This window comes from Paenibacillus rhizoplanae, assembly GCF_042684125.1.
Lineage (GTDB): Bacteria > Bacillota > Bacilli > Paenibacillales > Paenibacillaceae > Paenibacillus_AQ > Paenibacillus_AQ rhizoplanae.
The window spans coordinates 1-115,343 of the sequence record NZ_JBHUKY010000017.1; the positions used below are offsets into that span (position 1 = coordinate 1).

113 protein-coding genes and 1 pseudogene (1 of these 114 running past the window's edge) are annotated in these 115,343 nt (G+C 51.9%); 108 read left to right on the forward strand and 6 right to left on the reverse strand.

The annotated features are described in order from the left end of the window. The 6 genes and pseudogenes from ACFSX3_RS06660 to ACFSX3_RS06685 all read left to right on the forward strand — a co-directional run. Positions 1-608, forward strand: a pseudogene (locus ACFSX3_RS06660) (DNA ligase); the annotation flags it as partial. Further along, positions 605-907 carry an EscU/YscU/HrcU family type III secretion system export apparatus switch protein gene (locus ACFSX3_RS06665; RefSeq protein ID WP_209992696.1) on the forward strand — a complete coding sequence of 101 codons (303 nt, stop codon included), beginning with the start codon at positions 605-607 and terminating at the stop codon, positions 905-907. The pseudogene ACFSX3_RS06660 and the gene ACFSX3_RS06665, both read left to right, overlap by 4 nt. After that, positions 904-1,290: a YraN family protein gene (locus ACFSX3_RS06670; protein ID WP_379256398.1), complete on the forward strand. Its 387-nt coding sequence runs from the start codon at positions 904-906 to the stop codon at positions 1,288-1,290. Before ACFSX3_RS06665 ends, ACFSX3_RS06670 begins: the two co-directional genes overlap by 4 nt. A gap of 294 nt (positions 1,291-1,584) precedes the next feature. Then, entirely contained in the window at positions 1,585-1,839 is a 255-nt protein-coding gene (locus ACFSX3_RS06675; protein WP_379256399.1) for a hypothetical protein, read from the forward strand. Between the two features lie 35 nt (positions 1,840-1,874). After that, positions 1,875-2,384, forward strand: coding sequence for a metallophosphoesterase (locus ACFSX3_RS06680; protein WP_209992698.1), 510 nt, complete (start codon positions 1,875-1,877; stop codon positions 2,382-2,384). A 225-nt stretch (positions 2,385-2,609) separates the two neighbouring features. After that, entirely contained in the window at positions 2,610-4,301 is a 1,692-nt protein-coding gene (locus tag ACFSX3_RS06685) for a YifB family Mg chelatase-like AAA ATPase (protein ID WP_209992699.1), read from the forward strand. A gap of 201 nt (positions 4,302-4,502) precedes the next feature. Here ACFSX3_RS06685 and ACFSX3_RS06690 read toward each other — a convergent pair whose 3' ends face one another. Further along, on the reverse strand, positions 4,503-4,931 hold the full coding sequence (locus ACFSX3_RS06690; protein WP_209992700.1) for an organic hydroperoxide resistance protein: 429 nt from the start codon (positions 4,929-4,931) through the stop codon (positions 4,503-4,505). Positions 4,932-5,079: 148 nt separating this feature from the next. On the opposite strand from ACFSX3_RS06690, the gene ACFSX3_RS06695 reads away from it, so the two are divergent. From ACFSX3_RS06695 to ACFSX3_RS07085, 79 genes are all read left to right on the forward strand, one after another. Continuing rightward, positions 5,080-5,547, forward strand: a complete 468-nt coding sequence (locus ACFSX3_RS06695; protein WP_209992701.1) for a MarR family winged helix-turn-helix transcriptional regulator — start codon at positions 5,080-5,082, stop codon at positions 5,545-5,547. Between the two features lie 424 nt (positions 5,548-5,971). Continuing rightward, a complete protein-coding gene (gene sucC / locus ACFSX3_RS06700; RefSeq protein ID WP_209992702.1) occupies positions 5,972-7,129 on the forward strand; it encodes an ADP-forming succinate--CoA ligase subunit beta in 1,158 nt (385 codons plus the stop codon). A gap of 70 nt (positions 7,130-7,199) precedes the next feature. Then, positions 7,200-8,129 (forward strand): succinate--CoA ligase subunit alpha, encoded by a 930-nt coding sequence (sucD, locus tag ACFSX3_RS06705; protein WP_209992703.1) that lies wholly within the window; start codon positions 7,200-7,202, stop codon positions 8,127-8,129. Between the two features lie 235 nt (positions 8,130-8,364). Further along, a complete protein-coding gene (gene dprA, locus ACFSX3_RS06710) occupies positions 8,365-9,483 on the forward strand; it encodes a DNA-processing protein DprA (RefSeq protein WP_209992704.1) in 1,119 nt (372 codons plus the stop codon). 101 nt (positions 9,484-9,584) lie between these two features. Continuing rightward, positions 9,585-11,678 (forward strand): type I DNA topoisomerase, encoded by a 2,094-nt coding sequence (topA, locus tag ACFSX3_RS06715; protein ID WP_209992705.1) that lies wholly within the window; start codon positions 9,585-9,587, stop codon positions 11,676-11,678. 23 nt (positions 11,679-11,701) lie between these two features. After that, positions 11,702-13,081, forward strand: a complete 1,380-nt coding sequence (gene trmFO, locus ACFSX3_RS06720; protein WP_209992706.1) for an FADH(2)-oxidizing methylenetetrahydrofolate--tRNA-(uracil(54)-C(5))-methyltransferase TrmFO — start codon at positions 11,702-11,704, stop codon at positions 13,079-13,081. 40 nt (positions 13,082-13,121) lie between these two features. Continuing rightward, entirely contained in the window at positions 13,122-13,664 is a 543-nt protein-coding gene (hslV, locus tag ACFSX3_RS06725) for an ATP-dependent protease subunit HslV (protein ID WP_209992707.1), read from the forward strand. 33 nt (positions 13,665-13,697) lie between these two features. Next, positions 13,698-15,098 carry an ATP-dependent protease ATPase subunit HslU gene (gene hslU, locus ACFSX3_RS06730; protein ID WP_209992708.1) on the forward strand — a complete coding sequence of 467 codons (1,401 nt, stop codon included), beginning with the start codon at positions 13,698-13,700 and terminating at the stop codon, positions 15,096-15,098. Between the two features lie 376 nt (positions 15,099-15,474). Beyond that, positions 15,475-15,882 (forward strand): flagellar basal body rod protein FlgB, encoded by a 408-nt coding sequence (gene flgB, locus ACFSX3_RS06735; RefSeq protein ID WP_209992709.1) that lies wholly within the window; start codon positions 15,475-15,477, stop codon positions 15,880-15,882. 6 nt (positions 15,883-15,888) lie between these two features. Beyond that, complete coding sequence (flgC, locus tag ACFSX3_RS06740; protein ID WP_036692480.1) at positions 15,889-16,335, forward strand: flagellar basal body rod protein FlgC; 447 nt, start codon at positions 15,889-15,891, stop codon at positions 16,333-16,335. Positions 16,336-16,364: 29 nt separating this feature from the next. Continuing rightward, on the forward strand, positions 16,365-16,673 hold the full coding sequence (gene fliE / locus ACFSX3_RS06745) for a flagellar hook-basal body complex protein FliE (RefSeq protein WP_209992710.1): 309 nt from the start codon (positions 16,365-16,367) through the stop codon (positions 16,671-16,673). 34 nt (positions 16,674-16,707) lie between these two features. Further along, positions 16,708-18,297: a flagellar basal-body MS-ring/collar protein FliF gene (gene fliF, locus ACFSX3_RS06750; RefSeq protein WP_209992711.1), complete on the forward strand. Its 1,590-nt coding sequence runs from the start codon at positions 16,708-16,710 to the stop codon at positions 18,295-18,297. Between the two features lie 4 nt (positions 18,298-18,301). Beyond that, positions 18,302-19,318: a flagellar motor switch protein FliG gene (gene fliG, locus ACFSX3_RS06755; RefSeq protein ID WP_036692485.1), complete on the forward strand. Its 1,017-nt coding sequence runs from the start codon at positions 18,302-18,304 to the stop codon at positions 19,316-19,318. Further along, a complete protein-coding gene (locus ACFSX3_RS06760; RefSeq protein WP_209992798.1) occupies positions 19,311-20,159 on the forward strand; it encodes a FliH/SctL family protein in 849 nt (282 codons plus the stop codon). The genes fliG and ACFSX3_RS06760 overlap by 8 nt, the downstream gene beginning before the upstream one ends. After that, positions 20,152-21,465, forward strand: coding sequence for a flagellar protein export ATPase FliI (gene fliI / locus ACFSX3_RS06765; RefSeq protein ID WP_209992797.1), 1,314 nt, complete (start codon positions 20,152-20,154; stop codon positions 21,463-21,465). The genes ACFSX3_RS06760 and fliI overlap by 8 nt, the downstream gene beginning before the upstream one ends. 6 nt (positions 21,466-21,471) lie before the next feature. Beyond that, positions 21,472-21,915 (forward strand): flagellar export protein FliJ, encoded by a 444-nt coding sequence (fliJ, locus tag ACFSX3_RS06770; RefSeq protein ID WP_209992712.1) that lies wholly within the window; start codon positions 21,472-21,474, stop codon positions 21,913-21,915. Positions 21,916-21,933: 18 nt separating this feature from the next. Beyond that, a complete protein-coding gene (locus ACFSX3_RS06775; protein WP_339218314.1) occupies positions 21,934-22,881 on the forward strand; it encodes a MotE family protein in 948 nt (315 codons plus the stop codon). Positions 22,882-22,904: 23 nt separating this feature from the next. Further along, on the forward strand, positions 22,905-24,380 hold the full coding sequence (locus tag ACFSX3_RS06780) for a flagellar hook-length control protein FliK (protein ID WP_209992713.1): 1,476 nt from the start codon (positions 22,905-22,907) through the stop codon (positions 24,378-24,380). 27 nt (positions 24,381-24,407) lie between these two features. Further along, positions 24,408-24,926, forward strand: coding sequence for a flagellar hook capping FlgD N-terminal domain-containing protein (locus ACFSX3_RS06785; RefSeq protein ID WP_209992714.1), 519 nt, complete (start codon positions 24,408-24,410; stop codon positions 24,924-24,926). Next, positions 24,923-25,306, forward strand: coding sequence for a TIGR02530 family flagellar biosynthesis protein (locus ACFSX3_RS06790; RefSeq protein WP_209992715.1), 384 nt, complete (start codon positions 24,923-24,925; stop codon positions 25,304-25,306). The genes ACFSX3_RS06785 and ACFSX3_RS06790 overlap by 4 nt, the downstream gene beginning before the upstream one ends. A 123-nt stretch (positions 25,307-25,429) precedes the next feature. Next, positions 25,430-26,248, forward strand: coding sequence for a flagellar basal body rod protein FlgG (gene flgG, locus ACFSX3_RS06795; protein WP_209992716.1), 819 nt, complete (start codon positions 25,430-25,432; stop codon positions 26,246-26,248). A 112-nt stretch (positions 26,249-26,360) separates the two neighbouring features. Continuing rightward, positions 26,361-26,585: a flagellar FlbD family protein gene (locus ACFSX3_RS06800; RefSeq protein WP_209992717.1), complete on the forward strand. Its 225-nt coding sequence runs from the start codon at positions 26,361-26,363 to the stop codon at positions 26,583-26,585. Then, complete coding sequence (locus tag ACFSX3_RS06805) at positions 26,582-27,049, forward strand: flagellar basal body-associated FliL family protein (protein ID WP_209992718.1); 468 nt, start codon at positions 26,582-26,584, stop codon at positions 27,047-27,049. Before ACFSX3_RS06800 ends, ACFSX3_RS06805 begins: the two co-directional genes overlap by 4 nt. A 40-nt stretch (positions 27,050-27,089) precedes the next feature. Beyond that, positions 27,090-28,088 (forward strand): flagellar motor switch protein FliM, encoded by a 999-nt coding sequence (gene fliM / locus ACFSX3_RS06810; protein ID WP_209992719.1) that lies wholly within the window; start codon positions 27,090-27,092, stop codon positions 28,086-28,088. After that, the gene (gene fliY / locus ACFSX3_RS06815) at positions 28,078-29,394 is read left to right on the forward strand and encodes a flagellar motor switch phosphatase FliY (RefSeq protein WP_209992720.1); all 1,317 of its coding nucleotides are present in this window, start codon (positions 28,078-28,080) and stop codon (positions 29,392-29,394) included. Before fliM ends, fliY begins: the two co-directional genes overlap by 11 nt. Positions 29,395-29,420: 26 nt before the next feature. Next, positions 29,421-29,786: a response regulator gene (locus ACFSX3_RS06820; protein WP_036692515.1), complete on the forward strand. Its 366-nt coding sequence runs from the start codon at positions 29,421-29,423 to the stop codon at positions 29,784-29,786. Positions 29,787-29,795: 9 nt separating this feature from the next. After that, positions 29,796-30,326: a flagellar biosynthetic protein FliO gene (locus ACFSX3_RS06825; RefSeq protein WP_209992721.1), complete on the forward strand. Its 531-nt coding sequence runs from the start codon at positions 29,796-29,798 to the stop codon at positions 30,324-30,326. Next, positions 30,323-31,087 carry a flagellar type III secretion system pore protein FliP gene (gene fliP, locus ACFSX3_RS06830; protein WP_209992722.1) on the forward strand — a complete coding sequence of 255 codons (765 nt, stop codon included), beginning with the start codon at positions 30,323-30,325 and terminating at the stop codon, positions 31,085-31,087. Before ACFSX3_RS06825 ends, fliP begins: the two co-directional genes overlap by 4 nt. Before the next feature lie 22 nt (positions 31,088-31,109). Continuing rightward, on the forward strand, positions 31,110-31,379 hold the full coding sequence (fliQ, locus tag ACFSX3_RS06835; RefSeq protein WP_036692523.1) for a flagellar biosynthesis protein FliQ: 270 nt from the start codon (positions 31,110-31,112) through the stop codon (positions 31,377-31,379). A 4-nt stretch (positions 31,380-31,383) separates the two neighbouring features. Further along, a complete protein-coding gene (gene fliR / locus ACFSX3_RS06840; RefSeq protein ID WP_209992723.1) occupies positions 31,384-32,175 on the forward strand; it encodes a flagellar biosynthetic protein FliR in 792 nt (263 codons plus the stop codon). A 22-nt stretch (positions 32,176-32,197) separates the two neighbouring features. Continuing rightward, positions 32,198-33,292, forward strand: a complete 1,095-nt coding sequence (gene flhB / locus ACFSX3_RS06845; protein ID WP_209992724.1) for a flagellar biosynthesis protein FlhB — start codon at positions 32,198-32,200, stop codon at positions 33,290-33,292. 71 nt (positions 33,293-33,363) lie between these two features. Continuing rightward, on the forward strand, positions 33,364-35,346 hold the full coding sequence (gene flhA, locus ACFSX3_RS06850) for a flagellar biosynthesis protein FlhA (protein ID WP_379312764.1): 1,983 nt from the start codon (positions 33,364-33,366) through the stop codon (positions 35,344-35,346). Beyond that, entirely contained in the window at positions 35,343-36,761 is a 1,419-nt protein-coding gene (gene flhF, locus ACFSX3_RS06855) for a flagellar biosynthesis protein FlhF (protein ID WP_209992726.1), read from the forward strand. Before flhA ends, flhF begins: the two co-directional genes overlap by 4 nt. Continuing rightward, complete coding sequence (locus tag ACFSX3_RS06860) at positions 36,758-37,639, forward strand: MinD/ParA family protein (RefSeq protein WP_209992727.1); 882 nt, start codon at positions 36,758-36,760, stop codon at positions 37,637-37,639. Before flhF ends, ACFSX3_RS06860 begins: the two co-directional genes overlap by 4 nt. Positions 37,640-37,674: 35 nt before the next feature. Next, positions 37,675-39,063 carry a protein-glutamate methylesterase/protein-glutamine glutaminase gene (locus ACFSX3_RS06865; protein ID WP_209992728.1) on the forward strand — a complete coding sequence of 463 codons (1,389 nt, stop codon included), beginning with the start codon at positions 37,675-37,677 and terminating at the stop codon, positions 39,061-39,063. 34 nt (positions 39,064-39,097) lie between these two features. Further along, positions 39,098-41,185, forward strand: a complete 2,088-nt coding sequence (locus ACFSX3_RS06870; protein ID WP_209992729.1) for a chemotaxis protein CheW — start codon at positions 39,098-39,100, stop codon at positions 41,183-41,185. Between the two features lie 27 nt (positions 41,186-41,212). Continuing rightward, positions 41,213-41,674: a chemotaxis protein CheW gene (locus tag ACFSX3_RS06875; RefSeq protein WP_036692546.1), complete on the forward strand. Its 462-nt coding sequence runs from the start codon at positions 41,213-41,215 to the stop codon at positions 41,672-41,674. Positions 41,675-41,677: 3 nt separating this feature from the next. Beyond that, positions 41,678-42,304 carry a chemotaxis protein CheC gene (locus tag ACFSX3_RS06880; protein ID WP_036692548.1) on the forward strand — a complete coding sequence of 209 codons (627 nt, stop codon included), beginning with the start codon at positions 41,678-41,680 and terminating at the stop codon, positions 42,302-42,304. Beyond that, on the forward strand, positions 42,297-42,794 hold the full coding sequence (locus tag ACFSX3_RS06885) for a chemotaxis protein CheD (RefSeq protein WP_209992730.1): 498 nt from the start codon (positions 42,297-42,299) through the stop codon (positions 42,792-42,794). The genes ACFSX3_RS06880 and ACFSX3_RS06885 overlap by 8 nt, the downstream gene beginning before the upstream one ends. Positions 42,795-42,796: 2 nt before the next feature. Continuing rightward, positions 42,797-43,210 (forward strand): hypothetical protein, encoded by a 414-nt coding sequence (locus tag ACFSX3_RS06890; RefSeq protein WP_209992731.1) that lies wholly within the window; start codon positions 42,797-42,799, stop codon positions 43,208-43,210. 77 nt (positions 43,211-43,287) lie between these two features. Continuing rightward, the gene (locus ACFSX3_RS06895) at positions 43,288-44,076 is read left to right on the forward strand and encodes a FliA/WhiG family RNA polymerase sigma factor (protein WP_209992732.1); all 789 of its coding nucleotides are present in this window, start codon (positions 43,288-43,290) and stop codon (positions 44,074-44,076) included. Positions 44,077-44,106: 30 nt separating this feature from the next. Next, a complete protein-coding gene (locus ACFSX3_RS06900; protein WP_209992733.1) occupies positions 44,107-45,510 on the forward strand; it encodes a DUF342 domain-containing protein in 1,404 nt (467 codons plus the stop codon). Positions 45,511-45,579: 69 nt separating this feature from the next. Then, positions 45,580-45,888: a hypothetical protein gene (locus ACFSX3_RS06905; RefSeq protein ID WP_209992734.1), complete on the forward strand. Its 309-nt coding sequence runs from the start codon at positions 45,580-45,582 to the stop codon at positions 45,886-45,888. Between the two features lie 37 nt (positions 45,889-45,925). Then, positions 45,926-46,501: a hypothetical protein gene (locus ACFSX3_RS06910; protein ID WP_209992735.1), complete on the forward strand. Its 576-nt coding sequence runs from the start codon at positions 45,926-45,928 to the stop codon at positions 46,499-46,501. Then, on the forward strand, positions 46,498-47,109 hold the full coding sequence (locus tag ACFSX3_RS06915; protein WP_209992736.1) for a hypothetical protein: 612 nt from the start codon (positions 46,498-46,500) through the stop codon (positions 47,107-47,109). Before ACFSX3_RS06910 ends, ACFSX3_RS06915 begins: the two co-directional genes overlap by 4 nt. A 161-nt stretch (positions 47,110-47,270) precedes the next feature. Beyond that, positions 47,271-47,972 (forward strand): 30S ribosomal protein S2, encoded by a 702-nt coding sequence (gene rpsB, locus ACFSX3_RS06920; protein WP_036692565.1) that lies wholly within the window; start codon positions 47,271-47,273, stop codon positions 47,970-47,972. A gap of 144 nt (positions 47,973-48,116) precedes the next feature. After that, positions 48,117-48,767, forward strand: a complete 651-nt coding sequence (gene tsf, locus ACFSX3_RS06925) for a translation elongation factor Ts (RefSeq protein ID WP_036692572.1) — start codon at positions 48,117-48,119, stop codon at positions 48,765-48,767. Between the two features lie 103 nt (positions 48,768-48,870). Continuing rightward, positions 48,871-49,599, forward strand: coding sequence for a UMP kinase (pyrH, locus tag ACFSX3_RS06930; protein ID WP_209992737.1), 729 nt, complete (start codon positions 48,871-48,873; stop codon positions 49,597-49,599). Further along, a complete protein-coding gene (gene frr / locus ACFSX3_RS06935; RefSeq protein ID WP_039295250.1) occupies positions 49,599-50,153 on the forward strand; it encodes a ribosome recycling factor in 555 nt (184 codons plus the stop codon). The genes pyrH and frr overlap by 1 nt, the downstream gene beginning before the upstream one ends. Positions 50,154-50,231: 78 nt before the next feature. Then, positions 50,232-50,999, forward strand: a complete 768-nt coding sequence (locus ACFSX3_RS06940; RefSeq protein ID WP_209992738.1) for an isoprenyl transferase — start codon at positions 50,232-50,234, stop codon at positions 50,997-50,999. 20 nt (positions 51,000-51,019) lie between these two features. Further along, complete coding sequence (locus ACFSX3_RS06945) at positions 51,020-51,823, forward strand: phosphatidate cytidylyltransferase (protein WP_209992739.1); 804 nt, start codon at positions 51,020-51,022, stop codon at positions 51,821-51,823. 23 nt (positions 51,824-51,846) lie between these two features. After that, positions 51,847-52,986 (forward strand): 1-deoxy-D-xylulose-5-phosphate reductoisomerase, encoded by a 1,140-nt coding sequence (locus ACFSX3_RS06950; RefSeq protein ID WP_209992740.1) that lies wholly within the window; start codon positions 51,847-51,849, stop codon positions 52,984-52,986. 149 nt (positions 52,987-53,135) lie between these two features. Continuing rightward, complete coding sequence (gene rseP, locus ACFSX3_RS06955; RefSeq protein WP_209992741.1) at positions 53,136-54,410, forward strand: RIP metalloprotease RseP; 1,275 nt, start codon at positions 53,136-53,138, stop codon at positions 54,408-54,410. Positions 54,411-54,504: 94 nt separating this feature from the next. Then, positions 54,505-55,953 carry a proline--tRNA ligase gene (gene proS, locus ACFSX3_RS06960; RefSeq protein ID WP_209992742.1) on the forward strand — a complete coding sequence of 483 codons (1,449 nt, stop codon included), beginning with the start codon at positions 54,505-54,507 and terminating at the stop codon, positions 55,951-55,953. Between the two features lie 167 nt (positions 55,954-56,120). After that, on the forward strand, positions 56,121-60,452 hold the full coding sequence (locus ACFSX3_RS06965; protein WP_209992743.1) for a PolC-type DNA polymerase III: 4,332 nt from the start codon (positions 56,121-56,123) through the stop codon (positions 60,450-60,452). Positions 60,453-60,654: 202 nt separating this feature from the next. Beyond that, positions 60,655-61,122, forward strand: a complete 468-nt coding sequence (gene rimP, locus ACFSX3_RS06970) for a ribosome maturation factor RimP (RefSeq protein WP_209992744.1) — start codon at positions 60,655-60,657, stop codon at positions 61,120-61,122. A gap of 26 nt (positions 61,123-61,148) precedes the next feature. Beyond that, the gene (gene nusA / locus ACFSX3_RS06975; RefSeq protein WP_209992745.1) at positions 61,149-62,246 is read left to right on the forward strand and encodes a transcription termination factor NusA; all 1,098 of its coding nucleotides are present in this window, start codon (positions 61,149-61,151) and stop codon (positions 62,244-62,246) included. A gap of 29 nt (positions 62,247-62,275) precedes the next feature. Next, positions 62,276-62,584, forward strand: a complete 309-nt coding sequence (rnpM, locus tag ACFSX3_RS06980; RefSeq protein ID WP_036692616.1) for an RNase P modulator RnpM — start codon at positions 62,276-62,278, stop codon at positions 62,582-62,584. Continuing rightward, positions 62,577-62,900 carry a YlxQ family RNA-binding protein gene (locus ACFSX3_RS06985; RefSeq protein ID WP_036724725.1) on the forward strand — a complete coding sequence of 108 codons (324 nt, stop codon included), beginning with the start codon at positions 62,577-62,579 and terminating at the stop codon, positions 62,898-62,900. Before rnpM ends, ACFSX3_RS06985 begins: the two co-directional genes overlap by 8 nt. Further along, positions 62,893-65,562 carry a translation initiation factor IF-2 gene (gene infB, locus ACFSX3_RS06990; protein WP_209992746.1) on the forward strand — a complete coding sequence of 890 codons (2,670 nt, stop codon included), beginning with the start codon at positions 62,893-62,895 and terminating at the stop codon, positions 65,560-65,562. Before ACFSX3_RS06985 ends, infB begins: the two co-directional genes overlap by 8 nt. A gap of 18 nt (positions 65,563-65,580) precedes the next feature. Beyond that, a complete protein-coding gene (rbfA, locus tag ACFSX3_RS06995) occupies positions 65,581-65,928 on the forward strand; it encodes a 30S ribosome-binding factor RbfA (protein WP_209992747.1) in 348 nt (115 codons plus the stop codon). 26 nt (positions 65,929-65,954) lie between these two features. Continuing rightward, positions 65,955-66,932, forward strand: a complete 978-nt coding sequence (locus ACFSX3_RS07000; protein ID WP_209992748.1) for a DHH family phosphoesterase — start codon at positions 65,955-65,957, stop codon at positions 66,930-66,932. Beyond that, on the forward strand, positions 66,929-67,843 hold the full coding sequence (gene truB, locus ACFSX3_RS07005) for a tRNA pseudouridine(55) synthase TruB (RefSeq protein ID WP_209992749.1): 915 nt from the start codon (positions 66,929-66,931) through the stop codon (positions 67,841-67,843). The genes ACFSX3_RS07000 and truB overlap by 4 nt, the downstream gene beginning before the upstream one ends. Positions 67,844-67,879: 36 nt before the next feature. Next, entirely contained in the window at positions 67,880-68,827 is a 948-nt protein-coding gene (locus ACFSX3_RS07010; RefSeq protein ID WP_209992750.1) for a bifunctional riboflavin kinase/FAD synthetase, read from the forward strand. Positions 68,828-68,977: 150 nt separating this feature from the next. Then, complete coding sequence (gene rpsO, locus ACFSX3_RS07015; RefSeq protein WP_019910460.1) at positions 68,978-69,247, forward strand: 30S ribosomal protein S15; 270 nt, start codon at positions 68,978-68,980, stop codon at positions 69,245-69,247. Between the two features lie 223 nt (positions 69,248-69,470). Beyond that, positions 69,471-71,573, forward strand: coding sequence for a polyribonucleotide nucleotidyltransferase (gene pnp, locus ACFSX3_RS07020; RefSeq protein WP_209992751.1), 2,103 nt, complete (start codon positions 69,471-69,473; stop codon positions 71,571-71,573). A 265-nt stretch (positions 71,574-71,838) separates the two neighbouring features. Next, positions 71,839-72,825, forward strand: a complete 987-nt coding sequence (locus ACFSX3_RS07025) for a polysaccharide deacetylase family protein (protein WP_209992752.1) — start codon at positions 71,839-71,841, stop codon at positions 72,823-72,825. Between the two features lie 79 nt (positions 72,826-72,904). Beyond that, positions 72,905-74,170: a M16 family metallopeptidase gene (locus ACFSX3_RS07030; RefSeq protein ID WP_209992753.1), complete on the forward strand. Its 1,266-nt coding sequence runs from the start codon at positions 72,905-72,907 to the stop codon at positions 74,168-74,170. After that, positions 74,142-74,594 carry a dUTP diphosphatase gene (dut, locus tag ACFSX3_RS07035; protein ID WP_379256408.1) on the forward strand — a complete coding sequence of 151 codons (453 nt, stop codon included), beginning with the start codon at positions 74,142-74,144 and terminating at the stop codon, positions 74,592-74,594. Before ACFSX3_RS07030 ends, dut begins: the two co-directional genes overlap by 29 nt. Positions 74,595-74,955: 361 nt before the next feature. Next, positions 74,956-75,852, forward strand: coding sequence for a dipicolinate synthase subunit DpsA (gene dpsA, locus ACFSX3_RS07040; protein ID WP_209992755.1), 897 nt, complete (start codon positions 74,956-74,958; stop codon positions 75,850-75,852). Then, positions 75,853-76,449 carry a dipicolinate synthase subunit B gene (locus ACFSX3_RS07045; RefSeq protein ID WP_209992756.1) on the forward strand — a complete coding sequence of 199 codons (597 nt, stop codon included), beginning with the start codon at positions 75,853-75,855 and terminating at the stop codon, positions 76,447-76,449. Positions 76,450-76,666: 217 nt separating this feature from the next. Continuing rightward, entirely contained in the window at positions 76,667-77,887 is a 1,221-nt protein-coding gene (gene dapG / locus ACFSX3_RS07050; RefSeq protein ID WP_209992757.1) for an aspartate kinase, read from the forward strand. Positions 77,888-77,903: 16 nt separating this feature from the next. Beyond that, positions 77,904-78,779 carry a 4-hydroxy-tetrahydrodipicolinate synthase gene (gene dapA, locus ACFSX3_RS07055; RefSeq protein WP_209992758.1) on the forward strand — a complete coding sequence of 292 codons (876 nt, stop codon included), beginning with the start codon at positions 77,904-77,906 and terminating at the stop codon, positions 78,777-78,779. A gap of 621 nt (positions 78,780-79,400) precedes the next feature. Further along, the gene (locus ACFSX3_RS07060; RefSeq protein WP_209992759.1) at positions 79,401-81,083 is read left to right on the forward strand and encodes a ribonuclease J; all 1,683 of its coding nucleotides are present in this window, start codon (positions 79,401-79,403) and stop codon (positions 81,081-81,083) included. A gap of 153 nt (positions 81,084-81,236) precedes the next feature. Beyond that, positions 81,237-81,737, forward strand: coding sequence for an RNA polymerase sigma factor (locus ACFSX3_RS07065; RefSeq protein ID WP_209992760.1), 501 nt, complete (start codon positions 81,237-81,239; stop codon positions 81,735-81,737). Continuing rightward, on the forward strand, positions 81,734-82,753 hold the full coding sequence (locus ACFSX3_RS07070; protein ID WP_209992761.1) for an anti-sigma factor: 1,020 nt from the start codon (positions 81,734-81,736) through the stop codon (positions 82,751-82,753). The genes ACFSX3_RS07065 and ACFSX3_RS07070 overlap by 4 nt, the downstream gene beginning before the upstream one ends. 183 nt (positions 82,754-82,936) lie before the next feature. Then, the gene (locus tag ACFSX3_RS07075) at positions 82,937-83,731 is read left to right on the forward strand and encodes a ClpP family protease (protein ID WP_379312758.1); all 795 of its coding nucleotides are present in this window, start codon (positions 82,937-82,939) and stop codon (positions 83,729-83,731) included. Continuing rightward, entirely contained in the window at positions 83,728-83,943 is a 216-nt protein-coding gene (locus tag ACFSX3_RS07080; RefSeq protein WP_209992762.1) for a YlzJ-like family protein, read from the forward strand. Before ACFSX3_RS07075 ends, ACFSX3_RS07080 begins: the two co-directional genes overlap by 4 nt. A gap of 97 nt (positions 83,944-84,040) precedes the next feature. Next, positions 84,041-86,713 carry an FtsK/SpoIIIE family DNA translocase gene (locus ACFSX3_RS07085; protein ID WP_209992763.1) on the forward strand — a complete coding sequence of 891 codons (2,673 nt, stop codon included), beginning with the start codon at positions 84,041-84,043 and terminating at the stop codon, positions 86,711-86,713. 138 nt (positions 86,714-86,851) lie between these two features. Here ACFSX3_RS07085 and ACFSX3_RS07090 read toward each other — a convergent pair whose 3' ends face one another. Together ACFSX3_RS07090 and ACFSX3_RS07095 are read right to left on the reverse strand one after the other, a co-directional pair. Beyond that, the gene (locus ACFSX3_RS07090; protein WP_379256411.1) at positions 86,852-87,397 is read right to left on the reverse strand and encodes a DUF402 domain-containing protein; all 546 of its coding nucleotides are present in this window, start codon (positions 87,395-87,397) and stop codon (positions 86,852-86,854) included. 157 nt (positions 87,398-87,554) lie between these two features. Beyond that, complete coding sequence (locus ACFSX3_RS07095) at positions 87,555-89,531, reverse strand: helix-turn-helix domain-containing protein (protein WP_209992765.1); 1,977 nt, start codon at positions 89,529-89,531, stop codon at positions 87,555-87,557. Between the two features lie 173 nt (positions 89,532-89,704). On the opposite strand from ACFSX3_RS07095, the gene sleB reads away from it, so the two are divergent. From sleB to ACFSX3_RS07190, 19 genes are all read left to right on the forward strand, one after another. Further along, the gene (sleB, locus tag ACFSX3_RS07100) at positions 89,705-90,562 is read left to right on the forward strand and encodes a spore cortex-lytic enzyme (protein WP_209992766.1); all 858 of its coding nucleotides are present in this window, start codon (positions 89,705-89,707) and stop codon (positions 90,560-90,562) included. A gap of 148 nt (positions 90,563-90,710) precedes the next feature. Then, positions 90,711-91,991, forward strand: coding sequence for an EF-P 5-aminopentanol modification-associated protein YfmF (yfmF, locus tag ACFSX3_RS07105; protein ID WP_379256415.1), 1,281 nt, complete (start codon positions 90,711-90,713; stop codon positions 91,989-91,991). Between the two features lie 2 nt (positions 91,992-91,993). Beyond that, positions 91,994-93,274: an EF-P 5-aminopentanol modification-associated protein YfmH gene (gene yfmH, locus ACFSX3_RS07110; RefSeq protein ID WP_209992767.1), complete on the forward strand. Its 1,281-nt coding sequence runs from the start codon at positions 91,994-91,996 to the stop codon at positions 93,272-93,274. After that, the gene (gene ymfI / locus ACFSX3_RS07115) at positions 93,274-94,041 is read left to right on the forward strand and encodes an elongation factor P 5-aminopentanone reductase (RefSeq protein ID WP_209992768.1); all 768 of its coding nucleotides are present in this window, start codon (positions 93,274-93,276) and stop codon (positions 94,039-94,041) included. The genes yfmH and ymfI overlap by 1 nt, the downstream gene beginning before the upstream one ends. A gap of 131 nt (positions 94,042-94,172) precedes the next feature. After that, a complete protein-coding gene (locus ACFSX3_RS07120; RefSeq protein ID WP_036692667.1) occupies positions 94,173-94,433 on the forward strand; it encodes a DUF3243 domain-containing protein in 261 nt (86 codons plus the stop codon). Positions 94,434-94,580: 147 nt separating this feature from the next. Beyond that, the gene (locus ACFSX3_RS07125; RefSeq protein ID WP_209992769.1) at positions 94,581-95,348 is read left to right on the forward strand and encodes a DUF3388 domain-containing protein; all 768 of its coding nucleotides are present in this window, start codon (positions 94,581-94,583) and stop codon (positions 95,346-95,348) included. Positions 95,349-95,396: 48 nt separating this feature from the next. Beyond that, positions 95,397-96,338: a RodZ domain-containing protein gene (locus ACFSX3_RS07130; protein ID WP_209992770.1), complete on the forward strand. Its 942-nt coding sequence runs from the start codon at positions 95,397-95,399 to the stop codon at positions 96,336-96,338. Positions 96,339-96,421: 83 nt separating this feature from the next. Then, entirely contained in the window at positions 96,422-96,583 is a 162-nt protein-coding gene (locus tag ACFSX3_RS07135) for a hypothetical protein (RefSeq protein WP_179090467.1), read from the forward strand. A 136-nt stretch (positions 96,584-96,719) separates the two neighbouring features. Continuing rightward, on the forward strand, positions 96,720-97,211 hold the full coding sequence (locus ACFSX3_RS07140; RefSeq protein ID WP_036692670.1) for a YajQ family cyclic di-GMP-binding protein: 492 nt from the start codon (positions 96,720-96,722) through the stop codon (positions 97,209-97,211). Between the two features lie 149 nt (positions 97,212-97,360). Continuing rightward, positions 97,361-97,948, forward strand: a complete 588-nt coding sequence (gene pgsA, locus ACFSX3_RS07145; RefSeq protein ID WP_209992771.1) for a CDP-diacylglycerol--glycerol-3-phosphate 3-phosphatidyltransferase — start codon at positions 97,361-97,363, stop codon at positions 97,946-97,948. Positions 97,949-98,007: 59 nt separating this feature from the next. Further along, a complete protein-coding gene (locus ACFSX3_RS07150; RefSeq protein ID WP_209992772.1) occupies positions 98,008-99,297 on the forward strand; it encodes a competence/damage-inducible protein A in 1,290 nt (429 codons plus the stop codon). 298 nt (positions 99,298-99,595) lie between these two features. Further along, positions 99,596-100,660 carry a recombinase RecA gene (gene recA, locus ACFSX3_RS07155; protein ID WP_209992773.1) on the forward strand — a complete coding sequence of 355 codons (1,065 nt, stop codon included), beginning with the start codon at positions 99,596-99,598 and terminating at the stop codon, positions 100,658-100,660. A 195-nt stretch (positions 100,661-100,855) separates the two neighbouring features. Further along, a complete protein-coding gene (locus tag ACFSX3_RS07160; RefSeq protein WP_209992774.1) occupies positions 100,856-101,593 on the forward strand; it encodes a regulatory protein RecX in 738 nt (245 codons plus the stop codon). 309 nt (positions 101,594-101,902) lie between these two features. Continuing rightward, the gene (gene rny, locus ACFSX3_RS07165; RefSeq protein ID WP_209992775.1) at positions 101,903-103,444 is read left to right on the forward strand and encodes a ribonuclease Y; all 1,542 of its coding nucleotides are present in this window, start codon (positions 101,903-101,905) and stop codon (positions 103,442-103,444) included. Positions 103,445-103,667: 223 nt separating this feature from the next. Then, the gene (locus ACFSX3_RS07170) at positions 103,668-104,462 is read left to right on the forward strand and encodes a TIGR00282 family metallophosphoesterase (protein ID WP_209992802.1); all 795 of its coding nucleotides are present in this window, start codon (positions 103,668-103,670) and stop codon (positions 104,460-104,462) included. Between the two features lie 202 nt (positions 104,463-104,664). Further along, positions 104,665-104,925: a stage V sporulation protein S gene (locus ACFSX3_RS07175; protein ID WP_019910496.1), complete on the forward strand. Its 261-nt coding sequence runs from the start codon at positions 104,665-104,667 to the stop codon at positions 104,923-104,925. A 160-nt stretch (positions 104,926-105,085) separates the two neighbouring features. Beyond that, the gene (locus tag ACFSX3_RS07180) at positions 105,086-106,069 is read left to right on the forward strand and encodes a dipeptidase (protein ID WP_209992776.1); all 984 of its coding nucleotides are present in this window, start codon (positions 105,086-105,088) and stop codon (positions 106,067-106,069) included. A 263-nt stretch (positions 106,070-106,332) separates the two neighbouring features. Further along, entirely contained in the window at positions 106,333-106,905 is a 573-nt protein-coding gene (gene pduL, locus ACFSX3_RS07185; protein ID WP_209992777.1) for a phosphate propanoyltransferase, read from the forward strand. A gap of 221 nt (positions 106,906-107,126) precedes the next feature. Further along, positions 107,127-108,620 carry a DEAD/DEAH box helicase gene (locus ACFSX3_RS07190; RefSeq protein ID WP_209992778.1) on the forward strand — a complete coding sequence of 498 codons (1,494 nt, stop codon included), beginning with the start codon at positions 107,127-107,129 and terminating at the stop codon, positions 108,618-108,620. A 129-nt stretch (positions 108,621-108,749) separates the two neighbouring features. Here the strand turns inward: ACFSX3_RS07190 and dapA (ACFSX3_RS07195) are convergent, their stop codons facing one another. Further along, entirely contained in the window at positions 108,750-109,655 is a 906-nt protein-coding gene (dapA, locus tag ACFSX3_RS07195) for a 4-hydroxy-tetrahydrodipicolinate synthase (RefSeq protein WP_209992779.1), read from the reverse strand. Positions 109,656-109,776: 121 nt separating this feature from the next. On the opposite strand from dapA (ACFSX3_RS07195), the gene ACFSX3_RS07200 reads away from it, so the two are divergent. Further along, positions 109,777-110,673: a LysR family transcriptional regulator gene (locus ACFSX3_RS07200; RefSeq protein WP_209992780.1), complete on the forward strand. Its 897-nt coding sequence runs from the start codon at positions 109,777-109,779 to the stop codon at positions 110,671-110,673. Between the two features lie 193 nt (positions 110,674-110,866). Here the strand turns inward: ACFSX3_RS07200 and ACFSX3_RS07205 are convergent, their stop codons facing one another. Beyond that, positions 110,867-111,739 carry a hypothetical protein gene (locus ACFSX3_RS07205; protein WP_379312766.1) on the reverse strand — a complete coding sequence of 291 codons (873 nt, stop codon included), beginning with the start codon at positions 111,737-111,739 and terminating at the stop codon, positions 110,867-110,869. 115 nt (positions 111,740-111,854) lie between these two features. Continuing rightward, positions 111,855-112,745 (reverse strand): LysR family transcriptional regulator, encoded by an 891-nt coding sequence (locus tag ACFSX3_RS07210; RefSeq protein ID WP_209992782.1) that lies wholly within the window; start codon positions 112,743-112,745, stop codon positions 111,855-111,857. A gap of 169 nt (positions 112,746-112,914) precedes the next feature. On the opposite strand from ACFSX3_RS07210, the gene ACFSX3_RS07215 reads away from it, so the two are divergent. The 3 genes in view from ACFSX3_RS07215 to ACFSX3_RS07225 are tightly spaced (at most 25 nt apart) and all read left to right on the forward strand, a layout consistent with a single transcriptional unit that may run on beyond the window. Further along, positions 112,915-113,910 carry an ABC transporter ATP-binding protein gene (locus ACFSX3_RS07215; protein ID WP_209992783.1) on the forward strand — a complete coding sequence of 332 codons (996 nt, stop codon included), beginning with the start codon at positions 112,915-112,917 and terminating at the stop codon, positions 113,908-113,910. Between the two features lie 5 nt (positions 113,911-113,915). After that, positions 113,916-115,004 (forward strand): ABC transporter substrate-binding protein, encoded by a 1,089-nt coding sequence (locus tag ACFSX3_RS07220; RefSeq protein WP_379256419.1) that lies wholly within the window; start codon positions 113,916-113,918, stop codon positions 115,002-115,004. Between the two features lie 25 nt (positions 115,005-115,029). After that, positions 115,030-115,343 carry the start of an ABC transporter permease gene (locus tag ACFSX3_RS07225; protein ID WP_209992785.1) on the forward strand. 1,372 nt of this gene lie beyond the right edge of the window, so 314 of the gene's 1,686 nt are visible here — the first part of the coding sequence; its start codon is at positions 115,030-115,032; its stop codon lies beyond the right edge, outside the window.

Here is a 115,343-nt window from a genome sequence, read left to right on the forward strand (position 1 = left end):
AGCACGAGCACCAGATCCTGCGCGGCGGCGGGGCGCACACCGCGCAGGCAGCGTCCGGCGGCACAGAAGATGCCGCCGGTACGCTCAAGGGCGTGCTGCTGCAGGTGCTGGGCAGCAGCGAGGCTCCGCCCGCGGTCAAGGAAGCCGCGGGCCAGCTGGTGCAGCAGCTGACAGGCCAGCAGCTGCTGCTGAATACAGACCGCACCGCGCCGTTCGCGCAGGTGACGATGTTCCTGCCGCTGCACGGTCCGGATGGCCGCGAGACCGCCTCCGTCCAGATCCAGTCGCGGCGCGGCCGCAAAGGGGAGCTCGACGCGGCGAATTGCCGCTTGTGGTTCGATCTGGACATGAAGCAGCTCGGCCAGACGATGGTGGATGTGCAGGTGGTGGACCGCATCGTCAGCCTCAAGCTGCATAACGATGAACCTTGGGTGCTGGAGCTGCTGGAGGGGCGCCGCGAGGAGATGAAAGCAGCGGTCGAAGGCATAGGCTATCAATTGTCCAGCCTGCGCACGGAGGCGTTGCCGGAACGGAGCGTAGCCGCTGCCGCGGTGAAACCGTCCGATTATGCCCCGCATGAGTACAAAGGAGTAGATTACCGCATATGAGTGAGTCTGAGCAGAAGGTTTCACAGAACCTCAAGAAGGCGGTGGCGCTCAAATATATTCCGGGACAGAGCGAAGCGCCGGTGGTTGTTGCTAAGGGGCAAGGCTCGGTAGCGGACATCATCCTGCAAAAAGCCAAGGAAAACGGAGTGGCTGTGCAGGAGGATGCGGCGCTGGTAGAGGTGCTGTCGAAGCTGGATCTCGACCAGCAGATTCCGCCTCAGCTCTATCAGCTGGTGGCTGAAATTCTTAGCTATGTATACCAGAGTGACCGGACAGCCGGGGAACGGAGACAGAAGTGAGCCATAACGGGGACGGCAGAACTTATACCCGTCAGGAGAAAGGCGCTGCTGCCGAGCAGGCGGCCAGAATGTATCTGACTTCGCGGGGTTATCTCATCCGGGACCATAACTGGCGCTGCCGCAGCGGAGAGCTGGATATTATCGCAGAGTATGAAGGCGCACTGGTCTTCATTGAGGTGCGCAGCCGGAGCGGATCAGCCATGCAGGGCACTGCCGAAGAGTCGGTCGATGCACGCAAAATCCGTCAGGTGAGAGAGACAGCCCGGGTCTACCTGCATATGCAGGGGCTTCAGCCGGCGGAAGTCTCCTTCGATGTGATTGCTGTACAGCTTCAACCGGATTTGAGCATCGCCTCCCTGCGTCATATCCGGGAAGCCTTTTAGCTATCTCCGCTTGTAGAAATCGGGTAGGATTTAACAATTATCCTTGACATATGCCGGACTTCATGGGTCATTTCTCAAAAGAAGTGGGTAAACATTAGTGTAACTTTTAATGCCACCATGAGGAGGGCTGCCGGAATGAGGAATCAACCAATGAATATACAGGTAAGCTTTACTTGCCAAAATTGTGCGCATAATATAATAGCGGAACTTGGCGCAGAGCCCTTATCCGTTGTATGCTGCAGTAATTGTAATAAGACATTTACCGTTATGCGGCCTGCAATAGCGGAAGAGATATTGATTGACTGGGAGAATGAGGCGTTATTCCACAAGATGCGTGCTGAGAAAACCCAAGACAGCAATAGCAGTCTCTTGTCACTGGTCATCAATGTGATCGAGCTGCTAACCTGGCGGGACAAGGGCGATGGACAAGTTGAGGCCATTAAGGAAATGCGCAAATGGCTGATCGAGCATGAGGAGGCCCCGCCGGTGGCAGAATTAATACAAATGGATGTGAACCGGCGTGGAGCCAAGCGGAAATGGAATGAATGAGGAATGAAGCACTTTAGCGGAAGCGGGGAGCGATATTGTCTAAAGTATATTTTACCTCAGATCATCATTTTGGCCACAAGCTGATCATTGATTTTGAATCGCGGCCTTTTGGCGATGCGGATGAGATGGACAAGGTGATGATTTCGAACTGGAATGCTGTCGTAGGCAAGGAGGATACAGTGTTTCATCTTGGGGACTTTTCCTTCAGGAATCAAGAGGATACCCGGAGCATTGTGGCTGCCCTGAACGGGTACAAAATCCTGATTCTTGGCAATCATGACCGTGGACGCGGGCGGAACTGGTGGCTGGAAGCCGGGTTTGATGAGGTAAGTGAGTATCCGATGATATACAAGGAGTTTTTTCTGCTCTCGCATGAGCCGATGTATATGAACAAACATATGCCTTACGTGAATGTGCACGGACATATTCATGGACAGAAGTATGAAGGCAATCATCATTTTAATATTTGTGTGGAGCACTGGAATTACACCCCGCTGTCCTTTGAACAGATAAGGGATACCGTAGTAGCCAGTGAAGAAGGTTGAATAAAATGATTCTTTGGTCATGGATGCACAACTATGCAAGACGGATGATAGCTTCGTTTTGTGCAGTAATATGTGCGCAATAATCCTTGCATGTTGCATGTTGCATGTTGTGTGGGGTTGTAGGTATACTAAGTGTAATTAAACTTACGGAAAAAGAGGAAGCACCTTTTTTCCTGGAAACGAACGCCCGCTGCGGGTGTATTTCTGGAGAAGAGGTGCTTTTTGGTGTACGGAAAAATGCATAGCGCATGCCTGTATGGCATTGAGGGTGTAATGATTGGAGTAGAGGTGGATCTGGCTAACGGGTTGCCGCAGACCCATATTATCGGCCTGCCGGATTCGGCGGTCAGGGAAGCGGTGGAACGAGTGCGGGCTGCCGTCAAGAATTGCGGATACAGCTATCCCCAGCAGCGGGTGACGATAAATCTGGCCCCGGCGGATCTGCGCAAGGAAGGCTCGGCATTTGATCTGGCGATCGCTCTGGGAATTCTGACGACTAGCGGCCAGCTTGTCATGCCGGGAGCCGGGCGGATGCTGCTGATTGGTGAGCTTGCGCTGGATGGAAGTCTGCGGCCGGTGAACGGGGTACTGTCCATGGCCCAGGCTGCGCGGCAGGCCGGGATTCATACTGTTCTGGTTCCGCCCGGCAATGCGGCTGAAGCTGCGTTGATCTCGGGGATGAAGGTGTACACAGCCGGGCATTTGCGTGAGCTGCCTCAGCCGGGTCAGCTCCCGCCGCCGAATCCGGTTGGACGATCTGAAGCAGTCGGGCCTGAGTTGCCGCAGGCCGATCTGCCGTTTCCGGTATCGGTATCTGAGAGCACCGAAGCTTCCTCCAGGAAGCGTCCGCCTGTTCTGGCGCTGTCGCTGGAGCACTTGCGATATCATTCTGAGCCAGCGGAGAATATTCCTGCCCCGCTTGGGGTGAAGCAGCTGATGAATGAAGATTACAGCGATGTTATCGGCCAGAATCATGTGAAGCGGGCGCTTACGATTGCGGCTGCGGGGATGCATAATATTATTCTGATCGGCCCTCCAGGCACGGGGAAGACCATGCTGATTAAGCGGTTACCCGGAATTCTTCCTGATCTTACCGATTATGAATCGCTAGAGGTGATGAAGATATTCAGTGCTGCCGGAAAGCTTTGGGACAGCGGAAGCGGCTTGCTGCGCGACCGCCCGTTTCGTTCACCGCATCATACCATCTCGGCAGCCGGATTGATCGGCGGGGGAGGAATTCCGAAGCCCGGAGAAGTTAGCCTTGCGCACCGTGGCATTCTCTTCCTGGACGAGCTGCCTGAGTTCTCCCGCACCGTGCTTGAAGTGCTCCGCCAGCCGCTGGAGGATGGGCTTGTGACGATCAGCCGGGCCCGGGCATCCTTCACCTTCCCTGCCCAGTTCCTGCTCGCTTGCTCCATGAATCCCTGCATGTGCGGATTTCTCGGCAATGGCAATACGCACCAGCGGTGCAGCTGCAGTCCGGCCAAAATCGCCCAGTACCGGGGCAAAATCTCGGGTCCGCTGCTGGACCGGATGGATATGCAGGTTGATGTTCCGCGTCCGAGGGAGGGAGACAGGAATGTGCCTCCGGTCTCGACGGCACAGATGCGCGCTGAGGTTCTGCGGGCTCAGGCTGTTCAGGCGGATCGGTATAGCCGTCTGCCAATCTCCTGGAACAGTGAGCTGTCCGGCGCTGCACTGCGCCGTTATGCTGCGCTGCGGCCGGAAGAGGACATCCTTTTGAACAGTATTCTGGAGAGTCTCGGGCTCAGCATGCGGGCACATGACCGGATTATTAAGCTGGCCCGCACCATTGCCGATCTGGAAGGTATGGAAGAGATCGGCGCTGCACATCTTGCGGAAGCAGTCCAATACCGCAATCTGGACAGGCAGGTAATGGCGGAGGAGGAAGCATGACACACCAATACCCCCGTCCGGGGCCGCCGGGCAGGGGAAGGACATGCTGAAACGGTACAGGATTCTTATAGGCCGTTTGATCCGTTTCTGCATGGTTTTCTGTATATTCTGCATTTAAAATGAACCCAATAATGCTATATAAAGGGCAGGCTAGGGATAGAGCGAGTATACCCGGTCTGTAGAAATGGAAGGCCGGCTTTCTTACAGTACGTTCAGTTCTACTTCGATATTGCCGCGGGTCGCGCGGGAGTAAGGACATGCGCCATGAGCTTCTTGTACCAGCCGTTCAGCGGTTTCACGGTCAACACCCTTGACCAGAATATCCATCTTCACGGCTATGCCGAAGCCGCCGTCTTCCACTTTGCCGAAGCTGACAGTAGCGGTTACTTCAGAGCCTTCGATCTTGACCTTGCCCATACGTGCAACCATATTCAGAGCGCTGTCGAAGCAAGCGGAATATCCGGCTGCGAAGAGCTGCTCTGGATTCGTGCCTTCACCGCCGGCGCCGCCCATTTCGCGTGGTGTGCTGATGGCAAGATTCAGCTTAGGACTGTCGGATTCGATGGAACCTTGTCTGCCGCCTACCGCTTTTACTGTTGTTTCGTACATTTTCTGTTGAATTGTCATCATAATAAATCGCTCCCGTTCGTTTTCATAATGTATTGTACACAACTTAATTTAACACAATTAAAATAAAAGTCAATCTATTTTCCGCTATTAACATGATATTATAGATGAATTGTGATAAACTAATGTCACAAAGGCAGGTGAAGAAGAAATGCAAAAAGAATCCACTACAACCCCTGAGCTTATGCTGGAGAACCAGCTCTGCTTTACGATTTATGCCTGTTCGCGTGAATTTACGAAGCTATACCAGCCTCATCTGGATAAGATCGGATTAACGTATTCGCAGTATCTGGTTATGCTGGTCCTGTGGGAGAGACAGCAATGTACGGTCAAGGAGCTGGGTGAAGCTCTGTTCCTCGATTCAGGCACGCTGACCCCGCTGCTGAAGCGGCTGCAGGCTGCAGGACTGATCTTGCGTGAACGTTCCTTGCAGGATGAGCGGAAGGTGCTGATTTCATTAACACCTCAAGGCTTGGCGCTGCGGCAGGAGGCTATGGGCATTCCCGGCAAAATGGCAGAAGGCACGATGCTCTCTCCCGTAGAGTTCATAGATTTACTGGGGCAGTTCAAAAATCTCCTGAACCGGGTGCACGAAGCTAACGTTAGCAATTCGAAATAGTAGTTTTGCTCAAATATTTAAATATAAGAAGATAGGTTTCACCGTCCTGAATAAGGGCGGTAAAGCCGTTTCAGCATGAATGTCAATGCAATCGTTCGCATTCCGGCATGAAACCGAGCGAAAATGTATGTATAAATAGTGAAAGTTTTTAAGGAAAGCGCTTATAAAACATGTTACAATATTCTGGGTTTCACATTCTGGCATATAGGTAATTATAGATATCACTATTGTGATAGGTTCTATATGCTACTTGCAGAGAACTTTATCGTTTGCAGCTATATAGATCAGGCGCAAGCTCTCTGCTTGTACCGGGATATTGCCGGTTTACACCGGTCTGGGCCCGGCTTTGGACAATCAAAACGGAATGCGGAATGACCGCAGGCTGCCTGCACAGGTCACCGCAACACTTTAGGAGGCTTCCGGAATGAATATCCACGAGTATCAGGGAAAAGAAGTACTTAAGAAGTATGGCGTAGCCGTACCGAACGGAAAAGTTGCTTATACAGTGGACGAAGCAGTGGAAGCTGCCGCAGCGCTGGGTACACCTGTGGTTGTAGTCAAAGCGCAGATTCATGCAGGCGGACGCGGTAAAGCCGGCGGCGTCAAGGTGGCGAAGAACAGTGATGAGGTCCGCGCCTATGCGGCTGAGATCCTCGGCAAGACACTGGTTACCCATCAGACGGGACCCGAAGGCAAGGTAGTGAAGCGGCTGCTGATTGAAGAGGGCTGTCAGATTGTCAAAGAATATTATATCGGTCTGGTTGTGGACCGTACTTCCGGACGGGTCGTCATGATGGCCTCCGAAGAGGGCGGTACGGAGATCGAAGAGGTGGCGGCTACACATCCCGAGAAGATTTTCAAGGAAATCATTGATCCGGCAGTGGGGCTTCAGACCTTCCAGGCGCGCAAACTGGCGTACAGCATTGCCATACCTTCCGAACTGGTGAACAAAGCGGTCAAGTTCATGCAAGCGCTATATCTGGCTTTTGTGGATAAAGATTGCTCAATTGCGGAGATCAACCCGCTTGTTGTGACTGCAGACGGTAATGTGATGGCGCTCGATGCCAAGCTTAACTTCGATTCCAACAGCCTGTTCCGCCACAAGGATATCCTGGAGCTGCGTGATCTGGACGAAGAGGATGCCAAAGAAATCGAAGCGTCCAAATTCGACCTCAGCTACATCGCACTTGACGGCAACATCGGCTGTATGGTGAACGGCGCGGGCCTGGCGATGGCAACTATGGATATCATCAAATATTATGGCGGCGAACCGGCCAACTTCCTCGATGTAGGGGGCGGTGCGACGACTGAGAAGGTAACGGAAGCTTTCAAAATCATCCTGTCCGATGACAAGGTGAACGGTATATTTGTTAATATTTTCGGCGGAATTATGCGTTGTGATGTCATCGCTACCGGGGTAGTCGAAGCAGCAAGACAGCTTGGCTTAACCAAGCCGCTGGTCGTACGTCTTGAGGGCACGAATGTGGCACTGGGCAAGGAGATTCTCGCCGGCTCGGGACTGAATATCGTTGCTGCTGATTCCATGGCGGACGGTGCCCGCAAAATCGTTGCGCTTGTGTAAGCATAGCTGCCCTGCCTTTGTGGGAGCCAGTCTCTTGTTCGACAATAAAAGTGAGGATGTGACCTAACGCATGAGCATTCTTGTAGATAAAAATACAAAAGTCATCACTCAGGGAATTACCGGCGCTACGGGTTTATTTCATACAAAAGGTGCGCTGGACTACGGTACTCAGATGGTTGGCGGTGTAACTCCGGGCAAGGGGGGCACTACGGTTCAGATCACCCTGGACAACGGCACAGAGAAGAGTCTGCCTGTCTTCGACACGGTTGTTGCCGCCAAAGCAGCCACAGGTGCAACTGCCAGTGTCATTTACGTACCGCCTGCATTTGCCGCAGATTCGATTATGGAAGCCGTGGATGCGGGGCTGGAGCTGGTCATTTGTATCACAGAAGGCATTCCGGTGCTGGATATGGTCAAAGTGTCCAGATACATGGAGGGCCGTTCCACAGTGCTGATCGGTCCCAACTGTCCGGGTGTCATTACGCCTGGAGAATGCAAAATCGGCATTATGCCGGGTTATATTCATAAGCCGGGATATGTGGGCGTAGTCTCTCGTAGCGGAACCTTGACCTATGAGGCGGTGCATCAACTGACGGAGCGCGGAATCGGCCAATCCTCGGCGGTGGGCATCGGGGGCGATCCGGTGAAGGGCTCGGAGTTCATCGACATCCTGAAGCTTTTCAATGAAGATCCGGGCACGAAGGCTGTCATTATGATCGGTGAGATCGGCGGTACGGCAGAGGAAGAAGCTGCGCTGTGGATCAAAGAGAACATGACCAAGCCTGTAGTCGGCTTCATCGGCGGGGTTACGGCACCTCCAGGCAAACGGATGGGTCACGCCGGGGCGATCATTTCAGGCGGTAAAGGGACGGCGAGTGAGAAGATCGCTGTGCTGGAGTCCTGCGGGATTAAGGTAGCGCCGACGCCTGCTGAAATGGGCTCTACCCTCGTCAGCGTGCTTGAGGAACGCGGTATCCTGAATGCCTTCACAACTCACTAGAGCGCTTCTACGCTAGTTCGAAATGTTTTGGGGTCCCCGCAAAGTACCTGAGTTATCATCGAAGCTAAATCTCCACTTTGTGGGGTTGTTTGGTCACAGCTTTTCCTGCTGAAGCAGGTATAATGAATGTTGAAGGTAAGCAACCTTTTGTCCCGGATCACGCGGATGAAAGGTTGCTTTTTTTGGTTTATGACAATAAGGAAGGCTTGTCCTTCCGCACGGGGAGAGAATACATATGGAAATTCGGGAGCTGTTGTTCGGTCTGCATGAGATGGAGGGGATTGGCTGGAAAAGCATCGACAAGATCCGCCGGGCGGGTCTTTTGACGAATGCTGTCTTCTCCTGTTCTGCTGAGGACTTAGAACGGGCTGGAATCAGCGGTGTAATATCCGCCCGCCTGGCTGCAGAGTTTAATGAAGCATGGGTGCTGAAGCGGCGCTCTTTAATGGAAGAAAGCGATGTAGCGATGGTCACGATTCTGGATGATCACTACCCTGTACAACTGCGGGAAACCCCTCAGCCTCCTTGGGTATTGTACTATCGTGGCCGTCTGGAGCTGGCTTCCCGTCCCTCTGTAGCTATGGTTGGGACCCGGGTGCCTACCGCTTATGGACGCAAGGTGGGGGAGATGCTGGCAGGACAGCTAAGTGCAGCCGGTCTCACGGTTGTAAGCGGCCTGGCAAGGGGGATTGACAGTGTCTGTCATGAAGCGGCGCTGGGCGGCGCCGGAGGGACCATTGCGGTGGTGGCAACCGGCCTCGATAAGGTCTATCCTCCGGATAACCGTGAGCTGGAGCGGCAGATTTCGCGGGAAGGGCTGGTTCTTAGCGAGTATCCTATCGGAACTCCGAGTCATCCGGGATTATTCCCGCAGCGCAACCGGATTATCGCCGGACTGGGGCTGGGAACAGTGGTGGTGGAAGCAGACAGCCGCAGCGGGTCCCTGATTACCGCCGATGCTGCACTCGAAGCAGGCCGGGATGTATTTGCCGTACCGGGTCCGCTAACCTCTCCCAAGAGCAGGGGGGCGCTGGAGCTGATCAAGCAAGGTGCAAAGCTCGTAACCTGCGCCTCAGACATTGTGGAAGAATACCTGTCCTACCTGCCAGCCAAGGGGCCGGGAGCAGCTTCTGCAGGAGCAATCGAGCGGGAGAGTCCAGCCGACCTGATGGAAAAGAAATTGACAAGTGAGGAGCTGCACCTTTACCATATACTGCATCAAGGCCCATTTACACTCGATGAGCTGCTGGCGTCGACAAGGTGGGATTTTGGACATTTGCATTCAGTTCTGTTATCTTTAATCATAAAAAAAGCGGTAACACAATTACCGGGTGCAATTTATAAGGTAATTTAATATAGAAGTAACTGTGGTAAGCATAGACCTCCTGGTTCCGGCCGGGTCTGAGGACTGAATTCAGGAGGTTGACTGCTTGCAAACTTTTGGGAGGAAAACCTATGGCAGATGCGTTGGTTATTGTAGAATCACCATCAAAAGCAAAAACGATTGGGAAATATCTAGGCAGTAAATATATTGTGAAGGCATCAATGGGGCATATCATAGATTTGCCAAAAAGCCAGATCGGCGTAGATGTGGAGAATGATTTTAATCCCAAATATATAACGATCCGCGGCAAGGGTTCTATATTGAAGGAACTTAAGGATGCCAGCAAAAAAGTGAAAAAAGTCTATCTCGCAGCTGACCCGGACCGCGAAGGTGAAGCGATTGCCTGGCATTTGGCAAATGCCCTAAATCTGGACAACACACAGGAATGCCGCGTGGTCTTTAACGAAATTACAAAGCAGGCTGTGAAGGATGCCTTCAAGACGCCGCGCAAGATTAACATGGATCTGGTGAACGCGCAGCAGGCGCGGCGTATACTTGACCGGCTTGTCGGCTACAAGATTAGCCCTTTATTATGGAAGAAAGTCAAAAAAGGGCTCTCTGCTGGACGCGTACAATCGGTAGCGGTCAAGATCGTCATGGACAGGGAGAATGAAATTTCCGAATTCGTTCCTACAGAATACTGGAGTATTACGGCCAAGCTAGCGATTCGGGATTCTGAATTCGAGGCCAAGTTCCACCGGCTGAACGGCGAGAAGAAGGAGCTGGGCCAGGAGAGCGATGTGCAGGAAGTGCTGGAAGCGATTAAGAACGCTGCCTTCCAGGTCAAAGAAGTGAAAGAGAAGGAAAGACAACGGCATCCATCCGCTCCGTTCACAACAAGCTCACTACAGCAGGAGGCTGCCCGTAAGCTGGGCTTCCGCGCGTCCAAGACGATGTCCGTCGCACAGCAGCTCTATGAGGGAGTTGAGCTAGGCAAGGAAGGCACTGTAGGGTTAATCACTTATATGCGTACGGACTCCACGCGTTTATCTACTACAGCCCAGGATGAAGCCAAGGAGCTGATCCAAGCCAAATACGGTGAGAAGTTCATTCCCGAGACGCCGCGCCAATATTCCAAGAAAGCTGCCGGCGCTCAGGATGCGCATGAAGCGATCCGTCCGACCTCTGCGCTGCGTGAGCCTGATATGGTTAAGGAATTCATGAGCCGTGACCAATTCCGGCTGTATAAGCTGGTATGGGAGCGTTTTGTGTCCAGTCAGATGTCTTCCGCGCTGCTGGATACATTGTCGGTAGATATTACAGCCGGTACAGCAATATTCAGAGCGGTAGGGTCCAAGGTCTCGTTCCCGGGCTTCATGAAGGTTTATGTGGAAGGTAATGACGATGGCACCACAGACGAAGAGAAGTTTCTCCCGCAGCTTAAGGCAGGCGATGAGCTGGTGAAGCGCGAGATTGAGCCGAAGCAGCATTTCACCCAACCGCCGCCAAGATATACAGAAGCCCGTCTCGTCAAGACACTTGAGGAATTGGGTATAGGCCGTCCAAGTACGTATGCGCCGACCCTGGAGACGATTCAGAAGCGCGGGTATGTGGCGATTGAAGAGAAGAAGTTCATGCCAACGGAGCTTGGCGAGCTGATCATAGAGCAAATGGAAGAGTTCTTCCCGGAAATTCTCGATGTGGAATTCACCGCCCATATGGAAGGGGATCTTGACCATGTGGAGGAAGGCGCAGAGAATTGGGTGAAGGTTCTGGCCCAGTTCTATGAATCCTTTGAGAAAAGACTCCTGTACGCGGAAGAAGAAATGAAGGAAATTGAAATTGAAGATGAGGTTTCCGATGAGCTATGTGAGAAATGCGGCAAGCCGATGGTCTATAAGCTGGGCCGGTTCGGCAAATTCCTGGCCTGCTCCGGATTCCCGGAATGCCGCAACACGAAGCCGATCATTAAGGATATCGGTGTAAGCTGTCCGAAGTGTCATGAAGGCAAGGTAGTGGAACGGCGCAGCAAGAAGGGACGTGTCTTCTACGGCTGCGACCAGTATCCGGGCTGTGACTTTGTCTCCTGGGATAAACCGTCCCTGAAGCCTTGTCCGGCTTGCGGCTCCTGGATGATAGAGAAGCGCAACAAGCAGGGAACCAAGCTGCAGTGCACCTCATGTGATCACACAGAGGCTGTGCTCGACAACGATGAAGCAGAATAATAGGGTCACAGGAGGAACGGAAATTGACAGAAACAGCAAAAGTAACCGTCATCGGAGCAGGTCTGGCCGGGAGTGAAGCCGCCTGGCAGATCGCTTCGCGCGGAGTTCCAGTCAGATTGTATGAGATGCGTCCAGTGGTGAAGACACCGGCGCATCATACGGATCAGTTCGCCGAGCTGGTCTGCAGCAACTCACTGCGGGCCAATGGCCTCGGGAATGCGGTGGGTGTACTTAAGGAAGAAATGCGGCGTCTGGGCTCCCTGGTGCTGGGTGCAGCCGACAGGCATGCTGTTCCGGCAGGAGGCGCTCTTGCCGTTGACCGGGACGGCTTCTCCGGTGAAATCACATCCATGCTGCATAACCACCCTCTGGTGGAAGTCATAAACGAAGAACTTACGCATATACCGGAGGAAGGGATTGTTGTTATTGCCACCGGGCCGCTGACTTCACCCTCCCTGTCTTCGGAGATTAAGGGACTGCTGGGCGAGGAATACTTTTACTTCTACGATGCTGCGGCTCCAATAGTTGAGAAAGACAGCATTGATATGAGTAAGGTATACCTGGCTTCCCGCTATGATAAAGGCGAAGCTGCCTATCTGAACTGTCCGATGACGGAAGAGGAATTTGATGTTTTTTATGATGCGCTGATCTCGGCCGAGACGGCTGCACTCAAAGATTTTGAGAAAGAGATCTACTTTGAAGGCTGTATGCCGATTGAAATTATGATGAGACGCGGCAAGCAGACGGCGCTGTTCGGCCCTATGAAGCCAGTAGGCCTGACTAATCCTCACACAGGCAAGCTTCCTTACGCGGTTGTGCAACTGCGTCAGGACAATGCTGCCGGTACGCTGTATAATCTCGTTGGCTTCCAGACCCACCTGAAGTGGGGCGAGCAAAAACGGGTATTCTCTCTCATTCCGGGCCTGGAGCAGGCTGAATATGTGCGTTATGGTGTCATGCACCGCAATACATTCATTAATTCTCCCAAGCTGCTGCAACCCACTTATCAGATGAAGGGCCGTGAGAGGCTGTTTTTTGCCGGTCAGATGACCGGGGTTGAAGGGTATGTAGAATCTGCGGCTTCCGGTATGATCGCCGGTATGAATGCAGCGAGAGCTGCGCTTGGCGAGGAGAGCCTGATCTTCCCCGAGGATACGGTGCTGGGCAGCATGCCTGCCTATATCACTTCAGCAGATCCTGAACATTTCCAGCCGATGAATGCCAACTTTGGCCTGCTGCCGAAGCTTGAGACCCGGTTCCGCAGCAAAAAAGAGAAGAACGAACGTCTGGCTTACCGGGCACTTGACAGCCTTGCTGCTTATGCTGCAGCCCATGAGTTGAGTTATACAGAGCCAGAGCCGGTGGATGCTGAGCCGGTAGAAACGGATAGTCCGGCACAATAGGTTCAGTCTCGTATTACCTAATTTGAGGAGGGTGCCCATCATGTTACCCAGCTTTCATGCAACTACGATTTGTGCGGTAAGACATAACGGCCATGCGGCGATTGCCGGTGACGGTCAGGTTACATTCGGAGAGAGTGTCATTATGAAGACGACGGCCAAGAAGGTCCGCCGCCTGTATAGAGGCCAGGTGATCGCCGGGTTTGCGGGCTCCGTTGCCGATGCGATTACACTGTTCGAGAAGTTCGAGGGGAAGCTTGAGGAGCATCACGGCAATCTGCAGCGGGCAGCGGTGGAACTGGCCAAGGATTGGCGTCAGGACCGCATTCTGCGCAAGCTGGAAGCGCTCATGATCGTAATGGATAAGGAAGGCATGCTGCTGATCTCCGGCAACGGTGAAATCATCGAGCCGGATGATGATGTGCTGGCGATTGGCTCCGGCGGCAACTTTGCGCTGGCTTCCGGGCGGGCGCTCAAGCGTCATGCCTCACATCTGGGTGCCGGTGACATTGCCAGAGAAGCGCTGCAGATTGCTTCCGAGATCTGTGTATACACCAATTCCAATATTATTGTCGAACAGTTATAGGCAAGGTGCCATATATAAAGGGAGGAAGTCACAATGGTGAATCAATCGCTTACGCCCCGCCAGATCGTAACAGAGCTTGACAAGTATATCGTAGGTCAAAAGCAGGCCAAGAAATCCGTGGCCGTTGCCCTTCGCAACCGGTATCGGCGCAGTCTGTTGTCCGAGGAGCTGCGGGATGAGGTTGTGCCGAAGAATATTCTGATGATTGGACCTACCGGTGTAGGTAAAACAGAGATTGCCCGGCGTCTGGCCAAGCTTGTTAATGCCCCATTCATCAAAGTGGAGGCAACCAAATTTACAGAAGTCGGTTATGTGGGTCGTGATGTGGAGTCGATGGTCCGCGATCTGGTGGAGACCTCAATCCGCATGGTGAAGCTTGAACGCACCGAAAAGGTAAAGGACCGCGCAGAAGAGCTGGCGAATGAACGCATTGTGGCGATACTGGTTCCGTCCTCATCGAAGGGCAAATCGCAGCGTAATCCGTTTGAGATGATTTTTGGCGGAAACAATGGCAATGCGGAGGAATCCAAGGAAGAGCCGGAGGACGGTAGTCTGAGTGAGCGCCGCAGGGGGATTAAGTTCAAGCTGCTTGCCGGCCAGCTGGAGGATGACGTCATTGAGATTGATGTAGAGGACACGACTCCATCCATGATGGATATGTTCGCGGGTCAGGGCAATGACCAGATGGGCATGAATATGCAGGAGATGTTCGGCAACCTGCTGCCGAAGCGTACGAAGAAGCGCAAGCTGCCGATCCGTGAAGCCCGCAAGGTGCTAATTCAGGATGAAGCGGCCAAGCTGATTGACACGGACGATATGATTCAGGAGTCGGTAACCCGTGCAGAGCAATCCGGGATTATTTTCATCGATGAGATCGACAAGGTGGCCAGCCAGGGCAAGGGCTCCGGTCCCGATGTATCCCGCGAAGGCGTGCAGCGTGATATTCTGCCAATCGTCGAAGGATCGACGGTCATGACCAAATACGGGCCGGTGAAGACGGACTATGTGCTGTTCATCGCCGCAGGAGCTTTTCATATTGCTAAGCCTTCGGATCTGATCCCTGAGCTTCAGGGACGTTTCCCGATCCGTGTGGAGCTGAGCAGTCTTACACTGGAGGACTTTGTATCTATTCTTACGGAGCCTGAGAACGCACTTACGAAACAATATGTTCATTTGCTGCAGACCGAGAACATAGAAATACAGTTCCAGAAGGAAGCGATTCAGGAAATTGCCAAGATCGCGGCCTCTGTGAATCAGAATATGGAGAACATCGGGGCACGGCGTCTTCATACGATCCTGGAAAAGCTGCTGGAGGATCTGTCGTTCGAGGCACCTGAGCTGACGCTCGACACAATGGTCATCACTCCGGAGTATGTTCGCGAAAAACTGGCAGGAATCGCGCAGGACCGCGACTTAAGCCAATATATTCTGTAAGGTGACAGAGCCATAAAATCAATGATATAGGTAATTAGAATTATGGCTATTCAAATTTGATTCTAAATTCATGCATAAAAAGTTAGAATGTTCTATAATAAAACATATAATGTAATATAAAAGGAAAATAATTGTAAAAACATGCTTTAAGCCCTCTCTTTTCAGAAAAGATAGGGCTTATTTCTTATTGTAATAATATACAAATTCTAAGAGAATCAATGTATGTGAGATTGACATAAGAATCAATCATCGACATGGTTCGACTTTGAGTCGAGAATGTTGTGAGAAAAATGACTTTTTTTGTCGAAAATAAGCAGGGATTTAGACAAAGTTGTGGAATTCTTTTCATTATGATAGGTTTGGAAGGGGGATTACTATGGGTTTGCTGAACAGTGTCAGTTTTCAAAGATTACAAGGAGGCCTAGATGCCGCCACCAAACGACAAAGTGTTCTGGCTAATAATGTAGCAAATAATGATACACCAAATTTTAAACGTTCAGATGTTAGCTTTGAAAGCTTCCTGAAGGATCAGGAGAGCGGACTTAAGCCGACGCTGGGTGCGAAAGTATCAGACTCCCGTCATTTCCGCTTCGGGACAGTGACCGGCACACCGGCTGCCGTCGTCAGTACGGATGAGACTACTTCTATGAATAACAACGGCAATAATGTGGATATGGATCGTGAACAGGCGCTGAGCGCCGAGAACCAGCTGAGATACAACTCTTATGTAGAACAGTTGAACAGTCAGATTACAATGATGCGTACAGTTGTACAGGGAGGGTAATAAATAATGAACTTTGGCAGCAGCTTTGGTATTAGTGCCTCAGCTTTAACCGCCCAGCGTCTGCGGATGGATGTAATCTCCTCCAATATCGCCAACGCCGAGACTACAAGAGCCTCCGTCGTGGACGGCAAAGCCGTACCTTATCGCCGCAAGCTCACCGTTCTGGAAACCACCCAGGCTGACAGCTTCGCGAATATACTTGGCTCCAAAATGAGCGGCGGCAATGATGGCGTCAAGGTGAAATCGATTATCGAGGACTCTTCTCCGCTGAAGCCGGTGTATAATCCGAGCCACCCTGATGCTGACGCTGATGGTTATGTGTATATGCCGAATGTGGATGTGACCAAGGAAATGGTGGATATGCTGTCTGCCTCCCGTTCTTATGAAGCGAATGTTACGATGCTGAACGCATCCAAATCCATGGTGACCAAGGCGCTTGAAATCGGCCGGTAGAATGAATTGAATGTCTAGGAGGAGAAGAATTGATACAGAATTTATTGATCGGGAACCAGGCTATTCAGCCGTTGGCTATGAAATCGGTAGCTGCAGAATCCTCAGCCGCTCAAGGGTCGGGACAGAGCTTCGGTTCATACCTGGAGAATGCGCTTAACCAGGTAGCAGATCAGGAACAGCAGGCGAAAGACATGAGCAACAAATTTGTACTGGGAGAGGTCAACATTGATGAAGCTATGATTTCGTCCCAACAGGCATTGCTGAGTTTGCAGTTGACTACACAAGTCCGGAACAAAGTGATTGAAGCCTATCAGGAAATTATGAGAACTCAAATCTAAATGATCCTAGCTACGTTTCGGATGGGGTGACACTGTGAATGAAAGATTGACCCAGTACCGGGACAAGATAACCCAGTATTGGAACAGATTCAGCGGTAAACAGAAGATAATGTTTTTCTCTACTCTGTTTATTATCATAATAGTAATCGTAGTTACGACTATGCAGTTATCGAAGGTAGAATACGAGGTTGCTTTTCAGGACCTGGACAGTACCGATTCAGCTGGAGTTATGAGTTATTTAGATACCTCGGGGGTGTCTTACCGCTTAAGCCCGGATGGGAAAAGCATCTCAGTACCCAGTACGGACGCTGCGCGTATCAAGATAGCTGTTGGTTCTCAGGGAATCGTACAACAGGGCTCGATCGGGTATAAGGTGTTCAATGAATCCTCGTCGATGATCGGCACTACAGACAGTGAATTCAATGTTAAATACAACAATGCGCTTAATGGTGAAGTTGAACAACTGATGAGAAGGATGCAGGGGATTAAAGATGCCAAGGTGCTCATTACCCTGCCGAAGGAGACGGTATTCGCCTCACAGGAGGATCAGGAGAAAGCGCAGGCTTCCGTGGTGATGAGCTTTGATCCGGGATTCAGACCCTCGCAGGAGAATATTGACGGCTATTTCAATCTCGTGAAGACCGCTGTCCCGAATCTTCCCATCGACAACATTACGATCACCAATAACGAGGTGGAGCTGAAACCGACGGCCAAGGGCGGCCAGGCGGGGATCTCCAGCCAAGTTGAAGAGAACTTCGCACTCAAGAAGAAATTCGAGGACGATGTCAAGAAAGATGTTAAGCAATTCCTGAGTACCCTCACAGGTCCCGATAAGGTTGATGTCCTAGTGTTCTCCAAGCTTAATTTCGATAAGGAGAACAGAAAGGAAGATGTCGTAGTACCGGTGGATGCTGAGAATATGAAGGGGATTGAGATCAGCTCGCAAATTATCAGCAAAACGTTCTCGGGCCAAGGAAACACATCCGGAGGAGTCGCAGGTACAGGTTCTGAAGATGTTGCAGGTTATCCTGCGGGGGCTGACACAGGTGCTTCTTCTTCTGAGGAATCATCGGAGACAAGGAACTTTGAAGTTACGAGAATCACAAAAGATATCATCGCAAGTCCATATACTGTAAAAGATTTAACCATAAATGTCGCGGTTGAACCACCTGCAGGACAAACAACTTTGGACGAGGCTACTTCAGGAGCGATACAGAACATTCTGGTCAACATTGTCCGTGCGTCACTGGCAGATTCAGGTATCACTTATACAGACGCCGACCTGACCAAAAAAGTTTCGGTATTCTCGCAACAATTTGGAGGTGCCACGGCTTCGACTACATCCGGCGGACTGGCAACCTGGATGATCTGGGCCATCGGCGCAGCCGCTCTGCTGGTCGGTGCAGGCGGAGGTTATCTGATCTACCGCAGCCGCAAGAACAAGCAGGAGGAAGAGGTAGAAGAAGATATTCCGCTGCAGGTTCCTACCGAGTTTCCTTCAATTAATATGGATAGCGTGACGAATGAAAGTCAGGTCCGCAAGCAGCTGGAAAGTCTGGCGAAGAAGAAGCCGGATGAATTCGTAAATCTGCTCCGCACTTGGCTTGCTGAAGAACAGAGGTGAAGAGATGGCAAAAGCTAGCCAGCAGGGACTCAGCGGCCGCCAAAAGGCGGCGATCCTGCTTATCACACTAGGGCCTGAAGTATCGGCACAAATATTCAAGCATCTGCGGGATGAGGAAATCGAACAGCTGACGCTGGAAATTGCGAATGTACGCAAAGTGGACAGCGGGGAAAAAGAGTCGATCATGTCCGAATTCCATCAGATCTGTCTCGCACAGGAATATATCTCGCAGGGCGGTATCAATTACGCCAAGGAGATCCTTGAGAAGGCTCTCGGCTCGGCCAAGGCGCTCGAAGTCATCAACCGCCTGACAGCAACCCTGCAGGTTAGACCTTTCGATTTTGCCCGCAAGGCAGATCCAAACCAGATTCTCAACTTCATCCAGAACGAGAATGTTCAGACCATTGCACTGGTACTCTCTTATTTGCAATTTGAACAGGCGGCCTCTATTCTGTCTTCCCTGCCTCAGGAGAAGCAGGCGGAGGTAGCCAGAAGAATAGCGATTATGGACAGCACCTCTCCAGAGGTGGTAACCCAGATCGAACGCGTGCTGGAGCAGAAGCTGTCTGCTACAGTAACCCAGGATTATACAAATGCAGGCGGTATCGAATCGATTGTACAGATTCTGAACGGCGTAGACCGCGGTACAGAGCGTACCATTCTCGATTCCCTGGAAATTCAGGACCCGGAGCTGGCCGAAGAAATCAAGAAGCGGATGTTCGTCTTCGAGGATATCGTCAATGTGGACAACCGTTCCATTCAGCGGATTATCAAGGATATCGACAACGCGGATTTGCAGCTTGCGCTCAAGGTGGCCAGCGAGGAAGTGCGGGATGTTATCTTCCGCAATATGTCCAAGCGTATGGCTGAGACCTTCCGCGAGGAAATGGAGTACATGGGACCTGTGCGGCTGCGTGATGTGGAAGAAGCACAGACCCGCATCGTAGGCACGATCCGCAGACTCGAGGAGTCTGGTGAAATTATCATCGCCCGTGGCGGAGGAGATGACATTATTGTCTAAGCTGATCAAACATTCTCAATATATTCCGGTAGATGTGCTGAAGCGGCTCGAACAGGCCAGACATCATGCAGGTCTGCCCGAAGAGCCGGCTCCTGTGGAGGCTCCGGGTGAAGTCCACTACCAGGACCCCGCCAGGGAAGCGGCGGAGCAGTCGCGTAAGCAAATGCTGAAGGATGCTCAGGAGTTCGCGGAAAGTCAAGTCCGCAGCGCCTCCCAGGAAGCGGAGAATATTGTGGAATCAGCGCGGACTGAAGCGGAAAACTGGTGGCTGCAGCGCAGGGAGCAGGATGAGCTGCTGATCGAGGCTGTCAAATCCGAAGGGTATCAGCAAGGCTACCAGGAAGGTCTGGCGCAAGCGGAGCAGGAGATGTCCCAGCGACTTGCCGAGATGATGGAAGAAGCGCGGATGGTGCTTCAGGAAGCGTACCGGGCAAGGGATGTAATTGTTCAGGAGGCGGAACCGTTTCTTGTGGAACTGAGCTGCGATATTGCCGAGAAAATCGTGGACAAGCAGCTTACTATTGAACCGCAGTTTGCGATGGATCTGATCCGTAAGAATCTGGCCCGCAAACGCGAGCAGGGGTTAATCTCGCTGTGTGTGTCTCCTGCGCAGTTTGCTTTTGTCAATGCGGCCCGGGAAGAGCTCTCGCTTGCTGTGGACTCACAGGCCGAACTACAGATTCTCCCGGATTCAACGGTCAGAGATCTGGGGTGTGTGATCCGGTCTTCCTTCGGCAGCATCGATGCTCGTGTGGATACCCAGCTGGCCGAAATTAAAAAAGAACTGCTAAGAATCGCTCTGGACTCGGATGAACACAGAAATGGGGACGACGATGCTTGACAGCAGAAGATACAAAGATCAGCTGCGTAACTTCGATCCTGTGCGGATTAACGGTAAGGTTACGCAGGTTATCGGGCTGATGGTGGAGTCGGAAGGGCCTGACGCCAGCATCGGTGATGTCTGTTATATCTATCCTGCCAAAGGAAGTAAGCCACTCCAGGCAGAGGTTGTAGGGTTTCGTGATAACAAGGTGCTGCTAATGCCGCTTGGAGAACTGCAGGCTATCGGGCCTGGCTGTGATGTGGTGGGCACCGGCAAACCGCTGAGCGTTCAAGTAGGCTCGGAGCTGCTGGGGAAGGTCCTTGACGGTCTCGGACAGCCGCTGGATGGTTCACTGATACCGGCCAGAATGCCGCATAGCTCAACCTTCAACATTCCGTCCAATCCGCTTAACCGCCCGCGGGTTGCCGAGCCGATCAGCATTGGAGTCCGCGCTATAGATGGACTACTGACTATCGGCAAGGGGCAGCGGGTAGGGATTTTTGCCGGCTCAGGGGTCGGTAAGAGTACGCTAATGGGGATGATTGCCCGCAACACCTCGGCAGATGTCAATGTAATTGCGCTGATCGGCGAGCGGGGTAGAGAGGTGCTTGATTTCATTGAGCGCGATCTGGGACCCGAAGGTCTTCAGCGTTCGGTGGTCATTGTGGCCACTTCTGATCAGCCTGCACTGATCCGGATTAAGGGGGCGCTGATCGCCACTACGATTGCCGAATATTTCCGCGACCGTGGTCTGAATGTCATGCTGATGATGGACTCGGTAACACGTTATGCGATGGCGCAGCGTGAGGTGGGACTGGCAGTCGGTGAGCCTCCGGCGATGAGAGGGTATACACCTTCTGTGTTCGCCAGTCTGCCTAAGCTGCTGGAACGGGCCGGAACGGGTCCTACAGGCTCAATCACTGCGTTCTACACGGTGCTGGTTGACGGCGATGATATGAACGAGCCGATAGCAGACGCTGTACGCGGCATTCTGGACGGGCATATTGTCCTGAACCGGAATATAGCCAATAAAGGACATTTTCCGGCGATCGACGTTCTCTCAAGCATCAGCCGGGTGATGAAGGATATCGCCCCGGAGGAGCAGATTGCAGCGGCTGAGAATGTTAAGCGTCTGATGGCGGTGTATAAGGATTCCGAGGATCTGATTAACATCGGGGCCTACCAGAGAGGGTCGAACGCTCAAATCGATGAATCGATGCATTACATCGACAGCATCTGGGAGTTCACCAAGCAAAAAGTGAACGAGAAGGTAACCCTTAGCGAAGTGCAGCAGTCTTTGATTTCACAGTTCTCGAGGAGTTGATTGATCATGAGATTCCATTATACTTTTCAAAAAGTGGTGGACTTGAAGGGTAACGAAAAAACACAGGCAGAGTGGATGCTCTCAAGCGCACTCGGAGAACTGCAGGCACAGGAAAAAAGCCTTGATGAATTAATTGAACAGCGCAGCACAGTGATGTTGTCCTTGCAGACTGCGGCACAGCAGAAGACACCTATGGCGAAGCTTCGTGAAATGCAGGATTATGTGGATTATCTCGACAAATGCATTGCCCGCAAGCTTTCCGATATCAGTCTGGCGCATATTGAGGTTCAGAGTAAACAGGATCAACTAAGTACGAAGGTTCTGGATGAGAAGGTATGGCTCAAAGCCAAAGACAAAGCACAAACCGCATTTGTGCAGAATATGAATTTACGGGAACAAAACGAACTGGATGAGATGGCTACCGTCCGCTTCGCGATGAAATCCCTCTAACCCGGGAGGTTTCCGCTAGTGGCAAATAATCAAATGGAACTTGAAGATGAAGGGTCGGCAGGCAAATTAGAGCGTTTTTTGTTCTTGATGATTCCAATCATTTTCACGCTTGTACTGCTTGGGGTATTGTTGACCCTATTTAATATGGATATCCGCAACAACGTCCTGGCGATTGCCAACAAAATTCCTATTATAGAGAAATGGGTACCTGATCCGCCGCCGGACCCGGCAGCGCCAGGTGAAACCGCAGAGAATCCGCCGGCAGAGAGCAAAGAGCAGGCCACAAGCTCCGCGAGCACGATCAAAGAACTCAAGGCACAGCTTACCGCTGGGGAGGAGAAGCTGAAGAAGGCTGAGGAGGAGAAAGCGGCGGAGGTCAGCAAGGCTGAAGCGCTTCAGAAGCAGGTTGAAGAACTAAAGGGCGCCGCTGAAACGGCAGCAGCCACCGAAGAGGATGAAGATCCTTACCTGAAGAAAGTGACGGATCTGGCCAAGCTGTATGCCGGGATGAAAGCCTCCAAAGCGGCACCGATTATGGAGAATTTGACTACCGATGAGATGGTTCAAATCTTCAGTGTGATGAGCAATTCCAGCAAATCGGCTATCCTGGAAAAAATGGACCCCAAAAAAGCGGCGGATGTCTCCATAAAGCTAAAAGAAACAACAAATTCAACCGATATGGCTATTGCAGCCTTGCAATCCCGGCTGAAGCAGGAGGCGGGTACCGCTACTCCCAAGCCTTCCGCCAATTTGAATCAGGAGAAGCTTGGGCAGACCTTCACCAGCATGCCCGCTGCGGATGCGGCAGTGCTGCTCGGCTCCATGTACAGTCTTAGTCCGGATAAGGTCATTACTATACTGAATACAGTCAGTGACTCGGTCCGTTCCTCCATTCTGGGGGAGATGACGAAGAAAGACAGCAAGCAGACTGCCAAGATTGTAAACCGCCTGATGGGCGGAAAGTAACTTTTGAAGGGAGGTGAAAAATTATGAGTATCATTCTACAAACCTTAACCGCAGGCAATGCGGCTGCTTCCGGCGGAACAACACCGGGGACAACCGGAACGGTTAACCCGGCGACACCTTTTGCCCAGACACTTGTGCAGAGCATGGGAGGAGTTAGCGTAGTTAAAGGCGCTGAGACTCCTGTATCCGGTAATTGGACTTCATTACTGCAAGGACTTCTGAGTGCTGTACAGGCTAAGGGAGAAGAAGAGACAGGCGGTGCAGATGTCAAGCAAGCCAACCTGCTGGAAGGTCTTGTGCAGGATATAGAGAAGCTGGACACAAGTCTGGAAGCTGATCCGGCGCTAATTGCAGCGCTTCAAGGCTGGCTGCTTCAAGTATCTGCTTTTGTATCCGGCAGTACCTCTACAGGTCCACAGGATGCCGCAGCGACTGCTGGTGACGCTTCTATCAGCTTGTCACCGCTTGCTCAGAGTCCTGAGACCCTGCGCTTCGCCGTTCAAGACGAGCTGAATAGCCTGGTTAAACTGGTTCAGACTGCTGCAGTAAGCGGCGATCAGGACACAGCAGCCAAAGGAGCGGTTCTTCTGAATCAATTCTCGGCCATTCTGGCGGAGAGCGTACCTGTTGATCACAAGTCCAAGGCTAACAAGGCTCCAGCAGTTGTTGATGCTCCAGCAGTGTCACTTAAGCAAGCAACGGGAACCGAGCCTAAAGTGGAAATGTATAGCAAAGCAGATTTGGCAGTGGATGTCCGTAGGTTATTGGGGGCTTCAGCTAGCACTCGTTCCATGTTGGATGCAGCAGCAGCCGGTACCACCGAAGCTGTAATTGCAGATGAGAGTTCCACTCCTGTGCTCACAGGAATGGCAGCACCGATGAAGAAGGCCTTATCTGCCGAGGAGGCGGTGTCCGCTGGCGAAGCAGCGACCGCGGAGCCGGAGGTTGTAACGGCCGGCCAATTATCCCTGCGGCACGGAATTACTGCACCGCTGAAGGCGGAAGCAGCGCCAGTGCCGGTTCAACAATTCGCCCAGCAGATGAACACATTCATCAGCGGCAAGCTTGAGATTGTCAAGAAGGGCGGGGTGGCTGAAGCTACGATCACTTTATTCCCGGAGAATCTCGGACAAGTGGATGTGAAGATTACCATGCAAAACGGAAATCTGGTGGCACAGTTCATGACCCAGCATGCCGGGACCAAGGATATGCTTGAGCAGCAGATGAGCCAGCTTCGTTTGGCTTTGCAGTCCCAGGGACTTCAGGTAGAACGGCTGGAAGTCACGCAGAATAACACTTCCCCTCAGTCACAGTGGGCTGGACAGCAGGGTCAGCAGACCGGGGCAGGCGGACAGCAGCAAGGCAGACGATCGCGGGAACGTCAAGAAGAATCAGCAGACGCCGTGCTCGCCGCAGAGCTTAATGGAGAATGGAAGGATTGGGTTTCAGAAGCTCAGCAGGATAGCAACCAGAGCGGAGGATTCTCAACCAAGGTTTGATGAACAGAATAAGTGAGGTGAAATGATATGGCAACGAATCCCGTGTCTAACAGCAATCAATGGAATTATGTAGCGAATGATAAGACACCCAAGACAACAGGCACTTCTACACTGGGCAAGGATCAGTTCTTGAAAATACTGATTACCCAGCTGCAGAATCAAGACCCGATGCAGCCGATGGAAGATAAGGAATTCATCGCCCAGATGGCTCAGTTCTCATCCGTAGAACAGCTTATGAACATATCCACCCAGCTTACAGCGCTGAATCAGTCCCTTGGCTCTGTGTCAGGATTGATCGGGAAGGATATCACCTGGACGGATGCCGAGACGAAATTGCCGAAATCAGGCAATGTCGAATCGATTGTTGTCAGCAGCGGCGTGCAATACGCAGTGGTAGGCAAGGAACGAATTGCGTTAACGGATATTTCGCAAATCCAGAATGCCGGCACTACACCTCCAGCGGGTAGCGAGACACCAGCGGCCAGCGAGACTCCGGCAGCCAGTGAGACTGCGACAAGCGGCGGGGAGAGCGGGGAAGCAACATGAGTGACAGACTAACTATCGGACAGTTATACCCGGCAGCTGTACACCCTTCCGCTCTGCAGCGTCAGCAATCTGTTAAGGGTTCGCCAAGTCCTGAAGCTTCGTTCGAGAGTGTGCTGCAAAAGAATATGCTGAAGTTCAGCAACCATGCAGCCAAACGCCTGGAGCAGCGGGGAATCGAGCTTGGCAGTAGTCAACTGGATCAAATCTCCTCTGCTGTAGATAAAGCAGCCGCCAAAGGCAGTAAAGAATCTCTGATTCTTATGAAGGACATGGCATTGATTGTAAGTGTGAAGAACCGGACAGTGGTTACAGCGATGGACGGAAATTCAATGAAAGACAATGTATTTACGCAGATTGACAGTGCTGTAATTATATCTTGACTTCGGCTGGTCCTTACTGGAGAGCCGAAAGTGGCTGCCGACCGACTGACGCGGCCACCGCTCCAGCTTTATCTTTCAATTCTTAAGAGTCAGAAGACTCTATAACCGGGAGGACGATTAATAATGTTAAGATCTATGTACTCAGGGGTTTCAGGTATGCGCGGATTCCAAACTAAGCTCGATGTCATTGGTAATAATATTGCGAATGTCAATACTATCGGCTTCAAGTCAGGTCGCGTGATGTTCAAGGATATCATGAGTCAGACCGTCTCCGGGGTTACGGCACCCGGGGAAGAGGGGCAAGGCGGTGTCAATGCCAAGCAAATCGGTCTTGGGGTATCCATCGGTTCCGTTGATACTATGCACACAGCTGGTAGTGCGATGACAACGAATAACCCCACAGATCTGCGGATCGACGGAGACGGATTCTTTCTGGTGAAGCTTACGGGTGACCAGGAAGTACCGTTCCTGACCCGTGCCGGGGATTTTCATGTGGACGCCAGCCGCAATCTGATTACATCGGATGGCTTACATGTCGTTGACTCCGGGGGCGCACCCATTCAGATCGGTGACGATGTTACGGCATTCTCCATCTCCAGTGACGGAACGATTGTGCAGACGATGGCGGACGGCACTACTGAATCCGGTGTTCAGATTGGCATGGGTAAAGTCAGCAATCCCCAGGGGCTTGAGAAGATCGGCGGCAATTTGTACCGGATGTCCTTAAATGCAAATGCCGAAGGAGCACTGGAGCCCACAACTGCCAATGATCCAGAAGTGGGAACAGGTACTATCGTTGCCGGCCAGCTGGAAATGTCCAATGTGGATCTGACCAGCGAATTTACGGAAATGATTGTTACCCAACGTGGTTTCCAGGCGAATTCGCGGATTATCACCACTTCCGATGAAGTACTGCAGGAAGTTGTTAATCTGAAGCGTTAAGTTTGAACCGCAATATGTAACTTGCTGTATAATAACGTTTTGCCTGTTGAGGAAATGTTATTGCAGTCGTGGGGGAGGAGCTCCTCCCCCTATTTATGTTAGGAGGCCTGTCATGATTTCAGTAACAAGATTGAACGGGGCGGGGATGTGGCTGAATGCCCTGCTGGTTGAAATGGTTGAGGAATCACCGGATACGTATATTACGCTGGTAACCGGCAAGAGACTGATCGTGCTTGAAAAGGCCGATGAAGTCATTAGCAAGATCAAGGAATATAACAGGGACATAGGCATACACGCTGCCACCATTAAAGTCCAGTCAATGGAGGAGCTTTCATGAAAAAGATGCTGCCATGGCTCATCACGATTTTGCTGGCCGTTACACTCATCGTAGTAGCCGCATTCTTACTAATGGACAAAATTTTCCCAGGTGATGGGAATGAAGTGAGCAAGGCTGTCCAGAACGTGGAGACGAAGAAGATGACTGCTGATGAAATTGTTGAGATGACCGCCGAAATCCAGGATATCAAAACTAATCTTGCTGATCCCGATTACATCCTTTCAGTTGACATCGCGCTTCAATTAGATTCAGCGGCGTCCAAGGAAGAATTCGAAAAGATAAAATCAATTAAAATAACACCGCTGATTATCAAAGCTATTGCCGATGCCAAACCCGAGGAGCTGAATGGGGCCAGCGGCAAAGATCAGTTCAGCAGCAAGCTGGTGAACATCATCAATAAGAATTTGACTGAAGGTTCTATCACCCAGATTGAATTCACCAAATTTATACTGGCATCTATGTAGCTGCAGGCGGGTTAATTCTTTGATGGGGGGGTGATTGAAATTGGTTGATGTACTATCACAAAACGAAATTGATGCTCTGCTTGCTGCACTTTCATCCGGTGAAATGGATGCCGACGAACTTAAAAAAGAGGAAACCACTAAAAAGATCCGCTCTTATGATTTCAAACGGGCCGTACGCTTCTCCAAAGATCATATCCGCAGCTTAACCCGGATTCATGATAACTTTGCCCGCTACCTTACGACGTACTTTTCGGCCCAATTGCGCACCTTCGTGCAGATCAGTGTCGTTCAAGTAGAGCAGCTCCCTTATGACGAGTTTATCCGCTCCATTCCCAAAATGACGATATTGAATATTTTTGAGGCCGAGCCGCTGGAGGGCCGGATGGTGATGGAGGTGCATCCGAATATCGCTTTTGCCATGCTAGACCGGCTTCTGGGCGGCTTCGGAATAGCACCCTCCAAAATCAATGCGTTGACTGAAATCGAAACGACTATTATGGAGAGGATTTTCAGCAGATGCTTTGAAAGTCTGCAGGAAGCCTGGAAGACGGTGCTTGATATCCATCCCCGGATGGAGGCGCTGGAAACGAATCCGCAGTTTATGCAAATTGTATCGCCAAATGAAACGATTGCCCTGATCTCCCTCAGCACCAAAATAGGAGACACGACAGGGATGATCAATCTCTGTATCCCCCACGTTGTGCTGGAGCCGATCATGTCCAGGCTGTCCGTACACCAGTGGTTTGTCTCTGAGAAAAAGGTGAGGGATGAGGATGAGCTCGAAGCCATCCGGGCAAGGGTTCACCGGGCGCAGCTTCCAATCGTGGCTGAGCTGGGGGAATCGAAGTTATCTATTGCTGAATTTCTCGGGCTCAGCGTCGGTGACGTGATTTCTCTTAACAAGACTGTGGATTCCGGTCTGTCGATTAAGGTAGGGGACAAGCTGAAATTCATTGGAAGTCCTGGGATGATCAAAGAACGTGTGGCTGTGCAAATAGACGAGATTGTCAGCGAAGGGGTTGAAGAGTTTGACGAGTAAAGATTATTTGTCCCAGGAGGAGATAGATGCTCTTCTAAGACAGTCTGCGGAAGGCAATTTGGCTCCTTCACCGAAGACCGTGGATGATTACTTAACACCTTTTGAACAGGATGCACTGGGAGAGATCGGCAATATTACCTTCGGAAGTGCGGCAACCGCACTCTCCACCCTGCTGGGTAAGAAGGTAGATATTACTACCCCTAAGGTGTCCATTATTACACGAGGAGAGTTCGAGGAAGCCTTTCCTAAACCTCATGTGGCTGTTCACGTACAGTATGTGGACGGGTTCCAGGGAATCAATTCTCTGGTTATCAAAATCAGGGATGCCCAGGTCATTGCCGACTTAATGCTCGGGGGTGAAGGTGAGCCCAAAGATGAGGAACTGAATGAAATTCATATCAGTGCCGTCCAGGAAGCGATGAATCAGATGATGGGCTCGTCCGCCACCTCGATGTCGACGATCTTTAACAGATTCGTCAATATCTCTCCGCCCGGCATTGACATTCTTAATATGTCCAGCGGAGAAGGGGTAGGAAGCCTTCCTGATGATGAGACCCTGATTCAAATTTCCTTCCGGCTGAAGATCGGCGATCTGATTGATTCCACCATCATGCAGCTGTTGCCGGTACAATTCGCCAAGGATATGGTGACCATGCTGCTTGGCGATGTCAGCCAGGCTGATCAGGAAGCGGCAGTCTCCTCTGCTGCATCAACACCTAAGCCTGCTGCAACACCAGAGCCTGCCCCCGCACCGCCTCCAGCACAGCAGCAGATGCCAGCGCCGGATGGAGGAGGGAACCCGCCGCAATATCCGCCGCAGGGTCAGGGTATGCCACCTTATCCGGGAATGCCGGAAGGGGGATATTATTATCCTCCGGCAGGGATGCCGGCCTATGGGATGCCGGGTATGCCGCCTTACGGAATGCCGCCGCAGGGAATGCCTTATCCACAGTCTCAGCCGCAGAATCCTGCACAGGGCCGCAATGTGAATGTGCAGCCTGTACAATTTGCGAATCTGAGTGCAGGGGCTTTTGGCAATATCGACGAAAATAATTTAAATTTATTGATGGACATACCACTGAAGGTAACCGTAGAATTAGGAAGGACCCAGAAGCAGATCAAAGATATTCTGGAAATGTCGCAAGGTTCAATTATTGAACTGGACAAGCTGGCAGGTGAGCCTGTTGACATTCTGGTTAACAACAAGCTCATTGCCAAGGGGGAAGTCGTAGTTATCGACGAGAACTTCGGTGTCCGCGTTACGGATATCGTCAGCCAGTGGGACCGTATACAAAAATTACAATAAGCATACTTAGGGAGGATTTTGTAAAAATGGCTAACCGAATTCTAATCGTGGACGATGCAGCATTTATGAGAATGATGATCCGGGACATTTTGTCGAAGAACGGATTTGAGGTAGTGGGTGAAGCCCAGGACGGTTCACAGGCTATAGAGAAATTTAAGGAACTGCGTCCGGATCTGATCACGATGGATATCACCATGCCTGAAATGGACGGAATCGCCGCCCTCAAAGAAATCAAAAAAGTAGATGCCAATGCCAAAGTTATCATGTGTTCAGCCATGGGTCAGCAGGCTATGGTTATTGATGCAATTCAGGCCGGTGCCAAGGACTTTATTGTGAAGCCTTTCCAGGCTGACCGTGTAATTGAAGCTATCAATAAAACGCTGGGTATATAGGAACAAGGTATGTTATTTGCTGCCGGAACGCTCGGAGACAGTAGTAATGCCCTGCTGAATTTAATGAAGGTTGTTTTTTTTCTGGCAGTCATTATTATCCTTATCGTGCTGCTGATCCGTTTTCTGGGACGCCGCAATCAGACTCTGATGAGCGGCCGTTCCATCCGTACCCTGGGTGCGCTGGGGCTTGGTCCGAATAAGTCGATTCAGATTATTGAGCTGGGCAGCAGCCTCTATCTGATCGGAGTGGGCGATGACATCTCCATGATGGATAAAATCACCGATCCTGCAGAGGTGGCGCTGATTATATCCGCTTTTGAAGATCAGGCCTCAGGAACGGACAACTTCATTGCACCGCTAGTCGCCAAAATCAAGTCCAAGCTGCGCGGTGAGGTGCCGTCCGAGGAAATAGAGATTCATGAGACTTCGTCTTTCTATGAGACGCTGCAATCCAAGCTTGCCCTGGCGCCTGAGCGCAAAGAGAAGCTGGAGGAACTGCGCAGGGATGAGGATCTCAAGAAAGAGTCGGAGGATTTATGAAAAAAAAGCTGATTCTTTCTTTACTGTTGCTTGGCATTTTCAGTGTGCTGCTCCTGCATCCGGTTCATGCCGACCCGATTCCTAATATCAACATCTCGGTGGGTGATAACGATGCCGCAAGCGGGGGGACAAGCTCCATATCCATCCTGCTCCTGGTAACGGTGCTGAGCATAGCTCCTTCATTCCTGGTGCTGATGACCAGCTTCACGCGGATCGTGATTGTACTGGGGTTCGTAAGAACCTCACTTGGTACACAGCAGATGCCACCGAACCAGGTGCTTGTGGGACTGGCACTATTCTTAACGCTGTTCATTATGTCCCCAACCCTGGCAACCGTGAACGAGACGGCCTTACAGCCCTATATGAAGGGCACTCTGACCCAGAGCGAAGCCCTTAACAAAGCGCAGGAGCCGATTAAGGAGTTTATGTTTAAACAGACGAACACGAAGGACCTGCTGCTGTTCATGAACTATACCGGCAATAACGCTACAGTGAAGCCAGCCAGCTATAATGATATTCCTTTAACAGTACTGGTACCTGCTTTTGCGATCGGTGAGATGAAAAAGGCCTTTACCATGGGCTTTATGATTTTTATACCTTTTCTTATTATTGATATTGTGGTGTCCAGCACCCTGATGGCCATGGGGATGATGATGCTGCCGCCGGTAATGATATCTTTGCCTTTCAAAATAATGCTCTTTGTGCTGGTGGACGGCTGGTACCTTGTAGTCAAATCGCTGCTGCTGAGTTTTAACACCTGACATGTAAGAGGAGGCATATGGGATGAATGCGGAGTTTATTATCGGTCTGGCCGGCCAAGCCGTATATTTAGTGCTGGAGACCAGCGCCCCCATGCTGATTCTCGGTCTGGTGGTAGGACTGATCGTCAGTATCTTTCAAGCCACAACCCAGATTCAGGAGCAGACCCTGGCGTTTGTTCCCAAAATCGTAGCCGTACTGCTTGCTTTGCTGCTATTCGGTCCGTGGATTATAACGAAGCTGGTCGATTTCACCAGTCAAATCCTGGGCAGTCTCTATATGTATATCGGTTGAGACTATGAATATAGAGACCTTACTGCAAAGTTTTCCTGTCTTTCTGTTGATTTTTTGTCGAATTACAGCCTTTTTTGTTGTCGTTCCTGTCTTTTCGTCGCAAAGCGTGCCGACAACATTCAAAATTGGTTTGTCTTTTTTTGTGTCCATGGTCATCTTCAGCTCAGGCAGCATGAATATTACGGTTCCGCAGGATCTGGGGTTTATCCTCCTGATTATCAGGGAGGCTTTAATCGGGCTGTTGCTCGGATTTATCGCCTACCTGATGTTTATGACGATTCAGACGGCGGGCTCTTTCATCGATATTCAGATCGGATTCGGGATCGCTAACGTCATCGATCCGATGACTGGAGCATCGGCGCCGATCATCGGCAACTTCAAGTATATGATTGCGCTGCTGCTGTTCTTAAGCATGAATGGTCACCACTACCTGCTGGATGCCATCGTATACAGCTACAAATGGGTGCCGATAGATAATGATTTATTTCTCAAAATGATCAATGGAAGCTTGTCTGAGTTTTTGATCCGCACCTTTGCCCAATCCTTTATCCTGGCCTTTCAAATGTCGGCTCCGCTGGTTGCTGCACTGTTCCTGACGGATGTGGGACTGGCCTTCCTGGCTAGAACGGCTCCGCAATATAATGTGTTCGTAATCGGTGTTCCGCTCAAAATCATTATTGGTCTGGCGTTGCTTCTTATACTGATGCCGGGGCTGGCTGCGCTGTTCCAGAATCTCTTCGAGATTATGTTCGAGTCCATGCACAACCTGCTTGGCCTCATTGGGGAGAGTCCTTAGGCTACGGTAAGGAGAGATTGTCTTGGAAAAACAGGCAAGATTCAAATTGGATCTTCAGCTGTTCGGGGGAGATAAGACAGAGAAAGCCACTCCGAAGAAACGGCAGGACGCCCGCAAGAAGGGGCAGGTTGCAAAAAGTGCTGAAATGTCAGGCGCAGTAGTCCTCTTTTCGGCGCTGCTGTCGCTAAGTGTCTTCGGCGGCTTTATGAAAGAACGGTTTATCAAGCTCTATACAGATGTGTTCCAGAACCGGATGATGCTTGAGGTAACACCGGAGAATATCTCCACGCTGTTCAACCAGTACGGGCTGCAGATCCTTATTCTGCTCGCTCCGCTGCTGGGCATCACCTTCCTGCTGGCGCTTGTGGCCAACTTCGCACAGGTAGGCTTTATGGCTACAGGCGAGGGGATTACGCCTAAGTTCAGCAAGATCAACCCCATCAAAGGCTTCAAAAATATTTTTTCCATGCGTTCCGTAGTAGAGTTTCTCAAATCTGTCTTCAAGCTCATCCTGATTGCCTATCTGGTCTACAGTACGCTTTGGGGGCAGAAGGAGAGCTTTGCACGCCTCTCGCATGTCGATGCGGAAGGGGCCTACGCCTTCGTTGCGAAGCTGACCATGAGCCTGGGCATTAAGATTGCAGCGGCTCTATTTATAATGGCTGTACTGGACTATATTTATCAGAAATACGAGCATGAGAAGAGTCTTAAAATGTCCAAGCAGGATATTAAGGATGAATACAAAAAGATGGAGGGCGACCCCATCATCAAAGGCAAGATCAGGGAACGTCAACGCAGAATGGCTATGCAGCGGATGATGCAGGAGGTCCCCAAGGCCGATGTTATCATCACGAATCCGACCCACTTTGCAGTCGCCCTGAAGTATGACGGTTCCTCAATGGAGGCTCCTCAGATTATAGCCAAGGGCCAGGATTATGTGGCACTCCGCATCAGGGAGCTGGCGAAGGAGCATGGTGTTGTAACGATGGAGAATAAGCCGCTGGCACGGGCATTGTTCCAGAGAGCGGAGATCGGTGATGTAGTGCCGGCCGATCTGTTCCAGGCAGTTGCCGAAGTGCTGGCCTATGTATACAAGCTTAAAGGTAAGAGTAGATAAGCCGGGGGAGGTTAAGGACATTGAAAGTTAGAGATCTAACAGTTCTACTGGGCATTATCGGTATTGTGCTTATGATGATTCTGCCCATCCCGGCCTGGCTTCTGGATGTACTGCTTATTGTCAATATTTCAATAGCCCTGACCATTATATTGGTCGCAATGAATACCAAGGATCCGTTGCAGTTTTCAATATTTCCTTCTCTGCTTCTGATCACTACGCTATTCCGGTTAGCGCTGAACTTATCCACCACCAAGTTGATCCTGGCGGATGGTCATGCCGGTGAGGTCGTAGCGACCTTCGGAAGCTGGATTGCCAGGGGACAGATCGCCATCGGGTTCATTGTCTTCCTGATTCTGGTTGTGGTTCAGTTCATTGTTATCACCAAGGGTTCGGAGCGCGTGGCAGAGGTAGGCGCCCGTTTTACCCTGGACGCGATGCCCGGTAAGCAGATGAGTATTGATGCGGATCTGAATGCGGGGATGATCAATGAGCAGCAGGCACGGGAACGCCGTCGTAATGTCGAACGCGAGGCGGATTTCTTCGGGTCCATGGATGGTGCGAGTAAGTTCGTCAAAGGGGACGCGATTGCCAGTATTATCATCCTCATCATCAACCTGATCGGCGGCTTCATTATCGGCATGACCGTTCACGGCATGTCGTTCCAGACGTCGCTTTCGACCTACTCTGTCCTGACCATCGGTGACGGTCTGGTCAGCCAGATTCCGGCTTTGCTAATCTCCACGGCTTCCGGTCTGATCGTCACGCGGGCGGCTTCGGAGGGCAATCTGGCCGAGGATCTGACCGGACAATTGCTGTCCTATCCTAAGCTTCTCTACATAGTAGCTGCGACGATTGCTTTTCTGGGATTCTTCACCCCGATTACGGTCATGTCCACGCTGCCTTTGGCGGGACTGATGGCGTACGCGGCTTACAGTATGGGGCAGAAGGCTAGCAAACAGCTGATTGCCGATGAACAACTGGTCGAGGAGAAACAGATCGAAGAGGTGCGAAGTCCTGAAAGTGTCATCAATCTGCTTACGGTGGACCCGATCGAATTCGAATTTGGTTATGGTCTGATTCCTTTGGCGGATACGGGACAGGGCGGTGACTTGCTCGACAGAATTATCATGATTCGACGGCAATGTGCACTTGAGATGGGACTTGTCGTACCTGTTATTCGCATACGCGACAATATTCAACTAAAACCGAATGAATATGTCATCAAAATTAAAGGAAATAACGTTGGCGGCGGTGAATTATTACTTAATCACTATCTTGCCATGAGTCCCGGTTATGATGACGAGTCGATTAGCGGGATCGAGACTATTGAACCATCCTTTGGTCTGCCCGCCCTATGGATTGATGAGTCGGTGAAGGAACGGGCTGAATTATCCGGTTATACCGTGGTTGACCCGCCTTCTGTTGTAGCCACGCATCTGACCGAGCTGATTAAGCGGCATGGACACGAATTGCTGGGCCGTCAGGAGACGAAGCAGCTGATCGACAATCTCAGGGAGAATTATCCTGTGCTGGTAGACGAGCTGATCCCTTCCATTCTTGCAGTCGGAGATATTCAGAAGGTACTGGGCAAGCTGCTGCGGGAGAAAATATCGATCCGCGATCTTGTCACTATCTTCGAGACCCTTGCCGATTACGGCACATATACCAAGGACCCTGATATTCTGACTGAATATGTGCGGCAATCCCTCTCCAGACAGATTACCCAGCAGTTCTCTCAGACGGGGGAGACTCTGCGTGTCATTACAGTAGGTCCCGGACTTGAGAAAAAGATATCCGAAAGTGTGCAGCAGACGGAGCAGGGCAGTTATTTGGCACTCGATCCGGTATCTACCCAAACCGTCTATCAGCGGCTTACGGAGCAGATCAACCGTCTCCTGCAATCCGGCCAGCAGCCGATTGTACTGACCTCACCAACGATTCGCATGTATCTGCGCCAGGTTATTGAGCGAACCATGCAGGATATCCCGGTGTTGTCCTACAGCGAGCTGGAGCCAAACATTGAAATTCAAAGCGTCGGGGTGGTGAACTTATGAGAGTGAAGCGTTATGTGGTCGATACGATGCCTGACGCCATGCATTCGATCCGCAGCGAGCTTGGAAGCGATGCCGTTATTTTAAGCACCAAAGAAATAAAGGTTGGCGGATTCATGGGGATGTTCACGAAAAAGAAGATTGAGGTTGTGGCTGCTGTGGAGAACGGGGCAAAGGCGGCCGCGCAGGAGAAGCTTCCTGCACCACCGATGAATGTACCGCGAAGTGCAGTGCCAGAGGCCTATCAAAAGGCTGCCTCTGCCGCAGCTCCTCCTCTGCCGCCGCCTGTGACGGTAAGGGATGCGGCAGCAGGCAAGTCGTTTGCCGAGATTGCCGCAGCACTAGCTGATCCGCTGGAGCAGGGCGGGGGTGTCGCTGTGATGCCGCCTTTAGTCAAGACGGAGCCGCTGGATATCCGCTCTGAGGATATTGCAGCAGGTCAGCCGTCTGTACCTCGGCCGGAGGAGAGCCGGAAGAAGCTTGCAGCCATGTATGAACCGCTTACGGCAGAGCAGCCTGAACCTGAGCATACCGCTGCCGCTGAGAATGATGTCCTGCGGGAGATCCGGGATATGAAGCAATGGATGGAACGTATCGCACGTTATTCCACGGGAGCTGCGGAGCTGCCTGATGCGCTGGAATCCTTACGCAGCCGTCTGATTGACCAGGAGACAGACGCTGTTCTCGTAGAGGAATGGATTGGTACTGTGCTGGAGCGTTACCGGGAAGAAGGAAGCAGCTGGGTTCCGGAACAATTCGAGGAAGTGCTCAGAGAGCAGATTGATAGTTTTCTGGCGGGACGTATTGCCGGCGGTATTGCACCGGATACCCGGATCGTATATATTGCGGGGCCGACAGGCGTAGGCAAGACGACAACGATCGCCAAGCTGGCAGCGGAGCAGCTGTTCAAGCAGGGCCGCAAGGTCGGGCTGATTACCTCGGACACTTACCGGATATCAGCCGTTGAACAGCTTAGAACCTACGCCTCCATTCTCAACATGCCGCTGGAGGTTGTCCAGTCGCCGGGAGATCTGCAGCGGGCCATGTTCCGGCTGGAGAGCTGTGATCTGGTGTTAATGGATACCGCCGGACGCAATTACCGCAATGAAATGCTGGTGGCTGAACTGCAGAGTCTGCTGGCCAAGGAGCTCAAGAGCGAGACCCTGCTGGTGCTGAGCCTGACCTCCAAGAGCCGTGATATGAAAAAGATTGCCGAGCACTTCGGCAGATACCAGCTGGATAAGGTGGTATTCACGAAGCTGGATGAAACGGGCAGCTATGGTCCGCTGTTCAATCTTCTCAATGATTATCCGCTGAAGCTCTCCTATATTACCAACGGACAGAATGTTCCCGATGATCTTCTTATGGCGACAGGGGAGCAGATTGGCGGGATGCTGCTGGGAACAGGGGGCGGGTGATGGACCAGGCGCAGGCGTTAAGACGGCTGGTCTCCAGCCAGGACACAAGGCAGACTCCCGGAAGCGGTGCCTCGGCCCGGATCATCACGGTATGCAGCGGGAAGGGAGGCGTCGGGAAGTCGAATTTCACCCTTAACTTTGCGCTTGCACTGAAGGCCATGGGACGGAGAGTTCTTCTGTTCGATGCCGATATCGGCATGGCCAATATTGATGTCCTTATGGGTGTCTCATCCAGATATAATCTATACCACCTGCTCAAGCGGGAAGCGGATATCGGACAGATCATTCAGCTCGGACCGCAAGCGTTGCCCTTCATTGCAGGGGGCTCCGGGATGGACGAGCTGTTCAGCCTCTCGGAGGAAGATCTGAATTACTTTACCACACAGATTGCCAGCATTGCCGATACTATGGATTTTATCCTGTTTGATACAGGGGCGGGGCTGTCCAAGGAAACGATGAAATTCATCACCTCTGCGGACGACTGCCTGGTAGTGACCACACCTGAACCTACTGCAATTACAGATGCGTATGCGCTGATGAAGGTTGTTCATAATTCGCACCCGGAGGTCTCGTTCAGGCTGATTGTCAATCAGGCAGGGGATGAACGGGAGGCACGGGCCACCAGTGACAAAATCCGGATGGCGGCCAGCCGGTTCCTGCAGCTTGAGCTTCCCTTCCTCGGTTACATCAGCAGTGATCCGCATGTAGTACAGGCAGTTAAGAAACAAATTCCATTCTCAGTGGCTTTTCCGAACAGTATTGCAGCCAGGGATGTGCAGAGGCTTGCGCAGAGCTATCTGGCTGTGGATTCAGTAGAAACCGCTAAAGTTCAAGGCATCAAGGGCTTCATCAGCAAGTGGTTGAAACGAAACAGATAATTGTTCTGAATTTGAGGGACAGAGGTGGAAAAGCTATGAGGCCATATAAAGTTCTGGTTGTTGATGATTCTGCATTCATGCGCAAGATCATTTCTGATTTAATAGAGAATGATGCCGACTTTCAAGTGACAGCGACGGCGGCCAACGGACGCGAGGCGATTGAGAAAGTTAATGAGCTTCGCCCGGACCTGGTAACAATGGATGTGGAGATGCCTGAGATGAATGGGCTGGAGGCGCTCAAAAGTATCATGGCCCAGCGTCCGCTTCCGGTGATTATGCTGTCGGGCATAAATGAACAGGGCATGAAGGAGACCATTCTGGCCTTGGAGTGGGGGGCTTTCGATTTCATCCGAAAGCCGTCCATTTCAAACTCCCAGGATATCATCGCTGTCGGAGAATCCCTCCGGGAGCAGATGAAAGAGGCAATGCTGGCGCGCGAGCGGCGTGAAGCCCGCGCTTCTGCCGTCAAATCGCCTGAGCCTCCTCCTGCTGCTGAACCGCCTGCTCCGCGGGCTGTAGTGGAACCGGTGAGACGGAAGCTGGAGCCCTCCAAGAAAGAAGCGGATAAGGCGCCGCCTCAGGGCACGGAGAAGCCGAGGGCCAGGGCGCCGTTTGAACCGTCCGCTGACAAACGTAAGCCGGAAACCCGCACTGAGCCGGTGGTTGCAAAGCGAGTGGTGAAGCCTGCGCCTGCAGTACCCATACCGGCTCCAGACAGGTTCAGAAGCCGGTCCCAGGAGGAGCAGGGCGCCAGATTGCCGGGACTACGGGCGGCTGCTGAGATTGCGGCTGGCTCGTTCATCGAGCCACCTGCAGCATCAGTAGGCCAGACAAGCGGAAGCCGGGGCGTGCGCAAGCTGGTTGCTGTTGGCTGCTCCACCGGAGGTCCGAGAGCTCTGAAGGCGTTCCTGGAGAACATCCCCGGTGATTTCCCGGCACCGATTGTTATTGTCCAGCATATGCCGCCTAACTTCACCAAATCTCTGGCCCAGCGCCTGAATACCTTTAGCGCACTGGAGGTCGCGGAAGCGGAGCACGGTATGGTTCTCCGGCAGGGCGCGGCGTATATTGCCCCCGGGGGATATCACCTGACAGTGGTTCCGGCACCTGGAGGCCAATATGTGATAGAGCTTACTAAGGAAGAAGTCCGCAATGGACATCGTCCTTCTGTAGATACACTGTTTGAATCGGTATTGCAGCTCACCTCGCTGGAACGTCACGCGGTCATTATGACGGGGATGGGCAGCGATGGGGCCCGTATGATGAAAGCACTCTATGATTCCGGGGTGACATCAACCTTTGCAGAGAGTGAAGAAACCTGTGTGGTTTACGGAATGCCGAGGTCTGCTGTAGAGTTGAAGTGTGTAAAACACATCCTGCCTTTGCAAGAAATTGCTCCAAGGCTGGTACAAGCCGTTAAATAATGGAATTGCGAACTCGAAGGGGAGGTACCCGCTCATGGACATGAACCAATACTTATCCATGTTTATTGATGAGTCAAATGATCATCTGCAGTCTTTGAACGAAAGCATGATGGGGCTGGAAGCGAATCCGGAGGATCTGAGTATTGTTCAGGTGATTTTCCGCTCCGCCCATACCTTGAAAGGTATGGCGGCTACAATGGGTTTTGAAGATTTGGCTTCGCTTACGCACCAAATGGAGAATGTGCTGGATCTGGTGCGTAATAACAAACTGCGGATGCAGGACTTCATTTTTGATACCCTGTTCAAAAGTATTGACGCTCTGGAATCCATGGTGGAGGATATCACCGGCGGGGGAGCGGGCAAGGCCGATGTAACGGCCATTGTCTCTTCTCTGCAGGCGATCGTTCGCGGAGAAGTCCCTTCTGCCGGTAATGCTTCTGCTGAAGTAACTGCTGCTGCGTCCGGCAATGCCAGTGCGGCCCAGGTGTTCCTGGATGAATTCCAGTACTCGGTGCTGGAGCAATCCCTTCAGGAAGGCCATCAGGTGCTGTATGTCGATGTTGCTATCCGTAAGGATTGTCAGCTCAAAGCCGTACGTGCATATATGGTCTTCGACCTTCTGGAACGTTCAGGAGAAGTCGTCAAATCCTTCCCTTCGGTTCAGGACATAGAGCAGGAGAAATTCGATTACGGATTCTCCCTCTACTACATAACCCAAAAGGATGCAAGTGAAATTCAGAAGATGATTCTGAATTTGTCAGAGATTGATGCGGTTACGGCTGTGGCGCTCGATCAGGAATCACTTCGTCAAATGGGACAAGACAGTGTTGCAGCTACTGCCGAAGCCCCTGCTCCCGCTCCTGTGCAGGAGGCTGCCCCTGTGGCTGCTAATGCTTCCCCTGCAGCTCCTCTACATCCCAAGGAAGAGAACGGCAAAGCTGCTCCGGCCAGGGCAGGAGGTGCACCATCGCCTTCCCGGACCATCCGTGTTGATATTGAGCGGCTGGATGTTCTGATGAATCTGTTCAGCGAGCTGCTTATTGACCGTGTCCGGCTGGAGCAGCTGGCTTCCGAGGTCCAGAACGGGGATCTTACCGAGACCGTCGAGCATATGGGCCGGGTGAGCGGAGATTTGCAGAATATTGTAATGAAGCTGCGCATGGTTCCGGTAGACACCGTATTTAACCGGTTCCCGCGGATGATCCGCGACCTGGCGAAATCGCTGGACAAGAAGGTGGATTTAATCGTCACAGGAGCCGATACGGAGCTTGACCGTACGGTGATTGATGAGATTGGTGATCCGCTGGTGCATCTGCTGCGCAATGCGGTTGACCACGGGATTGAATCTATCGCAGACCGGATCGCTGCCGGGAAGCCGGAGACAGGAACCGTACAGCTTCGGGCGTTCCACAGCGGCAATCATGTCTTCATTGAGATTGAAGAGGATGGCAAGGGCATCTATCCGAAGAATGTACTGGCCTCTGCCGTCAAAAAGGGTGTGATTACCCAAGAGCAGGCGGGCACAATGACAGATGACGAAGCTTACCAGCTGCTCTTCGCGCCTGGCTTCAGTACAGCTGAGGTAATCTCTGACGTATCGGGCCGGGGCGTGGGTCTGGATGTGGTCAAATCCAAAATCTCTTCCCTGGGCGGTAACGTCACCATCTATTCAACACCGGGCAAAGGTACGAATTTCTCCGTTCAGCTTCCGCTGACCCTGTCGATCATCGCAGCCATGCTGGTTCGCCTCGGCTCAGAGAAATATGCCATTCCGCTCTCTTCCATCGTGGAGACAGGAATTGTGAAGCAATCCCAGATCCGTACCATTCACGGCAACCGGATGCTGGAGTTCCGGGGCAGCCATATTCCGCTGGTCTCCCTGAGCAAGATCTTCTCCATTCCGGACTATGATGAAAGTACGGAAGAGGAAACGGAGATCGTGGTAGTCCGTAAAGGAGAGCGGCTGGTTGCCCTGGCTGTGCAGGACTTCATTGGACAGAACGAAATTGTAATCAAGAATCTCGGCAAGTATCTGCCTGATGTGCAGGGGATTTCAGGAGCCACGATTCTTGGAGACGGACAGGTAGCGCTCATTATCGATCCGAATGCTTTTATCAAATAATCAGGTTAGAACAGGGAGGTTCATTCCATGGCTGAAGATATCAAAGTAATTGTATTCAAGCTTGGCACTGAAGAATACGGCATAGAAGTAGAGAAGGTCCAGACGATTGAACGCATGATGCCGATTACCCGCGTACCGAAGACCTATTCATTTATCAAAGGTGTGATCAATCTGCGCGGCGTCGTGATTCCGGTTATCGATCTGCGCGGACGCTTCGGCATCGAGGAAGCAGAGCACACCGACCAGACCCGGATCATCATTGTCAATGTGAATGAGATGGAAGTGGGCTTCATTGTCGATTCAGCCAACGATGTCATCGACTTGAACCGTGACATTATTGATGTACCGCCGGATGTTGTGGGCGGCATCAAGGCGAAGTATCTGGACGGGGTGGCCAAAATAGGAGATGACCGTCTGCTGATTATGCTTAACCTGTCCGAAGTGCTCAACAAGAGTGAAATCGTGCAATTGGAAAGCCTGGAGGGCTAGCCTATGGAGCTTTTCAAGAACTTCAAGGATTTTAAGATGGATGTGCTCAAGGAAGTCGGGAATATTGGAGCCGGCAATGCGGCCACTGCCTTGTCCCAGCTGCTCAATAAGCCGATCGACATGGCGGTTCCGAAGGTACAGCTGCTCAGCTTCGAGGAGATCACTGATAAGGTGGGCGGAGCGGAGGAGCTGGTGTATGCGGTGTTCCTGCGTGTGGAGGGTGAAGCTCCGGGCAACCTGTTCTTTATTCTTACTCCGGAAGCGGCCAGCAGCCTGCTCAGCCGGATTGCCGGCATTGAAGTCTCCGGCGGCGATGAGCTGAGTGAGATGGAGTTATCCGCATTAAGCGAGATCGGCAATATTTTGGCCGGCTCCTACCTCTCTTCCCTGGCGGACTTCACCTCCCTGTCCATGTATCCGACAGTGCCGGCACTGGCGATGGATATGGCCGGAGCCATTCTTGGCTATGGGCTGCTGCAATTCGGTCAGATGGGCGATGATGCACTGCTGATTGATACGACTTTTTTAGAAGGCCAAAATGAAATTGAAGGACAATTCTTCCTTATTCCCGATCCGGAATCGTTCCCCAAAATATTCAAGGCTTTAGGAGTACCGTTCGACAATGATTGAAGAGCAGAGCATCATTAAAGTAGGTATGGCGGATTTGAACGTAGGCAGCCAGGACAGTCTTATTCGTACGACCGGTCTGGGCTCCTGCGTAGGTCTGACTCTGTTTGATCCCGGTAAAAAGCTGGCGGGGATGGCTCATGTGATGCTGCCCTCGTCAGAGATTGCCCGGGAGGGACAGCTGAATATTGCCAAATTCGCAGATACTGCTGTACCTGAGCTTTTGGCCCGCCTGCTGGGGCTGGGGGCGGTTAGAAGCCGGATTGTGGCCAAGATGGCCGGAGGCTCGCAGATGTTTGCTTTTGCCGGAGGGAGTGACACCATGAGGATCGGGCCTCGAAATGTGGAATCCTGCAAGCTTGCTCTGGACAATCTTCATATTCCGCTTATCGCGGAGGACACAGGCGGCAATTATGGGCGCACGATAGAAATCTCCTGCAGCACCGGAGTGATTTTTATCCGCAGCGTTCAAAAAGGCCAGAAGGAAATTTAGCCATGAGCAGGAAACTATTACTGAATATTGTGGCCGGACTAATCGGATTTGTACTAACCTTCCTAGCGAATAACGGACAGAACCTGCTAGGGACCAGCCTGATTCGGGGCATGTACGGATTTATTATCTGGTTTGTGCTTGCTTTCTTCCTGAGATGGGTATTGGGTTTTATTACCGCAAAAGAAGAATCCTCAGACCCGGAAGCCGGGTTGTTCGATAACGGAGAGTCCCTTGGCGCCAAGCTTGATATTAGTACACCTGATGAGGATCAGGAGCTCAAGGACCTGCTAACCCCTAAACGGGAGGCGGCAAGCGAAGAGCTCGGGGGGTTCACACCTTTGCAGCCTCCGAAGCTAGTCTCTATGAAAGATCCAGAAGAATTGGCCAAGGCCGTTCGTCACCTGAAAGAAGAATAAGCGAGTGCTGCGGCGAAAGTCCGTCATCTTGCGCCGCATGATGCCCGCTGACTAAACTTTGGGAAGGGTGAAAGCCGTTGAACGAGCGTAAAGCAGCTCAGTCGGATACAGACCTGCTTTGGGAGCAGTGGAAAGAGCACGGCGATCCTGAAGCCAAAAAAAAACTGATTGAGAGTTATCTCCATATTGTTGATTACGTATCCAGCCGTCTGGCAGTAGGGCTGCCCAAAAATGTCTCCAAGGACGATTTGGCCAGCAACGGTGTAATGGGACTTATTGATGCCATCGAAAAATTCGACTACAAGCGGGGGCTTCAATTCCAGACCTATGCATCCTGGCGGGTAAGAGGAGCAATCCTTGATTCTCTGCGGCAAAGTGACTGGGTTCCCAGATCCGTACGCGAAAAAGCGAAAAAAATCGAGGAAGCCTACCAGCAGCTGGAACAGAAGTATTTGAGATCGGTAAGTGACGATGAAATGAGCCAGTATCTGAATATTTCGGAAATGGAGTTTCAGACGATGCTGCAGGATGTTGCGGTAATGTCGCTCTGTTCATTGGAAGATCCTATACGTGAAGAAGAATCAGAGACACGAATGTCCATATTGGTAGATGACAAGGCCAAGAATCCGGACCGTAAAGTGAATGAGTTCTACCTGCGGGATACGCTAACCAAAGGCATCGAGAAATTAACAGTGAAAGAACGGACCGTCGTGTCCCTTTTATATTATGAGGATTTATCTTTAAGCGAGATTGCGGAAGTGATGTCCTTGTCTCCTTCGCGAATCTCCCAGCTTCATTCCAAAGCTATTTTGCGGCTAAGAGGAACACTTGAGAAGAACCGGGACCTTCTAATGCAAAATGATTAACCGGGTGACGGTGACAAGGGGGAGCAGAAATTGATCGGTCAATATGTATTGAGCCAATACCTAAGCGTTACTTTTTCGGAGGATAAGGGGATTGCTTACCTTCAGTTCACCAAGAAGGATGAGAATTTCACCTGTTCGGTCGAGGACCTTGAGAGCTTCCTGTTCAGTCACAATATTCGTTTCGGCATCCAGCATGATATTGTAACGCGGATCAGCAGTAACCCGGAAGAATACTTCTGGAACAGAGTGCCCATCGCGATTGGACAGCCTCCTGTCAACGGTAAGGATGGCCGTGTGGTGCTGACCGTTGATATGGAAGAGGACCGCAAGCCTCTGGAGAAAGAGGATGGCAAGGTAGATTACAAAGAGTTGGTCCGGCTGCATAATGTAAGGAAGGGCCAGCTTATTGCCAGGGTTATTCTGGCGGAGAATGGTGTGAGCGGCAAGATGGTGACAGGGGAGGAGCTTCCATTCCGGGCAGGGAAAGAGGCTCACTTCAAGGTAGGCAAGAATGTGGTGGTGGATCAGGAAGAGACCTCCATGTATTCTGCGATCGACGGATTGGTTACGCTGACAGACAAAGGTAAGATCAATGTATTTCCGGTGTTTGAAATCAACGGGGATGTGGACTACAGTACAGGCAATATTGATTTCGTGGGCACGGTCGTCATCCGCGGCAATGTGCTCACCGGCTTCACCGTCAAATCCGCAGGAGATATCCGGGTGGTCGGCGGGGTAGAGGGAGCTGAACTGATATCGGGCGGGTCCATCGAGATTACCGGCGGCATCATCGGATATAATAAAGGCCTCGTAAGCGCCGGCAAAAATGTCAAGGTCTCGTTCATCCAGGATGGCAATGTTGTGGCCGGGGAAGATATAATAGTCTCCCAAAGTATCATGCATTCCAGCATCCGGGCAGGCCATGATGTGCTGTGCAACGGCGCCAAGGGCTTAATTGTTGGCGGAATTGTGCAGGCAGGCGAGCGGGTGATTGCCCGCACCATCGGCAATACCATGTCTACAGCTACAGCGATCGAGGTGGGCGTTGTTCCCGAGCTGAGGAATGAGATCAATGAACTGCGCCAGGAGCTGCGGCAGCTTCTCGAGAATGAGGACAAGACCAATAAGGCGCTATATCTGCTTAATCAACTGGCGACCAATGGCCAGCTATCACCGGATAAGGTGGCGCTTCGCGTCAAGCTTAATGCAACCAAGCAATCTCATATGCGTGATGAAAAGAGAATCAAAGAGCGTGTGCTGGAGATCGAACGCATGCTGGAGGATACCGGCAGAGCCAGGGTTGATGTCGTCAAGACGATCTATGGAGGCTCCAAGATCGTGATCGGCAGATACACCCGGTTCGTTAAGGACCCGACAGAGCGGGTATCCTTCGTCTATAGTGAAGGGGACATATCCATAATACCTTACGTGTAATCAGGCGGGCAGCCGTGGCGGCCTGCCATTCCTTGATTCTGAAACCATTGAGTGGAGAAGAGGGATCTTATGAGTCTGAAACCGGTGGAACTGCAAATTGCACTGCCCCGTACGCATGATGCGGGCAAAGTTCAGAATAACCTTCAGCAGCGTCCTACACTCGACCAGCAGCAATTGGCAGGCCAGAATGTGAAGCATAGCCAGGAAATCTCGCTGCGCAGCACAGAGGTTGATGAGTCTGCCGAATCGGCGCTGCGGGACGGCGGCAAGGGAAGCAGCCCCAGGAGTCAGTCTGATTCGCGCAAGCAGGACAAGCAGGAGAACACCCATGATGCCGAGCATCCCTATAAGGGACACCGTATAGATTTCAGTCTTTGATTTTGACCAGAATTAAACGCAGAAGGAGATTACACACTTGGAACCATGGGTATACATCGTGCTGGTAGGCGTAGTCGCAATCGTATATGCCCTACGGCTGCCGGCCAGGGCGGGCAGGGAAGACTCGGAGGAGAAGAAGAGCCTGAAGGAGACAGAGGCTGCTCTGGAGCTCTACATGGCCGATATTGAGCATGAGAACTCTGAGCTGCTGAAGCTGGTGGGCAGTATTAAGACACAGTCACAGAGCAATAAGACAGCCCTCCAGGACGAGATTGGTCTATTGCGGGAGCAGGTGGGCGAGCTGCAAAAGAGCCTGCTGCTCATGGATGCCCGGCTGACTGCAGAGGAGAAAGGGCTGCTCCAGCTGGCAGCGACCTTCTCGCGGGAAGGTTCGTCTGCTCGCGGGGAGAAGTCCCAGGGAGGGGAGACTTCGGTTCCGGCAGAAGCTCCTGTTAAGCAGAAGACGGTCAGCTCCATTAAGCTGCGGTATCCGCGTCTGTTCGAGCTGCATGAGCAGGGGAAATCGATAGATTCTATCGCCAAGACCGCCGGTCTGCAGCGGGGCGAGGTACAGCTTATTCTGCAGCTGGCAATGCAGGAGGAATCGGTATGATGAAGAACCGATTCTTTATGCTGGGATTAGGTGTCGGATTGATTGCTGGCGCGTTGCTGCTACAGCTGATGATAGCTGGCAGGGCGGCGCCGTTAACCAAAGAAGAGCTTATCCAGCAAGCAACCCGCCTGAATCTGACCCTTGTAGACCCGGCGGAAGCTTCTGCTACTGCTACACCATCGCCGGAGGAAGGGGCCTCGGCCCCGGCTTCCCAGGCGGCAGCCAAGCCAGCTGCAACTCCAGCTTCTACGCCTGCAATCCCGCCCAAGCCGGCTGCCACGCCAAGCGCTGCAGCGACTCCGGGCAAGCCCTCAGCTCCTGCGCAGCCGCAGAGCACCGCAGAGCCTGTTACCAAGGCTCCGGTTACACCTGGTGCGCCTGCGGTTGCTGTGAACGGGGTGATCTCTCTAAGGATTCCTACTGGTATTACCCTTGCCCAGACGGCCGATCTGCTTGCGGAGGCCGGGGTGATAGAGGATAAGAACAAGTTTCTCCAGACGGCGAACAGCCGTAAGGTGAACACTATCATTCAATACGGCAGCTATAACTTCACCAAGGGAGAGAGCATCAACTCCGTTATTGATAAGCTGATTACTGTGAAAAAGTAATCGTTGCATAGGCGATTTTAATATGTTATAGTAATTGACGGTGTTAAAACACACGCCAGTTGATTTCGACAAGAGGTGCTTTCTTCTGAAGAAAGTCTTGTAGAAAGATGACACGCGGCGGAGGAGACACACAATAAACCAAAATTAGGAGGTGCGTGAAGATGGCAGTAATTTCCATGAAGCAGCTTCTCGAAGCTGGGGTACACTTCGGTCATCAGACTCGTCGTTGGAACCCAAAGATGGATCGTTATATCTTCACTGAAAGAAACGGAATTTACATTATTGACTTGCAAAAAACAGTCAAAAAGGTAGAGGAAGCTTACAACTTTGTAAAGAGCGTCGCTGGCGACAACGGAACAATCCTATTCGTAGGAACAAAGAAGCAAGCACAGGATTCCGTAAAAGAAGAAGCTGAACGTTCAGGTATGTTCTTCATTAACCAACGTTGGCTGGGTGGTACCCTGACTAACTTCCAGACGATTCAGAAGCGTATTGATCGCCTGAAGAAATTGGAAGCTTGGGAAGAAGACGGTACCTTTGCAGTATTGCCTAAGAAAGAAGTTATCCTTCTCCGCAAAGAGAAAGATCGTCTTGAGAAATTCCTGGGCGGTATCAAGAACATGAAAGGTCTTCCAAGCGCGCTGTTCATCATTGACCCGCGTAAAGAGCGCATTGCAGTAGCAGAAGCTCGCAAATTGGGTATTCCTATCGTAGCTATCGTTGATACTAACTGCGATCCGGACGAAATCGACTACGTTATTCCAGGCAATGACGACGCTATCCGCGCCGTGAAGCTCTTGACTGGTAAAATGGCTGACGCTGTTGTTGAAGCTCATCAGGGCGAAGACACAACTACTGCTTAAGTAGTGTTCGGAACATATACAAGAACTTAAATGAAAAGGGTGGTTGGCAGGTGGATAACCTCTCACTGCCCTTTTTTTAAAATGTAGGAATATCCGCTGTGCGCCCTGCGTATGGCAATGACTATGACTCTGGAGGGAATAACAATGGCAGTAGATGCAAAAGCAGTAAAGGAACTTCGTGAAAGAACAGGAGCAGGAATGCTCGATTGTAAAAAAGCGCTTGAAGAAGCAAACAACGATATCACCAAAGCGGCAGAATTGCTCCGTGAAAAAGGCCTGTCCGCAGCAGCTAACAAAGCTGGACGTATTGCTACTGAAGGTACTGTAGAATCTTATATCCACGCTGGCGGCCGTATTGGCGTTCTGGTAGAAATCAACTGCGAAACTGACTTCGTAGGCAAAACCGATTCCTTCAAAGAATTTGCCCGTGATATCGCTATGCAAATCGCAGCAGCGAACCCGCTGTATGTTCGCCGTGAAGAAGTACCTTCTGCAGATGTAGAGAAGGAAAAAGAAATTCTTAAGGCTCAAGCGCTGAACGAAGGCAAGCCTGAGAAGATCGTTGAAAAAATGGTGGAAGGCCGCATCAGCAAGTTCTATGAAGAATACTGCTTGATGGAGCAATCCTTCGTTAAAGACCCGGATAAGACGATTTCCCAACTGCTGAATGAAAAAATCAGCACCATTGGCGAGAACATCACCATCCGCCGCTTCGTTCGTTTCGAACTGGGTGAAGGTCTTGAGAAGAAAGTTGACAACTTCGTAGAAGAAGTAATGGCACAAGTTAAACAATAATTGCTGCACTGCATTGAATAAGAATTGAATATTGGCAAGCATCAAAAGAGCGGAACACATATAAGAAGTGTTCCGTCTTTTGTAAGAAAGTGAGGGTATACAATTGGAACAGCCGGTATTTAAGAGAGTGGTCCTTAAGGTAAGCGGTGAATCGCTCTCCGGACAGAATGGCTATGGCATCGATGCCGAAACGATCATCTCTATTGCGGAGCAGGTCAAGGAAGTCGTTGAGCTAGGAGTTCAGGTTGCGATTGTATGCGGCGGGGGCAACATCTGGCGCGGGATCGCCGGGAGCGAGAACGGGATTGACCGGGCGACAGCGGATTATATGGGAATGCTGGCAACGGTGATGAACTCGCTGGCCTTGCAGGATGCTCTGGAGCAGATCGACGTCCCTACCCGGGTACAGACTTCTATTGCCATGCAGCAGATTGCGGAGCCTTATATCCGCCGCCGGGCCATCCGGCATTTGGAGAAAGGCCGCGTAGTAATTTTTGCCGCCGGAACAGGGAATCCGTTCTTCTCGACAGATACTACGGCAGCGCTCAGAGCAGCCGAGATTGAAGCTGAGGTCATCCTGATGGCCAAGAACAAAGTAGACGGCGTCTACTCCGCAGATCCGTTCAAGGACAGCACAGCCGTGAAGTACGAGCAGCTCACTTACATGGATATTCTGAACAAAAACCTGGGTGTCATGGATTCCACCGCTTCCTCACTCTGCATGGATAATAATATACCGCTCATTGTGTTTGCTATTACAGAGCAAGGCAATATCAAACGCGTCGTTCTCGGTGAAAAGATTGGGACGATCGTTAAAGGGAGTGTAAATTAATGCCACAATCGGTTAAGAAGAATGCCGAAGAGCGTATGGAAAAAGCGATTCTCTCGCTGAAGCGCGACTTGGCAACACTGCGGGCGGGACGCGCTTCGACGTCGCTGCTGGATCGCATCCAAGTTGAATATTACGGTGCCCCAACTCCTCTCAATCAGCTGGCCAACATCAGCACACCGGATTCCCGGACCCTGCTGATCCAGCCGTGGGACAAAACCTCGATGTCTGACATCGAACGGGCGATTATGAAGTCTGACATTGGGATTACACCTGCCAATGACGGTACGATCATCCGCCTGTCGATTCCTCCGCTTACTGAAGAACGCCGCGGCGAACTTGTGAAGTTCACTAAGAAGTTCGGCGAAGAAGCTAAGGTAGCGATCCGCAACATCCGCCGTGATGCGAACGATGACATCAAGAAGATGGAGAAGAACGGCATTTCAGAAGACGAATCACATGGACATCAGGAAGATATCCAGAAATCAACGGATAAGTTCATAGCTGAAGTCGACAAAGTGCTCTTGTCCAAAGAAAAAGAGATTATGGAAGTATAATGAAATTCAAGAGACTTCAGGCCCCTCCGTTTATGGTGGGGTTTGTCTCTTTCTGATAAGAGCTTGGAGGAAACGGAAATGATCAAACGGATTCAAGAATGGCTGAGCCGTAAAGACAGGCAGGAGCCAGTCGAGATTTCACCGGATAATATTCCCCGGCATGTAGCGATAATTATGGATGGCAATGGCCGCTGGGCGAAACGGCGCGGTCTGCCCCGTATTGTAGGCCATCAGAACGGGATGAAGGCGGTCAAACGTGCGACGATTGCCGCGAATGACCTGGGCGTTGAATTCTTGACCCTGTATGCTTTCTCTACGGAGAACTGGAGCCGGCCGAAGGATGAGGTTGATTTCCTCATGCGCCTCCCTGTAGAATTCCTGGCGATTGAACTGGACGAATTGATTCATAAGAATGTTCAAGTACGTGTAATGGGGAATGCCGAGGCTTTGCCTTCCCATACCCGTAAGGCTATGGAAGAAGCGGTTGCCCGCACGCAGAGCAACACCGGACTTATTCTGAATTTTGCATTAAACTACGGCGGACGCAAGGAAATTGAGGATTGTATGCGCGGCTTGGGCAAGGATATCCAGGCAGGTGTCCTGTCACCTGAAGAGATCACTTCAGAGCTGATTGACAGCAGACTGTTGTCCGGCGGATTACCTGATCCTGACCTCTTGATCCGTACCAGCGGTGAAATGCGGCTCAGTAATTTTATGCTGTGGCAGGTCGCCTATAGTGAATTTTGGTTTACGGATGCGTACTGGCCGGAGTTTGACAAGACGCATCTGATGCAGGCTGTCGCTGAGTATCAGCGCCGCACACGCCGTTATGGTGGATTGAAGTAGCCTGATGGGAGAGGGATTCTTTGAAGCAGCGATTGATTACCGGAATTGTTGCCGGGGCCTTGTTTTTAGGGTTATGCTATTGGGGTGGCTGGCCGTATCAGCTGATGCTGACTGCCATGGCCCTCATCGGCTATTATGAATTTGTGAAAATGACGGGTACAGCTACCTTTGGACTGACTGCTGTATTTGGTTACGCTTCTGTAGTAGGTTTTATGATTCCTTGGGACCTCCTGGGAATAGATAAGCTATTCTCTTGGGAACAGGGGATATGGCTGTTAATGCTGCTGTTCCTGCTGGTTACTGTGTTCAGTAAGAATAAGCTGGATATCAAAATCACCGCAATGATGTTCACCGGCATTGTTTACATAGGGATGGGGTTCTCCTATATGGGAATTGCCCGTGGTGCGGGAGACGGCCATGGCCTCTTCTGGACGATCCTGTTGCTGTGCTGTATCTGGGGCAGTGATGCCGGAGCCTATTTTGTTGGCAGAAGCTTCGGGAAGAATAAGCTGTGGCCTGCAATCAGTCCTAACAAGACCATTGAGGGCGCCCTTGGCGGAGTGTTGATTTCTGCTGTCCTATCGATTGTTTTTGCTTTACTGGTTCCTGATCTGCTGACGATCGGACGCGCGCTGCTGATTGGAATTGCCTGCGCCGTGCTGGGTCAGCTCGGAGATCTTGTACAATCTGCCTATAAACGGGTGTACGGTATTAAGGATTCAGGCTCACTGCTGCCCGGTCACGGAGGCATCCTGGACCGCTGCGACAGCTGGATTATCGTATTTCCTTTCGTACATATCGTAATGCTGATGCCTTACTATTAACGACAGGGAGAAGGAAAGCAACTGTGAAAAGAATTAGTATTCTCGGCTCCACAGGCTCCATCGGTACCCAGACGCTGGATGTTGTAGCCATGCATCCGGAAGCCTTTGAAGTCGATGGGCTGGCGGCGGGAAACAATACTGCACTGCTGCTGGAACAGGTCCGCCGCTTCAAGCCGCGCCGTGTTTCGGTCTCCACGAAGGAGCTGGCAGAGGAGATCAGATCCAGTCTGCCTGCCGGTGTAGAGCTGTATAGCGGAAGTGAAGGGCTGGTGGAGATTGCTGCCGGGGGCGATGCTGAGACGGTCGTGACTGCGCTCGTAGGCAGTGTAGGACTTCAGTCTACGCTTGCGGCGATTGAAGCCGGCAGACATATTGGACTGGCTAATAAGGAGACGCTCGTGACCGCCGGACATCTGGTTACAGAGCTGGCTGGACGCAAAGGCGTGAAGCTGCTGCCAGTGGACAGTGAGCATTCGGCGATTTTTCAATGCTTAAATGGCGAGAATCGTGAAGATGTGGCTTCGATTACCATTACTGCCTCCGGCGGTTCATTCCGTGATTATAAGCGAGAAGAGCTTAAGCATGTAACCGTAGAGGACGCACTTCGTCACCCCAACTGGAGCATGGGAGCCAAGATTACTATAGATTCGGCAACCATGGTCAACAAAGGCCTGGAGGTTATTGAAGCCCACCATTTATTCGCTCTTCCGTATGAGCAGATTGATGTGCTGCTGCATCCGGAGAGTATTATTCATTCGTATGTGGAATTCCGTGACAGCAGCATTATTGCTCAGCTGGGGACTCCTGATATGCGGGTTCCTATTCAATACGCACTAACCTATCCCGACCGCTGGCTGTCGCCCGCGAAGCGATTGTCGCTGGCTCAGGTAGCCAGCCTGACCTTCCGGGAGATGGATTATGAGCGCTATCCGGCGCTGAAGATGGCTATTGACTGCGGAATTGCGGGCGGCACATTCACGACGGCCTTCAATGCAGCCAATGAGGTCGCTGTTGCCCGCTTCCTGCGCGGTGAAATTCCTTTCCTGCGCATTGATGAGATTATTGATGAAGTGCTTCAGCGCCATCATAATGCGGCAGATCCTGGTCTGGAACAGATTCACTTGTGCGACATGGCTTCCCGGGAGCTTGCGGCTGTTCTGTAACGGGATGGTAGGCGCCTTTGGATAAGGTAATAATAGCTGTGCCCTGAAAAATAGGTGTGGACTGTTGATTCTCTTGTGCCCTGCCTTGGAATAATGATAAATTAAGAGGACATACTTCGGTCTTACACCTTAAGGGGGAATGTTGCGCTATGGAGATGGTAAGAGTTGTTTTTTTAACGGTGTTTATGTTCTTTGTTTTGGTGACTGTCCATGAATGGGGACATTATTATTTTGCCAAACGCGCCGGAATTCTTGTACGGGAATTTGCGATCGGTTTCGGTCCGAAACTGTTCTCTTATAAACGCGGTGAAACCCAGTTCACGCTTCGCTTGCTGCCCTTCGGGGGATACGCCCGTATGGCCGGCGAGGACCCGGAGATGGTTGAGATCGGCCCCGGGCAGACCATTGCCGTCCGGCTGGGCCAGGATAACAAGGTGAAGAATATTTACATCGATTCTCTGGATACCCGCAGAAATGTTATACGCGGCGAAGCGCAGTTCACGGATCTGGAGAACGAACTGAAGATCCGCCTCGATGTAGACGGTGAAGTGACTACTTATGATGTGAATCCGCAGGCGATGATGATCAAGGGCACCCAGCAGACGCAGATTGCGCCCAGGGACCGTCAATTCGGCGGCAAAACCGTCGGTCAGCGTGCGATAGCGATCCTGGCCGGTCCGGTGATGAACTTCATTCTGGCGTTTGTATTATTCGCACTTCATCTGCAGATGGCTGGAATCCCGGTGGAGAACCCGACCTATGTGAAGATCGGTGATGTCAGTTCAGGAATGCCTGCGCAAGAAGCAGGTCTGCAGAAGGGCGACATCGTCGTCACTGTGGACGGGCAGGCCATCGGCGGAGATTACCAGAAGATGATCAAGCTGACTTCGGCCTCCAAAGGCAAAGAAATGAACTGGACGCTGAAGCGCGGCGAAGAGACCTTGAAGGTGACCATGATTCCCCGTGGAATGGAAGGGGAGGAAGGCGGCAAAGTGGGTATTACGCCAGAGCTGCCTACCCGCAAGGCCGGTGTGGGGGAGACAATCACCAAGTCTGGTACTGCTATGGTTGACACCACCAAGCTGATTTTTATCGGCTTCAAGCAGCTGATTAATAAATTTAATATGGATGATATCTCTGGACCAGTAGGCACGTTCCAGTTGACCGGACAGATTGCCCAGCAGGGGATTCAGTATCTGACCTATTGGGCGGCTATTCTCAGCCTGTACTTAGGGATCTTTAACCTGTTGCCGATTCCTGCCCTGGATGGCAGCCGGCTTGTGTTCCTCGGGGTTGAGGCGTTACGCGGCAAGCCGGTGGACCCGAGCCGGGAAGGCATGGTCCATTTTGTAGGCTTTGCCCTGCTGTTCCTGGTGATGATCGCTGTTACTTATAATGATATTTTACGCCTCATAAGCGGCTGACGGATGTCATATCATTGTTGATCCCGTGGTGTATATGAATCGGCTTCATAGCTAATATGCAATCTGCGGGGCGAATATAGGAGGATTTCTTTACATGGCCAAAGACAAGCAATTCGTTACAGAGATCACGCCGCAGGGCGAGGATTTCTCACGTTGGTATATCGATGTAATCAAAAAGGCGGACCTGATGGATTATTCACCGGTCCGCGGCTGTATCGTATTCAAACCGGACGGCTATGAAATCTGGGAGCATATCCAGGAGGAAATGAACCGCCGCCTGAAGGCTACCGGTCACCGGAACGCCTACTTCCCGCTGTTCATTCCCGAGAGCTTTTTCCAGAAGGAGAAAGAACATGTGGAGGGCTTCAACCCGGAGCTGCCTTGGGTCACTGAGGCCGGAGGCGATGTGCTGGAAGAACGTCTGGCGATCCGCCCTACATCCGAGACGATGTTCGGCCATATGTATTCCAAGTGGATTCAGTCTTACCGCGACCTTCCGGTTCTGATCAATCAATGGGCCAACGTTGTCCGCTGGGAGAAACGTACCCTGCCGTTCATCCGCACTACGGAATTCCTCTGGCAGGAGGGCCATACCGCGCATGAGAATGAGACGGAAGCACGCGAAGAAACTATGAAGATGCTTGATAACTACCGCGACTTCGTGGAGACCTTTCTGGCTATCCCGGTAGTGACCGGACAGAAGACGCCATCCGAGCGGTTCGCTGGTGCCGTGGATACGTATTCCATTGAAGCGATGATGAAAGATGGACGGGCTGTGCAGGCGGCTACCTCGCATTATCTGGGTACCAAGTTCGCCGTGGCTTTTGACATCCAGTACTTGAGCCGTGATAATGTACTGGAATATGCGCATACGACCTCATGGGGCTCTACAACACGCCTAATCGGTTCCCTCATCATGGTGCATGGTGACGACCGTGGACTGGCTCTGCCGCCGAAGGTAGCGCCTACGCAGGTCATTATGATTCCTATCGGACCGCCTAAAACGCGTGAAGCAGTCATCGGACGTACCGATGAGCTGTTCAATGAACTCAAAAGTGCCGGAATCCGCGTGCGTGTAGATGACCGTGCGGATGTAACCCCGGGCTGGAAGTTCAATGAATATGAAATGCGCGGTGTCCCTGTCCGTCTGGAGCTTGGACCACGTGATATGGAGAATGGAGTCTGCGTGCTCGTATCCCGGATCAGCGGCGAGAAGAAGGTCATTCAGCAGGAGAACCTGGTTGAAGAAGTGAACGCCATGCTGGAGCAGGTGCACCAGGAAATGTACGAGCGGGCACTGAAATTCCGTGAGGATCATTTCTATTCCGTAGATACTCTGGAGCAGATGAAGGATTCCATGGAAGAGAAACGCGGCTTTGCGCTTGCAGGCTGGTGCGGTTCTGAAGAATGTGAGGATAAGGTCAAGGAAGAGACCGGCGCAGGCAGCCGTAATATTCCGTTCCACCCGTCAGAAACGAAAGAAACCTGTATCTGCTGCGGCAAACCTGCCCAGCATACGGTTGTATTTGCCAAAGCGTATTAATCGGCAACCTTATATTATTTAATTTTTTATATCAGCTTCTGGCGAGAGGAGTCGGCGGGCCGCAAGTACCCAATGCTTTTTAAGCCGGAGGCTTTTTCTTACAATAGATTATATTAGAATGACGTCGATGTCTTACGCCAATTATTGCCGAGTTAGGTGGGGAATGCATGGAGCAGAACGTGGAGAGAAGAAAGAGATTTGAGCTGTTGATGAAGCAGGGGGAGATTCCGCCTGCCATGATTGATCCTTATTTTGTAGACGGACAGATTGAACGGGTGGAGATCAGCCGCGGCAACCATGACTGGCATATTGTGATTGCGAAGACAACCCTGATTCCCGCCCAGACCTACCGGGCCTTTATCCTTAGAATGCGTGAGAAGCTGCAGCATATTGCCAAGGTCAGCTTCTTGTTCCTATATGATGATACCGTTAGCAGAGCCGATATTGTGCAGGAGTACTGGGGCATGTTCCTGGAGTGGGTCCAGCGTGAGATTCCTTCCGTTAACGGATGGCTGACGCGTTCCAGTCAGGAGCTGCGGGACGGTACGCTCATCCTTAGCCTGAATGATACCATGTCGCTTGAGCTGGCCCGTAAAAAGGGTATCGAAGCCGCCATTATTAAATATTATGATAAATATTTTGCTCTTCCCCTCAAGGTCAAGCTGCAAATGGCTGAGGACGAGAGCAAGAGCAAGGCAGATGCTTATGAGGAATTCCAGCAGAAGCTCCAGCAGGAGCAGCGTGAGCTGGTAGAGCTGATGATGATGAACAGCGAGCCGGACGAGCCTGAAGAAACCGGGGACCCGAATGAGGTCATTAAGCTTCAGGTCGGGAATGACATCAAAGAGCAGGCCGTCTCCATTCTGGAGATTCAGGATGAAGAGAAGAAGATTACGATCCAGGGGACGATCTTCGGACTGGACCGCAAGGAGCTGCGTAACGGAAATACACTGTTCACCTTCTGCATCACAGACTTTACAGATTCCCTGCAGATGAAGATGTTCGCGAAGACCAGGGAAGAGCTGAAGATCATGGGCCAGCTGGCTAACGGCAAATGGGTCCGGGCGCGCGGCAAAGTGGAATATGACCGGTTCATGCAGATTCCCGAGCTGGTGATGATTCCTTCGGATCTGACCGAGGTGTCGGCGCCGCCTGCCCGTAAGGACAATGCCAAGGAGAAGCGTGTGGAGTTCCATCTGCATACCACTATGAGCACGATGGATGCGGTAGCACCGATTGATGCCTATGTCAAAACAGCTGCGAAATGGGGCCACCCGGCACTTGCAGTTACCGACCACGGCAATGTTCAGAGCTTCCCGGATGCGAATCATGCCGCCCATAAGCATAAGCTCAAGATGCTCTACGGTGTGGAGGCCAATGTCGTCAATGATGCGGTCAACATCGTGGAGAATGCGCAGCCGCTGGAGCTCAAGACGGCAACCTATGTCGTCTTCGATATCGAGACCACAGGGCTGTCCATCACACGCAACAACATCACAGAGCTTGCGGCGATCAAGATGTGCGAAGGTAAGGAGCTGGACCGTTACACTACTTTCGTCAATCCGCATGAGAAAATTCCCTACCACATCCAGCAGTTGACAAATATTACGGATGAAATGGTCAAGGATGCGCCGGATCTTGCGCCGGTACTTAAAGATTTCGTGGAGTTTGTGGGAGACAGTATTCTTGTTGCACATAATGCACGTTTCGATATGGGCTTCATTCAGGCTTCCCTGAAGAAGCTGGGACAGCCGGAGCTCCCGAATCCTTGGCTGGATACGTTGGAGCTGGCGCGTCTGCTCTACCCCAAAATGAAGAACCACCGGCTCAATACGCTTGCTGACAAGTACAAGGTACTGCTGGAGAGTCATCACCGTGCGGTGGATGATACGATTGCGCTGGGCGGGATTCTGAACGGTCTGCTGGCCGATGCGGAGAAGATGAAGGGCATGACCCGGCTCGACCGGCTAAATGACTATGTAGGCAATGACCTGTCGACTGTCCGGCCGTTTCACTGCGGGATCTATGCTCTGAATCCGATCGGCAAAAAGAATCTCTACAAGCTGATCTCCATGTCGCATACAGAGTACTATAAGCGGGTGCCTTGCATCCCCAAGTCAAAGCTTGAAGAGCTTCGTGACGGACTGCTCGTCATATCCGGCTGTGAGCGGGGCGAGTTCTTCGAGGCTGTGCTGAACAAGACCGTGGAAGAGGCGATTGAGGTTGCCCAGTTCTATGATGTACTGGAAATCCAGCCGCTCACTATGTACATGCATCTGGTGGATAAAGGGTTCGTAGCGAGTCCGGAGGACCTGCGGGGTGTTGTACGCAAAATCTGTGAGATCGGCGAGCAGATGAACAAGCCGGTGATAGCTACTGGGAATGTGCACTACCTTGAGCCGCGCGATAAGCTGTTCCGCGATATTACGATCCACGGGATTACCGGGTTCAGTCCGTTGAAGGACCAGAACAAGCCGGATGCCCACTTCCGGACGACCGATGAGATGCTTGCAGAGTTCGAATATTTGGGTGCAGCCAAAGCGAAGGAAGTCGTGGTCACGAATACTGTTGAACTGGCTGAGCGGTTCGAGGAATACGATCTGTTCCCCAGCGATCTCTTCACGCCTATTATTGAAGGGGCGGACGATGAGATCCGCAATACCTGCTATGACACAGCCAAATCGATCTACGGCGAGGAGCTGCCGGAGGTTGTGGTTGCCCGTCTGGAGAAGGAGCTTGCCCCGATTATTAAATACGGGTTCTCTGCCAACTATCTGATCTCGGAACGGCTCGTCAAAAAGTCGAACCAGGACGGTTATCTCGTCGGTTCCCGTGGCTCGGTAGGCTCGTCGGTAGTGGCAACATTCCTTGGAATCTCGGAGGTTAATCCGCTTCCGGCTCACTATATCTGCACCAATTCCGAATGTCGGCACAGTGAATGGTTCCTGGACGGCAGTGTGCCAAGCGGCTTCGACTTGCCGGATAAGGATTGCCCGCATTGTGGAGGCCGGCTGAAGGGAGAAGGCCAGGATATTCCGTTTGAGACCTTTCTGGGCTTCAAAGGGGACAAGGTTCCCGATATTGACCTTAACTTCTCCGGGGAGTATCAGCCAAACGCCCATAACTTTACCAAAACGATGTTCGGTCCGGACAATGTATTCCGTGCGGGAACCATCGGTACGGTTGCAGAGAAGACTGCTTTCGGCTTCACCAAGAAATATGAAGAGCATCACCAGAAGCGCTGGCGCGGTGCGGAGGTTGGACGGCTTGCCGCCGGCTGTACCGGGGTGAAGCGCAGTACGGGGCAGCATCCCGGCGGTATTGTCGTCTTGCCGGACTATATGGAGATTGAAGATATCACTCCGGTACAGTTCCCGGCGGATGATGTTACAGCCGAGTGGAAGACCACCCATTTCGATTATCACGCCTTCGATGCCAACCTGCTGAAGCTCGATATTCTCGGCCACGATGATCCGACCATGATGCGGATGCTGCAGGATCTGACCGGCGTGGACCCGACGACCATTCCGATGAATGATCCGAAGGTAATGAGCATGTTCAACTCCACGGATGCGCTCGGGGTAAGGCCGGATCAGATCCGTACCCCGGTGGCCACTTATGGTGTGCCGGAGATGGGGACGAAGTTCGTCCGCCAGATGCTTGTCGAAGCCAAGCCCTCCAGCTTTGCCGATCTGCTGCAGATTTCCGGGCTGTCCCATGGAACCGGCGTATGGCTTGGGAACGCTCAAGAGCTGATCAAGAACAATACCTGCAACATTAAGACAGTAATCGGCTGTCGTGATGATATCATGCTCTACCTAATCTATAAGACGGGCATGGATGCTAGTCTGGCCTTCAAAATTACGGAGAGTGTGCGTAAAGGAAAGGGGCTGCCGCCGGAGTGGATTGAGGAGATGAAGAATTGCAAGGTGCCGCAGTGGTACATTGATTCCTGTCTCAAAATCCAGTACATGTTCCCGAAGGCCCATGCCGCGGCTTATGTCATTTCGGCGGTGCGCACAGCCTTCTTCAAGCTGTATCATCCGATAGAATACTATGCGACTTACTTCTCGGTCCGCGCTGCGGATTTCGATATCGAGCTGTGCTGCAAGGGTTACGAAGCCATCGCGCGCCAGCTTGTAGAGATCGAGTCCAAGGGCTTCCAGGCGCTGCCTAAGGAAAAGGCGATGCTTCCGGTGCTTGAGATGGCCCTGGAGATGACCGCACGCGGCTTCAGCTTCAAGAACATTGATCTGTACCGCTCGGATGCCACCAAGTTCACGGTGGACGGCACCAGTCTGATCCCTCCGTTCTCCTCGCTTGCCGGAATCGGGGACAATGCCGCGATTAATATCGCCGCCGCCAAGGACGCCGGGGAATTCCTCTCCATTGAGGATTTCCAGCAGAAATCCAAGGCCAGTAAAACGGTGATTGAGCTGCTGAACGGAATGGGCTGCTTCCGCGGACTGCCAGAGAGCAACCAGCTTTCGCTGTTCTGACAGCCGGCTCAAGTGATGTGATATACAGCCCTTTAATGTCCTCTTAGAAAGGGGAGTCAAGGGCTGGTACTTGTCAGTGCTCCCTCACTATGGTATAATTTTTTTGGTAATAATGAGATAAGTCCGTTGTGTAAAGAGTGGGGAAACCCACTCTTTATCTTTGGTATATAGCAAAAGACAAGTTCGTGGAGGTAATCTTCTTTTGAGCACACCCAAATCCAAAATTAAACAAACGGTAGAGCAGCTGCTCGGGTCCTATCTCGAGGACAATGGTTTCGAACTGGTGGACGTTGAATACGTGAAGGAAGGCTCCAACTGGTTTCTGCGCGTATTCGTAGACAAAGAGGGTGGCATCGACATCGATGACTGCGGTACCATCAGCGAATATATCAGCCAGAAGCTGGATGAGAATGATCCATTCTCCGAAGCGTATTTCCTTGAAGTCTCCTCGCCGGGAGCTGAGCGTCCGCTCAAGAAAGCTGCGGATGTGGCCAAGGCGGTAGGCAAGGACGTAAATGTTACGGTCTATGAGCCGATTCAAGGACTCAAAGAATTCGAAGGTCGATTGCTCTCGTTCGAGAACGAGGAACTGCTCATCTCCGCGGGCAAAAAAGAACATGTGGTACCGTACGCCAAGGTCGCCAGTGCGAGATTGGCCATTATTTTTTAACGTCTTGAAAGGGGGACCGGAATTTCATGAGTATGGAGTTTATTGAAGCTATGAATGAACTGGAAAGGGAGAAAGGCATCAGCAAGGATGTGCTGTTCGAAGCCATCGAAGCGGCGCTGATCTCCAGCTATAAACGCAATTTCAATGCGGCGCAGAATGTGCGTGTGGATATGAACCGCAACACAGGCGTAATCAAGGTGTATGCCCGCAAGCTGATTGTGGAGGAGGTTCTCGATGCACGGACTGAGATCTCGCTCATGGCTGCCCGGGAGATCAACCCGCATTTCCAGCTGGAGGATATCGCCGAGCAAGAAGTCACGCCGCGTGATTTCGGCCGTATTGCCGCCCAGACTGCGAAGCAGGTGGTTACCCAGCGTATCCGCGAAGCTGAACGCGGCCTGATCTATAACGCTTTTATCGACAAGGAAGATGATATTGTGACTGGCCTTGTACAGCGTCAGGATATGCGTAACATCTATGTCGATCTTGGCAAAATCGAGGCGGTTCTTCCGCTGAGCGAGCTGATGCCTGGAGAGAAGTTCAAGCAGAGCGAGCGTATCAAGGCTTATATCACCAAGGTGGAGAATACGACCAAAGGACCGCAGATCATGTTGTCCCGCAGTCATCCGGGTCTCCTGAAGCGTCTGTTCGAGCTGGAGGTGCCGGAGATTTTTGACGGAGTGGTGGAGATTCGTTCCGTTGCCCGCGAAGCCGGATTCCGTTCCAAAATCGCTGTGTTCTCGCGCAATCCCGAAGTGGACCCGGTGGGCTCCTGCGTAGGCCCAAGAGGCACACGCGTACAGACCATCGTGACTGAGCTTCGCGGCGAGAAGATCGATATCGTCAGATATTCCGAGCTGGTGCAGGAGTATGTAGCCAACGCACTTAGCCCGTCCAAGGTGCTTGAGGTTCAAGTCTTTGAACCTGAGAAAATGGCCCGCGTCATTGTTCCTGATTATCAGCTGTCGCTTGCGATCGGCATCAAGGGGCAGAATGCCCGTCTTGCTGCCAAGCTAACCGGCTGGAAGATTGATATCAAGAGCGAGACGCAGGCGGAGCAGGAATACGGCAGACCCAGAACGTCGAATGATGAAATGCATCAGGATTCCGTCTCCATCGATTAATGAATGCTGACTGACGGGAGGTGCTTTGTATGAAGCAAAGAAAGGTGCCGCTGCGTAAATGCGTTGCCAGCCAGGAGATGATGCCCAAGAAAGAGCTGATTCGAGTGGTGAGAACGCCTGAAGGCGAGGTGCTGATCGACCTGACAGGCAAGAAGTCGGGCCGTGGCGCTTATATATGCGGTAAACTGGAATACTTTAAGCTAGCACAGAAGACCAAAGCACTTGATCGGGCATTGAAATGTCAGGTCAGTCCTGAAATCTATGCCCAGCTTGCCCGGGATTTTGCATCCGTGGAGGAGCAATTTTTGGCAGCGAAGGATAGTGAGGACAATGAGTAAGACACTTTCTTATTTAGGGCTTGCGATGAGAGCAGGCAAGATTGTCACCGGTGATGAGGCTGTGCTTAAGGCAGTACGGTCTTCAGAGGCCAAGCTGGTCGTCCTGGCAGGTGACGCTTCAGATAATACCCAGAAGAAGTTCCGCGATAAATGCGGGACCTACGATATTCCACTAGTAATCGCATTTCACCGGGATGAACTCGGTGCAAGTATTGGTAAGGACCAGCGCGTAGTGCTGGCCGTTACGGATAAAGGATTCGCGGAAATGATCTCCAGAACGCTTGGAGATACTGTCGGAGGTGGAGTTATTGACTAAAGAAGATAATAAGGATAAGCTGCGCGTATACGAATATGCGAAGTCTTTGAACATGAGCAGCAAAGAAATTATTACCATTCTGAAGCGTTTGGATGTCCCGGTGAATAATCATATGAGTGTCATGGAGAATGGCTCCGTGAACAAAGTTGAACAGTTCTTCAAGGACATCAAGTCAAACGCTGCAGCCAAGCGGGACACCGGCACCAACAACCGTCCGGTAGTGACTACCGGTGCGGTAAACGCCGAATCCCAGAGTGCTCAGAATACCAACAAAATTCAATCGGAAAAGCAGGTAGGTATGAACAGTAACCAAAACAACCAATCGACGACGTCCCCAAGGCCCCAAAGCGGACAAGATTCCCGCAGAACACAAACATCAGGCACAGCGCAGAATTCGCGCCCGCAGAGCAGCTCCACTAGTGGCAGCCGCCCGCAGAGCAGTTCCACTGGCGGCAGCCGCCCACAAGGCAGCTCCACTAGCGGCAGCCGTCCACAAGGCAGCTCCACTGGCGGTAGCCGTCCACAAGGCAGCTCCACTGGCGGTAGCCGTCCACAAGGTAGCTCCACTAGCAGCAGCCGTCCACAAGGCAGCTCCACTGGCGGCAGCCGTCCGCAAGGCAGCTCCACTACTGGCAGCCGTCCACAAGGCAGCTCCACTACTGGCAGCCGTCCGCAAGGACAAGGCGGCGCACCACGTACAGGTGACCGTCCGCAAGGTCAAGGCAATGCAGGCGGAGGTTTCTCACGCAGCGACGGCCCTAAGAAGAGCACCACTGGCGGCAGACCTGGCGGCAACAACAGCGGCCAGAAACGTTACGACGACAACAAGGGCGGCAACTATCGCGGCCGTGGCGGCAAGAACAGCCGCGGCAGAAACCAGCCGACCGTATATCGTGAGAAGATTGACAACACACCTAAGAAGATCATTGTCCGCGGCAGCATGACTGTCGGTGAAACCGCGAAGCTGCTTCACAAGGATGCTTCGGAAGTGATCAAGAAGCTGATCTCGATGGGGGTTATGGCGACCATCAATCAGGAGCTTGATATCGATACGATTCTGCTGCTGGCCGGCGAATTCGGCGTAGAAGTAGAAGTGAAGATCCCGGTAGATGAAGACAGCTTCGAGACTGTGGAAGAGAATGATACCGAAGCGGAATTGATCACCCGTCCACCGGTTGTAACCATCATGGGTCACGTTGACCATGGTAAAACAACCTTGCTCGATGCCATCCGTTCCACGAACGTAACAGGCGGCGAAGCAGGCGGAATTACCCAGCATATCGGTGCCTATCAAGTTGAAATCAACCATAAGAAAATCACATTCCTGGATACACCGGGCCATGAAGCGTTCACCGCCATGCGTGCCCGTGGTGCCCAAGTCACAGATATGACCATTATCGTTGTAGCGGCAGATGACGGCGTAATGCCTCAGACCGTAGAAGCGATCAACCATGCCAAGGCAGCCGGACTTCCGATCATTGTTGCAGTTAACAAGATCGACAAGCCGGGCGCTGACCCTGACAAGGTGAAGCAGGAGCTTACAAGCTATGAGCTGGTGCCGGAAGAGTGGGGCGGCGATACGATCTTCGTCAACCTGTCCGCTAAGCAGCGCATTAACCTTGAAGAACTGCTGGAAATGATCCTGCTCGTCGCTGAAGTGAATGAGTACAAGGCGAACCCGGACAAACGGGCGCGCGGTACTGTTATAGAAGCTGAGCTTGATAAGAATCGTGGACCGGTTGCCCGTATTCTCGTGCAGAACGGTACGCTGAAGGTCGGAGACGCTTTTGTAGCGGGTAACTGCTTCGGCCGCGTACGCGCCATGGTGAATGACAAGGGACGCAAGATCAAGGAAGCGGGACCTTCCACTCCAGTGGAAATTACCGGTCTGACCGAAGTGCCGCAGGCGGGCGATCCGTTCATGGCCTTCGAAGATGAGCGCAAAGCACGGTCGATTGCTGACAGACGTTCGATCACACAGCGCCAGTCCGAGCTGAACACGAACACCCGCGTAACGCTGGATGATCTGTTCAAGCACATCAAAGACGGCGAGATCAAGGATCTCAACGTTATTATCAAAGCTGACGTTCAAGGTTCGGTAGAGGCGCTTAAAGGCTCCTTGGCCAAGATCGAAGTCGAAGGTGTCCGCGTGAAGATCCTGCATAGCGGTGCCGGCGCGATTACGGAATCCGATATTACTCTGGCAGCAGCCTCCAACGCTATCGTGATCGGCTTCAACGTTCGTCCGGATACCCAGACGAAAGCGGCAGCAGAGCAGGAGAAGGTGGATGTGCGTCTGCACAACATCATCTACAATGTCATTGAAGAGATTGAAAGTGCCATGAAGGGCATGCTTGATCCCATCTATAAAGAAGCTGTTATCGGCCATGCCGAAGTGCGCAACGTATTCAAAATCAGCAAAGTGGGCAGTGTCGCAGGCTGTATGGTTACAGACGGCAAAATTTCCCGCAATGCTGAAATGCGCCTGATCCGCAGCGGTATTGTTGTCTTCACAGGAAAAATTGACACCTTGAAGCGTTTCAAAGATGATGCAAAAGAAGTGGCACAGGGTTATGAATGTGGCATAACTTTGGAACGCTATAATGATGTCATCGAAGGCGACATTATCGAAGCATTCATCATGGAAACGGTAGAGCGCTAAGCGAAGAGGTGAAATAAGATGTCTAAAATCAGAGCCGGACGGGTTGGCGAACAGATTAAGAAAGAGCTGAGCCAGCTCATCCAGAGCGGACTGAAGGACCCGCGTGTCGGGTTCGTAACGATAACTGGAGTAGATGTGACGAATGATTTGTCACAGGCCAAGGTATACCTGAGTGTATTCGGGGACGAGGAGCAGAAGTCTGACTCGCTCAAAGCGATAGAGAAAGCCAATGGCTTTCTCCGCTCGGAGCTTGGCAAAGCGATTCGCCTGCGCCATACGCCTGAGCTGATCTTCAAGATGGATGAATCCGTTGCTTACGGAAGTCATATTGAGAAGCTGCTCGGCGAAATCGGCAAAAACGAATAGGCTACGGAACATAAAGGAGACGGCGAATGCAGAGCTATGAACAAAGTCTCCAGCAGACGCGTAAGTTTCTGCTGGAACACGACGATTATCTTGTAGTGTCGCATGTTCAGCCGGACGGAGATGCAGTCAGCTCCACCCTCGCGGTGGGCTGGCTTCTCTCATGTCTGGGCAAAAAATATTTGATGCTGAACGAGGGGCAAATCCCGCAAAGAATGGAATATTTATGGCATGCCGATCAAATTGTAAATCTGTCTGAGGGTTCATTGCCCCGCCAGTACAGCCATGTAATTTGTGTCGACTGCGCGGATTTCCAGCGTGTGGGGATGACCCAGCAGCATTTCACCAGTGATGCACTGATCTTGAATATAGACCATCATCCAACCAATAACGGCTATGGCGCGGTGAACCTCATCAAGCCGGATGCGGCAGCGACAGCAGAAATTCTGTTTGATCTGCTGAAGACCTTTGAGCTGGAGTGGGATATTGATATTGCTACAGCCATATATACCGGACTGTTAACAGATACCGGCGGTTTCCGTTACAGCAATACTTCACCTAAAGTGATGGCGGCGGTATCCGAACTGCTGGCATTGGGCGTGAATGGACCGGATCTCGCAGAGACCCTGCTGGAAGAGATGACTCTCCCCCAGGTGAAGGTGCTGAACCGGGCACTTAGCACCCTGCAGCTCAGTCCTGAAGGAGATATAGCCTGGGTATATGTTACGCCTCAGGATATGCTGGACTCCGGAGCAGCCAATGAGGATCTTGAAGGGATTGTCAATTATCCCCGTAATATCCGCGGGGTAGAGGTAGGCGTTCTGTTCAAGGTCATTGATGACCAGGCGGTGAAGGCTAGTCTGCGTTCCGCAGGCAAGGTGGATGTGGCAGCGCTGGCGCAGGCCTTCGGCGGCGGCGGTCACACCCGTGCAGCGGGTGCCCGGATTAACGGAAGCCTGGAAGAAGCTGTCGCACAGGTGCTTGAGGAGGTCAAACGTCATTTATGAGTGAGCTTACAGGAGTTCTGGCTGTATACAAGCCGGCAGGGTTCACTTCACATGATGTTGTGGCCAAGGCGCGGCGCATTCTGGGCATGAAGCGGATTGGACATACCGGTACACTTGATCCTCAGGTAACCGGAGTATTGCCGCTCTGTCTGGGCCGGGCTACAAGGGTAGTGGAGTATATCCAGGAGCTGCCCAAGGAATATGTTGCCACGCTGCGGCTGGGAATGGCCAGCGATACAGAGGATCTTACCGGAACGATCACGGAATCCGTGGAGGAGGTTCATGTTACAGAGGCCGAAGTGCTGGCTGTACTGAACACCTTCCAGGGCGTGATTTCGCAGGTACCTCCGATGTATTCGGCAGTGAAGGTGGACGGCAAGCGTTTATATGAGCTGGCCCGGGAAGGCAAGACCGTGGAACGTAAGAGCCGCGAAGTAGAGATTTATGAGATTGAGATGCATCAAATGGTCTGGAATGGCAATTATCCGGAGATTACCTTTCGGGCGCTATGCTCGAAGGGGACCTATATCCGCACCCTCTGTGTAGATATCGGGCGTAAACTTGGTGTTCCTGGGGTAATGGTGAAGCTGGAGCGGACGATGTCGGCCGGGATCTCGGCCAGTCATTGCCTGACTCTGGAGCAAATTGCGCAGCACAAGGAAGCCGGTACGCTGGATGAGCATCTGATTGCTGCCGACGAGGCGATTTCACATTTGCCCAGACATATTGTTGCCGAGGAGAAGAAGAAAGCGGCCCTGCAAGGGCAGCGGTTGGCGATCCGTTGTGTGACGCCTGAAGTGAAGCAAGGCGGAGATTTCCGGCTTTATGATCAGCAAGGGGAGTTCCTCGGCATCTATGCTCTGGAGGCTGCAGGAGCTATTGCACCCGTCAAGGTGTTTGCCCAGGTCTAAACTTTAATTTATTTGCGAATGTAGGTGAGAAACAGCGTGAGAACCGTAACGATAAGCTATCCGATGCTGCCGGAGACGGTGGCGCAGTACGCGCAGCCTCAAGTAGTTGCTCTGGGACAATTCGATGGATTGCATCTCGGACATGCCAGTGTCATCACATCTGCTGTTGCTCTTGCCCGCGAGGCAGGTGTACCTGCAGCCGTTATGACTTTCTACCCCCATCCCAAGGACGTTATGGGCAAAGGGGATTATGAAGGATATTTGACACCCGCTAAGGATAAGCAGGAGCTGCTTGCCGGGATGGGTGTTGAGCTTTTATATATAATTGCATTTAATGAAGAACTCTCCCGGGTAAGCCCGGCGGACTTTGTCTCTGTGATGCTGCTGCCGCTACAGATTGTGACTGCGGTTGTTGGGTTCGACTTCCGCTTCGGCCACAAGGGCGAGGGGGATGCAGACACGCTTTCGGAGCTGGGACAGGGTGCAATGAAGGTAGAGACGGTCGCGCCGTTCCTCCTTGACGGGGAGAAGGTTAGCAGCTCCGGCATCCGCAAGAGCTTGCTGAGCGGGGAACTCGATAAGGCCAATGCCTGGTTTGGACGTTGTTATCACCTGCGCGGTATCGTCGGCCACGGGGAGAAGCGGGGCCGGACCATCGGTTTTCCGACGGCGAACCTGCAGCTCGAAGACCGCTATGTCATTCCGGCCACAGGCGTATACGCAGTGAAGGTCTTTTACAGGGACGAAGTGCTGTACGGGGTTATGAATGTCGGTGTGAAGCCTACGTTTCATGAAGGGGTAACCAAGCCCAGCTTTGAAATCCATCTGTTTGATTTTGCCTCAGATATTTATGGACAGGAGCTTAAGGTAGATCTAGTGTCCTACATCCGCGCTGAGCGCAAGTTCGAGTCTATTGATGCCTTGATTGCCCAGATCGGTGCAGATGCCGAGACAGCCAAAGGTCTTCTGGGATATCATTCCTAATCTTTCACGGACATGCCGTTTACTTTTGCCTTTGAAGGTGCTATACTGATTAACGTTGCTGGATTGACAGCATCAGAACCTTAGCTTGGTTGCTTGTTCTCACCGACGGTGACGAGGCTACTGGCGATTATAATGAAGGAGGTGAACAGGATGGCATTGACTCAAGAACGTAAACACCAATTGATCGACGAGCACAAAACTCACGAATCCGATACTGGATCCCCTGAGGTGCAAGTTGCTATCCTTACGGAGAACATCGTTAATTTGACTGACCACTTGCGTACGCACAAGAAGGATCATCATTCCCGCCGCGGACTGCTGAAGATGGTTGGACAACGTCGTAAACTGCTGGCGTATTTGAAGAACAAAGACATCAGACGTTACAGCGCCCTGATCGAAAAACTGGGATTGCGTCGTTAATTTCCATAAGTAGAACCCTAAAGCAGCCTGGTTGTATACCGTATGTCCTTCTTACGAGCGACAGCGGGACAGCCGGGTTGCTTTTTGAAAATTTAGGGTAAACTTTTACAGTTGACAAGTTGATAGCATTCGCAAAAACGGCTATCCTCACCTCTGCGGAGGACAAGCCGTTTTTGCTTGTAGAACATACAGAACGTATTATAACCATTCAAGGAGGGGTTTTATGGAACAACGTGTGGAAATGCAGCTGGGCGGAAGACGCCTTGTGCTGGAAACAGGCCGTCTGGCCAAACAAGCGAACGCAGCCGTGATGGTGCGTTACGGAGATACTTCAGTATTGTGTACGGTTACAGCATCCAGTGAACCAAAAGATCTGGATTTCTTCCCGCTGACAGTGAACTATGAGGAAAGATTATATGCAGTAGGCAAAATCCCGGGCGGATTCATCAAACGTGAAGGACGTCCGAGCGAGAAAGCGATTCTGTCCAGCCGTCTGACAGACCGTCCGATTCGTCCATTGTTCCCGGAAGGGTTCCGCAATGACGTTCAAGTCTTGAACCTGGTAATGAGCGTGGATCAGGACTGTGCGCCTGATATTGCTGCCATGATCGGTACTTCCGCTGCGCTCAGTATTTCCGATGTACCGTTTAACGGACCAATCGGCGGCGTGGCTGTTGGCCGGATTAACGGAGAATTCATCATCAATCCTGATCAAGCCCAGCAGGCTATCAGCGATCTTTATCTGGTTGTGGCCGGTACGAAGGATGCCATCATGATGGTAGAGGCAGAAGCCAATGAAGTGACTGAAGATGTGATGCTGGAAGCGATCATGTTCGGACATGACGAGGTCCGCAAGATTGTGGCTGTGATTGAGCAGCTCGTAGCCGTTGCCGGTAAAGAGAAGATGGCCGTGAAGCTGCATGCGGTTAATGCGGATGTAAATACAGAGGTTCGTGCTTTTGCTGAGATTCGTCTGGTGGAAGCCGTAAGAATCGCCGAGAAGCATGCCCGCCAGGATGCGATCGATCTGGTGAACAACGAAGCGGTGGCGTATTTCGCAGAGAAATACATAGAAACCCCAGAGCTTCTTAAGGATGTCAAGGAAGCACTGCATGATATCGTGAAGGATGAAGTCAGACGTCTAATCACGCATGACAAGGTTCGTCCGGATGGACGTAAGCTGGATGAGATTCGTCCGATCGAATGCGATACAGGCCTGCTGCCGCGCACACACGGTTCCGGTCTGTTCACACGCGGCCAGACACAGATCCTTAGCGTATGTACCCTGGGTGCACTAGGTGATGTGCAGATTCTGGATGGGATTGATCCGGCAGAAACCAAGCGATTCATGCACCATTACAACTTCCCTCCGTTCAGCGTAGGGGAAGCCCGTCCGCTGAGAGCACCGGGACGCCGCGAGATCGGCCACGGAGCACTGGGTGAACGTGCATTGTCCAAGGTTATTCCAAGTGAGACTGAATTCCCGTACACCATCCGTCTGGTATCTGAAGCGATTGAATCCAATGGCTCCACCTCCCAGGCGAGCATCTGTGCCAGTATCCTGGCCATGATGGATGCAGGGGTACCTATCAAGGCGCCTGTAGCAGGTGTAGCGATGGGTTTGATCAAGGACGGGGAGCATGTCTCCATCCTGACCGATATTCAAGGCATGGAAGATCACCTCGGCGATATGGACTTCAAGGTAGCGGGTACAGCTGAAGGCGTAACGGCGATTCAGATGGATATCAAAATCGACGGCATCGACCGCAAAATTCTGCACGAGGCGCTTCAGCAGGCCAAAGAAGGACGTATGTTCATCCTTGGTAAAATGAATGAAGCGATCGCTGCTCCAAGACAGAGCCTGTCTAAATATGCTCCGAAGATCATCATCATCAATATCAACCCGGACAAAATCCGTGATGTTATCGGTGCTGGCGGTAAAATCATCAACAAAATTATTGAAGAAACCGGCGTGAAGATCGACATCGAACAGGATGGCCGCGTATTCATCGGTTCCTCTGACGAAGCCATGATTCAGAAGGCCCGTGGAATTATTGAGGGTATTGTGAAGGAAGTAGTAGTTGGTGAGATTTATGTGGGTACCGTTAGACGCATTGAGAAATTCGGCGCTTTTGTTGAATTGATCCCTGGTAAAGACGGCCTCGTGCATATCTCCCAGCTGTCCACCGATCGTGTGGCTAAGGTGGAAGATGTTGTGGCGATTGGCGACACCATTACCGTGAAGGTAACAGAGATCGACCAGCAAGGCCGCGTCAACCTGTCGCGCAAAGCAGTTCTGACTTCGGAGAGCGGAGCGAAGGCGTAAGTCTTACGCCGCCGTTTCACCGGTATTCCAACTATAGATAAGAAGAAGAGACAGAGGCAGTACGGTTCTGCCTCTTTTTTTTGGAAAAGTATGCGCAGCGATGGGGTCCTGACAGGACGGCTATATCTTACCCGCTTGAAGGCAGTATAGATGCAGTATGCATAATCTGCGTCCTTCATACATAGGCTGGGACAAAGCGTCCCCGCACGGCTTGACCCTTGTGCGGGGACGGAACAGACCGTTTCTGCCGGGGAGGTAAGACGTCATGAAGACGGACAAGGCGGCGCTTGTGCTGGCTTGCATCGCAGTAGTAATCGGAATTGGCAGTACGAACGGACCCGTGAAAGAGATGATTGCCGGGCTTAAGCCGCAGGCGGATGCAGCCGTGATGAGCTATGCTCTGAATCAGGCGGAGGATGATCTGCGCGCGCAGATTACCCGCCGGGCCGAGGCGCTGAATGCGCAGCCGGTGAATGCTGTAGTTGACCGGGTATGGAAAGCCATACCCGGTTATAACGGGCTGGAGGTCGATGTGGAGGCCACCTACCGGAGCGCACTTTTACGGGGACCCCAAGAAGGGCTCAAGCTGATGTACCGCCAGATTAAGCCTAAGGTATCGCTGGATGATCTGGGAGCGCAGCCGATCTACCGGGGGAATCCGGCGAAGCCGATGGTCTCGCTGATGATTAATGTGGCGTGGGGGAATGAGTATATCCGGCCGATGCTGGATATTCTTGATGCGGAAAAGGTGAAGGTGACTTTTTTTCTGGACGGAAGCTGGCTAAGCCGCAACAAGGAGCTTGCAGCAGAGATGTTGAAGCGCGGGCATGAGGTGGAGAACCATGCGTATACGCATCCCAAGATGAGTAATCTAAGCCGGCCGCGTGCCGCTGCCGAGATTGAGAAGACGCAGAAGCTGCTGAAGGAAAGTCTGGGTGTGACGAATAAGTGGTTTGCTCCGCCGTCAGGAGACTTTAACCAGCAGACGGTGGAGATTGCCGCCTCGCTGGGGCTGAAGACGGTGTTGTGGACGCTCGATACGGTCGATTGGCGCAATCCGTCCCCGGAATCAATTGTTGCCAAGATCAGCAGCCGGGTAGAGCCGGGAACCCTGATCCTGATGCATCCGACGGCGTCCTCCTCGCAAGCGCTAAGAGGGATGATCCGGGGGATCAAAGCCAAGGGCCTGCTCTTGGGAACCGTCAGTCAGACGCTCTCACCTGAGCGTATCGTGACTGCGGAAGTTGAGTGAACGCCTTATTTCTGATAGGATTAGAGGCGCGAATAACAAATACAGACAGAACCAGGGGCTGTGCCAGGAGGATTACACATTGGACAAAATATTATTATCGAACGGACTCCGGGTGGTGACCGAGAAGATCCCGACCGGCCGGTCCGTATCTTTCGGAATCTGGGTCAAGACGGGCTCCCGCAATGAGAACCCGCTTAATAACGGGATTTCCCATTTCATTGAGCATATGCTCTTTAAGGGAACTGACCGCTATACCGCCAAGGATATTGCCGAACAGTTTGATGCCATTGGCGGTAACGTCAATGCCTTTACCTCGAAGGAATATACATGCTTTTATGCCAAAGTACTGGATGAGCATTTGCCGATTGCTGTAGATGTGCTGGCAGATATGTTCTTCCGCTCACGGATGGATGCGGAAGAGCTGGCCAAGGAGAAGAATGTGATCCTGGAGGAAATCGCCATGTGCGAGGACACGCCGGATGATCTTGTCCATGAGCTGATGTGTGCTGCCGCCTACGGCGAGCACCCGCTGGCCTATACCATCCTGGGGCTGAAGGAACGCCTGCTGGAGATGACGCCGGATGATCTGCGTGCTTACATGAAGGATCAGTATACCATCGAGAACACCGTGATCAGCGTAGCCGGTAATATTAATGACGGGCTGATCCCGCTGCTGGAGCAGCATTTCGGTTCCTTCACGAATCATGGTGAAGCACCTCTGCTGACTGAGCCTGCATATCAGGGGGAGCTGGTGTTCCACAAAAAGAAGACCGAGCAGAATCACATCTGCATCTCCTTGCCGGGTGTCCGTAGCGGCGGACCGCTGCAATATCCGATGGCGCTCCTCAACAATGCGTTCGGCGGCGGCATGAGCTCCCGGTTGTTCCAGGAGATCCGCGAGAAGCGCGGTCTGGCCTATTCCGTATTCTCGTATCACAGTGCCCAGGCTGACAGCGGTTTGTTCACGGTGTATGCCGGAACAGCGCCGAAGCAGACCAAGGAAGTTACAGAGCTGATCAAAGAAATGCTGCGTGATCTGGCTGTGAACGGCCTGAGCGAGGACGAGCTCCGCAAGGGCAAGGAGCAGCTCAAGGGCAGCCTGATTCTCAGTCTGGAGAGTACGGGCAGCCGGATGAACCGGATGGGCAAAAATGAGCTGATGCTCGGCCGTCAGGATACGCTGGATGAAATGATAGCCAAAATCGGAGCTGTAACCATGGAGGATATCAACGCTCTGCTGGACTTTATGTTCGCACAGCCGTTGTCTCTGGCGATGGTAGGTTCCACCGATAAAGCGATAGCCAATGTTAGGAGAGATGATCTTGCCGCATTACGTACAAATTAACAAGCTTCCGGGGAATGAGGATGTACTGCTGCCCTGTAAAATGTCCGAGCTGGCCTCGGGGTATGACCTGTATGCCGCTGTAGGAGAGCCTGTGGTACTTGCTCCGGGCGAGCGGACGCTGATCCCCACCGGCATATCGCTGGCGATGCCAGGCGGGCTGGAGGCGCAGATCCGTCCGCGCAGCGGGCTGGCCCTGAAGCATGGCATCACCTGCCTGAACACACCAGGCACGATCGACGCGGATTACCGGGGTGAAATTAAGGTGCTGCTGATCAACCTGGGACAGGAGCCGTTTGCGATTGCCCGTAACGAGCGGATCGCCCAGATGGTATTCCAGGCTGTGCCTGAAGTGACTCTGGTGGAAGTGGATGAGCTGTCTGACACAGAGCGCGGAGCCGGCGGCTTCGGGCATACTGGCAAATAAGCGTCCTTATCTCATAGCTGTACCAATTAGCTTGCGGAAAATGCACCTTCGGGTGCAGCCGCAGGCTTTTTTTAGTTTTCTTTGAATAATTCATAGACTGACATTGTTGCTGAACGTGGCTGAGGGAATCGCCGACAGGAGCAGTGTACCTGATTCTTTTGGTCTAAAACTGCAGGGGACAACAGCGGACGGAGGGCAAAACATTCTCTGGAGTCACGGCAATCCCAGAACAGAAAAAATACAAGTATAAGCTATAACTCTTTCTGTGGATTAGAATTCCTCTCCGCTCTTCACCCATCGGCGGCTTCCGGCATAAGATGCTCTATAGTCGAATGTGGTTGTGGAAAGGAGCGTCATCCCTATGCTTACTGGCATCAGGATCGTGTTCCTGGGCGGGGACGCGAGACAAATTGAAGTGATTCGGAAATGTGTGGAATTGGATGCGGCCGTAAGCGTTGCCGGATTCGATACATGGGATGCCCCATGCCCGGGGGTAAGCCTGGAACTGTTGTCGCCCGAGCTGCTAGGTGAAGCGGATGTGCTGGTGCTGCCGGCGGTCGGCTGCGATGATGAGGGTTACATTAATGCGCTGTATTCTTCGGAACGCCTCCAGCTGCGGGAGGAGCATATCGCGGCCTTGCCGTCCCGGGCAATCGTGTACACCGGCATGGCTAAGAGCTATTTGCGCGGCCTGTGTGCCGGACATTCACTGAAGCTGGTGGAGCTGTTGAACAGGGACGATGTGGCAATCTACAATTCTATTCCGACAGCGGAGGGAGCTTTGGTGATGGCCGTACAGAATACGGACTTTACCATACACGGCTCTACATCGATGGTGCTGGGGATGGGCCGGACCGGCTTCACAATGTCCAGAACCCTCCAGGGAATGGGAGCAACGGTCAAAGTAGGCGTCAGGAAGCAGGAGCATTTTGCAAGGGCAGCGGAAATGGGCTGGAAGCCTTTTATGACAGAGGATTTGCTGCTGCATGCACCAGAGGCGGATCTGATCTTCAACACTATACCCGCTATGATTATCAACGCACAGGTCCTGTCCCGGCTTCAGCCGCATTGCGTGATCATCGATTTGGCGTCCGCACCGGGCGGATGCGATTTCCGCTATGCCGAGAAGCGCGGGATCAAGGCGATGCTGGCACCGGGCCTGCCCGGAATTGTTGCCCCCAAGAGCGCCGGAATCATTATGGCAGGTGCGCTGGTACAGTCGATATCGGACGAGACTTTAAGCAGGGGGGATGAATGAATGGATTGGCACGGAAAAACAGTAGGTTATGCCATTACCGGCTCGCACTGCACCTTCGCTGAGGTGATGCCGCAGATTCAGCGGTTCATGGATGGAGGAGCGAATGTGGTGCCGATTGTGTCTGCTTCGGTACTGAATACGGATACCCGCTTTGGAACCTCGGAAAATTGGTTAAAACAGTTGAAAGATATAACAGGGAATGATATCATTTCTACAATTGTTGAAGCGGAGCCGCTGGGTCCTTCCAAGCTGCTGGATGTGCTGACGATCGCTCCCTGCACAGGGAACACAACAAGTAAGCTGGCGAACGCGATGACGGACAGTCCGGTGCTGATGGCAGCCAAATCGCAGATGCGCAACGGGCGTCCGCTGGTGCTGGCGATCTCGACGAATGACGGACTTGGACTTAACGCTGCGAATATTGCGAAGCTCCTGGTTGCCAAACATATTTATTTCGTCCCGTTCGGACAGGATAATCCTGAGGGTAAGCCGAATTCGCTGGTGGCGCAGATGGATCTCATTCCTGAGGCGTGCTACGCCGCTCTACAGGGCAACCAGTTGCAGCCTATGCTAGTTCAACGGTTTTATTCCGCATAGATAATATAATCAGCACGGGATTGGCCCGGAAGAGCGAACTCAGCTGACGGACCCATAAGCTTCATTTCTGCCGTCCTCATCCCGGGGGCGGCACGAACAATTTTACGCTATAATAAGAGTCAGGTTATCGCGGCTACGAACACTTCTGCCTCATGGGGTGATTTATTTCACGTAAGGTTCAGTAAGTCTGCTGAGAGAAGTAATGGAGGAATTATACATGGGTATTTTGGTGCAAAAATTCGGCGGAACTTCCCTATCCACACCTGTGGCCAGAGAACACGTAATTCGTCATGTCAAACGGGAGCTGGCCAGCGGGTTCAGTCTGGTGGTTGTAGTCTCGGCTATGGGCCGCAAAGGAGAACCCTACGCTACCGATACACTGCTTGATCTGGCGGTTCAGAGCGGGAATTCGCTCCCGGACCGGGAACGGGATCTGCTGATGAGCTGCGGGGAGATCATCTCGGCGGCCAATCTGTGCGGTCTGCTGGAGCAGGAGGGTATTCGTTCCACTGTGCTGACAGGGGCGCAAGCCGGATTCCTGACAGACAACAGCTATGGCAATGCCAGAATTCTGGATGTGCGGACGGAACGCATTCTACGGGAGCTGCGCGAGCATAAAGTAGTTATAGTAACCGGTTTCCAGGGTCAGACGGAGGCTGGTGATTTCACCACACTGGGCCGCGGAGGAAGCGACACCTCGGCGACAGCACTGGGAGCCGCACTGCGTGCGGATATGGTAGACATCTATACGGATGTGGACGGCATTCTCACCGCCGATCCGCGGATCGTCGAAGATGCAAGGCAGCTTACTTATGTCAGCTACACCGAGATTTGCAACATGGCGTATCAGGGAGCCAAGGTCATTCATCCACGGGCAGTGGAGATTGCCATGCAGGCCCAGATTCCGGTACGTGTGCGCTCGACCTTCTCTGAAGCAGAGGGGACGCTTGTGACCCATCCGGAAGGCTTCAGTGATGTATCGCACGGAGTCGTTGACCGGTTCGTCACAGGTATTGCCTATGTCAGCAATATTACGCAGATCTCGGTGGAATGTCCGGAGGGCAATGGAACTGGCGTGCAGCTGCAGATCTTCAAGAGCATGGCCGATAACGGAATCAGCGTGGACTTCATCAATGTAACGCCGACCGAGGCCGTATATACGGTGTTCGATGACAAATCGGAGCAGGCAATTGCTGCGCTGCAGGAACTGGGTCTGCGTCCCAAGAGCTTGTCCGGCTGTGCGAAGGTCTCGGTCATCGGTGGAGGCATCAACGGCGTTCCGGGGATTATGGCGCATATCGTCGAAGCGCTCAGCTCGCAGAACATCCAAATTCTGCAGTCTGCCGATTCCAACACAACGATCTGGGTTCTCGTGAAAAAAGAAGATATGGTGCAGTCGGTTCGCGCCCTGCATACCAAGTTTGAATTGCACCGCTGACAAGGAGGAATTCAAAGTGGATTTCGGAAGACTGATCACCGCAATGGTAACCCCGTTTGACGGGGAGGGAGAAATCAACTGGGAAGCAACTTCAAGGCTGGTCGATTATCTGATCGAGGAACAAAAGTCCGCTGCGCTCGTAGTCTGCGGAACAACCGGTGAATCGCCGACCTTAACGGATGAGGAGAAGTTGAAGCTGTTCTCCTTCGTGAAGCAGCAGGCAGACGGACGCTGCAAAATCATTGCCGGTACCGGCAGCAACAGCACCAGACACTCTACCCGGCTCACCAAGGAAGCTGAAAAAATCGGCGTGGACGGTGTGCTTCTGGTCGTCCCGTATTACAATAAACCGAATCAGGAAGGGCTTTACCAGCATTTCTCTGCGATTGCTTCCGCGACTTCGCTGCCCTGCATTTTGTACAATGTGCCAGGCCGTACGACAGTGAGCATGAGTGTAGCAACCACCCTGCGTCTGGCGGAGATTCCTAATATTGTGGCTACGAAGGAATGTGCTTCGGTAGATCAGATTACATGGATTGCCTCAGCTTGTCCTGAAGACTTCCATGTCTACTCCGGAGATGATTCTGCGGGTCTCGCGACGCTTGCTGTTGGGGGCCATGGCATTATCAGTGTGGCCAGCCATGTCGTAGGGGCGCAGATGTCGGAGATGATCGAGGCCTTCAACTCCGGCGATGTCCGCCGTGCAGGTGAGCTTCACCGGCAGCTGTTTCCGGTCTTCAAGGGGCTGTTCGAGTGTCCGCAGCCGCTGCCCAATCCCTCAGCCGTGAAGTACGCGCTGGGGCTGCGCGGGATTGATGTCGGCTCGGTCCGCCTGCCGCTGGTCTCACCGACGGAAGAAGAGGCGGCCTTCATTGCGGCTTTGCTAAGATAGTCCAGCCATGGATATGTGAATGAGGCGAAGATAGATAGATCATACAGCGACGGTCACTCTTATAGAGCGGCCGTTTTTTTTACATAACGGACTTTTTGCCACTGCAGAGCGCTTATGGTATTTATTTCTCCCGGATTAACTCTATGTTAAAAAAGTCAGTCTTTGCAGCGCTTTTTTGCTTGTCTTTTCCTCAAATAATGGCTGATTGTTAAGGAAAGAATAGGACCAGGCACAGGGTGACTTGTCTTTTGCCAAAAAAATCATGTATAATGAACTTAATTGACTCGGTGCGGTTAAAAAAATATGCGTAATCTTCCATCAATGTGATTTTACATTGTGAGACAGGATAGGTCCTTGAATAAGTCTGTGCTGAATACGCCGGATTTACGCGCAAGGGGCGCGGTGGTGGAATTTTGAGGGCGTTTGCCCGCTTCAAGAGGATATTACTGCCCGGATTCGGGAGTTTAGACTTGCGCAATTATACAGGCTTACCGGGAATTCCTTGTCGAAGTAAGGAGTTAACAGCATTTTGATGTATATTACAGCGCCGCTGAAATATTGAAGCTCATTGTTAACAAATAAAAAGTATGACGTCCAACATCATAGGAGGGTTAGATTCATTTGTCCAAAAAAAACAACAACAACGACAAACTGACGATATTCGCGCTTGGCGGAGTCGGCGAAATTGGGAAGAACATGTACGTAGTTCAGTACGGCAACGACATTGTAGTCATTGACGCCGGCCTGAAATTCCCGGAGGAAGATATGCTGGGTATTGATATTGTAATACCGGATATCTCCTACCTCATTGAGAACCGTGACAAGGTAAGAGGAATTGTTCTTACCCACGGCCATGAGGATCACATTGGCGGATTATCTTATGTGCTTAAGAACCTGAATGTTCCCGTATACGGAACAAGACTTACCCTGGGTCTTGTGGAGAACAAGCTCAAGGAAGCGAACCTGCTTGGTGAAACTAAGCGGATTCTGATTAATGAGGATTCCGAAGTTGAACTGGGTACATCCCTCAAGGCAACCTTCTTCAGAACGAATCACAGTATTCCGGATTCTGTCGGGGTATGCGTTGAGACACCAGAAGGCAATGTTGTTCACACAGGTGACTTCAAATTTGACCACACGCCAGTCAACGGTCAATTTGCCAATCTGCATCGTATGGCTGAGATCGGATCGAAGGGTGTTCTGGCCTTGCTGTCAGACAGCACGAATGCCGAGAAGCCGGGCTTCACACCTTCGGAGAAGAACGTCGGCATCGTGCTGGAGGATATTTTCCGCAAAGCTGAACAGCGTGTAGTAGTAGCGACCTTCGCTTCGAACGTGCATCGTATTCAGCAGGTCGTGAACGCTTCTGAAGCAACCGGACGCAAGATTACCGTGATTGGACGAAGCATGGTTAACGTAGTGTCCATCGCTTCCGAGCTTGGCTATCTGCATATCCCTGACGGCATGCTCATTGAGCCTGAAGAGATGAACAGAATGGCAGGCAACCGTGTGGTGGTATTGTGCACAGGCAGCCAAGGCGAGCCTATGTCAGCGCTGACACGCATGGCGCGTTCCAGTCACCGCAAGGTAGATATCATGCCGGGCGACACCGTTATTATTGCGGCTACACCGGTACCGGGTAATGAGAAATATGTTGGCCGTACCATTGATGAACTGTTCCGCCTTGGTGCCAATGTTATTTACAGCGGCTCCAACTCCGGCGTTCACGTATCCGGCCACGGCAGCCAGGAAGAGCTGAAGCTGATGCTCAACCTGATGAAGCCGAAATACTTCATGCCAATCCACGGTGAATACCGGATGCAGCGTAAGCATGCGCTTCTGGCTGAATCCGTTGGCGTAGAGCCGAGCAATATCTTCATTACTGAGCTTGGTGAAGTGATTGAGATTTCTGGAGGAGCTGCACGCAGAGCAGGTAAGGTTACTGCAGGCAACGTGCTGATTGACGGACTTGGTGTCGGCGATGTCGGCAACATTGTACTGCGTGACCGCAAGCTGTTGTCGCAGGACGGTATTCTGGTGGTTGTGGTTACCCTCAGCAAGCAGAACGGAGCGATTGTCTCTGGTCCGGATATCATCTCACGCGGATTCGTGTATGTACGGGAATCGGAAGGTCTCCTGGACGAAGCGAACCGGATTGTCTCGGGCACGCTGCAGCGTCTGATGAGTGAGAAGGTCAATGAATGGGCTTCCCTGAAGACCAGTGTCAAAGACTCGCTCGGCCGTTTCCTCTATGAGCAGACCCGCCGCAGACCGATGATCCTGCCGATTATTATGGAAGTATAAGAGAAGCATTTCTTAACAATATAGCTTTGGCAATAGCCTCTTTTCCCGGAAATATTGGACGGTTTCCTGGGGGAAGAGGCTTTTTTATGTTTTTTTCTTTGCACAAAATAACATTTGGGCAACCTGACCGTTATACAGGCAAGGAGGTGCAGCATGGAGCCAAGAGACCTGGAGAAGGTGCTCCAACCCAAAATGGCGGAGATTCGCCGCTACTTGATCCGCCTCGGCGCCGGGGCTTCAGATGCAGAAGATATTGTGCAGGACACCGTGTACAAGGCGCTGCTGTATCTGGAGGCGATCGATGAGCGCAAATTCAGCGCCTGGTTGTACAAGGTTGCGATTAACCGTTATTTTGACCATTGCCGCAGACAGAAGAGATATTCCTATAGCGGTGAGGAAGTGGAAGAACATCCGGCCCAGGAGCAGGAGTTACCGGAAGCGGTGCTGCTGCGCAGAGAACGGAAAGAGGAGATAGAAGGAGTGCTGGACTGCTTGAATCCGGTCAATAAGCAACTGATTCTGCTGAAATATGAAATGGAGCTGTCCTATAAGGAAATCTCCGCCCTGCTCGGCATTTCCGAAGGGACAGTGAAAGCTACGCTCTACCGGGCCAGACAGCAATTTCAACAATTATATGGAGGTGAGGGCGAATGACTGCCCCATGGGATGAAGCAGAAGACCAGAATATTATGCAAACCCTGAAAAAAACCAAACGGAAGAGCATGATCCGCAGCATCCTGATTTCAGTCACAGTTAGTGTGCTTATGCTGATCATCGTATTTTTTGGTGCGGCGCAGTTGGTAGGACATCTGTCTTCCAACGCACTTTATAGCGAACAGCGGTATATGAGGATCAGCAGCCCTAATGAATTTAATTCAGGCTTTAGGGACAATAGAGGTTTTTTATCTGGAGTAATGGAACTTCAAACCTATAAAATCGTCGATGACGTACCGATCCCCTGGAAGAATAGATGGCTCAATTACAACGCCTGGTGGTTCCCTTTCACAACCGGCGCCTATGGCGGTTCTAACAACCTGACTGTAGAAGATCCGCGCATGAAGCAGGAAGGATATGAGTATTACCGGGGTTATAATTCCTATAACGGGCAGAGGGAGCTGGCCTTCTATATCCCGGGCGTCGATTACGGCGGAAGAATTCTAAATGATCTTCCTGAGCTGGACAAGATGAACGAAGACAAGCGGGTGGAGCTCGCGATATCTTTTGACAAGGATTATTCCTTCGAAGAGGTGAAAGGTCTGCTGCCCGCAGGCGCCAAGCCAGTCTGGTACTGGGTCGATACGTATGATGAACGCGAAGGGTTCAACTTCAAGCCCTATCCAAATGAGAATGATCCCGCTAAAATGAACTATCCGACCCCGATGAATGCGAATTACGGAGTCTACGGATTTGGCGTCCAGCCGGATTGGGATCAGGCGAAGCCCGAGCACTTCATCGGCACAGTGCAGGTTGGAGTGGACAAGAAAGACAATTACCACAGTGAGTATCAGCGTATCTTCAATTATTTGAAAAAAGACAAGCCTGCACCGGAGGCCGGGGATGTACGCATACTGGGTGTGGTTGTAACCGGCACGGCGGACGGGTTAAAGAGCCTCAAGGACCAGACATACGTGCGCGGAGCGGTGCTGGGTGCGGTGGTGGACAAATACTAAAATATGAAATACAGAGGGCGGCCCGTTAAAAGTGAGGGGCCGCCCTCTTGAATTAGCAGCAGAAAAATACAAGTGCAATTTATATAGTGCATAAGGGGGTCCCCCGGAATGTCATACTAATAGAAATCAGAAGCCTGAAGCACACGGACGGGTGTTGCAGGCAGAAGGGGAGCGCTGTGTACGATGGAAATCACAGAAGCAAGCAAGGCGGGCGGAGGGCGTAACGAAGAGATCCTGCCAGGCGAGGTTAAACCAGCGGTGAATGAGCCGGTTCCTCCAGGGATGCCGGGACCTGTGGGGGTGCTGAAGGAGCTGGGGCAGACGGCGGTGCCGACAGGGGAGCCGGATATTTTTTGCATGACGATTATTGGACAAATTGAAGGGCATTTCGTCTTGCCGCCGCATAACAAGACTACAAAATACGAGCATATTATCCCCCAGCTCGTTGCAGCTGAACAGAGTAAGACCATTAAAGGGCTGCTGATCATTCTCAATACGGTTGGCGGGGACGTAGAGGCTGGACTGGCCATTGCCGAGATGATCGCTTCCATGTCGAAGCCCACGGTAACGGTAGTTATCGGCGGCGGTCACAGCATCGGTGTACCTATAGCGGTATCCTCCACGTATTCCATTATTGCTGAAAGTGCCACAATGACCATCCATCCGATCCGGATGAACGGTCTGGTGATCGGCGTGCCGCAGACCTTCGAGTACATGGAGCGTATGCAGGAGCGGATGGTGAAATTCGTGACCTCTCATTCCCGCATCACGGAAGTGCAGTTCAAGGATTTGATGTTCAAGACCGGAGAGCTGAACCGCGACATCGGTACCGCAGTGGGCGGTCAGGATGCCGTCAGGTATGGTCTGATGGATGAAGTGGGCGGGATCGGGGCCGCACTCGCCCATTTGAACCGGATGATTGCTGCTGCCCCGACTGTGACAAATGAGACACTTACGCAAGGAGGGCTGCCCCAATGACCTTTTATACCATTCTTCCGATGGAGCAAATATTCGAGGGGGCGCTGAATTATGCCCGGCCTGTGCAGGAGATGACTATTCAAGGTATGCTTATGCAGGTCGAGCTGCTGGACGGAGGGCAGGCGAAGGTGGTAAGGCTGCTGCAATGTCCGCTGGATAAATACCTGGATGCGGCCTTCTCCCCGGGTGCAATCCTTCAACTGGACAGCTAAGTGCGAACATACAGCCTAAAGATGCATATTCTGACAAAAGAGAACATAGGTACGCCACGCCATTATATGGTATAATGTTGACTCGGGGGTGGCTGGCGTGGCTAAACGGAGAAGAAAGAAGAAGAAAGCGCTGCTGGGCAGTGTTTTAAAATATGAAATCTATGGAATTCTGCTGATTACGATATCCGTCATTGCGTTATCGGGGGAAGCGGCTGTCGGCCGCTCGCTCTCAAGCATGGCGGGGTATTTACTCGGCAGATTCTATTTTGTGCTGCCGCTGGCCGGCACTTTTTACGGACTGATGGTAATGATTCACAGGAAATGGCCATCCAACTGGAACAGCCGCTATACTGGAGGCCTGCTCCTGCTGTTGTCTATGTGCCTGATGAGTACCATTTCGGCGATGCAGCAGAAGCTGGGACCGCTAGGGATGCTGCATCCGGGCAATGTACTGTCTCAAATACATAATGATCTATCCGGCGCCCTCTCACCGGGCGCCGGCGACAGCAGTGTATACATGCTGGGCAAGGACATAAGCGGAGGGTACATTGGCGCGCTTGAATACGCTGCGCTCCTGTGGCTGTTCGGCAATCTGGGCGCCAAGCTGCTGATGATTGTATTGCTGGCCATCAGCTTCATGCTGATTACCAATCTGTCCTATGTCGAGCTGTTCACACTGCTCCGGGTGAGGGCCGTTAAGCTGATTGAAGGAATTAAGCTCCGGGCGGCGAACCGCCCCGCTGCTGTTCCTGTGGTGAACAGCAGACCGGCCAGAGCCAGCAGGGTCACGCTGCCTGAGCCTGCGGATGATGATGACTACTTTGAAGAGGATGACGGATCGGATCAGCACCTGCCAAGACGCGGACAGTCGAAGCTGCTGGGCAGAATAACGGCCTGGTTCGGCGGGTCTGCCCGCCAGAGCCAGCCGGAAGTCATGGATGATCCGGAGGATGCATTGCCGGATATTATCATTACCGATCCGCGAAGTGGTCCGGTAATCTCCGGACTGACAGCAGCGGGAGGTGTTCCTCTGGAGGAGTATGGCGAGGAGGATTTCCCGGATGAAGAGCTTGAGCCTGTTACGCCGATCATCCGTGACTTCTTCGAGCATATCCGCTCTGAAGGGCTGAATGCCGAGGACCGGGAGGAATGGAGCGAATTCTCACCGGCGGCACGTGGCGGTGCTGTCACCGGTACGGGTACTGCGGAGCTGACGAGAGCGGGAGCAGATCCGGCTTCGTCAGGGGAATCCGCTGAAGATGCATTGCCTGTGGAGCTGGACGGACTGCTGGGAACGGCAGAGAATGGTGAGGCGGCTCCGATGTTACCGCCGCCTCCGCCTCCTAAGCCGTACAAGCTCCCGTCCTTCCGCTTGCTGGCTAAACCGAGTAACGGGGCGAAGGCGGGAGATCAGAATGATTATATGCAGACGGCACGCAAGCTGGAGGCCACACTGGAGAGCTTCGGTGTACGGGCGAAGGTGCTGGAGGTGGTCCGCGGACCGGCCGTGACCCGTTATGAGATTCAGCCGGATATCGGCGTGAAGGTCAGCCGGATTGTCAATCTTACTGATGATATCGCGCTGGCGCTGGCCGCCAAGGATATCCGGATGGAAGCGCCGATTCCCGGCAAATCGGCCATCGGCATCGAAGTGCCGAACGCGGAGGTCTCGGTCGTCACCATGCGTGAAGTGATGGAGACACAGATTTTTCAGGAGGCGGATTCGCGGCTGACCATTGCCTTCGGGCGGGATATCTCCGGCCAGACGATTATCGGCAATCTCGCCAAGATGCCCCATCTGCTGGTAGCGGGAGCTACCGGCTCCGGTAAATCGGTCTGTATTAATGGTATTATTACCAGTATTCTATACAAGGCTAAGCCGAATGAAGTGAAATTCCTCATGGTTGACCCCAAGATGGTCGAGCTGAATGTATATAACGGCATTCCGCATCTGCTGGCTCCGGTAGTTACGGACCCCAAGCGGGCCAGTCTGGCGTTGAAGAAGATCGTGGTGGAGATGGAGAAGAGGTACGAGCTGTTCTCCAAATCAGGCACACGCAATATGGAAGGCTATAACAACTTGATGAAGGATAATCCGGCAGCGGTGCTGCCCTATATTGTGGTCATCGTGGACGAGCTTGCGGATCTGATGATGGTTGCGGCCAATGATGTGGAGGATGCGATCTGCCGGCTTGCCCAGATGGCGCGTGCGGCAGGGATACATCTGATTATCGCTACACAGCGTCCTTCGGTGGATGTGATCACCGGCCTGATCAAGGCGAATATTCCTTCGCGTATTGCCTTCGGAGTCTCCTCGAATGTGGATTCCCGGACCATTCTGGATATGCCGGGTGCCGAGAAGCTGCTCGGACGCGGCGACATGCTGTTCCTGCCGATGGGGGCTTCCAAGCCGATCCGTGTCCAAGGTGCTTTCATGAGCGATCAGGAAGTAGAGACGATTGTGCAGTATGTCAGCAGCCAAGGGGAAGCGAATTACGATGAGTCGCTTGTGCCTGAGGTGGACGACACCTTGAGCGAGGATCAGGAGCCGCAGGATGAATTGTATGAACAGGCCGTCCAGATTGTTCTGGAAGCCAAGCAGGCCTCTGTATCGCTGCTTCAGCGGCGTATGCGCGTCGGTTACACGCGTGCCGCACGCTTGATCGACTCTATGGAGGCCAGAGGCGTTATCGGCCCTTACGAGGGCAGCAAGCCGCGTGAGGTGCTGATGTCGCTGGAGCAGTACCAGCAGAACAGACTCAGTTCATAAATGTAAAAAGCTGTCCCGTAAGCCATGAATGGCTGATTGGGACAGCTTTTTATTAGAGGTTCTTTTCGATAACGGTGATGCTATGTGTCCCGAACAATCCCAGCATAAATGGGTGAGGTTGTTCATTTTTTATCAGGCTTACTTTTGGAGCATATGTACAAGAATATCTTGATGTTGCTCTGAAAGCTGCAACAAGGTGAATTTCCCGTCTTTGATAAGGGAATTAATGAAGTCTGCCTCTTGTCTTGCGAGGTTATATAGAGAGCTGTCAATTCTGCCCTGAAGCAATGCTTCATCGAGTTCTTCCGAATCCTTTTGGATTACTGCACCTGACGGCAAAACGATAATATCTAAGAACAAATCGTCCATCCAGGGCACGTTATCCTCACTTACACCATTTCTATAGCATATATCAACATACCACTGTACAATCTGCCCTTGCTCGTCAAACATTGTAGTCACTGAATGATGCTTATCAAGAGGGAATTGTTGAAGCCACGAATATCCGTCATTTACAATGCAAACCTTTTGATCAAAGTATTTTACGTACAACGGCTCTTTAACTTTGGCAATCTTCAGAAGTGATAAGTAGTCTTTAAAATTATCCGTATCAAGATATGACTGGACATATTCTCTTTCCAATACACGTTTCCAATCTGAACGGTCCCCGTATTTTCTCTTCAAATGTACAGCTCCCTTCACCTAAGAAGTGTTCTTTCCTAATTGTATCAAAGCGGAGAATCAGCAACAATAAAAACAGAGCAGCGCTTCTCCAATATTAGGGGAGCGCTGCTCTGTTTAGATTGTGCCTAACTATATTTTGCGAATGGTGCCATGGGTATCACTTCACCCGTGGTGCTGCAAGCAGGGCATCCGCAATGAAATCAAGCTGCGCGTTCAGGGAGTAAATATCACTGTAATAGGATAATCCGAAGTCAATATTCATCAACCGGCCTTCTTTGACTGCAGGGATGCCGTTCCAGAGCGGGTCTTTAGTCAGATCAGCCATACCATCATAGGAGGAGCGGAAGATATAATCCCCGCTGTAGTCGGCCAGCACTTCGAAGGATACGGAGTCACCGCCCATATCGCTCTTGGAATCAATTTTTTGCTGGAGGATCTCCGGCGCCTTCATTCCCAGATATTCATAAATGACCTGCGAACCCCGGCCGTACTGTTTGCTCATGACCACTACCATGCTGCGGTCTGCGCCGCCCTCCATGATGGAGACCGTGGAACCGAGAATTCCCGCTTCCTGCAGCTTCTGTTTACTGTCCTCCACCTTGGCCTTGAAGCTGTTCAACAGGCCGGTAGCCTGTTCTTCCTTGCCGAAAATATGTCCAATGAAGCCGACCCGTTCGTCCGTCGTCATTTTCTCATAAGGGACTAGCACTGTCGGTGCGATGTCATGCAGTGCTGCATAGGTCTCCTCCGAAGGAACAATGATCAGATCAGGCTCAAGCGACAGTACAACCTCAGGACTAGCCTCGAACCAGGTGCCCAGCTTCTGTACATCCTTCAATTCATTCTCAAAGGCAGCGCCTTCGGACACATCGGACACACCAATGGGTTTGATACCTAGAGCAAGCACATCGCCCAGTAAATACAGCACAACGACACGCTGAGGATCGGCAGGCACCTCGACGTCTCCTTTTACCGTAGAGATCGTCCGGGTCTGTGCCTCGGCAGCCGTGTTGTCAGGGGACGTTGTAGCAGTTGCCGTCGCAGCAGGCGAAGAGGTTGGCGATGGGCTGGCATTGCCCGCTGCATTGGAACCGGCATTTCCTGAGGAACAGGCACTTAACACTATGGTGAAGCATAACAACAAGGTAAACATTAGGGAAGGCTTGGCCGTTCTGAACATGGATGACGCTCCTTTTAGATCATATTGATAATGATTATCATCATCAATATATCGGAGAGTGCCTTCACGGGCAATGTCATATGCAGACAGCGCAGATGGCATATCCCGCCACGGTAAAGCGGCCTGTACAGAATTTTTGTACCTCACCGGAGCGTTTCCGAAGTGCTTCTTGAACATTTTGCCAAAAGAATACGCATCCGGGTAGCCCACAGCAACAGCAATATCATGCAGTGTGGCCTCTGTGCCCAGCAACAGCTCACGCGCCTTGTCCATGCGGATCTGAACCAGATATTGGGCTGGACTGGTCTGAAGCCGCATGCGGAATAACCTTGATAACGTCCTGGGGCTGGTGCCTAGAGTGCCGGCGAGTGTATCCAGGGTGAACGGCCTGCTGTAAGAATCATGCATATAGCGTACAGCCTGGTCGAGCACATCTGTTCTAAGCGGGTGCAGCTCCTGCCCCTGCATCTGATGAAGCAGCTCATGGACCCATTGATAGAACAGGGCTTTGACATGCAGGTGCTCCAGGACGCGGCCTGTCTGCCAATCACCATACATCTGGTCTAGAAGCCCGTATAGCGGCAGGGGATGGGCAGGAGTGAACTGATAGGTCCCGGTAAAAGGCTTGCTGCGATCCAGCAGTGCTGTCAGATTGCGCCGTGCAGGCAGGGTTAACGTTGACCGGTACATAATAAGGTAATAATCCAGAATTTCCTGTGTCTTCAGCAATTGGATCATGGTGCCTTTGCCCCCATGAAAGACGCTGGAGCCGCTGATCTCATAGGATCTGTCATCTATAAGCACACTTGCGCTGCCGCGAACGATATATAGGTATGTACTAGCCGGAAGCCGGTACTTCAGCGGAGGTTGTCCCGAAGTGAATGAGGCCTTGCGGATATCGATAACTTCTACAGTAGCATGATTCCACAGCACGATATGGTCCTTAAAATCCATGTTTTCTTCTCAACTCCTGTTGTTTCATAACCCAAGTATAGTTGATAATCGTTCTCAGCTGCAATGAATTTCCGCTGCCCTGCTTTACGGTCATGCATAGGAAGTCCTGCCAGTCGTCATAATAACTTTAGCCATTCATGCAGAACTTCCAAGAGAAAGGTAGAGCGAATCCCATGACAAAACATAAGCAGTGGATCATTGCCGCAGTTAGCCTTGCCCTTGCAGCTGCGCCGTTTGCCGGTGTAATCTTCAAAGATCCTAATTTGATCTATGCCAAGCCATATGCAGCAGACCGGGTTACAGCAGAAATTTCTGAGGCTGAGGTAGGGGAGGAAGCACTGCCCGCATTCGGTACAACTCCGCTTAAGGTAGGCTCCTCGGGGCAGGATGTCTATGAGCTACAGGGAAGATTGAAGCACCTTGGTTTTTTTAACGGGAAGATCGACAGTCACTTCGGGACCAAAACTAAAAATGCCGTCACCTGGTTCCAGTGGAAATTCGGCCTGAAATCTGACGGAGTTGTCGGGGCCAAGACGAAGCTTAAGCTATACAATGCGACTACAGCCTGGAAACCGACAGCACCGGGGGCAACTACCGCCCAGAAGAAAGCTCCCTCTGGCGCAGCGGCAGCCAAATCGAACACTGCTGAACTGTCCTCCGGCAATACGATGGGCCTGTCCGAAAATGACCTGAAGATCATGGCGAATGCGGTATACGGCGAGTCACGCGGGGAACCCTTTGAAGGACAGGTGGCCGTAGCTGCAGTTATTCTCAACCGTGTAAAATCTCCAAGCTTCCCGAATACGCCATCGGGCGTTATTTTTCAGCCTGGAGCCTTCACTGCCGTAGCCGACGGCCAGATCTATCTGGAGCCTAATGAACAGGCACGCAAGGCAGTACAGCAGGCACTGAACGGATGGGACCCTTCTGGCGGCTGCATCTACTACTTCAACCCCAAGACTGCGACTTCCAAGTGGATTTGGTCCCGTCCGCAGGTGAAGACGATCGGCGAGCATATTTTCTGCATGTAAGCTTGCACCTGTCCTGTATACAACCTTCCGTAAGAGCAACCGGTACGCTGTCCTCCGGTTGCTTCCTTACTTTGGAATGGTTTAGAATGGATAATACTTCATAAACTTGTTATAGAGCATCTATCCACGCCGCAAAGGAGTTTTGGACTTGACTAATAATGGATTTCAACATGGAAATGCCGCAGGCATGCGCATACATGTTCTGCCGACCAAGGCGTTCAAGACGTTCGCCATATCGCTGTACGCAGGCGTTCCGCTTGAAGAAAGCACAGTAACCTCGACTGCACTGGTTCCGTTTGTACTCCGCCGGGGGACTGCCTCTTACCCGGAGACTACCCAATTCCGTGAGCGTCTGGAGGAGCTGTACGGAGCAGGCTTCGGCTTCGATATTTACAAACGCGGGGATTACCAGATTGTCCAGTTTCGGATGGATACGATCAATGATTCCTTTGTGCAGAGCAAGGAGAGTCTGCTTGGGGAATCCTTTGCTTTTCTGGGCGAGGTGTTGACCCGTCCCCTGCTTGAGAATGGAAGCTTCCGGGCTTCTTATGTAGCTACAGAACGCGAGACGATCCGCAAGAAGCTGGAATCCATTGTGAATGACAAAATCCGCTACGCGGCAGAACGCTGCATTGAGGAAATGTGCCGCAACGAGCCTTACCGTCTGCATCCCCTCGGCCAGCGGGCCGATCTGGATGCCATCACGCCTGAGACGCTGTACCAGAGCTATACCTCTTGGCTGAATGGAGCTACGCTTGATCTGTATGTAGTGGGCGATACCACACCTGAGGAAGTCGAGAAGCTGGTGACCGCTCATTTCGGCCGGGCCCATCACTCCGAAGCTGGAGGCTACACCTCGGACTTCACTCCAGTAACGGTTACGGAAGTGCGGACGGTGGAGGAGAAGCTGGATGTGAATCAAGGTAAGCTGAATATGGGGCTGCGGACTTCGATTACCTACAAGGATGACCGGTATGCTTCCGCGCTGATGTACAACGGTATCCTTGGCGGTTACCCGCATTCGAAGCTGTTCGTCAACGTGCGTGAGAAGGAGAGCCTGGCGTATTACGCCTCCTCCCGTTATGACGGGCATAAGGGCATCGGGACGATTCAATCGGGAATCGAGACCCAGAACTACGGCAAAGCCGTTGATATTATCCGCAAGCAGCTGGATGAGCTGAAGGCCGGTAATATCACTGACCTGGAGCTTAGCCAGACGAAGGCGATGATCCGCAACCTGCTGTCCGAGATTCAGGATTCGGCGTTTGAGATGATCTCCTTTGATTTCAACCGCCAGCTATCCGGCAAAGACCGTTCTGCCCAGGAACTGATGGACCAGGTTGACAGCATGGGTGCGGCTGAAGTGAAGGCAGCGGCGGATACTTTTGAGCTGGATACAATTTATTTCCTGACAGGGAAGGAGGAATAGGGATGGAGAAGCTCCATTATGAAAGACTTCAAGAAACACTTTATCACGAGGTTATGGATAACGGACTGCAGGTGTATGTGCTGCCGAAGCCGGCTTTTCTCAAAACCTATGCCACCTTTGCCACGAAATACGGTTCGGTAGACAATCATTTCAAGGTTGCGGGCGGCGAAGAGACTACAGTTCCTGACGGAATTGCCCACTTCCTGGAGCATAAAATGTTCGAGGAGCCGGAAGGCGACATTTTTGCTACCTTTGCTTCTAATGGTGCATCCGCGAACGCCTTTACCAGCTTTGACCAGACGGTGTACCTTTTCTCGGCCACGGAGAACATTGAGCAGAATCTCAGCACCCTGGTTGATTTTGTGCAGCGTCCGTATTTCACTGATGAGAACGTGGAGAAGGAAAAGGGAATCATTGGGCAGGAAATTAATATGTATGCTGACAATCCCGACTGGCGCGTATATTTCGGGCTGATTGAAGCGATGTATGCCACCCATCCGGTGCACATTGATATTGCCGGAACCATTGAATCGATCTCAACCATTACCAAAGAAACGCTCTACACCTGCTACAATTCCTTCTATCATCCCAGCAATATGCTGTTGTTCATTGTCGGCGGTGTTGATCCTGAGCAGGTATTTGAACTGATCCGCAGCAATCAGCAGGGCAAGAGCTATGAGAAGCAGGGTGAAATTACGCGTATCTTCGCGGAGGAGCCTGAGCAGGTTGCCTCGAAGCATGTGGAGAGCAGACTGGCTGTCTCGATTCCCAAGATGATGTTCGGATTCAAGGAAAAGGTGGATGGTCTGAGCGGTGAAGCGGCGGTACGCCGTGATCTGACCACGAAGCTGATGCTGGATCTGCTGTTTGGCAGCAGTACGGCATTGTATCAGAAGCTCTATGACGAGGAATTGATCTCGGACAGCTTCGGCCATGAATTTAACAGCTCAACGGAGTATGCATTCTCGGCGATCGGCGGCGATACCAAAGATCCGGGGCTGCTGCTTGAACGGATTAAGGAAGAAGTTGGACGTATTCTGGAGACGGGCTTCGCCGAGAAGGATTTCGAACGGGCCCGCAAAAAGAAAATCGGCGGCTTCCTGCGGATGCTGAATTCGCCGGAGAGCATTGCCCATGAGTTCACGCGTTACCAGTTCCGTGGAGGAGATCTGTTTGAAGTGCTGCCCCTGTATGAATCGATCACTCTGGATGAAGTGAATGCCCGGCTCCATGCCCATGTCGATTGGGAGCAGCTGGCCGTGTCGCTGGTGGTGAGTCCTTAATGACATTGCCGGGAGAGGACAGCAAACCGATTGGTGAAATGACAGTGCTTATTACCGGGGGCAGCGGGGGAATCGGCGGCGCGATCGCTGAGCGTTTTGCTTCGGTGGGAATGAACATTGTGATTCATTATATGAACTCGCATGAAGCGGCAAATGATGTGGCCCGGCGCTGTCTGGCGCTGGGGGCGAAGGTGATGACCGTGGCGGCGGATATGAAAGACCGGAGTCAGCTTGTGCGCATGGCCGAAAGACTGGAGAGCAGCGGCATGATGCCGGATATCCTGGTCAATAATGCCGGAAAAGCCCATTATGGCATGTTAGCCGATCTGACCGAGGAGGAGTGGGATGATATCATGGCGGTGAATTTGAAGGGCACCTTCATGTGCAGCCAGATTTTCATGCCTTATATGGTCACGCAGCGTTACGGGCGGATTATTAATGTGTCTTCGGTGTGGGGGATCTCTGGCGCATCCTGTGAAGTGGCGTATTCGGCCAGCAAGGGCGGCGTAAATGCTTTTACCAAGGCGCTCGCCAAGGAGCTGGCCCCCTCCAAGGTCACTGTGAACGCTGTAGCGCCTGGAGCGGTCCACACGGCCATGCTGGCTAATCTGCAGGCTGATGAGCTGAAGATGCTGGAGGAGGAGATTCCTGCGGGGAGACTGGCTACCCCTGAGGATATATCCTCACTTGTTTATTTTCTGGCGCTGCCTGAATCCGGTTATATTACGGGGCAGGTCATCAGTCCGAACGGCGGCTGGATTACTTAATTACGTGTATACTGCCAGTAACCATGAGCCTCTCTGGAGAAATGCTCCAGCATAAGAAATTCCGGCTTGAGACATATTATAACTGTTGCTTCTGAATCTCAATATCATTACAAACCTGAGGAGGATTTAAGATGTCAACAGATTCCGTAGTGAAGAACTTTGATACCTGGAAAAGCTTTTTGGGTGACCGGGTCATTCAGGCCGAAAAAATGGGGATGAGCGACGAGACCATCACCAAGCTGGCATTCGAAATCGGGGAATTCCTCGACAAGAAGGTCGATCCGGGCAACTATTCCAACCGGGCCATCAAAGAGCTGTGGGATGTCGGAACGGATGACGAGAAGCATACCATTGCCGGACTCATGGTCAAACTGGCGAAGAAAAACGCATAGGTACGCGGATGAAGCTCCCCTTGCGGGAGCTTTTCTGCAATTATTACAATCGTGTCCTTGCCTTTCAATTTTATTTTATATATCATTAACATGACCCGTGTATCTGAAACAACATGCAGGGAAAAGGAATCTATGAGGTGCGCACAAGTGGAATATAAACAATGGTATATGGAATATAAGATACATAAGAACAGACCCGGTCTGTTAGGCGACATCGCTTCTATGCTGGGAATGCTGGAAGTCAATATTCTGACGATTAACGGCGTTGAAGGCAAGACGCGCGGAATGCTGCTGGAAACCAGCGACGACGAGAAGATCATGCTAATGGGCGAGATGCTCAAAAAAGTTGACAATATAACGGTTACGGCGCTGCGTACACCGCGGCTTGTGGACCGGCTGGCCGTCCGGCATGGACGGTATATTGACCGTGACTCGGATGACCGCAAGACCTTCCGGTTCACCCGGGATGAGCTTGGGCTGCTGGTCGATTTCCTCGGCGAGCTGTTTAAAAGGGAAGGTAATCAGGTTATAGGACTACGTGGTATGCCACGGGTAGGCAAGACGGAATCGATCATTGCCGGCAGCGTCTGTGCCATGAAGCGCTGGACGTTTGTTTCCTCTACGCTACTGCGCCAGACGGTCCGCAGCCAGCTCGCCGAAGATGAGATGAACCCGCATAATGTTTTTATCATTGACGGGATTGTCAGCACCATCCGCTCCAACGAGAAGCATTATAACCTGTTGCAGAATGTCATGGGCATGGCAAGCACCAAGGTGATTGAGCATCCTGATATTTTTGTGCGGGAGTCCGAATACACCTTCGATGACTTCGATATCATTATTGAGCTGCGCAACGCACCGAACGAAGAGATATTGTACGAGTCGTTTACGACAAGCTACAGTGAAGATCTTTAATATATTTAATCTGGAGCATTGCTCACACAACATTTAGGAGGTGATGGTATGTCGGAACTGGGCCGGCATTTGAAAGAGGCGCGTCTGCAAAAAGGGATGAGTCTTGATGATGTCCAGGAAGTAACAAAGATCCGCAAAAAATATTTGGAAGCCATCGAAGCAGGGGATTATAAAGTGCTTCCGGGCAGTTTTTATGTCCGGGCCTTTATCAAAACCTATGCCGAGGCGGTCGGGGTTAACCCGGATGAACTGATGGAGGAACACGGCAATGTGCCGGCCGCTCCCGTCGATACTACTATGGAGACCGTGATCCAGAAGCGGAGCCGCAAGCCTGAAACAGAGCGGAATGCCAAGTGGCTGCCGACCTTGCTTATGTGGACCTTTCCGATTTTAATTCTGGTGGTCATCTATTTATATGCAACTTCATCGATGAATCAAGGGGACCCGAAGCAGGCGGATACCGCAGAAATGACTTCGGCAACACAAGATCCAACCAAGGTCAAGCCTTCGGCCACTGCTGCGGGCGGCGTTACATCCCCAACAGCTACTGCTGCTGCGGCAGCTACGGCTGAAGCAGGAGCCACGGCAACACCAGTACCTTCTGCAACTCCGGAGCCGTCTGCTTCCCCGGGGTCCGTCACCGTTACTCAGGACCGCAAATCGGGCAAGACAACGATCTATAAAGTCTTGGCGCCTGCCGGAGGCCAGGTTCAGGTAGTGATTGCCTCAACCGGTGTCAGCTGGCTTGAAGTGTACAAGGGCGAGAACTCCAAGGGGGAGAAGCTCAGCTTCGGGAACACCAAGGCCGGCGATAATCTGAGCTTCACGCTGGACAGCGAAGGCATGTATATCAAATCGGGATATTCACCGGCTACGGCGATTTCGGTCAACGGACAAGCTATCACCGACGGCAAAACCTCCTCGCGTCTGCTGCTTGAACTGGATAGCGGGACGAACGGCGCTACTGGAGAGAGTACTACCGGAGAATAGTACATCCGATGTATAGTCTTTGGCGGAATGGAGAACCTAGAAGTGTTTAACAGTTCTTTCGCCAAAGTGAGGTGTATTCTCTCATGACCGTCAGCTGGATTGTAACAGGGCTTGGTATTATTGTCAGTCTCCTGGGGTATTATTTAACACCGGGCGCCTGGGGATATGGTATTCTGGGCTTTGGACTGGCACATGTTCTGCTGGGGATTCTGGATATGTTCCGGGCTCCTGCACGAAGCAGATAATATCTGGATGTGAGCGTCTCCCGGGCTAGTTCCGGGAGGCGTGTTTTTAGGTGCACTCTTTTTCCAAGTATTAGACTTAAGAGCCCCTATCTCATATAATAGGAACAGACTAATTGTAAGTAAAGGATGTGGAACCATGAGTTCGGAAAGTTCATTTGATATTGTATCCAAGATGGATATGCAGGAGTTGACCAATGCGGTTCATCAGACCGAGAAGGAAATTGAGAACCGGTTTGATTTCAAGAACAGCAAGAGCAGCCTGAAGCTGGAGAAGGATGCGCTTGTAGTCGCCTCAGAGGATGAATACAAGCTGAATGCAGTGATTGATATCCTCCAGACCAAGATGGTGAAACGGGGAATCACGCTGAAGAATATGGATTTCGGCAAAGTCGAGCCGGCCTCACTTGGCACGGTGCGCCAGCGGTTGGGTCTGCGGCAAGGCATAGACCAGGAGAATGCGAAGAAGATCAATATCCTGATCCGCGATTCCAAGCTGAAGGTCAAGAGCACGATCCAAGGTGATCAGATCCGTGTCACCGGCAAAAGCCGCGATGATCTTCAGCAGATTATCCAGCTCTTGCGCAAAGCTGATTTGCCGCTGGATTTGCAGTTTAACAATTTAAAGTAAGACTATGTACCCCGCAGTGTATACGTAACTTACTTGCGGGGTGCTTTATGTTTTTTTGACACGTATTTAGGGCTATAATATACTAGCTAAGCAGTTTTGAAGAAAATGCTGGAATATCGGATTCGTCTAGACTAGGGGAGGAAACTTCAGTGAATTTACCCAACCGTATCACATTAGCACGTATTTGCCTTATCCCAATCATGATGTTTTTTCTGCTGGTGGACTTCAGCTTCTATCCTGAACCGATACATTGGGGCTCCTTTCAGCTTTCCATTAATCATTTGGTCGCGGCAGTTATTTTTCTGCTTGCAGCCAGTACAGATGGAATTGACGGTTACATAGCCAGAAAGTATAACATGGTCACCAATCTGGGCAAGCTGCTCGATCCGCTGGCGGACAAACTGCTGGTCTCTGCAGTGCTGATCTCGCTTGTGGAGCTGGGACGCTGCGATTCCTGGATTGCCATTGTCATCATCAGCCGCGAGTTCGCCGTGACCGGCCTGCGCCAGGTGGCGCTGCTTGAGGGGAAGGTTGTGGCTGCAAGCAAATGGGGCAAGATAAAGACAGTCATTCAGATCGTCGCTATTTCGCTCCTGCTCCTTAACAACTTCCCGTTCCAGTTCGTCAGCATTCCTGTGGATGATATTGCGATCTGGGCAGCAGCCCTTATCACCATATATTCAGGTGTTGATTATTTTGTGAAGAACAAGGAGCTGCTGGAGTTTGATAAAGCCTGAGGCGCGCAGCGCAGCTTGAAACTTGCTATATTTCTACAATCAGGAGGAGAACGTCAGCTATGAAAGCAGAGATTATTGCCGTTGGAACAGAACTTTTACTTGGACAAATCGTGAACAGCAATGCACAGTTTCTTTCAATAGAGCTGGCTGTATTAGGCATTGACGTTTATTTTCAGACCGTTGTGGGAGACAACAAGAACCGCCTGCTGGAGGCAATCCGGATTGCACAGAGCCGTGCGGATGTTATATTATTCACCGGCGGTATCGGTCCGACTGAGGATGATCTGACGAAGGATGCGCTGGCCGCAGCACTTGGCCGGGCCCTGCACATCGACCAGCTGGCCATGGACCATGTGCAGCGCTTCTTCGATGACCGCAAGATTGTAATGACCGAGAATAACCGCAAGCAGGCGCTTATCATTGAAGGAACGACCCCTCTGTCCAATGATACCGGCCTTGCGGTTGGGATTGCTTTTGCAGATGAAGACAAATATTATATCGTACTGCCCGGCCCGCCCCGGGAGATGAAGCCGATGTTCACCGATAAGGCTAAGCCGTGGCTGCAGCAGCATGTACTTACGAATGAAATGCCGCTCTACTCGAAGATGCTGAAGTTCGCGGGAATTGGCGAATCGCTGCTGGAGGACAAGCTGATTGATCTGATCCGCAGCCAGACCGATCCTACGATTGCCCCGTATGCCAAGGAAGGCGAAGTGACCGTGCGCATCTCCACCAAGGCGCCGTCCGAGCGGGAGGCTATGGTCAAGCTTGATCTACTTGAGAAGACGATTGCTGACATTCTGCCGGAGAATCTGTATGCCAACATCGATGTGCCGCTGGAGCAGTTGATTGTGGACTGGATGGCGGATGCAGGACTCACTCTGAGTGCTGCCGAGAGCTGTACGGGCGGTCTGCTCATGGAGAGCATTACGAATATTCCGGGCAGCGCCTCCATGTTTGTCGGGGGGATCGTGTGTTATTCCAATGATATTAAGAAAAAACTGCTCAATGTGCCCTCCGCTATGCTTGAAGGCCCGGATGCCCCGGGAGCGGTGAGCCGCGAGGTTGCGGAGGTGCTGGCTGAGCAGGTGCGTATGATCGGTGACACGGACTTCGGCTTATCGGTTACCGGTGTAGCGGGACCGGGATATTCCGAGCGCAAGCCAGTAGGTCTTGTGTTCGTAGGACTGGCTGAGCGGGGCTGCAAGACAGAGGTATATGAGCTGAATCTGAAGGGTACCCGTGACAACATCCGCCTGCGCACCGTCAAGGCGCTGCTGTACCGCCTGTGGCGCCGGCTGGAAGAACGCAAGGTTGCCACTCCGCTGGAAGGCTCGGCCTTGCAATAACTGTTCAGGGCGGTATATAATTTGTGTATGCGGAAGAACCGTGGCTTGAGCAATCATGCTGCGGTTTTTTGTTTTATATTAGGTATAACAAATTATCCTATGGTTGTTCCTATTCATGTGATGAGCAGAAGAGAAGTACCTGCAAAAGTCTTGCATCCGGAAGGAGGCCTGTGTCTTACAATATAAGGGAGTATTATCCCTGGGAGTAAAAAAAACGAATGTATGTTCGAAAAAAGACTTGGCAAGACCTTCAAAACACGTTATTATAATACTATAAACAGTGAAGGAAGTGGTCTGATTGTCAGATCGTCGTGCAGCGCTTGATATGGCGCTTCGTCAAATAGAAAAACAATTCGGTAAAGGTTCGGTAATGAAACTGGGAGAATCCACTCACATGAAAGTGGAAGTTGTACCTAGCGGATCTTTGGCACTTGATATTGCACTAGGTATTGGCGGACTTCCCAAAGGACGTATTATTGAAGTATATGGACCGGAATCTTCCGGTAAGACGACGGTTGCACTTCATGCGATCGCTGAAGTACAGAAGCAGGGTGGACAAGCTGCCTTCATCGATGCTGAGCATGCGCTTGATCCTAAGTATGCCAAGGCGCTTGGCGTTAACATTGATGAACTGTTGCTATCCCAGCCTGATACTGGTGAACAGGCCTTGGAAATCGCTGAAGCGCTTGTACGCAGCGGAGCAGTTGACATCATTGTAGTTGACTCTGTAGCGGCACTGGTACCGAAGGCAGAAATTGAAGGCGACATGGGTGATTCCCACGTAGGCTTGCAGGCCCGTCTGATGTCCCAGGCACTACGCAAGCTGTCTGGTGCCATCAACAAATCCAACACGATTGCGATCTTCATTAACCAGCTTCGTGAGAAGATCGGCGTAATGTTCGGTAACCCTGAGACCACTCCGGGGGGACGCGCTCTGAAATTCTACTCCTCCGTCCGTCTGGATGTGCGCCGGGTAGAGGGTATCAAGATGGGTAACGATGTCGTGGGTAACCGTACGAAGATCAAGGTTGTGAAGAACAAGGTAGCGCCTCCGTTCAAGCAAGCGGATGTAGATATCATGTACGGTGAAGGAATCTCCAGAGAGGGTAGCCTTATAGATATCGGTACGGAAATGGATATCGTCAACAAGAGCGGCGCCTGGTATTCCTATGAAGGCGAACGTCTGGGCCAAGGACGGGAGAATTCCAAGCAGTTCCTGAAGGAACATCAGGATATTGCCCTGCTGATCGAGAACAAGATTCGTGAGGCCAGCAATCTGACGACTCTGGTAGCGGCGCCAACCGAAGCGGTTGTGGCTGCGGAGCAAGAGGAAGAAGAGAAGCTGTTGCTTGAGATCGAGTAATTTAACTCCTCATAATAATTAAATAATGAAGACAAGATGGATAGGCGCCCTGTGTAGGATATGACAGGGTGCCTTTTCGCAAGTGATCTATAAATAAGCATAAAAGATATTAGCGAAAAACAGCGACGACCAAGCTTCTGTTCAAATCTTCAATGCGTTTTATATTATTTCTAGCTTAACGAGGTGATTGACAGGATGGTTATACAGTTGGATGCGGAATTCGAAGAACAGGATGAGCAGCAGGTGCTGGCGGATTTCCCGGCAGATCAAGAGCTGGTAATTACACGGGTAGAGCGGCTCAAGAAGTCGAATTATCGTTATTTGATCCATTTCGGAGACTACAACATGACTGTTCATGAAGATGTCATGATTAAATACCGGATGATTACCGGGAGTACTTTTGTAAAAGCGGATCTGGAGGATATCGTTGCCGCAGACGAGCGCCAGCGGGGGTATGTGGAGGGGCTTAGGTATCTGGAGCGTAAGCCCAGAACCGCACAGGAGATGGCCCGCCGTTTAAGGGAGAAGGAAATAGGGGAGACTGTTATTGCCGAAGTTCTGCTCCGGCTACAGGAGGAACGTCTGCTGGATGACCCCTTGTACGCCAAGCAGTGGGCGGAGCAGCGGATGAAAAACCAGCGTAAGGGCAAGATGTGGATCCGGCAGGAGCTGCGGGAGAAGGGGATTGAGAAGTCCCTGATTGCAGAAGCGCTGGATGAGATCACACCCGAGCAGGAGCTTGAGAGCGCGCTGCAGACCGGACGGAAGAAATGGAATACGCTCCGGGGGGATTTGAACGACAAACGCAGGAAGACAGGGGCGTTCCTCATGCGCCGGGGATTCTCAGGTGAAATGGTACGCCAGGTGCTTGGGATTTTGCGGGATGAACAGAATTCTGAGGGGGAAGAAGAGGAGTTTTACTTCCCGGATTGATTCCCTTGACTTTAATGCGGTTATCGACTCTCTTGACAAGGTCTTTTTATAAATAATAAAATATAACATGAATCGGCATAAACTAAGAATCCTTTTTCCTTCCCAAAAAGCAGACTCTTATGTTCCGGTTCGCGTACAACTCATATGAAATGTAATCGCCGGATAAGGCGGGCAATGTGCATGTGCAGCATGTGCAGTATGGCAATCGGTGTATTACCGGTTTTTTGTATGGTGATGAACGGATAGTTTAACAACTGCACAAATACCCAAGGGAAGAACCTTGGAGGATGTCAACGAGGAGGTGAACAGATGGAACCATTGATCTGGGTCATTATCGTTCTCGTTGTAGCTGCTGCATTCTTTGGATTCGGTTATTTTATTCGTAAATCCCTTGCAGAAGCTAAAATTTCAAGCGCAGAGAAAGAAGCCGTAGTCATCGTGGAGAACGCGAAGAAAGAGGCGGAGGCGCTGAAGAAGGAAACGGTACTCGAAGCTAAGGACGAAGTTCATAGAATCCGTACCGAAGCTGAGAAAGAAACTCGTGAACGTCGGAATGAAATCCAACGGCAAGAGAGACGTTTGCTGCAAAAGGAAGAATCGCTGGATAAAAAAATGGAATCGCTTGAACGAAAAGAAGAACAAGTAGCTAACAAAGAGAAACGAATTGATGAAACCCAACAGCAAATTGATGTTATTTACAAGAATCAGGTTACTGAACTGGAACGTATCTCTAATCTGAGCATCGATGATGCCAGAAGTATCATTCTCAGCAATGTAGAACAGGAAGTTCGCCATGAAACTGCTCAGATGATCAAGGAAATTGAACAGCAGGCCAAGGAAGAAGCGGACAAGAAAGCCCGTGAGATTATCACCTTGGCGATTCAACGCTGTGCGGCTGATCATGTGGCAGAAACTACGGTATCTGTCGTTACCTTGCCGAATGAAGAGATGAAGGGCCGGATTATCGGTCGTGAAGGACGTAATATCCGTGCACTGGAGACTCTGACGGGGATTGATCTTATTATTGATGATACGCCGGAAGCGGTTATTCTGTCAGGATTTGATCCGATCCGCCGCGAAGTGGCCCGTACGGCACTGGAGAAGCTGGTGGCGGATGGACGTATCCATCCTGCACGGATTGAAGAGATGGTGGAGAAATCCCGCAAAGAAGTGGATGAACGGATTCGTGAATACGGTGAACAAGCTACCTTCGAGGTTGGCGTTCACGGTCTGCACCCGGATCTGATCAAAATTCTGGGCCGCCTGAAATTCCGTACGAGCTACGGTCAAAACGTACTCAAGCACTCCATGGAGGTTGCTTATTTGACTGGACTTATGGCCGGTGAGCTTGGGGAAGACATCGTGCTTGCAAAACGTGCCGGACTGCTGCATGATATCGGCAAAGCGCTTGATCATGAAGTGGAAGGTTCGCATGTGGAAATCGGCGTCGAACTGGCGAAGAAGTACAAGGAACATCCGGTGGTTATCAACAGTATCGCTTCCCACCACGGCGATTGCGAGGCTACCTCGGTTATTGCCATGCTGGTTGGAGCTGCTGATGCATTGTCGGCTGCCCGTCCCGGTGCACGCCGTGAGACCCTGGAAACGTACATCAAACGTCTGGAAAAGCTGGAGGAAATTTCGGAGTCCTTCGAGGGCGTCGAGAAATCTTACGCCATTCAGGCGGGCCGCGAGGTTCGCGTAATGGTACAGCCTGAGAAAATTGATGATGCAGAAGCTTTCCGTCTGGCCCGTGATATTACGAAGATGATTGAGAGTGAGCTGGATTATCCGGGTCATATCAAGGTTACTGTAATCCGTGAGACACGAGCTGTAGAATATGCGAAATAAATAAGGAAATCGGCCCCCTTGCGGGGCCTTTTTTCTTGCGTGCAAGCCGTGAGCTGCTGGTATATCCATTCCCGCTGGAGCCTGCTGCATAATCTAATATGCTCTATCCTGGGCCGCATGCGCCGTGGAGTTTGGAATGAAGCAGAATAGGTGAAATTATACTTAAGCAGCGATTTATGGTTGGCAGAGCATACACAAACCAAAAATTTAGGAGGAGAAGATTATTAAAGTTTTATTTATCGGAGACATTGTAGGCAATACAGGCAGAAAAGCGCTGCGTGAAATGCTGCCTTCCCTGAAAAGCAAATATCAGCCGCATATCATCATTGCCAATGGTGAGAATGCCGCTGCCGGCAGAGGAATCACCGCTGCCATCGCTAACGAATTTTTCAACTGGGGTGTCCACGGCATTACGATGGGCAATCACACCTGGGACAACAAGGATATCTTTGAGTTCATCGACGACGAGCCGCGGATCATCCGTCCGGCTAACTTCCCGCCGGGGACACCGGGCCGGGGGTATACCGTCGTTAAGGGAAATGGCAAGCAGCTGGCGATTGTGAATCTGCAGGGCCGCACCTTTCTTCCGGCGATCGATGACCCGTTCCGGGTAGGCGAGGAGATTGTGGAAGAGTTGCGCAGAGAGCATAAGTGCATTCTGGTGGATTTCCATGCGGAAGCGACCTCCGAGAAAATAGCGATGGGCTATTTTATGGATGGAATGGCTTCAATTGTTGTCGGCACGCACACTCATGTGCAGAGCAATGATGATGTGATCTTGCCTGGAGGTACGGCGTATCTTACAGATGCGGGTATGGTTGGTTCAAGAGAAGGGATTCTGGGTATGGAAAAGGATGCGATCATCTATAAATTTACAACTCAGCTTCCCTCCCGGTTTGTAGTCGACGAAGGCAAATGGCAGCTGCATGGTCTATTCGCAGAACTTGATGAAGCTACAGGCAGAGCGACACGACTGGAGAAGATCCGGCTGCGTGAGGATGAATGGGTGATGAGCTAGAAGGGTTTTCGCACAAATAGGTAATTCGGGAAGACTCATTTTGTTTTGGGTAAAGTGTGATATTTATTATATCGAAAAAGAGTATCTTTTGAACTATTTTCTCCGGAGAGGTCCGCAAAAAGAAGGAATTAATTCTTCTGAAGCGAATAACATCTACTGTAGTGGAAGAAGAACACCATCATTCCCAGGGGAGGTACTTACTATGGATGTATTAAAAGTATCAGCTAAATCCAATCCAAATTCCGTTGCTGGCGCATTAGCAGGTGTTCTTCGCGAACGTGGATCGGCCGAGCTACAAGCTATTGGAGCAGGAGCACTGAACCAGGCCGTAAAGGCCGTTGCCATCGCCCGGGGATTTGTCGCACCTAGCGGAGTGGACTTGATCTGTATTCCGGCCTTTACGGATATAGTGATTGATGGGGAAGACCGGACGGCTATCAAACTTATTGTAGAACCTAGATAACTCAAGTGAATCTTTTAGATTAAGCCTGTTTACACCGTAAACAGGCTTTTTGCTGCGCTGACTGCTGCTTCCGTTAGGCGCATATATATAAAATAGACACTGGGCCATCAACGGTTCATTCGGAATATTCAGAAGGTGAAGGAAGAAGGAGAGCTGACCTATGGCGAAGAACAGGAAGCTGAAGGTGGCGGATTTTCATTGTGATGCCCTGAGTAAGCTGCAGGCGAATCCAAAGATAGACTTCAAGAATGATCCCTGTCTGGATGTGACCGCAGAGCGGCTGGCGGAGGGGAATGTCGAACTGCAGGTTTTTGCGATATATTTGTCTGCGGTGCGCGGAAGGGCGAAATTCGAGGATATTCTGGGGCAAATCGAGTGCTTCCACCAGAAGGTTGCCGGTCAGGGAGGGCTGCAGTGGCTGCGATGGAAGGAAGAGGCCATGGAGAGTGGCTTAACTGCCCCGGCCTTTGGAATGCTCTCTCTGGAAGGCGTGGACGGTCTGGAGGGCAATCTGTTCTATGCTCAGTTATGCTTCGAGCTGGGCGTGCGTTGTCTGGGGATTACCTGGAACTATGCGAACTGGGCAGCGGACGGTGTGCTGGAGCGGCGCAACGGCGGTTTCACAGAGCAAGGCCGGAAGCTGATTGAATGGTGCAACCGGAGTGGAATGCTGCTGGATGTGTCGCATTTGGCCCCGGCAGGATTCTGGGAGCTGCTGGAGCTCAGTACCCGTCCGTTCATTGCTTCACATTCGAATTGCGCTGCGGTCTGCACTCATCCCCGCAACCTGAGTGATGATCAGCTGAAGGCACTAATTGTAAAGGACGGGCGAATCGGGCTTACCTTTGTCCCCTGGTTCGTACGGGATGGAGGAGGAGCCAAGCGGGAGGATATGCGGAGGCATATTGAGCATGTCTGTGGTCTTGGCGGGAGCGGACAGCTGATGTTCGGCTCGGATTTTGACGGCATTGACTCGTGGGTAGAGGGGCTGGAGCATCCGGGACAATATGCGGAGTTCGCCGATCTGCTGCTGAAATACTATCCGGAGGCTGATGTGCGGGGCTGGCTGTATGAGAATGCGCTGGGGTTCTTGAGGGAGCAACTGCCTTCTTCTGCAGGTAATGCCTCTTTTCTCGAAAGATAAGAATTTATATGTTGCACACGATAAATTATCCTTCTATTTCTCGCTGAAACGATACCGTCCTTTTAAAGGACGGCAAAGCCGTTTCCACTTACCCGGAAGTGACTATGAATTGGAAAAACCAGGATGAAGCATTCACAGAATCGTAATATGCCCGGAAAAAAGGCTCGCATTGTGATGCGGGTCTTTTTATTTGTGGGTAATTAGATGTATAATGTTCAGTGGCTTGTACAGATACTAGAGAAAATACAAGGAGTGACTTAAAAATGAGCAAGACTGTACCCGTAGGTGTGTCGGCCCGGCATATTCACCTTACGCAGGAGCACGTAGAAGCATTGTTTGGCCCAGGTTATCAATTGACCGAGTTCAAACCCCTGTCCCAACCCGGACAATTCGCAGCGAATGAGCAAGTGGCTGTAATTGGTTCGAAAGGGAAGTTCGACAAAGTGAGAATCCTCGGACCTGCCCGTCCGGCTTCGCAGCTGGAAGTATCCCGCACAGACTCCTTCAGCCTCGGCGTGAAGGCACCTGTCCGTGAATCCGGCAATATTGAAGGAACACCTGGAATTACGATTAAAGGACCTGCCGGTGAAGTTGAGCTGGAGACTGGCGTTATTGTAGCAGCGCGCCACATCCACTTCCACACTTCCGAAGCAGAAGCTTGGGGCATTGCCGATAAGCAGCTCCTGAAGGTACGTCTGGGCGGCGAACGCGGCCTGGTGCTGGAGAACGTGCTTGCACGCGTATCCGACAACTTCAAGCTGGATATGCACATCGATACCGATGAAGCTAACGCTGCCGGTGCCAATAATGGCGATATCGCTGAAATCGTAGATTAGTATCTTAATTATAGTGAAGACAAGAGCAGGGGACCCTTCCTCTGCTTTTTTGCTGTATTTTTTTTTGAAAAGAAAGAAATGAAAGTTTTCATATTCGCTTTTCTGTGTTATCATTATGTGTTATGACTTTGCTGAGCGCTATGTGGAGACGCCGCAAAAGGAATATTCAGTAATGGAATTATGGATTCACCAATATATGTATGCACAATGAAGGAGATAAAATGACATTTAACGATTTGAACCTGATCCCCCCGATTCTTAAGGCGCTTAGCCTGGAAAACTATACATCCCCAACCCCGATCCAGGAAGAGTCTATTCCTGCGGCATTGGCCGGCAGAGACATCCTGGGCTGTGCACAGACGGGTACTGGTAAAACAGCGGCCTTCTCGTTGCCGATTATCCAGCTGCTGAGCCAGCAGCCGGGCAGAACCGGCGGAGGCAAGCGCATCCGTTCCCTGATTCTTACGCCTACCCGTGAGCTGGCGCTGCAAATTCAGGAGAACATTCAGGCCTACAGCAAGTTCACAACGATCCGTTCGACAGCCATTGTCGGTGGAGTATCACAGAAGGCGCAGGAGCGGGCGCTTGCCATCGGTGCCGACATTCTTATTGCTACACCGGGCCGTCTAATCGACCTGATCAGCCAAAAACGTGTGGATCTGCAGCATGTGCAGATTCTAGTGCTGGATGAAGCGGACCGCATGCTGGACATGGGCTTCATTCATGATGTGAAGCGGATTATCGCCAAGATGCCGCTCAAGAAGCAGACCTTGTTCTTCTCGGCGACCATGCCTACAGAGATTTCGCAGCTGGTGAAGACGCTGCTGGTCAATCCGGTGAAAATCGAGATTACTCCGGTATCCTCTACAGTAGACAGAATCGAACAGTCGATCTATCTGCTGGAGAACGGAAATAAGCAGAATCAGCTGAACCGTCTGCTGCAGGACCCGTCGATTGTATCGGCGCTGGTATTCACACGCACCAAACGCGGCGCGGACCGGGTAACCCGGGATTTAACCCGCATTAATATTACAGCACAGGCCATTCACGGCAACAAATCACAGAATGAGCGCCAGAATGCGCTAAGAAACTTCAAGAGCGGTACGACACGGGTGCTGGTAGCCACAGACATCGCCGCGCGCGGAATTGATATTGATGAGCTGTCCCATGTCATCAACTTCAACCTGCCGAATATCCCGGAAACCTATGTTCACCGTATTGGCCGGACCGGCCGTGCGGGGATGAGCGGCATTGCCATCTCGCTGTGCGAAGCGGAGGAAATTCCGTATCTGAAGGATATCCAGAAGCTGATCGGCAAGATGATTCCGGAGATCAAGGACCATGCGTATCCGATGTCTAAGAGCAATCTGGCATTGCTGGCAGACCGTCCCGGCAAAGCGCCGGTCAAACCGTCGCAAAAAGCCAAGACGAATCCGCCCCGCAAGCCGAAGTCGGAATGGTTCGCACAAGGCAAACAGCAGGGCGGCAGCAACACAGGTGGCGCTAAAGGCGTATCTGGAAGCGGCCAGCAAGGCAGTGGAGCGAGAAGTGCATCGGGAAGTCAGGCTAATGCCAACGGGCGTCCAGGCGGCAGCCAGAGCCAGAAATCACCCGGTGGCTCATACGGCCGTTCAAACCCGTCGGGCAGCAGACCTGGCGGCAGCCAGAGCGGTCGTCCGTCCAGCCGTCCAGCGGCTAAAGCGGGCCGTTCGTAATCGACTTTGCAACGTGTAGTGAGTGATGCTAGCCAGTAATACTAAACGCTATCTAACAAAAAACACCCGCCATTCTCAGTGTCTCACTGAAGATGGCGGGTGTTTGTCTGTTACATGGCCTCTTATCTGTTACATCGCTTCTTGTCTGTCACTGGCAGCTTCCTCTGCAAGGTAGGCGCCCAGTTCTTCGCGCAGCGCGGCGCTAATGGAGGTCAATGGCAAGCGGAGCGTATCCGAGGAGAGCTCTCCGAGTGCGCTGAGCAGCCATTTGATCGGGGCCGGGTTGGACTCCTTGAACAGCAGCTTCATCAGCGGCACCAGCTGATCATAGGCAGCCTGCGCAGCCTCAACCTGACCCGCTCTGTATTGCTCGTAGATGCTTAGGAAGCGGTCGGTATGTACGTTGGCCGAGGCCAGCATGCCTCCGGCGGCTCCGTAGCCCAGCATCTCGAAGAAATGCAGATCGTCGCCGCAGAGCACGGGCTTGCTGCCGCTCTTGGACAGCTCGGAGACGAGCAGGGGAGAGCCGGAGCAGTCTTTTAACCCTACGACATTGTTCATCTCCAGGATCGTACGGGCGGTGTCCAGCGTCATGCCGACTCCAGTGCGGCCCGGGATATCATAGGCCATAATGGGCAGACCCACCTCTGCCGCCTTGCGGAAATGGGCGATGATGCCTTCCTGTGACGGACGGCTGTAATAAGGAACAACCACCAGTGCGGCATCTGCACCTGCGTTCGCGGCCAGCTCAGTACGGGTCACGGTAGAGTGAGTATCATTCGTACCTGTACCTATCACGAGCGGGATGGTGCTGGACTTCAAGAGTTCCCGTGAGGTATCCACGAGTGTCTGTAATTCCTGTATATTGACTGTCGGCGATTCTCCAGTGGTTCCATTGACGACCAGACCATGAATATTGTTCTTGATGATGTTGTTCACATAACGCTGATACGATTCCAGATCAAGCTCACCAGCAGCATGGAACGGGGTGACCACGGGAACATAGATTCCATAAATCTGTGCTTCTGTTAACATGAATATCGTCCTCCAAAAATGTAAAATCCGTTTGTTCTACTGTACCATGGATTATTGCATCATTGTTAGCTATAATAAATGATGTGGGTTATCAATAATATTGATGTTAGGGTGAGAGACGATGGACTTAACGTATATGCGGACCTTCCGCGAAGTGGCCAAGCGGCAAAGCTTCACGCGCGCGGCTGAGGAGCTGGGCTATGCACAGTCCAGCGTCACGATGCAGATACAGAAGATTGAGAAGGAATATGGAGTGCCGCTCATTGAACGTCATGGCCGCGCCTTGCGCTTAACTCCGCCGGGGGAAGAGCTGCTTAAGCTGTTCGTGGAGATTCTGGATCTCTATGACCGCTCTAAGGAAACGATCGCCCAGCAGATCGGCGGAACGCTTACTATCGGAACGATTGATTCACTCGCGGCCTTCTACCTGCCGCCGTTCCTGCAGCAGCTGCGGACGATGTTCCCCGGTCTGAATATTCATTTGCAGACCGAGCAGGAGGCCAAGCTAGTCTCCAAGATCAGGGACGGCGAGGTCGATATCGGCCTCCTGCTGGACCGCAGTACGGTGGATAGCGCGCTTACGCGAACGATCATCCGCGAGGAGCCGCTTGTTCTGGTGGCACCAGCCAGCCATCCGCTGGCCCGGCTGGAGCAGGTAACCCTTCAGGATCTGAACAACTGCGAGCTGATTGTCTCCGAGGAGAGCTGCATTTACCGCAGCCTGTTCGAGAACCTGCTCCGGGACCATGGGATCGAGTTCCGGATTGGTTTTGAGCTGTCGAATCTGGAGGCGATTAAGCGGTGTGTGCGCAATGGCCTAGGCATAGCGCTGCTGCCGCGGATTGTGGCTGAGGAGGAGATCGAGCGGGGGAACCTGTCCGAGCTGTCTTTTGCCCACCCGGAGATCCATTTCGATCTGCAGCTACTGCTGCATCCGAAGAAGTGGAAGTCCCTGCCGCTCCAGTCGCTGATTCAGATGCTGCTAGAGGATGCTAAGGCGAAGACTGTTGCGCTGTGAAGGTGACGTAACCGGGCAGCGGCGAGTCACCTCTCGTAGATTCATACCAATAGAAGAGCACTGCCGTATCGCCCTCAAGAAGGGTGCCGCAGTGCTCTTTTTCTAGTTATAAGCAAAAATTAGTTGCTCCACGCTGTACACTAGCGTTCTAGTTGTCGCAACTCCTTCTTCTCAGCTAATATTGACGATTACGCTAATACCGTTCCAGAATCAGCTGGGTCTTGAGGCCATCGGCAGGAAGAAGCCAGCCCTCGGCGTTCAGCAGGCTCATTAGCCCGGTACGTAATCCGGTTACGCTGGTGCTATCGGCGGTTTTGAATGAAATTTCCACGATATTCTGGATGCCGCTTCCCGCCTCGTCACGCACAGGCCATACCTCAAAAGTGATCTCCTGATTGTTCCAGGTGCCTGTATACCGCTCGAAGGTCAACGGGCCATGTGCCCGGGAGGCTGCCAGCTTCTGCTTGCCCCAGTTCGACACAGACCAGTTCTTCAATTTCCCCGGCAGCTTGTCCAGCAGCAGCTTCAGGGCATCTTCCTCAGCAGGGAGTACGGCTCCGGTAGCTTTGGTGCTGACCTTCTTGGTATTGGAGAAGCTAAGGGTCTGCTTGCCATACCCCCAATCCACCTCTGCTTCATAGTTGTCATCGGAGGCGTCGAAGCCCTCCTGATTCGCCAGGGTGAGCGCTGCCTGGATATTTCCGTTCACGACAGGATAACGTTTCTTATAGGTCAATTCATAATCAGATTTGTTCTCTTTTTTGCGCAGCCGCACATCCCACCCCTTGCTGTTCAGCTCAAGCGTGTCGGTATCGAAATACTCGACTCGAATAGCCTGTGGAGTAGAATTCAGATCCAGCGTATCCATGACCTCGTTGCGTGGTGATCCGCTGCCGTTCAAGACTAGATCAGGGTCCGCCAGAAACTTCACTTCATAAGCTGGAACTGCGTTAGCTGCGGCTGAGACGCGCTCCGGCAGTAGGATGCCCTGTCCGGCTAATCCACCGCCTGCTGTCACAATACTCAGCATGAAGGACAGGGTAAGCTTTTTCCATTTTCTCAACATCATCACTCCTATGATCGGGTTTGGGTACATGACCCACTTTACGGGCTGAGTATATGGGAGCGGTTAAAGAGAAAGGGGAATTGCGTTAATCCTGCATAGACTATCTCAATGGGGGCTAACAGTTTTTGGTTTCCAGCAGGCTGCTCCTGAAGCTCTCCATCTGTACCGAAGGATGACGGTCCTTGTTATGCACGGCATAGATATAACGCGGCGCCATTTCCCCTTGAATAGGCAGCACCTGAATTAGGCCTTGCAGTTCCTCCCAATGTACCGCCATCCGGGACATCATGGAGATGTGGCCGCCCAGCTGCACGAGCTGCTTGATGGCCTCCAGCGAATCGACCTCAATCGTATTACGCAGCTGCAGCCCTTGCTCTCCGAACCAGCGCTCGGTCAGGCGGCGTGTGCTGGATTCGCTTCCGTGCAGCGCAAAGGGAGTCTTACTCATCTCCTCCATAGTAAGCTGAGTCTTGCGGGCCAGCGGATGCTTAGGAGAACAGATCAGGACGAGGTCATCTGTAATCAGCGATTCAGCCTGCAGGGCAGGCTCCGTGAAAGGCTCGGAGGAGATCACACCTAAGTCAATTTCATGACGGATCAGCATCTCCCGGATGACCGGGGAGGGCTTCACAGACAGAACCATGCGGATGCCGGGGAACTCCCGGGAGAACGCATGTAATATGGAAGGCAGCAGGTAGGTTGCAGGTACATAGCTGGCTCCAATCAGCAGCGTTCCCCGGTAGAGGGTGTCGAATTCGCCGGCTACCCGGCGGGCCTCGCGGGCAAGCGCATTAATTTTCACGGAATAATGAAGGAGCGCTGCTCCGGCCTCAGTGAGAAAGGTTTTGCCGCTGCGGGCTTCAAACAGCCGGACCCCAAACTCTTCTTCAAGCGACTTCATATGAAAGGTTACGGTCGGCTGCTTGATCCCGAGCACCTCAGCTACGCTGGTCATATGGTGCAGCTGGTCGATCAGTTCAATGATTTGCAGTTTCATCAGATTCATAGTTGTACCTCTTCTAAGCGTTAGTGGGAGATCCCCCACCATAGATTTTATCTATGAACGTTAACAGAATTCATATATAAAGTTAATTACATGTTTACACGAAAAATAAACAACCTGCGAATACAGACGTTAGACTGAGGACAGCTCAAGAAGACAGGCAGGGATCGAAATGAATATTGAGATTAAGGGGATTCATAAAAGCTTTGGCGGAAAACCGGCGCTGCTGCCTGCGGGGCTTGAATTGAAGTACGGTAAGTTCACCACCTTACTGGGGCCTTCCGGCTGCGGCAAAACCACGCTGCTGCGGATGTTAGCGGGCCTTGAGCGCCCGGATGGCGGGGAATTATACGCTGACGGGAAATGTTATTTCTCCGCTGCGCAGCGGATCGATGTTCCGGTACACAAGCGGAATTTCGGGATGGTGTTCCAGGATTTTGCACTCTGGCCGCATATGACTGTGTATGAGAATGTGGCTTTCGGGCTGAAGGCCTCAGGGCAGCGTGCGCAGCTGCGGGGCAAGGTACTGGAGACACTGGAGATGGTCCGGCTGCAGGGGATGGAGAACCGGTATCCGCATCAGCTGTCGGGCGGTCAGCAGCAGAGGGTTGCTTTTGCCAGAGCGGTAGTTGTCCGTCCGGGTGTCGTGCTCTTCGATGAGCCGTTAAGCGCGCTGGATGCCGTACTCCGGGAAGAGATGAGAGTGGAAATGATGTCGCTGGTCCGGGATATGGGTCTAACTGCACTCTACGTGACCCACGATCAGATCGAAGCGATGTCGATGTCCGACGAGATTGTAGTTATGAAAAGCGGGCGGATATTGCAGACAGGAACTCCTGAAGCGGTATACGAGGCCCCGTCAGAGCCGTTCGTCGCTTCGTTCATCGGCAAGTCGAACTGGCTTACGCCAGAGCAGGAGATGGTGCGGCCTGAACATATCGGATGGAGCCGCACGGCGGGCGATGATCTGTGTTATTCCGCTGTTGTACAGAGTATCAGTTATGTCGGAGAGCGTTATGAGATCCGTGCGGAGGTGGAGGGGGCCGGAATATGGACAGCCTATCTGAACAACCGGATTCCTGTAGGAGAAAAAGTTCAGCTCTATGTCTCACCGCGGCGGATATGCCGTATGAATTCAAATGAAGAAGAACCTAAAAGGGGCGAATGATAATCATGAAATGGAACAATCCGCGTAAACAAGGGGCAATGCTGCTGTTATCTGCTGTGATGAGTATGAGTCTGGCGGGCTGCGGTACGGGCAACAGCACGAGTGCGGGTGAAGCTGGAACAACGGCTGCACCGGAGACAACCGGCACTGCTACGTCAGCTCCTCAAGCTACAGAAGCTGCGTTAAGCGGTAAGCTGGTGCTCTATTCCGCCGGCCCGCAGGGCCTGGCAGACGAAATTGTGAATGGCTTCAAGGCCAAGACGGGTCTCACGGTGGAAATGTTCCAGGGAACGACCGGCAAGATTCTGGCCCGGATGGAAGCGGAGAAAGCAAATCCGGTGGCCGATGTGGTGATTCTGGCTTCTCTGCCTTCCGCACAGGCTCTTAAGGCGGATGGTCTGACGCTGCCATACCCGGAAGCGGCCAATAAGGACAAGCTGATTCAGGACTGGTCGGATGCCGAAGGCAATTATTTCAGCTCAAGCGCATCAGCGCTGGGGATTGTCTATAATACGAAGCTGGTAGCGAATCCGCCCAAGAGCTGGGCAGAGCTGGCAGGTGCGGAGTGGAAGGATGCCGTCAACATTCCTGATCCGACACTGTCAGGCTCGGCGCTGGATTTCATCACAGGCTATCTGAGCGTGAACGGCGAGCAGGGCTGGGAGCTGTTCAAGAATTACAAGGCGAACGGTGTTGCCATGGCTGGAGCGAACCAGGAGGCGCTTGATCCGGTGATTACAGGAGCTAAGAGTATTGTAGCAGCAGGAGTAGATTATATGGCCTACAAGGCCAAAGCCAAAGGAGAGCCGCTGGATATTATCTATCCTGAGGAGGGTACGGTGGTAAGTCCGAGACCAGCAGCAATTCTGAAAACAAGTCCGAACGTGGCCAATGCTAAAGCATTCATTGATTATCTGTTATCTGACGAAGCTCAGCAGCTGGTAGCGGATGCGTATCTAATACCGGGCCGCGAGGATATTGAAGCTTCGAACCGGACCAATCTGAAGGACATCCCGCAGCTTAAGGCAGACTGGACCTGGATGAGTGAGCACGGGAATGAGACGGCTTCGAAATTCGCAGAAATTTACAAATAAAGGATTAGGGTTGAGGTGAAAAGCAATGAGTCCAGTCTCCATGGACAGTAACCGGATACTTCGGAGAGCGGGCTTGCTGCTCTCCTTCTTTTTGCTGGCGGTCAGCATTGGCATTCCGCTCCTGCTTATCTTCTGGCAAAGCGTCACCCCGAATCAGCGGCTGGACTGGATGGCCCCGCTCCGTACGATCACCGGACAGAGTCTGTCCGGGGTGCTGCTGAATTCGGTATGGCTTGGAATATGTGTAGTGGCTGGAACGACGCTGCTTGCGATGCCGCTGGCCTGGATGATGGCGAAGACCCGCATGGGGCTGCACCGCTGGATTGATGTTATTCTGCT

Excerpts from the sequence above, each read along its gene's own strand:
- ACFSX3_RS07095 (WP_209992765.1), bottom strand. The coding sequence starts at position 89,531 with ATGGATTTTAAGGACCATATCGTGCTGTGGAATCATGCTACTGTAGAA.
- sleB (WP_209992766.1), top strand. The coding sequence starts at position 89,705 with ATGACAAAACATAAGCAGTGGATCATTGCCGCAGTTAGCCTTGCCCTT.
- ACFSX3_RS06690 (WP_209992700.1), bottom strand. The coding sequence starts at position 4,931 with ATGATGACAATTCAACAGAAAATGTACGAAACAACAGTAAAAGCGGTA.
- ACFSX3_RS06665 (WP_209992696.1), top strand. The coding sequence starts at position 605 with ATGAGTGAGTCTGAGCAGAAGGTTTCACAGAACCTCAAGAAGGCGGTG.
- ACFSX3_RS07200 (WP_209992780.1), top strand. The coding sequence starts at position 109,777 with ATGGACTTAACGTATATGCGGACCTTCCGCGAAGTGGCCAAGCGGCAA.
- ACFSX3_RS07175 (WP_019910496.1), top strand. The coding sequence starts at position 104,665 with ATGGATGTATTAAAAGTATCAGCTAAATCCAATCCAAATTCCGTTGCT.
- tsf (WP_036692572.1), top strand. The coding sequence starts at position 48,117 with ATGGCAGTAGATGCAAAAGCAGTAAAGGAACTTCGTGAAAGAACAGGA.
- ACFSX3_RS07025 (WP_209992752.1), top strand. The coding sequence starts at position 71,839 with ATGAAGACGGACAAGGCGGCGCTTGTGCTGGCTTGCATCGCAGTAGTA.
- ACFSX3_RS07210 (WP_209992782.1), bottom strand. The coding sequence starts at position 112,745 with ATGAATCTGATGAAACTGCAAATCATTGAACTGATCGACCAGCTGCAC.
- fliR (WP_209992723.1), top strand. The coding sequence starts at position 31,384 with ATGAATATAGAGACCTTACTGCAAAGTTTTCCTGTCTTTCTGTTGATT.
- pnp (WP_209992751.1), top strand. The coding sequence starts at position 69,471 with ATGGAACAACGTGTGGAAATGCAGCTGGGCGGAAGACGCCTTGTGCTG.
- ACFSX3_RS07075 (WP_379312758.1), top strand. The coding sequence starts at position 82,937 with ATGGAAATCACAGAAGCAAGCAAGGCGGGCGGAGGGCGTAACGAAGAG.
- ACFSX3_RS07205 (WP_379312766.1), bottom strand. The coding sequence starts at position 111,739 with ATGTTGAGAAAATGGAAAAAGCTTACCCTGTCCTTCATGCTGAGTATT.
- pduL (WP_209992777.1), top strand. The coding sequence starts at position 106,333 with ATGAGCAAGACTGTACCCGTAGGTGTGTCGGCCCGGCATATTCACCTT.
- ACFSX3_RS06880 (WP_036692548.1), top strand. The coding sequence starts at position 41,678 with ATGGAGCTTTTCAAGAACTTCAAGGATTTTAAGATGGATGTGCTCAAG.
- ACFSX3_RS06785 (WP_209992714.1), top strand. The coding sequence starts at position 24,408 with ATGGCAACGAATCCCGTGTCTAACAGCAATCAATGGAATTATGTAGCG.
- flgC (WP_036692480.1), top strand. The coding sequence starts at position 15,889 with ATGAACTTTGGCAGCAGCTTTGGTATTAGTGCCTCAGCTTTAACCGCC.
- ACFSX3_RS07130 (WP_209992770.1), top strand. The coding sequence starts at position 95,397 with ATGTCGGAACTGGGCCGGCATTTGAAAGAGGCGCGTCTGCAAAAAGGG.
- hslU (WP_209992708.1), top strand. The coding sequence starts at position 13,698 with ATGGTGAATCAATCGCTTACGCCCCGCCAGATCGTAACAGAGCTTGAC.
- dut (WP_379256408.1), top strand. The coding sequence starts at position 74,142 with ATGATCTTGCCGCATTACGTACAAATTAACAAGCTTCCGGGGAATGAG.
- ACFSX3_RS06695 (WP_209992701.1), top strand. The coding sequence starts at position 5,080 with ATGCAAAAAGAATCCACTACAACCCCTGAGCTTATGCTGGAGAACCAG.
- ACFSX3_RS06890 (WP_209992731.1), top strand. The coding sequence starts at position 42,797 with ATGAGCAGGAAACTATTACTGAATATTGTGGCCGGACTAATCGGATTT.
- fliI (WP_209992797.1), top strand. The coding sequence starts at position 20,152 with ATGCTTGACAGCAGAAGATACAAAGATCAGCTGCGTAACTTCGATCCT.
- ACFSX3_RS06780 (WP_209992713.1), top strand. The coding sequence starts at position 22,905 with ATGAGTATCATTCTACAAACCTTAACCGCAGGCAATGCGGCTGCTTCC.
- ACFSX3_RS07080 (WP_209992762.1), top strand. The coding sequence starts at position 83,728 with ATGACCTTTTATACCATTCTTCCGATGGAGCAAATATTCGAGGGGGCG.
- dprA (WP_209992704.1), top strand. The coding sequence starts at position 8,365 with ATGGAAATTCGGGAGCTGTTGTTCGGTCTGCATGAGATGGAGGGGATT.
- proS (WP_209992742.1), top strand. The coding sequence starts at position 54,505 with ATGGCCAAAGACAAGCAATTCGTTACAGAGATCACGCCGCAGGGCGAG.
- ACFSX3_RS06875 (WP_036692546.1), top strand. The coding sequence starts at position 41,213 with ATGGCTGAAGATATCAAAGTAATTGTATTCAAGCTTGGCACTGAAGAA.
- ACFSX3_RS06790 (WP_209992715.1), top strand. The coding sequence starts at position 24,923 with ATGAGTGACAGACTAACTATCGGACAGTTATACCCGGCAGCTGTACAC.
- ACFSX3_RS06985 (WP_036724725.1), top strand. The coding sequence starts at position 62,577 with ATGAGTAAGACACTTTCTTATTTAGGGCTTGCGATGAGAGCAGGCAAG.
- ACFSX3_RS07065 (WP_209992760.1), top strand. The coding sequence starts at position 81,237 with ATGGAGCCAAGAGACCTGGAGAAGGTGCTCCAACCCAAAATGGCGGAG.
- frr (WP_039295250.1), top strand. The coding sequence starts at position 49,599 with ATGCCACAATCGGTTAAGAAGAATGCCGAAGAGCGTATGGAAAAAGCG.
- ACFSX3_RS06870 (WP_209992729.1), top strand. The coding sequence starts at position 39,098 with ATGGACATGAACCAATACTTATCCATGTTTATTGATGAGTCAAATGAT.
- ACFSX3_RS07135 (WP_179090467.1), top strand. The coding sequence starts at position 96,422 with ATGACCGTCAGCTGGATTGTAACAGGGCTTGGTATTATTGTCAGTCTC.
- flhF (WP_209992726.1), top strand. The coding sequence starts at position 35,343 with ATGAGAGTGAAGCGTTATGTGGTCGATACGATGCCTGACGCCATGCAT.
- sucD (WP_209992703.1), top strand. The coding sequence starts at position 7,200 with ATGAGCATTCTTGTAGATAAAAATACAAAAGTCATCACTCAGGGAATT.
- ACFSX3_RS07070 (WP_209992761.1), top strand. The coding sequence starts at position 81,734 with ATGACTGCCCCATGGGATGAAGCAGAAGACCAGAATATTATGCAAACC.
- flhA (WP_379312764.1), top strand. The coding sequence starts at position 33,364 with ATGATGATTCTGCCCATCCCGGCCTGGCTTCTGGATGTACTGCTTATT.
- fliJ (WP_209992712.1), top strand. The coding sequence starts at position 21,472 with ATGAGATTCCATTATACTTTTCAAAAAGTGGTGGACTTGAAGGGTAAC.
- ACFSX3_RS07140 (WP_036692670.1), top strand. The coding sequence starts at position 96,720 with ATGAGTTCGGAAAGTTCATTTGATATTGTATCCAAGATGGATATGCAG.
- ACFSX3_RS07160 (WP_209992774.1), top strand. The coding sequence starts at position 100,856 with ATGGTTATACAGTTGGATGCGGAATTCGAAGAACAGGATGAGCAGCAG.
- flgB (WP_209992709.1), top strand. The coding sequence starts at position 15,475 with ATGGGTTTGCTGAACAGTGTCAGTTTTCAAAGATTACAAGGAGGCCTA.
- rseP (WP_209992741.1), top strand. The coding sequence starts at position 53,136 with ATGGAGATGGTAAGAGTTGTTTTTTTAACGGTGTTTATGTTCTTTGTT.
- ACFSX3_RS07220 (WP_379256419.1), top strand. The coding sequence starts at position 113,916 with ATGAAATGGAACAATCCGCGTAAACAAGGGGCAATGCTGCTGTTATCT.
- rny (WP_209992775.1), top strand. The coding sequence starts at position 101,903 with ATGGAACCATTGATCTGGGTCATTATCGTTCTCGTTGTAGCTGCTGCA.
- ACFSX3_RS06800 (WP_209992717.1), top strand. The coding sequence starts at position 26,361 with ATGATTTCAGTAACAAGATTGAACGGGGCGGGGATGTGGCTGAATGCC.
- yfmH (WP_209992767.1), top strand. The coding sequence starts at position 91,994 with ATGGAGAAGCTCCATTATGAAAGACTTCAAGAAACACTTTATCACGAG.
- hslV (WP_209992707.1), top strand. The coding sequence starts at position 13,122 with ATGTTACCCAGCTTTCATGCAACTACGATTTGTGCGGTAAGACATAAC.
- fliG (WP_036692485.1), top strand. The coding sequence starts at position 18,302 with ATGGCAAAAGCTAGCCAGCAGGGACTCAGCGGCCGCCAAAAGGCGGCG.
- fliP (WP_209992722.1), top strand. The coding sequence starts at position 30,323 with ATGAAAAAAAAGCTGATTCTTTCTTTACTGTTGCTTGGCATTTTCAGT.
- ACFSX3_RS06825 (WP_209992721.1), top strand. The coding sequence starts at position 29,796 with ATGTTATTTGCTGCCGGAACGCTCGGAGACAGTAGTAATGCCCTGCTG.
- ACFSX3_RS07215 (WP_209992783.1), top strand. The coding sequence starts at position 112,915 with ATGAATATTGAGATTAAGGGGATTCATAAAAGCTTTGGCGGAAAACCG.
- rbfA (WP_209992747.1), top strand. The coding sequence starts at position 65,581 with ATGTCTAAAATCAGAGCCGGACGGGTTGGCGAACAGATTAAGAAAGAG.
- rpsO (WP_019910460.1), top strand. The coding sequence starts at position 68,978 with ATGGCATTGACTCAAGAACGTAAACACCAATTGATCGACGAGCACAAA.
- dapA (WP_209992779.1), bottom strand. The coding sequence starts at position 109,655 with ATGTTAACAGAAGCACAGATTTATGGAATCTATGTTCCCGTGGTCACC.
- ACFSX3_RS07180 (WP_209992776.1), top strand. The coding sequence starts at position 105,086 with ATGGCGAAGAACAGGAAGCTGAAGGTGGCGGATTTTCATTGTGATGCC.
- topA (WP_209992705.1), top strand. The coding sequence starts at position 9,585 with ATGGCAGATGCGTTGGTTATTGTAGAATCACCATCAAAAGCAAAAACG.
- ACFSX3_RS06915 (WP_209992736.1), top strand. The coding sequence starts at position 46,498 with ATGATGAAGAACCGATTCTTTATGCTGGGATTAGGTGTCGGATTGATT.
- ACFSX3_RS07000 (WP_209992748.1), top strand. The coding sequence starts at position 65,955 with ATGCAGAGCTATGAACAAAGTCTCCAGCAGACGCGTAAGTTTCTGCTG.
- ACFSX3_RS06940 (WP_209992738.1), top strand. The coding sequence starts at position 50,232 with ATGATCAAACGGATTCAAGAATGGCTGAGCCGTAAAGACAGGCAGGAG.
- ACFSX3_RS07190 (WP_209992778.1), top strand. The coding sequence starts at position 107,127 with ATGACATTTAACGATTTGAACCTGATCCCCCCGATTCTTAAGGCGCTT.
- rpsB (WP_036692565.1), top strand. The coding sequence starts at position 47,271 with ATGGCAGTAATTTCCATGAAGCAGCTTCTCGAAGCTGGGGTACACTTC.
- ACFSX3_RS07045 (WP_209992756.1), top strand. The coding sequence starts at position 75,853 with ATGGATTGGCACGGAAAAACAGTAGGTTATGCCATTACCGGCTCGCAC.
- ACFSX3_RS06905 (WP_209992734.1), top strand. The coding sequence starts at position 45,580 with ATGAGTCTGAAACCGGTGGAACTGCAAATTGCACTGCCCCGTACGCAT.
- ymfI (WP_209992768.1), top strand. The coding sequence starts at position 93,274 with ATGACATTGCCGGGAGAGGACAGCAAACCGATTGGTGAAATGACAGTG.
- rnpM (WP_036692616.1), top strand. The coding sequence starts at position 62,276 with ATGAAGCAAAGAAAGGTGCCGCTGCGTAAATGCGTTGCCAGCCAGGAG.
- flgG (WP_209992716.1), top strand. The coding sequence starts at position 25,430 with ATGTTAAGATCTATGTACTCAGGGGTTTCAGGTATGCGCGGATTCCAA.
- nusA (WP_209992745.1), top strand. The coding sequence starts at position 61,149 with ATGAGTATGGAGTTTATTGAAGCTATGAATGAACTGGAAAGGGAGAAA.
- ACFSX3_RS07120 (WP_036692667.1), top strand. The coding sequence starts at position 94,173 with ATGTCAACAGATTCCGTAGTGAAGAACTTTGATACCTGGAAAAGCTTT.
- ACFSX3_RS06885 (WP_209992730.1), top strand. The coding sequence starts at position 42,297 with ATGATTGAAGAGCAGAGCATCATTAAAGTAGGTATGGCGGATTTGAAC.
- ACFSX3_RS06865 (WP_209992728.1), top strand. The coding sequence starts at position 37,675 with ATGAGGCCATATAAAGTTCTGGTTGTTGATGATTCTGCATTCATGCGC.
- ACFSX3_RS06805 (WP_209992718.1), top strand. The coding sequence starts at position 26,582 with ATGAAAAAGATGCTGCCATGGCTCATCACGATTTTGCTGGCCGTTACA.
- ACFSX3_RS07150 (WP_209992772.1), top strand. The coding sequence starts at position 98,008 with ATGAAAGCAGAGATTATTGCCGTTGGAACAGAACTTTTACTTGGACAA.
- ACFSX3_RS06820 (WP_036692515.1), top strand. The coding sequence starts at position 29,421 with ATGGCTAACCGAATTCTAATCGTGGACGATGCAGCATTTATGAGAATG.
- fliQ (WP_036692523.1), top strand. The coding sequence starts at position 31,110 with ATGAATGCGGAGTTTATTATCGGTCTGGCCGGCCAAGCCGTATATTTA.
- dapG (WP_209992757.1), top strand. The coding sequence starts at position 76,667 with ATGGGTATTTTGGTGCAAAAATTCGGCGGAACTTCCCTATCCACACCT.
- sucC (WP_209992702.1), top strand. The coding sequence starts at position 5,972 with ATGAATATCCACGAGTATCAGGGAAAAGAAGTACTTAAGAAGTATGGC.
- ACFSX3_RS06965 (WP_209992743.1), top strand. The coding sequence starts at position 56,121 with ATGGAGCAGAACGTGGAGAGAAGAAAGAGATTTGAGCTGTTGATGAAG.
- truB (WP_209992749.1), top strand. The coding sequence starts at position 66,929 with ATGAGTGAGCTTACAGGAGTTCTGGCTGTATACAAGCCGGCAGGGTTC.
- dpsA (WP_209992755.1), top strand. The coding sequence starts at position 74,956 with ATGCTTACTGGCATCAGGATCGTGTTCCTGGGCGGGGACGCGAGACAA.